The organism is Leptospira mtsangambouensis, from assembly GCF_004770475.1.
Lineage (GTDB): Bacteria > Spirochaetota > Leptospiria > Leptospirales > Leptospiraceae > Leptospira_A > Leptospira_A mtsangambouensis.
In genome coordinates, this window is sequence record NZ_RQHK01000005.1 from 171575 (window position 1) to 259140 (window position 87566).

Sequence of the window (87566 nt, forward strand, 5' to 3'; positions counted from 1 at the left end):
ATACTTTAAAATTTTAATATCAGTGTGATTGAAATCACGATTGTCAAGGGAGTTGACTGCTTCGAGTACACCTTGTACTTCCCCTTGGGCAACCATGGGAACACAAAGAAGGTTTCTTGTCACATAACCTACTTTTTGATCAATCGCCTTAAAAATCCTTGGATCGTTGGCAGCATCGTTTACAATCTCTGGTTTGAGTGTTTCGAGTACCATCCCTGCAATCCCTTTCCCTCTAGGAACTGTTAGGTGGGCAAGGGATTCTTCTTTTAAACCGCTGGTTGTATTAAAAACCAACTGGTCATTTTCTTTATCATAAAGGAGTAGGGAAGAACCTTCTGTTTGGAGAACATCACGAGTGATCCCCATTATCTCTCCGAGAAGTGTATCCAAATCTTCTTGAGAATTGATGCGGCTGGTAATGTCTGAAATCAGACTTAATGTCAGTAGTTTAGTAGGCATCCGAATCTATCCTTGTTCGATCAAACTTCCAATCCCTTGGTTGGTTAAAATTTCAATTAAGACGGAATGAGCAACTCGACCGTCAATGATGTGGGCTCTTTTGACTCCAGAGTCAATGGCTCGCAAACAACACTCTACTTTTGGTATCATGCCGCCAGAGATCTGTCCAGTTTTTATATGCCCATGGATGTCTGCTTTTTTGAGACCCGTTACCAATTGCCCATCAATGAGGATGCCTGGTGTGTCAGTAAGCAAAATGAGTTTGTCCGCATGGAGTGCTTCCGCTATTGCACCAGCCATTGTGTCTGCATTGATATTCAAGGTCTGACCTTCTTTGGACATTGCAACAGGAGAGATGATTGGAATAAAACCTTCACGTTGTAAGGTGAGTAAAATATTGGGATCAACTTCTGTTACTTCACCAACTAGGCCCAAATCTACTTTTTGAACCTTACTATCTTCCCCTTCCACTTCCATTAGGTATTTTTCAGCAATCGCAAGCCCTCCGTCTTTCCCAGAGAGACCAACTGGTTTTCCGCCTTTTTCTTGGATGAGAGATACAATTTGTTTGTTCACTTTTCCAGTGAGAACCATTTCCACCACTTCCATTGTGGCTTCATCAGTCACCCGATGTCCCCGAATGAACTGAGTGTTTAAATTGAGTGATTTGATAAGAGCGTTGATTTCTGGTCCACCACCATGAACCACAACAGGATTGATCCCTAAATATTTGAGGAGTACAATATCTTCTGCAAAAGATGCCTTTAATTCTTCTTCCACCATGGCTGCTCCGCCATATTTGATGACAATGGTTTTCCCAGAATATTTGATCAAATAGGGAAGTGCTTCCAAGATATGATTGATTTTTTCAGAATGGTGGTTCATAAAAGTCCTCATTTATGATAATGAAATTTAAAGCCGCCGCAGTGCAAGTCACAAGTACAGCAAGAGTCTCAAATAACCTAACTAAGTGTAGGCAACTTGTGGAAGAAGCGGCTTCTGCCGGTGCCAAGGTCATTGGTCTTCCTGAAAATTTTTCTTTTATGGGAAGTGAAGAGGAGAAAAAAAATCTTCTTGGTCAAATCGAAGAAGAAACAAATGTTTTTTTACAAGAAACCTCTAAAGACCTTGGAATCTTTCTACTCGGAGGAGGTTTTCCGACTAAGGCACCAACTGGAAAGGTCTACAATACCGCTGTCATCACAAATCCTGAAGGGAAAGAGGTCTTTCGTTATCATAAAGCCCATCTTTTTAATGCGGTTGTCGGAGATGGATTCAATTATAGCGAATCGAATTCCACTGAAAGTGGGGGAAAGGTTCCCGATGTCATCCAAACCGAGTATGGTAAAATTTCTTCCGCCATTTGTTACGACATTCGTTTTCCAGAACTCTTTCGTGCTTTGTCCGCAAAAGGAGTAGAACTTTGTTTTCTGCCCGCAGCTTTTACTGTTCCTACGGGAGAAGCCCATTGGCATGTGCTCCTTCGTGCTCGCGCCATTGAGAATTTTATGTATGTACTTGCACCAGGTCAGACAGGAGTTCACGATCCCCACGGAAAACGAAAAACCTTTGGCCATTCTCTCATCATTTCTCCTTGGGGAGAAATTTTAGATGAGATTCACAATACGGAAGGTTTTGCCATTGCAGAGATCGACTTACAAAAGTTAAGCGAAATTCGAAACCAACTTCCTAGCCTAAACCACCGTCTGTTCTAAGCCGAGAGAGTTTTTTTATATCATGGCTTTGTCCACATTGGACTTTGGAATGATTAAAAAAATGATCTTTTGGTTGCGGAAGCCTTTTTCATCAAAAGAAAGTCTTTCATTACTTTTTCAGCTGCCTTTTGTTTTTCCATGTGTACAAAATGTCCGCATTCGGAAAACAATACCGCTTTGACATGTGGAGTGGTTCTTTCTAGTTCCATCACGTCTTTTCCTGGGATGATCGGATCTTCTTCTCCCCGCATGATGAGCGTAGGCACTTGGTTTCCAAACACTATGGGACGGATATCAGTTCTATCTAACATCTCCAGAATCATTAGGATTTGTCTTGGGTTCAGGCATTCAAACTGTGGGTTATAGTCTTTGAGGAATTGTTTGATGTCTTCACGGGCATGGAAAGCAGAAGAATCATACACTCCATAGGAAAATCCAATTTGTAAGGCTTTGGGGAGTGCCTTTCCAATTTTGAATCCAAAGTCAAAAAAACTACCTAAGTTCGCACGAAGCCCCATCACACCGATTTTTAAAATCCCGGGTACTGGTCCGTGGACAAAAGGTGCAATCGAAATGACTTGTTTGATTCGCTGCGGGAATAAAGAAGCAATGGCGAGCACTGCCATCCCACCGGTTGAATGGCCAACAAGAGTGATGTCTTTTTCTCCAGCAGAGGCCCAAATCCCTTGGGCTTGTGTTTCTAAAAAGTCTTGGAGGGTAAGTCCTTTTTTTTGATCAAAAATTTCTGCAGGGTAATGACCAACTAAGTCTAGTTCAATGACGTCTCCAAATTGACGAAAAAAGGGAATATTAAGACCCCAATACCCAGCTGCAGAACACCAACCACCAATGAGGACGATGGTTTCTTTTGCTTTGGGATTAAGAGACTTGTGTTTCACATAAGTGAGTCTATGATTTTTCCAATTATAAATTTGTCTTTCTGACATATCGTCCTCTAGTCTTCAATGATGCGAGGGAATGATCCCAAAATTCTTGTGACCACTTCATAATTAATTGTACCTGTCCAAGCCGCGTGGTCATCTGCTGATATGGTTTCGTTTCCCGATTTCCCGAGAATCACCACATCATCCCCTAGTTTTGCATCCGGGATATGAGTGATATCAAGCATAGTCATATTCATACAAATCCGACCCAAAATTTTTGCCCTTTCTCCACGAACGAGCATATATCCATTGTTGGAAAGTTTTCTATCTAGTCCCTCATAGTATCCGACGGGAACAACTGCCAATTTTGTATCATGTGTGGTTTTATATGTGGACCCATACCCGATAAATGTTCCTTGGTTTAGATTCTGGATGTGTTGGATTTGTGTTTTCCAACTGAGGGCTGGTTTTAACATCCCCACATCTTTTTTCATAAGAGATAAAGAAAGTTTTGTTTCTAAACTTGGCCAAAGTCCGTAAAGAGAAATCCCCACACGAACCAAATCCATTCTTGCTTCCGAAAATAACATAGCAGAGGCAGAAGAAGCACAGTGGCAAATGAGATCGATAAACCCGTGTTTAGCGAAAGTGTCTATCGCATCTTGGAACTTACCCAATTGCAACATGGAATAACTATGTTCTGTAAAATCTTCCGTGCTCGCAAAGTGAGTGGCTATCCCTGAAAGAGGGAGTTTTTTTTCAAAGATTTCTTTAGCTAGGGCATCGGCATCGCTTACGGGAATTCCAAGTCTTGACATCCCGGTATCAACTTTTAAATGGATTTTTGGGGTCGGTGAAAGTTTGGCGAGAATTTCCATTTCTTCGATCCGCGAGACCATCACCCAAAAATTTTCATCTGCCAGTGATTCCTTTCTTTCTTTCAGATCGGGAATACTTCCCATAATGAGGATGGTCGCTTTCGTGAATACACGTCGGATGGATAAGGCTTCTTCCAAAGAGTTGACACCCAAGTAGTCGGCACCGGCATCAAGGGCGATGGAAGCCGTGGCAAGAAGCCCGTGCCCATAAGCATTGGATTTGATGATGGCCGTAAACTTCGTTTTAGGACCAATCAGTTTGCGAAAGAGGGCGATATTGTGGCTAAAAGCCGAACGAGAGAGGTAAATTCGAGAAGAGAGCACGGTCCCATTTTTTTTTACTTTTCTCTTCTGTCGCTTCAGATATTTCTATTTTTGAATGTCTCTTAATCACTCCGAAATTCCTTCGTTTCCCTCTTTCGAAAATTGGAAAGGGATCTCCCAGTATTTCCCCGTACAGAATGACTCCGTTTGGTTGAATTATTGTGGGACGACACCCGTTTCGACCTATGCCATCCAAATGATGAATCTCTATTTCCAGGAATATGCAAAGTTTGGGATTTTTGCCCCTAGTTTTGCAGAACCAGTCATCAAATCTACCATCCGAGGATACATTGCAGAAATTCTTTCTTGTGATCCATCTGAGATTGGGATTGTGCATAACACAAGTGAGGGGATGAATCTCTATTCTCATAGCATCCAAATCCCGAAAGGAAAACGGATCCTTGTTTTAGAAAACGAATATCCAAGCAATGTGTATCCTTGGGAACATTGGAAAGAAAAGGGTATTGGTTTGGATTTTATTCCTGTAGGGAAAACTCCTGATGAATTTTTAACCAACCTCAAAAACGAATTAGAAAAAGGGGATGTGAATATCCTTAGCCTATCACCTGTTCATTGGTGTACGGGAGTGGCTTTTGATATGGAAGCCGTTTCCAAACTTTGTGAAACTCATTCCACAAAACTAGTGATTGACGGAAGCCAAGCAGTAGGCCATATCCCTTTGGATTTTGGAAAGATTAAGGTAGCCTTCTGTGCTTTCGCTGCCTGGAAGTGGTTACTTGGTCCTTTAGGTTTGGGCGTTGTGTATTTATCCAAAGAAGAATCCAAAGGTTTTCAGTTGATCTTCAAAGGCCAAGCCAGTGTGGTCAACGATTCCAATTATTTCCCTTATCGTAATGAATGGAAACCAGCTGCCGACCAATTTGAACAAAGTACTATTAATTTCAATGATTGGATTTATTTTTATGCGTCATTAAAGATGTTATCAACTCTTGGGTTTTCAAGAGTAAGAGAACGAATTTATGAAGTAGCAGGGATGTTGAAAGACGCACTTCACGATCTGGGTTTTACTTTAGAATCTGATGCATTCCCCAGTGTCAAAACAGGTATCCTTGCCATCACTGGTCATAAAGATCCTTCCAAGTTCCAACCGGAGGCTATCCAGGCTTTTTTAAAACAAAGAAAAATCACAACAGCGGTGCGGCTGGGACGACTCCGAATGGCCCCACATATTGCCATCGAAGAAGAACATGTGACCCGTGTGAAAGAAGCATTAAAAGATTATCTTAGTCAAAGTTAGGTGAACGAGTAAATTCAATTCTCATATGGTTACTAAAATTTCTAAACTGATTGTGACTGCTTTTCCGGTTGTGCTTCTTTTCATATCCGCCATTGGATTTGTATTCCCTGAAAAAATCATTTGGTTCAAAGGCCCTTGGATTACGTATAGTCTTGGTGCGATTATGCTTGGGATGGGACTCACACTAGAAGCAGAAGATTTTATTCGGATCTTAAGACAACCAAAACCCATTCTCATTGGAACTATACTGCAATATACGATTATGCCCATCCTTGGGTATTCACTCGGGTATTTATTTCAATTGCCAGAAGCCTTCGCCGTGGGACTCATCCTTGTGTCTTGTTGCCCTGGTGGAACTGCATCCAACGTGATCACATTTTTGTCCAAAGCGGATGTCCCTTTAAGTGTTACTTTAACTTCTGTATCTACCATCCTTGGAATCCTCATGACTCCCTTTCTAATTTCCATTCTCATTGGCAGTCGATTGGAAATTGATAGGTGGGGCCTTGTGCTCACAACCTTCCAAGTAATTTTGGTTCCTGTTGGTTTAGGATTATTTTTAAAATCAATGTTCCCAAAACTCACAAAGGAGATTCAAGATTTCTTTCCCGTACTTTCTGTACTGTTGATCGCGATGATTGTGGCTTCGATCATTGCCAGTGGAAAAGAGACCATCCTAAAGTCGGACTTCCGAATCTTTTTTGCGGTCATCCTTTTGCACCTAGGTGGGTTTGGATTTGGTGGGATTTTTAGCTGGTATTTGACGAAGAATGTAAAAACGGCAAAAACCATTTCGATTGAAGTAGGGATGCAGAATTCAGGGCTCGGGGCAGTCCTTGCAAGGACACATTTTCTCGATCCGAACACCGCAATTCCTAGTGCTTTATCGAGTTTGACTCATTCGCTCTTGGGGAGTTTGTTTGCGACCTATTTCAGAAAGGAACCGAAAAAACCCGCTATTGTCGATTGACTATATATGGGGTCGGTACGTCATGGCATAAATTATGAGAGAAATCATAAAACTAACCTGTGTCCCATGTGCGATCCCTGGGCGGTCAAATTACTTCCAGACTAAAAATAAGAAGACAAAGTCGGAAAAACTTGTGACTAAAAAATATTGCAAATTTTGCAAATCCCATACAGATCACAAGGAATCCAAAGTCTAAGGAATAAGATGCCGAAACCAGCTGCAAAATCTTCATCCGAGAAAGGAGTGGACAAAAAGTTCATTGAAGAGGTGCGTGAGCTCCTCCAAGAGAAAAAAGAGTCCCTCCTCGTCAAACTCAACCAATGGGAAGACACTAGTTCTCCATCTGGGTTGAAGGAGATGGGTGATATTGCGGACATCGCATCCGAACTCAATTCAGAAGCCTTAACTTCTGTTTTGACTGAAAACGAAATTGAAACTCTACGTGAGATCGAACTTGCTTTAGAAAAGATTGAAAACGGAACCTACGGGATCTGTGAGGGAACTAAGAAAAAAATTCCTCTCGCAAGACTCAAGGCCATCCCGTGGACAAGATTTACTGTGGAATTTGCAGAACAAATGGCGAAAAGCCGTAACCGTGCTGGTGGATACCGTATGGATTCTTTATCTGCTTACCCAGTCACCGGAATGGATGTGGATTCTCTCGATTAAGAGAAATCCCTTTGTCCTTTTTCCAGAAAAAGACTCTTCCGAATTCTCCCTCAACTTATAAATTTACATTTGCTTTGCCGTGCCTTTCTCTAAACTCTTTCTATCGTGAGTTTTCCAAACCGGCTGCGCACCTTACCATTCTTTGATCTTTTCTTTTTTTCCATTTTAACGTACTCCCTTTGGAGCCTTCATCGTTATGTGGAACCGGTTCCCACCGTTCATTTTTTTCCATCCTTTTTATTGCAATTTTCCTTTGGTTTTTTTCCCCAAATGTACCAGCGGAAATGGGGCCGAATTTTCACGGCGCTTGGAGTGTTTACTTTCTTGCGACTGCCTTATTTGTCAGGACTACCCATGGTGGGTTCCTACCAACTAGTTGGTTTGTTTCTTGGCTCCATTCTTGGGATTTGGACGAGAGAGGTCATCCTTGTCCTCCTAGGCAGAAACGAAACCGCTCTCCCCAAACAATCCGAGCAGATTCTTACTGACTGGATGATTCGAAATCCAACGGGGAAATCCATTCTACCCATTTGGTATTCTACTTACTTTGGATTTATTATTTTTTTGTTTTTTCTTGTTTTACTTTGTTTTTTCCAATACCAGGGATTGGGTTTGGTTTCTGGACTTGGGGTCCAAGAGTATTTGTATTTTCCTTCTCTTTCCTCTCGGGAAGCAATGGGGCTCTCTTGTAAAATTTTAATTCCTACTGCCTTTGTGGTTTTGTATCTATTTTCGGAAGAAAGATCTATGCCAACACCATCTAAGGATAGTTTGTCGGAACAATTGCGTTTTGGAATTTTTTTAGGCCTTGGTATCAACTTACTGGTTATGTGTATCCAATCCGTTTGGAGTTTGGAGTTTTTCTCAGAAGGAACTCTAGAAAGTGTAAAAGTTGGCCGTACAACTGGACTTTTGCAAGACTCTGGATCAGCTTCTTGGATCCTTCCTATTCTATCTCTTCTATGGATTTCCAAACTAATCAGCATTTGGAGACAATCTAAAGAAAGATTTAGTTTGGTCCTTGCCATTTTATCTTTTCTTTTTGTGACTTGGCTTGGTCTGAGACAAGGAAAAGCGTTTTGGGTGATATGGATTATTTGTAATGCTGTTGGTGTTATTCACTTAACAACTGATTTGTGGATCGTTTCTATCACAAAAAAAAGAATCATAAGGATTAGTTCTTACTTTCTTCTTCCTTTGTTTTTTTTCCTTATTCTATATGGATTAAGTTTTCTAAAAAAAGATTGGGATTTGGTGGAATTATCTAAACGTTCTATGGAGGCCATTTCGGTTTGGAAAACGGAACCTTATTTGGCTTTAAAACGAATGGATTTAGTTCGTGCAGAACTTCTTACCATTTGTACGGAAGGAATAAAAAACAATCTGTGGTTGGGGAATGGAATTGGTTCTTTTCCACTTGGTTTGCTTGATCCTCTACGGGTTGGAACCAAAACTTCCAATGGGATGATCGATTTCCCACCTAGCTTTTATTTATGGCTTATCCATGATTTAGGGATTCTTGGAACCTTTGTTTTTTTGTTTTATATAGGTATTTTTTTATGGGAACGCGGGTTATGGAAACAAAGTTTGTTACTAATCATACCGCTATTTTTCGGTGTACAAATCCAGAACTCGGATGGGGCGTTTCTCTTTTTTTACTTAATCCTACTAGGTGAAAAAGGATCTGGATTTTCTCCATCTTTTGACAAACTTAGAAAAACGATTTGGTTTTCTCCTTTGTTATTAATCCTTTCTGTGGGCCTTCCACTCAATTACGCACTGTTTTATTCAGGGAAATTTTGGGATTTGGGAATTGGATCAGAATTTCGGAAAACCCAATTAGGAGAATACCAATCAGCTGTAACAATCCCTCCTAGATCGCCTAACTATGAATATGAATTTCATGGGAAAGTTTGGGAATGGAAACTGTCCGAATTTGGTCCTTCACGAGCGGGAAGGATTGTTTTAGAAACAAAAAGTAAAAGTTTAGTAGTCGAAATTCTATTTTTGAATTCAGACAGAGTCATCATTAAACAAGAGTTATTTTCTGAAACCAACCAAGGATATACTTGGTCAGGAGAATGTCCTAAAGGTGCATCCTTTATCCGCCTGAAGTCAAGGTCCCGATTGGAATTTCGATTGCCCCGATCCAGTTTTGACGGAAACAATCGAATCCAGTTTTAAAACTTAAACCAATCTTCGGATATATAAATCCTTAGTGATTTTGGCGACGGTTTTACCATCTTCGCCAACAACTTCTGTTTCATAGGTTCGAATGGTTTTTTTCTCTTTTTTCAAAAGTTCTTTTAAATCTTCAAATTCGTTATTTGGAATATGGAAGGTTGCGGTGACCGTACCTTCTCCAGGTTTTACAAAATCAATTTTTGCCCCTTTGTCCCAAACCATATAATTTTTTCCAAGATTCATCATTAATAAAAACATAAAGAACGGATCACACATGGAATATAACGATCCTCCAAAGTGTGTCCCCACATAATTCGTGTTTGATAGAATAAGAGGCATAGACACTACCATTGTATTTTTATCTACGAGCCTGGGTAGAATGTTGGCACCTTCATACGGTTTAAACATTCGAAATGCTTGTTCAAAACCATAAGTCTGTTCTAAAAACTGCCATAAAGGATGAACTTTGTATTCTAAAAGAATTTCTCTGTGTCTCATAAACACAAGAATTTAAAGTATAGAACGATCGGTCTACATTTTCTTTTCCATCCAAAAAAGAAAAAATGAAAAAATACAGAAAATTTCTTCAGTTTGTTGTATTCTTCTTTTGATTTTGTTTGGATCGGTATTCGTCGGTGCAAAGTTTGGTGATGGATAAATAATCCGGTTTTCCATTGGGTAATTTTGGGATCTCTGGATTATTTAAAATCACACGAGGGATATGGCTTGCTGGTAATTCTTTTTGTAAAATTCGTAATATTTCCACATCCGATAAGTTCGATGAAGAGAATAGACCAATGATTTCTCCTAATTCATCCGCAATCGGGACAGAAATAAATTCTCCTTCCATTCCTAAGCCCAAAATTTCCGATTCAATCTGGTCCAAAGAAACTCGTTTTCCGTTGTGTTTGATGATTCGATCTTTTCTACCTAAAAGGAACCATCCTAATTCGGAGAAGTTTCCTAAATCATTGGTCGAGTAATATTCGCTAGGTGGGATCGTTTGTTCTTCCCAACCTTCCTCTTTCAAAAGAAAGGATGTATGGGATAAAAAGGGACTTTTCATTTGTAATTCTGTTTCTGTCATACCTTCTTCGGATTTATATTTTGTCTCGATCCCAGGTAGAATTTGGAATCTGTTTTGTCGTAGTGGGTCTCGAAACCCAATGGCCCCAGTCTCTGTTGCTCCATAGATTTCTGTGACTGAGATCCCGCCTAGATCCCTTAGGGAACGAGCGAGTGGCACTGGGAATTTCATTCCTGAAACGATTGCATGAAGAGGAAGTTTTTTCTCAGAAAGGAAAGCCTTCTGCAGTTGTGGGGCTGAAGTGATCCATAAATCTCCCCCTTTTGGATTTGGATTCCCTTCGACCAAAACCCCTAATCGTTTGGGGATTAAAAATCCCCAAAGTAGCCCATACAAATGGCAGAGTGGGACCTGCACTTGCACTCTGTCTGCTTTGGTATATAATGTTTGGATTTCCGGTAACTTTGTCCAATACGAGATTTCGTTTTCAATTTCTTCCCATTTTTTCCAAACCATTTTGGGAAGCCCAGTAGACCCTGAGGTGAGAATACAAAATGAATTTGGTGAATCCAAAATGGGAAGGGGGAAATGGTGTAAGGGTGCTTCTAGTTTGGTTCCTTTCCAAAGGGGATCGATGAGGATTGGATTTTGGGATTTTAAGTCAGATTCAAAGTTTCCAGAAAGGAAATATTCATTGGTTGCAAACCGAAGGACTGAGGCCATAAAACAAAAAATCCTTCCCCCATAGAATGAAGGAAGGATTTCTTTTGTAGGCAGGATTGTCTGTTAAGTTAAGCTGCTTGTTTTTTTTCCAATCGCTTTTTCATGAGGAACCCGAGGGCAGCTCCCACGACAATCAAACTTGCCGAAACTTCTAGAGCATTTTTGCGTACTGCTTTGATCAGGTAGGCAGAAAATCCATTGTCAGCATAAAAATCGCTAACTCGAACCACATATGATGGGCGGTTAGGTGCTGGGATTTGATCTACATGTAAATACCAATCTTTATGAGCTACGCCTTTGGAATTCATCCAAGAATTAAAGAAGACATAACCTGAAGTTGATGGCTTACGAATGTCGGCCCCTTCTGTTGGGTGGTTGAAGATTCCTGGAACAATGATGGCCCAAGGGAAACCATTTTTATCGATAAAGGAATCTTTCCCCTTACTATCTGTGAAATAACCTGGACGGTAAATTTGTCTAAAAACACCATCTGTCTTTTGGTTGATGGCAAGGAAGTAGTTGAGGTGACCACCTACAAGGTTTTTCGTCGCATTTAAATCCACTGGTTCTTCAAAGGTAATTGTTACATGAGCAGTAACACCACGAACAAAATCATTGATGGTAAATGTAGTTCCCGCACTTGGAGCATTCTTTTTGCCGAACAAAGTTTTGTCAGAACTTGGAAGAATCAGAATTCCTCGTTTGAGTTGGGCTGTATTTAAAGTTCCACCAGTACAATCTCCCACCGCATTTGCAGTGTATTTGGAAGCAGTAGCACATCCATTCCATGGTTGGCCACTTCCATCAATATAATTCACTTGTACTGTTGCATTGGTTGGGACATCCAAAGAAAGTCTTAATTCATGATTGTATCCTGCACCTTTTGCAACATGGGTGTAAGTTCCACGAATCGTCTTTACTTTGTTTGTTGGTGTTTTGTCCATCTCTGTGCTGAATACAGTTGAATGGTCATTTAAATCTGCATCTCCTGCAGAAGGATACATATCTTCGAAAGCAATCGTGTATCGACCAGAACGTGCAGTTGTTGCAAGGCTTGGATCATCTGGGAATTCGTCGTAAGAATTGGCAACACCGTCACAATCAGAGTCAACTGCTTGCACACAACCATTCACTGGTTGGAAGTTGGTTGTATCAACATTGATTACTGGAGCTACGACAACGGTTCCTGATCCTTCTGATCCAGAACCTGTAGAAGGTTGTTGGATGGGAGCAGACCCTGTAATTTCAACTACTTCTCCAGTTGTTGGATTCACCCCGATCACACTCACTTCTACTGTAGTCACAGTTGGTGGCACACTGATAGGAATGGTAACAGAACCATTGGAATCAGTGGTTCCGGTTCCTACAACATTTGGCTCTCCTGTAGTTGTTGTTTCAGTCACTGTGACAGGTGCGTTTGCCACGGGACCTGCTTCGTTTTCGATTACTACGGTGACGGGAACTGTTACGTTGGTTTCAAAATTAAAATCCCCACCGTTATTGGTTTGGTCTACCACTACGACTGTTGTTTCATTGTTTACGGTCGTTGGTGCGGGAGTTGGGGTAGTGACAACAGGAGTCTCTGGATTACTGCCTGTCCCTGGATTTGTTGTGGTTTGGTCGCCAGTTGTAGCCCCACCGTCTGTGGAACCACCAGTAGTGTCTGTGGGAGGAGTGACTTGGTTTGGGTCAGTGGTTTCTAATCCAACCACTGTAAATGTGCCATCACCGGTATTGGCTGAAGATGTAGAAGCTTGTTGTGTGCTTCCATCTCCTAAACCTAAAAATGGGAGAAGTAATAAACCTTTCTTTTTATTAGAACAGTCCAATAGCAAAAGAGGTATAGTGAAAAGAACGAACCATCGTTTCATGTTGGGATTTCCTACCTGCATAGGGAATTAAACGACAAAATCGCTAAAAAGACAACGCAGATTTCATAAAAATTAGGGAAATCCATTGGATTTTTGGGGAGATGTACGGGCATCGGTCAAAAAAAAGAACGATTATCCAAACAAATCAGACATAAATCTGATTTGTTTTTATTTAATGTTAGTTAGTTGCCACATGGGCCACCGCATTTCCAAATACAAAGTTCTGAAACCTTACATTTCGGAATCCAAGTTCTGTGAGAATGTTTGATAAGGTCTCTTGGTCGGGATAGGTTTTTGAAGAATGGGGAAGGTAGTCAAACATCTCATTTTCCTTTCCGTAGAGCAAATACCCGAAAAGGGGAACCATTTTGAAGAAATAAAAATCAGCAAAGAATTTTAAGAATTTTGGTCTCACTCGTCCCACATCCAAATTCACAAAAACTCCATCTTTCTTTAAGACTCGTTTGATTTCCAAAAGACATTTTCGTAAGTCAGACACATTGCGAAGGCCAAATCCCATGGTCACAATATCAAAACTCCCGTCGGCAAACTGTTTTAGATTCATCGCATCGCCGATGAGGAGTTCGACTTTGGGGTTATTGGGAATCTTACGGATGGCAAAGGACAACATTTTCTCTGAAAAATCAAGGCCTACCACTCGGTTTAGGTTTGGGTCCTTAGAAAGCCTAAGGGTAATGTCTCCTGTCCCACAACAAAGATCGAGGGCTGATTTGGCAGAAGGTACGCTTTTCCGAGCCTCTCTCACCACCCAATCTTTCCAAATCCTGTGGAGAAAAAAGCTATTCCAATCATTGAACCGATCATAGGCCTTCGCGATTCCATCAAAATTGGTTCTTACATATTCCGGTTTCTTTTCTTGGGATGGGAGTTGGTATTGGTTCATAGAGGTCGATACATCCATGAATTGGACATTTTCAATTCCCGCAATTTTGATTTTTATTCTTCTTTTTTGTTTTTCACTGACTTCCTTCTATTTTTTCTTTCGAATTGTCTTGGGACTTCGAAAACTAGAAAATTCTGATTTTCGTGTTTTACTTTTTCCCCAAGAACCAACTGACGAAGAACTAGAATTATTCTTTTCTCCTTTGGAAAGAACCATCCATTGGTTGCCAACGATTGCCTCTCTTTCCATGCTTCTTGGATTACTTGGTACGGTGATTGGAATTAATTCCGCTTTTGGGGCTATGGAATCACAAGGGAAGGTCAGCTTGGAAGTGTTAGCCGGAGGAATCAAGGATGCACTCAATACAACAATTGCAGGCCTTCTTGTAGCGATTCCTTCACTTTATTTCCACAGATTTGCAGAAAACAAAATCCGATACATTTCGGAACTTTTGGTAAAGGATTTTTCAAAAAAATGAAACTCCGTAAATCAAGTCCGAATGCACTGATTGATATCAGTAGTTTGATTGATGTTTTATTTATATTGCTTATTTTTTTAATGTTGGCAGTTCGATTCACTGAGACTACTTCCGCTTTACAACTCGACTTACCCAAATCTAAAACAGAATCAATTGGAGAGGAAACACCCAAATTTAAAATTGTAATCAATCATTTGGGTGTTATTTATTTTGATGGAAAGGAAACTTCAAAAGAATCTTTGTCTCAATTGATTCCAAAAAATGAGGATGGTGCTTCTCGTGTTGTTCTGGAAGTAGATAAACGGGCACAATTTGAATCTTTTGTTTTTGCCACTGACGTATTAAAAACAAATGGATATCAAAAAATTGATATTGTCACTCGGAAGGATTAGAGGATTGAACCAAGTCGATTAAGAACTTATATTTTTTGTTTTTTACTTTTTGTTCTAGGATCAATTTCCCTTTGTCTTCGGTTTGGATCGTATCTAAAACACCAATGAGTTGTCCGAAGTTTTGAATCCGAATCAACTGTAGGATTTCTTTTTTTAAGTTTTGTGGAGAAGAATTTAAAAAGTTGTGAACAAACTCCACTTCTGATTCATCCTGTTTTGCGATTTCTCCCAGTTCTCTTGTATGGGTTGGACCGATTTTTGATTTTTCTACTAATTCATTCGGGATGGTTTCTAATCGAGTCAAAGGGATTTCAAATCCGAATTCTGATCCTTCGCCAATGGTACTTTTCACATAGATGGTACCTCCTAAAAATTCAACTAACTGATGACAGATGGATAAACCAAGCCCCGTTCCTTCTTGATAAGAGCTCCCTTGTTCCGTTTGTTGAAATGCTTCAAAAATAGAATGCAATTGATCATTTGGAATTCCTATCCCAGTGTCTTTGACGATGAATAACACCATATCGAAAGAATGTTCCGGATTCCGAGTCACTTTGATTTCTAAACTGACTGAACCTTGGTTTGTGAACTTCAAAGCATTCCCAAGTAAATTCACAAGTATTTGGCGAATTTTTTGTAAATCCGATTCATAAAAACAGGATTCGATCACAGCAGCATTCAAAAGTTCAAAACTAATGGATTTTTCGGAAAACCGATAAGAGAACATGGAGAACAATGTGTCCCAAAGTTGTACGAGAGAAAAAGATTCTCTGGTCTCTGTCATTTTCCCAGCTTCGATTTTGGAAAGATCCAAGATGTCATTGATCATTCCTAAAAGATGGACTCCGTTTTCATATAAAGAATCCACATAACCTTTAAGATGGTTGGGGAGGTTTGGATCCTTCTCTAAAATCTGTGAAAATCCGATGACTGCATGAAGAGGAGTTCTTAATTCATGTGTGATTTTTGAAAAGAAAACTGATTTGGAACGATTTGCTTTGATGGCAGCTTCTACTGCTTTTTGTAATCGTTTGTTTTGTAACTGGATTTTTTGAGAATAATCGTTTAACTTGTCTTCTGCTAGCTTGCGATCGGTGATATCAAACACAGTTGACTTATTAATTACAAAATTTCCAGCTTTGTCAAAGGTAGCAGTTGAGTTTAAACTAACAAAAAAAGTAGACCGATCCTTTCTAAGAAATTCTAATTCTACTCCCGTTAAGTTTTCATTCGGGAAGGAGTCGGTAATCAGTCTGTATTTATCTTGACTACTCTCTGTCAATAAGTCGCTAAATTTAAAATTTCCTACTATTTCTTCTCTCGCATAACCTAACCAGTCGAGCTCGGTATCATTGATGGAAACGATGGTATTTTCTTTGTCGAGAGAATGGTAACCACAAGGAGCATTGTTGTATAGATCCAAAATCCTCTCATAAGATTTCATTAAATTTTCTTCCGCTATTTTTCGGTTAGTGATATCATTCCCGATAGACAGAACTTCGTAGGGATATCCGAATTCATTTTTTAAAATCCGATTTGACCAGGTGACAGTACGTTTGTCATTTTCTCCAATGAATACATCATATTCTTGACGGATATTTTGTTCGGGTCTATGGAAGATATTCCATAATTGGGATTTCACTTCATTGGATTTTTCAAAAGGAATGTGAAATAAATCCAATACAACATCCTTACCTTCAGCAGAATCTTTTCCTATTTGAAAAAATTCTTCTGCATAAGGGTTGATTGAATGGATTTTAAAATCGGGGCTCCAACGAATGATAATGGAGTTTGCTGTATCATATATGTCTTGGTATTGTTTTTCTTTTTCCCGAATGGTGCGTTCAATTTCTTCTGAATTACTTAAATTCTTTCTAAAAAGGATTAACCTAAGTTTTTTTTCTCTTCGATATGCATTGTGATAATAATAAGCTACAAACAACAATCCAGATGCAATCACAATGGCTAAAAACTCGTCGATCATTTGATTTCCAAAAGTAACATAGTCATGTCGTCTGCGACTTTCCCACCAGAATAAACTAAAACTTCATCCTGAATGGATTCCAGAAATTCTTTTGAAGGAAGATGGATTCTTGTTTCGATGAGTTCTGCAAATTTTTGGTCTCCCAAATATTCTTCGTTTTCATTGGGAACTTCAAACATCCCATCAGAAAAAAGAAATAACCTGTCCCCTGAGTTTAAAAAAATATCTTCGTTTTCCGCATTGAGTTGATCGGGGAACATCATTAGGCAAAATCCCTTTGTCCCGAGTTTGATGATTTTGTTTTCACGAATCAAAAACATATGATGGTGTCCAGCCATGGAGTATGACAAAAGATTTTCTTCTGCTTTATAACGTAAATAAATTGCACTGATGAAATGAGTGCTGATAAGAGGAGTGAGTGTACTATGAATCCAATATAAACTTTCGCTCGGTGATAAAAAAGATTTATCCATGGTTTTGAAAGTAATGATGGCCATAAGAGAAACCATAGCTGCGGCAATTCCGTGGCCTGTTACATCTCCAAATAAAATGTCCAAATCACCAGAGGGTAACAAATCGTAGGTGATTAAATCCCCACCAACTAATTCCATAGGTTTATAAGAAGTATAAATTTGATAGAGTGGGGAAGGTGGAAATTGGAAGGTGACTAAATTTTCTTGATTTGATTTGGCAAGTTCCAAATCTTTTTGAATGGCCTGTAGAAGATCGATTCTTTCTTTTTCTAAAGTTTTGATTTTGATATGAGTTCTGATCCTAGCTAAAATTTCGGACTCTTGAAATGGTTTTGTGATGTAATCAACGGCTCCTGTTTCTAATCCTTTGACTATATCGCTTGTTTCGTTGAGTGCAGATAAAAAAAGAATCGGAGTGTTTTTTGACCGTTCCATCACAAGTAAACGTTTGGCAACATCAAGTCCACTAATCCCAGGAAGTAGAATGTCCAGTAAAATTAAGTCAAAGTCAAGTGCCTCCGCCAACTCTAGGGCATATTCACCATCGTAAGCAACCGCCACTTCATATCCTTGCCCAAGTAAAATATGAGTGATAATCTCAATATTGGTTTCGTTATCATCGACTACCAAGATTTTCAGAGCTTGTTTTGTGTACACAATTCATGAAGGATTCGTTGCAAAAAACATTTGGCAAGAGATTTTTGATAAAGTTTGATTTGGTTAGAAAATAGAAATGAAAAAGATCATCCACATTGATATGGACGCATTTTATGCATCTGTAGAACAAAGAGATTTTCCTGAAATGCGTGGAAAACCTGTCGTTGTGGGTGGTTCTCCGCATTCAAGGGGAGTTGTTTGTGCGGCAAGTTACGAAGCAAGGAAGTTTGGTGTTCGCTCTGCCATCCCTTGTTTTCAAGCTTACAAACTTTGCCCAGATGCCATTTTCACTCCACCTCGATTTGAAGTGTATAAATCAATCTCCAAAGAAATTCGTTCTGTATTTTTGGAATACACTGACTTAGTGGAACCCTTGTCCTTGGATGAGGCATATTTAGATGTCACATCCAACAAATTACAAATTCCACTAGCAAGTACGATCGCCAAAGAAATTCGGAAAAAAATATTTGATCGAACGGGACTCACTTGTTCTGCGGGTGTTGCCCAAAATAAATTCTTAGCAAAAATGGCTTCGGAAAAAAATAAACCTAACGGGTTATATGTGGTTCTTCCTGGCGATGAAGAAAAATTTTTAGATGAAATCCCTCTTTATAGTTTTTTTGGAATCGGGAAAAAAACTTATGAACGTCTTTCGCAATTAGGATATACAAAAGGATCAGAATTACGAAAAGCGGAAGAGTCTTTTTTAGTTGGGGAATTTGGAAAAATGGGGGCTGTGTTTTATCGGATGGCAAGGGGGCTTGATGACCGAGAAGTCATTCCTTTTCGCGATCCTAAATCGATTGGTGTCGAAACAACCTTTTCCCATGATTCGGAAGATTTTGCTTATTTGTTACTCACTTTAGAGAATTTATCTAAAGAATTAGAATTGCGGATGGGTCGGAAAAATAAACAAGGAAAAACGCTGACCTTAAAAATCAAATTTGAAGATTTTACTGTGAAACAAAAATCTATTTCATCCGAATCTGTTTTCTACTTGGCAGACAACCTTTTCCAACAATCCTCGAATCTGTTAGCAAATGTTTGGAAGGAAAACACAGAACCAATGAAGAAAATAAGACTTTTAGGAATTTCTGTGACCAACTTTTCTTCCGATTCAAAAAATGAGGACCAACCTTCACTCTTCGGTTAAACTATGTTAGATAATGAAAACGATTTAGAATCTCTCGGACCTTTACAAGTGCTTCGAGTCAAAGGAGATCCAGATGCACCAACGGTTGTCATGTTTCATGGTTATGGTGCCAGCGCTTTTGATTTATATCCCATCCACGAAGTGTTAGTGACTGATCAAAAGTTCAATTGGGTTTTCCCTCATGGACATTTGAGTGTACCTCTGATGCCTGGTTATTCAGGTCGGGCTTGGTTTCCCATTGATATGGCCGCTTTGGAAGAGGCAATCCGCAAAAATGATTTTAGAAATTTTGCCGATAAAGACCCAGAAGGGATGGACGTCGCAAGAGAAGCCGCTTATTTAATGTTAGATGCTCTTGGCATTCCTTGGAACCAACTGATTTTAGGTGGCTTTTCACAAGGTGCTATGCTTGCAACAGACTTAACTCTTAGAAAAGAAGAAGTCTCCAAAGGTCTGATGATCCTTTCAGGTGCACTTGTCAATGAATCACTCTGGAAAGAATTGGCCCCTAAAAAATCGATTTTACGTTTTTTTCAATCTCATGGAGAATTTGACCCTATTCTTGGTTATGCGAATGCCAAAAGACTAGAAAAGTTACTTCGTAATTCAGGTTTGCTAGGTGAATTCATTGCTTTTAACGGTGGACATGAGATTCCCGCACCGGTGATCCAAGGAATTAGCCGTTATTTGAATAGTTTGTCATAAAAATTCTAGTTCGCAAATTGGTTTGGGTCTGTCTAAGTTAACGGGTGGTCATTATGAAACAGTTTCTTTTTACATTTCTTTGTATTGGATTATGGCAAGGGGCTTTCGCCCAAGGTTTTGACCATAAACATTCTGTTTGGGATTCCATCCTAAAAAAAAATGTGAAGAACGGACTTGTTTCCTATAAAGGTATTCAGTCGGAAGAGGGTTCCTTTAAACAATATTTAGAATCTCTTTCAAAGGTGACTGAGGCTCAATACCAAGGTTTCAACGAAAAAGAAAAAATTAGTTTTTTAATCAACGCATACAATGCCTTCACTGTGAAATTGATTTTAGACCATTACCCCGTTGAGAGTATCACAGAAATTGGCTCTCCATTTTCCAAAATTAATTTAGCCCGTGGGATCCCTTGGAAAAAAGAATTTTATACTCTCCTTGGAAAATCTAGACATTTGGATTGGATTGAACATGAAAAATTAAGAAAGGATTTTAATGAACCAAGGATTCACTTTGCGATTGTTTGTGCCTCCATTGGTTGTCCTTATTTAGTTTCAGAAGCCTACACCCCTAATTCATTAGAAAAACAACTTCAGTCTGCCAAACTCGGATTCTTAAAAAATCCAAAAAAGAATTTTTATGATAAAACAACGAACACTCTGTACTTAAGTAAAATTTTTAACTGGTTCCAAACTGATTTTACCAAAAAAACAACTCTCATTCAATATGTGCAGGAAGGTTTTGAGGAAACAATCAAACCAGATGCCAAAATTGTTTATAATGAATACAGTTGGGATTTAAACGAATTAAAATAGGAATACAAAGTATCCAATACACATAAAATAAAAGACAAAGAGGTTTATCATTCCGGGACTAGGGGCTCGGGGAAAAGCAGTCTGCACCATTTCGAAAATAATTAAAAACCAATTTATGGGGAATGATCATGCTATTGTCTGATTTAGGATGGAATTCTTTTTTTGAACTGAGTTTTGATCAATATAAAAATTTAGGTCTGTCGGCGATGCGTATCGTTCGAGAGAACAGAGAAAAATATATTGCTTGTGGTGAACTTGGAGAATTCAACTGTGAAGTTTCAGGAAAATTCCGATTTAATACCGAAAGTAAAAGTGAATTTCCAACAGTCGGTGATTGGGTAGTAACTTCAGTAATTCCTAATGAAAAGAAAGCAATCATTCACGCACTTTTACCTAGAAAGAGTGTTTTCAGTCGAAAAGTCCCTGGCCAGATGACTGATGAACAAGTCATTGCAGCTAACATCGACATCGTATTCATCATTACCGGCTTAGATTTAAATTATAATTTACGACGTATCGAAAGGTTTTTATCAATCGCATGGGAAAGCAAAGCCTTACCTGTGGTTTTGTTAAATAAAGCCGACCTTTGTCCTGAGGCTGAATTGCGAAAAATCGAAGTGGAATCAATTGCGATCGGAGTTGATGTGCATACACTCAGTGCAACTCAAAATACTGGAATTGCTATTTTGAATCAATACATCCAAAGAGGGAAAACCATCGCTTTTCTTGGTTCATCTGGAGTTGGAAAATCTACGATCATCAACACTCTTCTTGGGATGGAACATCTTAAAGTAAACGAAGTAAGTGAATTAGGAAGTCGAGGTCGACATACAACAACTTATCGTGAATTAATTTTACTCCCAAGTGGCGGTATGGTCATTGATACTCCTGGGATGCGAGAATTACAAGTTTGGGGTGACGAAGAAGGATTGAAGTCTGTTTTTGATGATATTGAAAACTTAAGTTTAAACTGTCGTTATCGCAATTGCAGTCATGAAAACGAACCTGGTTGTGCTGTACAAAAAGCGATAAGTGAAAATTCTCTTGATCCGAAACGATTGGAAAGTTTTTTAAAATTGAAGAAAGAGTATAAATATTTAGAAGACAGGCAAACCATGAAAGCAAGTGCAATTGAAAAAGCAAATTGGAAATCCATTAGTAAACTTGCGAAAAACATTAAAAAAAACGGAAGGTAAATTGGTTTTATGAAACTAACTCAAATTCGTAAGTGATTTTTGCTGTTTTTTCTAATGTTTTGGCAACAGAACAGTATTTTTCTAAACTAAGATCAATCGCACGTTTTACCTGTTCTTCTTTAAAATCACCTTTTACTTTAAACTTCAAATGGATGTTTTTAAAAAGATTGGTTTCTTCGACTTTTTCCCTTTCGGCATCTACTTCTACAGAATAGTCTTTCACTTCGATTCTGTGTTTGTTTAGAATCATCAAAACATCAATACTACTACAACCGGCAAGCCCCATAATCAAAAGTTCCATAGGTCTTGGACCAGAATTTTTTCCACCTATTTCGGGAGAGGCATCGATACGAATGGAATTACCAGATTCATTCGTTGCTTCTAAAACATAAGGAGATTCAATGCGACTTAGTTTGATATTCATAAGTAGAAAATAGGCGGGTGGGAGAACCCGCCAAGTTTAAAATTTACTTATTCGGTTGTGGTGTGTAACGCAAATAAGGTTTGATGGTCCTAAATCCTTTAGGGAATTTTTTCTTCGCATCTTCATCAGAAACAGAAGGAACGATGATTGTGTCTTCTCCATCTTTCCAGTTTGCAGGAGTTGCTACGCTAAACTGAGAAGTGAGTTGTAAAGAATCAATCACACGCAAAAGTTCATCAAAGTTTCTTCCAGTGGATGCAGGATAAGTAAGAGTTAATTTTACTTTTTTGTCAGGTCCGACAACAAATACAGAACGAACAGTAGTGGTTTCACTTGCATTTGGATGAATCATATCATAAAGGTTTGATACTTTACGATCTGCATCAGCAATGATAGGGTAGTTTACTTTGGTTCCTTGTGTTTCGTTGATATCAGAGATCCAACCTTTGTGGCTGTCAACTGGGTCAACAGAAAGTGCGATCACTTTCACATTACGTTTTTCGAACTCTGGTTTAATTTTTGCCACGTATCCAAGTTCGGTTGTACAAACTGGAGTGTAGTCTTTCGGGTGAGAAAATAAAATCCCCCAACCTTGTCCTAAATATTCATGAAAGTCAATTTTGCCTTCAGAGGTTTCCGCTTGGAAATTCGGTGCTTCGTCGCCTAAACGTAGTGCCATGGTTTTTCTCCTGTAAGATGAGTGATTCCAATTCTAAAATTCACCTCTGAAAATGCAAGAAATTGTTATACTTTATTGGATGAAATTTCCATTTTATTGAAATATTTCGCAGATTTCCTACTTTTTTGTTCTCGTAAAAGCACCATCCCAGTCTGGTTCTGGGGGAGTTTCTAAGTAATATTGGCACCGTTCCCAAAGGAGTTTGCAGGCTTCGTCCCCATTTGTGGTGAGGAGTGTGTAGAATTTTTTGCCTGCCTCCTCAAACTTGCGGTTCAAATAAGAGAAAAGGGCAGTTTCGTAGGCTTCCACAAATTTATGGTCTTCTTCTGTTTCATCGCCTTTTTTGGCTCTGACTTCATAGAGAGTGACTGGTTTGGTTTTTCCCTTCACACGCACAATATCCAACTTTCTTGTGAAAAAATGGTCTTTGACTTCATCATGAACAAATTCAGAAACCAAAATACAAACTCCATAATCTTTTCCAGCTGCCTCTAACCGTGCCGCTAAGTTGACAGTATCACCCATCATTGTATAGGAAGCCAGGGCATCGGTTCCCATAAATCCAACTTTCGCATAACCCATGTTTAGTCCAATGCGGAACTTCATCGTATGAGCTTCGGGGATGTATTTATCCTTCTCTATCCACTCAGCCTTTAAGACCTCAAGTTTATCCCGCATTTCAACACTGGCAGAGACTGCTTTTAAACAATGGTTTTCCACATCCAGCGGTGCATTAAAAACTCCCACAATGGCATCCCCAATGTATTTATCCAATACTCCGTCATGGTGTTTCAGAATGATGGTCATGGCTGATAAGTATTCGTTGAGAAGATTGGCGAGTTCTTTTGAATTTAATTTTTCAGAAATGGTGCTAAATCCAGCAATATCAGAAAAGAATGCAGTGATGATTTTTTCACTTCCTTGTTTTAGTTTTTCTAAATCTTTGAGAGCTTCTCCGACCACCACCGGGTCCACCATACTTCCAAGAACTCCTCGCATTTTTTCACGTTCTTTTAATCCGGAAACCATCTGGTTTAGTGCAACTGTTAGGTTTCCAAATTCATCGTTTCCACCATCATCAAAATGGACATGAAGATTTCCATGACCCACATCTTCTGCACTTCGAATGATGTTTCGAATTTTTTGAACCACCACACCAGAAATAAAAATGGCGAAAAGAATTGCCACCAAACAGATAGTAATGGCAGTAAGTACAATTTGGTTTCTATTGTCTTTGATGGCTCGAATTCCATCGGTTCTATCGACAAGTGTTCGAATCAGCCCAGAAAAATTATCACGTAATACAAGATTGGGAACATTTTCCGATTCCAAAAGATGAGTCCCATCTAACTTCCACATGATCTCTTCTGATTCGCTACGGGAATGGCCAAAACTCCCATCGGGAAATAGTTTTTTTAATTCTTTAGTAGGGGTTTCTTGTTCGGCAGTGAGAATCCATTTGCGAATGGCTTTCCAACGATTCCTTTGGATTTCCCGAGCATCAGGATCTTGGTAATAACGTTCATATTCGGTGGGATCTGTTTTGAATTTCATCAAAACCCAATCTTCCAAGGTAACGTCTCGCAAACTTCGCAAAGCTTCGATTTTTTCCCAAGTTTCTAAGGGAATAGGATAGTTTGTGGTGACTTCATCAAAAATTTTATCTCTCTCTGTGATGAGTTCCTCGTAAGATTTATAAAAACTGGTAAAAAGTTTGTCCTTTGCCGGAGGGATCGGTGGTTTTGCATTTTTCAAAAATTGAATGCGATCTCTTAGTTTTGGGATGAGTTCTGACAGTTCGTTTGTGATTCGATAATCTTCTTTGATTACTTCTCTGTAATCTCCTAGGCTAGATTTAACACTACTTAGGTTAAAAGCTCTTTTGGTGGAGTTTTGATGGCGGAAAAGGGGAGAGTGGAGGGCTTGGATTTCTCTTTCTTCCCATTCATAGACATACTGTTTTTCGTTTTCATCGAGGGAAGAAATATCATCTGACAAACGTTGGAAGGATTCGACTAAACTTTCTTCCATCTGGTCAAACTGATCCATTTTGGCAAGGGGAGAAGTGTTGTCGATGATCTGTGTGTCAAAAGAAGCAAGGGATGTTTCCCCTTGGATCATGGCAGAAAGAGGGAAGGTTTGGATCCGAAAGAGTTTGGTATCTAGTCCCAGTTCTTCAAGTTTTCTTTTTTTAGAATCAGCATAGAACTTGGCTATAAAAAGGTCCAGTTGTGATTTATGGTTTCGAATTTCTTTTTTTAGATTTTTAACATTGGTTTCCCAATTTGTTTTTGCTTCTGGGTCTTCTGGTGGAGTTTGTTTTTGGATCTCCAAATACTTTTCTTCATTGCGCACATAAGAAGAAGCAAGGTGAACAAGTGTATTCCATTCTCTTTCACTGATGTTTCTGTTGGCTGCTTCTCGAAGTTGGTGACGAATTTCCCGCTCCAAAACATCCACATCATCTTTTGTTAAATAAACGGAAAAAAAAGTGTCCACTTTCTTTACTACTTTGGAAGTACCAAGAGATCCAAAAAGATTGGTTTTGAATCCAAAGACAGAAACTGTTTTTTTCTTGGTGACCACTTTCGCAGTTCGATATTTTTTAAGTTCTTCTCTTTGTCTTTCGATCCTCGATTTGAACTCTTCGATCCGGATTAAGTTTTGCGATATATTCTCAATCTCCATCACCAAACTTGCGATGAAATTTTTGGAGACTGCTGCTTGTTTTTCATAACTCTCAGAGAGGATGGCCGTTTGTTGGCGAACCGTGATGATGGAAAGTAAAAGAATCGTAAGTGCAATTAGGGTGCCAGTAAACCAAGCAAGTTTGGCTCTAATTCCTTCGGAAAGGATTTTCCAGACGGAAGTAAGTCCGGATTGGATCATTTTAAAGAATTCCATAGGGATGGATGAAACATGAGACCCTGAGTTTTCAAAGCAAGATATTTTGTATTTCATGTAGTACTTTGTTAGGTGAAAATGACGAAGAACTGGACTCCCAATTTGATTTGTCAATTTTTCCTTGCTATTTTTCACTTCGTCGGTATTGTTTTTTTAGCAAATGTCCATCAATCGTTTTGATTTACTCGCCATCGGGGGCGGTCCTGCCGCACAAAAAGCTGCTATCCAAGCAAGCAAAATGGGAAAAAAAGCAGCCATTATAGAAAAAGACCCTTACTTGGGTGGAGGTTGTGTCCACTACGGAACCATCCCTTCCAAATCCTTACAAGAAACGAGTCGCTTCTATCGAAATTTAAGATTGTCCAATTTACACGGATTACAATCACCACAACCGGCAATGCTTACCTTACAGGAACTTATGTTTCGTGCGGGGACTGTGATTGAAAAAGAAGAAGATGTCACCCGCGAACAAATGATCCAAAACCGAGTCACAACTCTTACTGGTTGGGGAAAGCTCGTGGATGCCAATCATGTAGAAGTCACAGACTCTGCCGGTAGAAAAAAAGTTTATGAAACCGAGAACATTCTCATTGCTACGGGTAGTAGCCCTCGTAGGCCCACAAACGAAAACATTCCTTTTGAAGATGGATTAATCTACGATAGTGATGGGCTCTTTGCGATGAAAAAGATGCCTGCTTCTTTAGCGGTAGTGGGTGCTGGAATCATTGGGTCGGAATACGCTACAATTTTTGCTCATATCGGAGTGAAGGTTCATCTCTTTGATTCCCAAAGTCGTATCCTTGGTTTTTTGGATGAAGATGTGTCAAATGAAATGACCCGTATCATGCAACAATCTGGGATTTCCATCCATGTGGATTCTTCCATTACAAAGTACAACAAACTTCCCAATGAGGAAGGATTTGAACTCACAACTAACAAAGGTGAAGTGGTGCGAGTCAACCAAGTTCTGATTTCTCGTGGCCGATTGGGAAATGTAGACAACTTAGGATTAGAATCAGTTGGAATCACTCCCAATGATCGAAAACAAATTTTGGTAAATGAAAACTATCAAACCAACGTTTCTAATATCTACGCTTGTGGAGATGTCATTGGATTCCCTAGTTTGGCTTCCGTGTCCATGTACCAAGGTGCTTATGTCGCAAAACATATGTTTGGTCATCCATCTGTTCCAGTGGATGCAGAAGAATTCCCCATTGGGATTTATACTTTGCCTGAGATTGCGACAATTGGACCAACGGAAGAAGCTCTCAAAGCCCGAGGAGTTTCCTATGGAGTGGGAATGGCAAGGTTTGATACCATCACTCGCGCTCAAATCAGCGGTGATCAAGTGGGACTTTTAAAAATCATTTTTGATAAACAGTCCAGAAGAGTTTTGGGAGTTCATATCATATCTGACAAAGCAACAGAACTCATTGCTCTTGGGCAATGTGTGGTGAATCTCAAGGCTCCGATTGAGTATTTCACCGAACATATTTTTAATTACCCAACCATGATAGGTGCTTATAAAAATGCCGCGAATGATGCCCTTTTGAGAGAAAAATAATCGGCATTTCTTGAGAATCTGACCTATCCCGTTTGTTTACTTTTATAGAGAAGAACGGGATTTTACTTGTCAGAGACTCGGTTTTACCAACACATACAAGATTGTGTCAGACAAAACTGTCTCTATGAGTCAAATTTATGAAAGAAGCCATAAGCGTATTTATGACTTCCTCTACAAGTACACTCAAAATGCGGACACGGCAATGGATTTGATGCAAGACAGTTTTTTAAGTTTCCATAAACATTATGGCAACGCCGGCCTCTCGGAAGAGAAGTCCGTCATGGTTTTGTACACAATTGCCCGCAATTTATCGATCAATTATGCTAAAAAGTTTTCTACAACAAGGGAGATAGTCTCCGATGAGATCGAGTTTCATAGCCACAATCCAAAACTCGAAACCAAAGCGGAATACCAAGACTTAGAAGATCGTCTTTATTCCTTTTTAGGAGAACTCTCGGAAGAAGAAAGGTCTGCCTTGTTACTCAAGAATGTGGAAGGATTTCAGCTCGTACAAATCGCTGAGGTCTTAGGAGTTTCGGTTTCTACTGCTTCTCGTTTGGTCATAAGGGCCACTGAGAAAGTGTTGGCCATAGCCAAAAGAGAAAATCTGGTACCGGATTAGAATCAATGAACGAATTTGATAAGCAACATACAATCGCTAAATGGGAAGAACTCCTTCGGAAACCCGCCAAAAAAACGGAGTCTGTTGTGTTTCCTTCCTGGGAGACTGTATCAAAACGCCAGATCCAATTCGAATACAAACCAGAACCAAATTCTACTCATAATGTAATTTCGTTTTTCCGCAAACCAATTGGTCTTGCCTTTGTGGGAGGGTCTGCTTTATCACTGGCAGCGGCTCTTTTCTTTGTTTTTTTCCTAAATCCATCTGCACCAGGTGAATCGGAAGTAGCGGTCTCTGCAGCCAAAGAATCCAAACCAATGGTTTCTCCTCTGAAGGTTCTTGTTTCCTCAGTGAAGGGAAAGGTTTCCGTTCTTCCACAAGGAAGTTCCAAATCTGTTCCTCTGGTGAAACATTACCAACTAGCGTCGGGAGATATTATCATTACAGAAGGAACTTCGCAAATTGATTTGGATTTTGAAACTGGTTCTTGGATGCGGATTACTCCTAATTCAGAAGTAGTAATGGATGTAATCGAAAAATCAAATGACTCTCAATCGCAAAAGTTCTCAGTAAAAAAAGGAAAGATCTTCGCTTCCGTTTCGAAACTTTCTAAAGATAGTCATTTTGTTGTGCAGGCTGGCGAGCATCTTACACAAGTTAGAGGGACTGTTTTCAGTGTTCAATTTGATGGACAATCGGAAATTGTAGCCGTGCGGGAAGGTTCAGTGGCAGTAGGGGATCTCATCCTCACTTCTAGGCAACAAACGGTTGTCAAACTTGGAGAAACATTGCCTGTCTCTTCTTCTGAGTTGCATCCGAAAGAAGATAAAGAACTTAAGGCATTTCAAACACAAACCATTCTTGCTCGTGAGTCTATGCTATACGAAGAACACGCAAGATTAGAACTTGTACGATTGGAAGATGGAACTGAATACCGAGGAGTCATTCTTGGCCAATCAGAAACACATCTTCACTTCCAAGGTTTAGAAGGTTTGATTGAAATTCCGATCCAAAAGATCTTAGAAACAGAAAAAATTCGTTAATCTCTATAAGTTTTTGACAATATTATCTTTTTCTGAGAAGGTCTTCCTGAACGCCCTAGGGGAACACCTTAAAAGAAACCATGTCTCAAAATCACAAAAAAACCTTTCGTTTTCACTATCTTATCGATAAGGAATTCCAATTAAAGTTTTTAGCTCATTATTCTTTGTTATTTATATCTGGGGTACTTGTGACTTTAGGTTTTCTCTATTGGCTGAACCAAGCCAAGTATGATGGCGGTGCTGTGTTTCGTCTTCGCCAAGATGCACAAACTGTGTTTTGGAAAGTGGAAAACGACGATCCATCTCCAGGCGAAGCAAAAGAGAAGTTTGTTCCTCGAGAGATTTACCTTCCGAGTTATGACCACCAATTGAATATGTATACCATTCAGTTTGATGCAGTTGTCACTCTTTCCATTCTCTATTTACTTTTGATCACTGTATTTTCTGTATTCAAATCACATAAGATGGCAGGGCCTGTTTTTAGTATCAAACGGTCTTTACAACGGATGGCATCAGGGGATCCCATTGAAACCATTCGCATTCGAAAAGGGGATGAGTTCCAAGAGCTTGTAGAAGTATTGAATGAGGTCATTCAAAAACGAGTGGCCGGTCCTTCCCGTAAATAATTACAAACCAACTTTGCCACTTGGCCAGATAAAAGTCCCCATTTGATTTGGGGGCGGTGTTTCAGCTTCTCTCGACTCTTTTGTCCGTCCAAAACCATTCCAATTCTTAATTCTTTCGGTTTGACTTTCTATTTGAAATCCGTAAGATTTTTGCATTATGAAAAAGAAACACAACTATCTCTTTTCTAATATCCTCTTCCTCCTAATGGCTTTTGGGGTTGGATGTAACCAGCCAACACTTGCTAGGTTGAGTTCTGATAATATCCTTGGTGCTGACGCAAAAGCAAAATTATTAGAAGCCTCACGTAAGATAGATGGAGCCAAATTTGCACCACTGGGAGTCGGATCGGCAGGAGCAGAAGCCTCATCCTCCTTATTGAATGGAGTTTTAATCCCCATCCTTGCCGAAATCAACCCAGACAAATACTACAAACGAGACACTGTGGACTCTTGTGAAAAGAATATCTATCTTTTGGGTTTAGCACTCCCTAACTATGCCTCCGTTGAACTTTCTTGTGAAATCAAAGAGGTAACAACTTTCGATTTTTAATTCGACCATCCATGCTAACCAAGTCCTTGTGGCTTGTTAGCATTTTCCTCTAGTTTCCTTTTCGCATTTGGAATAGATTTTAGGTGAAACAACGACTAGTATTTCTTTGTAGATTTATACCTGAAGCAATATGTAACTTCCCATAATTGATCTTATGTCGCATTGGATTCGGTGGGGTTTTGTATAGAAAGGCACATCGGTAACACTTTAGATCAACGCGCATGGGTGACAATGAGTTTGGCGCCTCGGATCCATTCTTCCATTGCCCAATGATTTTAAAACGACCGCGCTTTACGCTTCAATCTTTGCTTCGCAAAGGATTTTCGCTGCAATCGCTGGCGCATCAACATTTTTGGATCAGTAAAAATTAGATCTATTTTGTTCCGCAGGTTTTTTTCTTGATGTCTTCACAAAGATAAGAACCGACTAATCGTTCGGCATCACATTGAAATTTTGCCGCCGCTTTTACTTCTGAACTTCCTGTGACTGATGAAGACCGTTCGGAACAAAACGCATAAGACTGGTATACCACAAGAGAACAAGCCAGATAATCTAAATCGGCTCGTTCGCAGGCTTCATAAGAAGGATTGGTTTTTGTACATTGAAAGAGTAAAAAGAGAAAGAAAACCGAAAGAATAAAACAACGCACTGTCCTTTTTAGACAGATTTATGTTTCGTTTTAGTCCCGGTTTTTCTCAAGTTTAGCGTTAAAGTTTAGTATTGTATTTTTGCATGATTTGGTTTCTTTCGATGTATCGAATTTTTCCAAACGCTGTTGCCTTTTTTTCCATTACTGGAAGGCCAGGATCATTTTTTAGAATCAAATGATAACTTCTATCTCGAACAATCATTGAATCCAATTTGACGATCCCAAATTCATTAAAAAGAGCCCGAAGCTCTTCTATCGTCACTCCCTCTTCTGTAGCAAAAAGATATTCACCTTCTTTAAACATTGGGCTTTGGCCTTGGATGGGTCGCAATTGTTGGGATTGTTTTGGTTCACCAAACAAGGTGCAGCCTGTGGTTAAGGCTGCAACCAGAATGCTGTAACCGAGTGTTTTATTGTAAAACAGCGGTAACTCCAGTGACTTGTTTCAGATGTTTGATGGAAGCGTTCGCATTGATCGCTTTGCCATACTGAGTTGTACCTGTAAGGGCAGTCTCTGTTACTCCACCTTCAATCAGCTTTGTGATCACATCTTGGTAAGTAAAACTTGGATTGTAAGAACGAATTAATGCTGCAACTCCAGCAGTATTGGGTGTTGCCATGGAAGTTCCATTCAAGTATGCGAGCGCAGAATTTGAAGGTGCCCAAGCAGTGAGAAATACATCCCCAACGATCCCACCAGGGTATTGACCAGAAGTATCAGATACCATCCTGTAACCTACCGTACAGTTGGTTCCAGCTCCCCCAATACAGTTGGTGAGGATTTTGGTATCAGCAGAATTACTCACAAAAGCAGTGCCACCATTTCGACAAAGTTGTGATTGGAAGGACCCTAAATTTCCATCATACATGGTTAATGTTGTTCCAGCTGCGGGAGAACCTGCAGTGGCAGAATACTTTGCTTGGATATAATCATAACAAGAAGTAGAATCTTTCCTTTCTCCAACGCTTACGATGAAATGAGAGAGAGATACATTCGTGGCTCCCGTTGGGATTGTGAAATTTTTGTATACAATACTATTCGTACTTAATGACAAATTTGTCATTGTATTGGAGGAACTATCAAATAATACATTTGCTAATGTACAATCAGCAGTGACTAGCATTTTGTAATTTGCTAATGTACAAGTGGATGATACCCATGCAGTTCCTGAAGTCGCATAAGACCAATCGGAATAACTTGTTGCATTTTCATTGTAAGATACTTCTGTCCCATACCCGCTATAGATATTCGTACCAGGAGCACCAAAATCGGCAGAGCGACTGGCAACAGTAACATTTGAATCATAATTTGAAAAATTCGCTAAGGCATGTTTTTGGTCGAGTGCAGAAATACAAATCACATTGGCGTTGGTATTTTCGCAAGGGTATGCGTTTCCTGTGCCACTTAAGTTTAAACCATCGTTTCCGGCAGCAACCACTACCAAAACATCATTGGTTCTGGCAAATTCAATCGCCGAATTGATTGCAGTACTAAAACTAGGACCACCCAAACTCATATTGATGACTTTTGCACCGTTGCGAACAGCAAAGTAAATTCCGTTGGCGATATTATCGTTTGTTCCTCCATCAAGTCCCAAAACGCGAACTGCCATGATTTTTGCGGATTGGCAAACACCTGAAATCCCAACCCCATTGTTCCCTACAGCACCTATGGTCATGGCAACATGGGTTCCATGTCCTTCTTCATCACGAGGATTGTTGTCCCCACTTGCAAAGTCATAACCGTGGTTAGGGCAACCGCCACCAATAGCAGTTCCGTTTTGGTTCACACAGCCACCAGAACCATCCCACATATTTCCCACCAAATCTTGGTGAGTGTAAGTGACCCCTGTATCAAGCACAGCCACAATGGTATTATTGCAACTAGTTGTCACATCCCAAGCACCAAGAACATTCATGTCTTTACCAGAAGTTCCAGGGTTACTAGAGTTAGCTGTGTAACTAGGCGAAGCAAGAGTTTGGCCAGTATTGTTCAGTCCCCAAAGTCTAGTAAATTCAGGATCATTTGGTGTAGAGGCTTGTTTATAATACAAATACCGGGGTTCCACGGACTCCACACTAGGATCTTGTTTAATCCTCGCTAGTCCCTGTTCCATTGTTTCAGATGCAGCTAGTTTAGCGGTGGTAAAATGTCCTTTTAGGTTCAGAACACCAGTGCCAGCAGCTAACTTAGATGTTTGATGCACAAGCTCTGAGTCTGGGATACTTTTTTTAAATGTAATGACAACTTCACCAGGTAGATACGGAAGTTTTTGACCGGCTTTTGACTTAGCACGTAGCGCTTCGATATCTAGTTTGGTTTGATCCAAGTTTAATACTGGTTCTGAAATTAAGATGTTTGTAGCGACTAATACTGATGCTACGATCAAAAGTTTCGAAATCGATTTTTTATTAAATTTCATATAATTAATTCCTATTCTATGTACTCGGAACATTTACTGCTGAGGTTTGTGTGGAGGGAGTTCCTCCAGTTGTGTTGTATTTTCCATAAGAATATACTTTGAAATACCAATTCCCGAAGGTAGGCACAGAGATTACTTTGGAAACCGGTGTTGTGCCACCAGCATTGGGGACATCTGCGCATAATACAGTAGTTCCGTTGTGAACCGCTGTAAATCCAGAGGTCTGGCTATAACATACTTTATAACCACCATCAGTATCGTTCGCTGCTTTTTCATTCGTTCCTGTCCAACTGACGAGAACATCTGCACCCGTTTTTCCAGTACCTGACACATTTAAGTCAGCACTAGAAGCAGCACCATTGTTTCCATTAGTGGTAGCAATACGAACCACTGCTGCCCTTGCCCCTGTTGTTGATGGAGCAAACTGGATTGTAAATGTTCCAGATGCACCCGCCGCAAGAGTTGCACCAGCACTAAAAGCACTGATGGTAAAATCGCCTGTATGACCACTTGGTTTGGAAAGAGTAATACCAGTCATCGTAGCAGTTCCAGTATTACTAATGGTTACGGTTTTTGTGCTAGATGTTACGGTCGGCCATACAACACCAAAAGTAGGAATAGATCCCCCAGTTGTAAAACTAGTGGAGTTATGAGAAATCGAAATGGTAGGAACTGGTTTTGGTGTTCCTGTTCCCGTAGCTGTAAATAAGAATGCTAATGCTCCATCATAAGAAACCGCTATATTCGAAGTTTTAACCTCTGCTGCACCAGTGGGAGAAAATTGAATTGTAAAAGTAGCAGAAGCATTTGCTGCCAGTGTCGTTGGGAATCCAGCTAAATTTAGTACAAAGTTTGCATTAGAGGATGTCACTGCAGGTGGACCGTCTAGATTTGCGACAGCACTTCCCGTGTTTTTGACAGTAAATGTCACAGCACTTCCTATCGAGTCAATTTCGACTGAACCCATTCCATAACTTCCATTTGAAGCAATTTGTGTGGCACCCACTGAAACTGCCAATCGAGGAGTAGCAGCTTCAGCTGTGCCTGTTAGGTTCATTTGAAAAGATCCTACTGCGGCATCACTCGATTGAATTTTAATCGTCGCGGTTTTCACACCTATTGATGTCGGTTTAAAATTCAATGTGAATATCGCAGAAGCACCAGCCGCAAGAGTTGAACTTGCAGGTTGTGTCACTGTGAACTGAGAAGCATCCGTTCCGGAAAGAGCAACAACATTTGGAGAACCAGGAAGTGAGATTGCAACATTCCCACTGTTTTTGATGGTAACCGTTCCTGTTTTTCCATCGGCTGTATTGATGGGTTCAGAACCTAAATTAAGTGTTGCTCCACTTTCCCGGCTAACACCTTCATAGAGAATTTCCAATTTGGGGGCTGGTACATCACCACCGCCACCACCTAAACCCAATAGTGCAAAGGCAGCTCCACCACCACCTCCGCCGCCACCAGGACAAGCAACTAACGTAGTTAAAGATAATAAGGGAATTAGAATGTTCTTTTTTAAATTCATAGTGACTCGGAAGGATTTCAATTTTCAACCACGTTAGGTTTTCTATTCAGATTTCGCAATCGTACCTTTTTTCTCGCCTTGCAAAAATTACGTTAAAAACGTTCTGTGAGCGTTTTTAGAACGTTAGTTCTGGTTTGGTTGAAAAAAAAATTATCATTTGGGCCCAAAGGATGGGTTGTACTACGTGTTTGTCGGTGTTTGGTTTGGTGTTTAGTCTTCTTCAGGTGGGCTTACAATACCATTTTTAGGGATTTCCTTACGATGACGAATGTCATTCTCGCACTCCAAATGCTTGTAAGACGAGAGAGAAGGGATTGTTTTGTCCGTAATTTCGCTATGATCGAGATCGTATTCCCAGTATTTGGTGCGGTTCCCTTGCCAGTCATAAGGAACTGTTTTTTGAAATACAAACTCTTTCATCGTGAGTGATTTTGTTTGTTGGATCTCCAAAAACAAATTCCCATAAAAGAAATTGGGGATAGGAAAAAAATACAAACACCCAACAAGTAACATGTCTTCCTTATACTCTGATTGAGAAGGAAGAAACAGAAAAAATGGTTGTTTCGATTTTGCCAGTGGAAGTGGATAAATTCGTAACTGTTGTTTTGTGGTCATTTGATTGCTTTCAAATATTAAGCTGACTGGAATTTCTTCCACATTTCCAATGGTTTGGTCTTTGCCTCGAACCAACCGCAAAACTAAATAACTTTCTTTGTCCTCCAAATTTGTAGGAGTGAACTGCTGACCCCTTCTCTTTGTTTCCATCAAAGGAACCAATTTACAATTTGAATCGAAAAAAAAGAGAATCAGTAAAAAACTAAAACAGAAATACGGATTCACCCAACTTACTGATTGCATTTTCTTTTGAATCATGTTAAAATCAACCATGGTATATTACTTAATTCTCACAACCATTCCTGTTGCTATCATTTCGGCATTTTTTATCCATTGGTTTACATTGCAAGACGAACCAAATCCACTCAAACGTTTAGAACATTCCCGTGGGATTTATATTGGATTTTCCTTTCAAATCCTATTATTTGCTTGGTTATTATTTCAATTAGGGCATGCACGATTCGCGTATCCGCTATACGCCATTGGGTTTTCTTTTTTAGGAGATTGGTTTAACCTTCAGTTCCCAATTGCTAAAAAACAAATGGAAGACCCAGTCCTTGGGGGAATTTTCAGTTTTGCCATTGCACAAGTTTTCTTTTTATTATCCTTTTGGAAACTAACCACATGGAATGAACTTTATACAGGTGTTTTGCCTTATATTGTCACCATTGTATTATTGATTTTACCAGCCCTGATTTTTTATTTCCGAGTGTACAATCCCAATCGTTCCAAATGGGTAATGGCCTCTGCCTTTGTTTATGGGCTGATTTTGTGTTTTTTTGTTTCTCTATGTTTTAACGCCTATCTAGCATTTGGTGGAGTGTGGATGTATTTGGCAATTGGTGCAGGGTTTTTCCTTCTTTCCGATGCGGTGATGGGAGAAACAACAATCAATGGAACAAGACACCCAAAATGGGAATTCCAAGTTCCTTGGGTCACCTATTTAATTGCACAAAGTTTTTTGTTAGTGGGATTCTTTCTTGTCTCTCACACAAGACATATCTAAATTCATGATTCGGTAATATTCCCCGAATTCAATAAACCATTGTTTGGTGACATCTTTTTTGATTGTTCCCAAGCAATGATCATTCGTTTCCGATTTGGATCCCACCTGTACCCACCAAATAAACCTGATGTTTGGATCACACGGTGGCAAGGAATTAGATAAGCGATAGGATTTTTGCCAATGGCTGTTCCCACGGCCCTTTGTGCAGAGGGTTGCCCTATGGATTCGGCAATATCTCCATACGTACAAAGACTTCCCATTGGTATTTTTAATAAAGATTTCCAGACTTTAAATTGAAATTCTGTTCCGTATAAATAGAGAGGAACGGGAGATTCAGGGAATACAAAATTTTGAAAGTAGTCTTTTAATTTTTGGTGTTCCTTTGATCCTCCCTCTTTCCAAATCGCATTGGGAAATTCTCTTTTTGTTTCCTGGATCCCTTGGTCCAAAGATTCAATGAATTGAAGAGACTGGATCCCTCGTTCGGAAGACACCAATAGAATCTCTCCAAAAGCAGAAGGAAATACTTCGTATTGCAAAACCATCCCCTCCCCTCCTCGTTTGAATTCGCCAGGAGTCATTGCTTCTAATTTTACAAATAAATCATGCAATCGTCCCGTGCTGGATAGTCCGAGAGAATATGTTGTATCCAAAATGTTTGACTCCTTTAGCAGTTGTTTGGCGTGAGAGATTGTAACAAATTGTAAAAATTCTTTTGGGGATACACCAGCCCAAGTGCGAAATACTTTTTGAAAATGGAAAGGACTTAAGGATACCCTTTCAGCTAAAACATCCAAATTGGGTTGTTCTTCAAAATGCTCCAAAACATATTCGATGGAGTTTTTTATGATTTCATAGTGTTTGTGATTGGAATCCACAAGGAAATCCTAACTGATTTGCGAAATGTTGGAAACCCGATTCTTGCGATTTCTTAAAATAAAATACAAATTGTTTGATTTTTTCGTTAGGAATTTCTTCAATAAGAATAAAAGTGTCACCTCCTTTGGATCCATTTCCCGTACTAACCGCCTTACAATCCATTGTTGATTCGATCCAAAAAAATCCAGTTACCATTTTGGATGCCCCACCAGGGACAGGAAAAACAACAGTCCTACCGACGGAACTTCTAAAAGCTGGCCTCTCCTTTGGGAAAAAAATTTGTATCTTAGAACCGAGGCGTATCGCTGCAAAAAATGCCGCCAAAAGGATTAGCCAAAGTCTAAACGAATCCTTGGGAGAAACTGTTGGGTATCGAGTTCGGTTTGATACTAAGGTAGGAAAAAATACAAAGATTGAATTTGTAACCGATGGGATCTTAACCAAAATTTTACTGGCAGATCCAGAACTCAAAGAATATGGACTGATTGTCTTTGACGAATTTCATGAAAGACGAATGGACTCTGATTTATGTTTTGCATTGGCACGCAGAACCCAAGAAGTCTTTCGGAATGATTTAAAAATACTTGTTATGTCTGCAACTCTCGAAGGTCAAAATTTCGAATCGATCGGGATCCAATCAAAACCCATCTATGTCAGTGCCAACCCTCATCCTTTAGAAATTTTTCATATGGGTGATTCTCCAAAAAAAATAAATGAAAGATTAATGGATTTAATCCCCAAAGCCGTAGAACAAACAGAAGGTGATATCCTTGTATTTTTGTCAGGGAAAAAAGAAATTCAAATCTTAAGAAACCAATTAGAATCTTTAGCTGTGATCAAATCCAACACAGTGGTTTACGGGTTATATGGAGACATGGATTTATCCGAACAAGAAAAAATCTTCCTACCCTCACTTTCAGGGAAAAAGAAAATCATTCTTTCCACAAATATCGCAGAGTCTTCTGTGACCATCCCCGGTGTTCGGATTGTATTTGATACAGGATACCATAAACATGTTATTTTTGATTCTGAATCTGGAGTTTCTCACTTAGTCAAAGATCGAATCAGTTTGAGTAGCGCCAAACAACGTGCAGGGCGAGCTGCAAGAGAAGGAAAAGGTTTGGTGTACCGTCTTTGGTCCAAAGATGAGGAAAATTCTTTTTTAGACAGAACCAAACCGGAAATTCTGGAGGGAGATATTGATCGTTTGGTTTTAGAGATAAAGTCATGGGGAGAAGAAATCCATCAATTACCTTTTTTGGACTCACCAAACAAAGGATCGGTGGCCCAAAGTATAAACCGGTTGAAGCTCCTTGGATGTTTGGATGCAAATACAAACTTAACAAACTTAGGGAAAGAATGCATTCGATACCCACTTCCCATTCGGTTGGGAAAAATTTTGGCAATTCTACCAAAGGAAAATGAAAATATCATTGCCGATATTGTTTCGTTAGTTGGAAAAGAAAATACTGGAATTGATGCAAAAACTTTCCCAGAAGAGAATCATCCCTCTCAATTCCCTTTTGAATTACGTATCATTTTTGATCAAATTTTGCGTATTTATAAGGAAAAAACCGATTTTTCTACCATTCTCTCGGGTAAAAATAGGCTCTTTTATTTGGCATCTGGATTCCCAGATCGGATAGCAAAAGCCAAAACCCAAGGGGGGAAAGATTTTAAACTTTCAAATGGTAAATTAGGAATATTGAATACAACCTCCATTCAAATTCCTGAATATATCTTAGTTTTGGATACATTCTCCTTCGGCCAAGACCTATACATTACAAACTATTTGCCTTTGGACTTAAATTTAATTGAAGAATGTTTTTCAGAACAAATTCAAACAAAAGTTGTTTCCGAAAAACGAATCAACCAAAGAGGAGAATCCTTTCTTTTGGTGAAAGAAGAGAGAAGTCTCGGAGGATTGGTTTTAGATTCAAAAGAATCCAAAGATTCAAACGAGACCATCCTAGTTTTAGCTTTGGAAGAATACATCACAAAGTCCAACTGGGAAGAAGATTGGTTAAAAGATTCTGAATTAAAACATTTTTATCACCGTGTCCGATTTTTAGTTAACTTTGGAGTTTTGGATCTCAATGTGGAACCGACGTATCTAAAACAAACAGCAAAGGAGTGGTTGTTCCCCTTTATCAATTTTGATTCAGGAAAATTGTCCTTAGACAAACTCCCCTTTTTGGAAGCATTCAAAGCCTATGTTGGTTATGAAAGATTGAATTTGATTAATTCTGAAGCACCAGTATCCATCCAAGTTCCTTCTGGCTCTCGCATCCATTTGAACTATGATGGAATCGAACCAGAACTTCATGTCAAATTACAAGAGTTATTTGGTTTAAAATCACTCCCGAAACTTGCCAATGGAAAAGTAAATATATTGATCCACTTACTTTCTCCTGCACGTCGTCCTGTACAAATTACAAAAGATTTAGAAAGTTTCTGGAACCATGGGTACCATGAAGTTAAAAAAGAATTAAAAGGTAGATACCCAAAACACCCTTGGCCTGAAAAACCTTGGGAAGCTGTTCCAACAAAACACTTAAATCACACCAAACGTTCGTAAGTGGAAACCCATCCTTTTTTATTTACGAAAAATTTAGTTTGGCAATTGGGACAAAGGTAATCCCCCGCAAGTTTCCAACGAAGGAGAGATTGGCATTCTGGACAATGGATGGTTTTCTCCTCGGTTTTGGGTGTGAGTTCATTTGCTGGTGTTTCACTGAGGATCTGGGATTCTAAAAAATGGATACAATCAGATTCTGCGGAATGGAGAGAAAGTAATTGAGAGTTTTCTTCTGAAACGGCAATCGATAAGCCGAACCCCGCCACTTTGGACCCGGTTTCTTTGCACCGGCCTGCAATCTTTCTTAAAAATTCCCAACCTACTTCTGTGACTTCGTCAACTTCCGAAAAATCAAGGCAAAAAAGAGAGGGGGAAAGAGTTTCCTCCTTCAGTTTTAAATAAAGTTCTGAGCCGATTTCCGCAGAAAATGTTCCCGCTAGGCGGAAAAGAAGTGATTTCAAACAGGTTTTTCCTCTTTTCTATTCTTCGGAAAAGATTCTGTATTTACAAGGAATTTTGTTCCAAATACCCTTATTTATCAGATATGAAATCGATCCCGAGACGATACTGGGTTTTTCCTGTAGACATACTCTTTATGTTATTGTCGTATTTTCTCGCACACCTTGTGCGTTTTGAAAACATACGATTTTTAGATAGTTACCCTGATTTTTGGGTCTGCGCCACCATTGTTGTTGTTTCGCGGAGTATTGTGTTTCTGTTTTCGGGGATTTACCGATCGTTATGGTCTTACGCCTCGTTACACGACCTTCTTTCCATCATCAAAGCCACTGTTCTTTCTTCTCTCGTTTCGACTCTTGCCCTTCTCTTCTACAATCGGTTCCATCAGTTGTCTCGGATGGTACCCATTCTCGATACACTCATCCTACTTGGGTTTTTATGCCTCAGGAGTTTGAGTTGGAGAATGCTTCGGGAACAAATTTTTAATTCTGACAAATCCAAACGAGGGACACCCATTTTACTTGTTGGTGCGGGAAAACTTGGGAGTTCTTTCTTAACAGAGATTAGACGAAATGTTGATTTGGATTACCAACCCATCGGATTTTTAGACGACAACCTTTCCAAAAAAGGTGGTTACATCCAAGGAGTTCCCATCCTCGGCGCTACTGATGAGATAGGAAAAATTTTAGTTCGTTACGGTGTAAAAAAAGTAATTATGACTGTCCCTCAACCCGACGGACGAGTTGTCAGCAAACTCATGAAAGAATGTGAAAGTGCCGGTGTGGATTTCAAAATCCTTCCGACGTTCGGAGAGTATCTTTCTGGAAAACCCAATATCACACAACTTCGCGAAGTACAAGTAGAAGACCTTTTGGGAAGGCCTACGGTTGATTTAGAAATTGAATCCATACGTTCTTATTTAGAAAAAAAAGTAATCCTCGTGACAGGAGCTGGTGGTTCTATCGGTTCAGAAATCTGTCGGCAAGTAGCACTGTTTAAACCAAGTGTATTGGTGATTTTAGATGCCGCAGAAACTCCGTTATACGAAATCGACTATGAACTTAGAAAAAGTTTTTCAGATCTCAACATTGACATTCGACCTGTCATTGCTGATGTCAAAAATCTCTCTCGTATATCTGCCATTTTTGAAGAACATAGACCTTCGGTTGTATTCCATTCTGCTGCTTACAAACACGTTCCTATGATGGAAATCAATCCTTCTGAAGCTGTTTTAAACAATGTCATGGGAACAAAAAACGTAGCCGATGTATGTCGCCTAATTGGTGTTGAACGTTTTGTTTTGATTTCCACTGATAAAGCAGTCAACCCTGTCAATGTGATGGGAGCATCCAAACGGGCTGCGGAAATTTATCTCCAACATATTTCACAAAATTCACGAACAAAATTCATTACAGTTCGTTTTGGGAACGTACTCGGATCCAATGGAAGTGTCATCCCTCGTTTTCGAGAACAGATCAAACGAGGTGGCCCTGTCACTGTCACACATCCCGATGTCATTCGTTACTTTATGACAATCCCAGAAGCCACACAACTCGTGTTACAAGCCGGAAGTATGGGTGAACATGGAGAAATATTTATTTTAGATATGGGAGAACCTGTCAAAATTCTTTCTCTTGCAGAAGAGATGATTCGTTTATCAGGATACACACCCCACAAAGACATTGCGATTGAATTTTCTGGGTTACGACCTGGAGAAAAGTTGTATGAAGAACTTCTTCTCAACCAAGAAGGGATCAAAAAAACCCACCATCCAAAAATTCGAATTGCGGCTCCTTTAGAAAATTATAATCTTCTTCTCTTTCAAAACAAATTGAACCGACTGTTCTCACTTGCCAAAGCCAACAAAAATAGAGAACTTTTTGGTGCTTTTAAAGAAATCATTCCAGAATACAAAATCCACGATGAATACATCGAGTGGGAAACTTCACATGGTAAAAGGAATTTATGAGCGAAAAACTCACCGAGGAAGAAATCACAACATTACGTGAGTTTAAGAGAGATTTATTTAATCTCTATTGGGAAAGATTTGGAGTGTTTTATATCCATGTAATGCCTCACCCCAAACTAGAAATTGGGAAACGTGGATTGCTCAATGCAGAAAAAGAATCCGGCATTGTACTTGTGTTTGGTGATAAAGCTGTAAAAGTTTTAGATAGTAAACCAGATTATTTATTTGCTGAACTACAATTTGGATCTGCTTGGGAACCTACAATGATTCCCTGGGATGCAGTGTTTCGTATTTATGATAAGTTCCAAAATTCTGCAACACAACTTCGATTTTTGCAAGTGGAAACTTCTGTGACTCCAGAAGAAAATGTATCAAAACCAAAAGTAACCAAACCTGAAGTGAGTGGGGATGGAAATGTGATCCGAGTTGATTTTGGAGGAAAAAGGAACGAATGAATTTTTTTACCATCACCAGAGGTGATCTCGACGGTTTTTTTGGTCTCATGGTAGACAACCTCATCCAACTTTTAGTTCTTTCTGCTCTCTGTTTGGGAGTTTGCGGTTTCCCACTTGGTTTTATCACTGCCGTTGTTTTGCCAGGAGCCGCTGTCTCTTTGTTAGTTGGGAATATCTTCTATGCATGGCAAGCCTGGAAATTAGGGCAAAAAACCAATCGTACAGACGTTACAGCAATCCCTTACGGGATAAATACGGTTTCTCTTTTTGCATTTGTATTTTTTGTGATGTTTCCTACTTACCAAGCCACAGGAAATTATGTTGCTGCTTGGAAAGCTGGTCTTCTTGTATCTTTTATTTCCGGTTGTATTGAAGTCATTGGATCTTTTGTGGCTGCAAAAATTCGATTGTACACTCCCAGAGCCGCTTTACTTTCTGCTTTGGCTGGGATTGCCATCACTTTTATCTCAATGGATTTTTTACTTAGGACATTTGAAAGACCGATTATCGCCTTTATCCCATTAGGTGTTATTTTATTACAATACTTTGGGAAAGTTCGTTTTCCCTTTGGAATTCCTGGTGGGCTTACCTCCGTTGTCCTTGGAATTTTATTGTCCTATCTTTCGAGTTTTTGGGGTGATCCCATTTATCAACCTGGGGCCATTGAAAATGGATTACAAACCATAGGGTTTTATTTTCCCCAACTTTCCATTAGCCCTCTCTTCGAAACCTTAACCTACGCTAATATAAAAGCCTATTTTTCTGTAATCCTTCCTATGGGAATTTTTAATGTCATTGGTTCATTACAAAACATTGAATCAGCAGAAGCATCTGGTGATAGTTTTGATACAAAAACTTCCTTACTTGTGAATGGCCTTGGAACCCTTGCTGGAACCGCTTTCGGTTCTCCTTTTCCAACAACCATTTACATTGGCCACCCAGGATGGAAGGCACTTGGCGCAAAACATAGTTACTCTGTACTTTCGGGAATATTTATGACAGTAGTGAGTTTGTTTGGACTTATGGGTCTTATCCAAGCTCTCATTCCAGTAGAAGCGGGAATGGCAATTGTACTTTGGATTGGGATTGTCATCACAAGCCAAGCCTTCCAAGCAATCCCCCGTCACCATTCCCCTGCCGTTGTAGTTGGTCTTTTGCCTGCTTTTGCTGGTTGGGCAGTCCTTATCATCCAAAATGTTTTTATCTTTTTGGATGGGAAACTTCAAACCACCTTACAGGAATTAGGTGTCAAACAAACCATTCATTTTTCCTTATCAGATATCCCTCCCCATTTAACATTTCTCCCTTATGCTTTGAGCGGAGTTCTTTCTCTTTCCCAAGGATTTCTCATCACTTCGATGGTTTGGTCCGCTATGGTGGTGTTTATCTTAGAAAGAGAATGGAAAAAAGCAGCTCTTTGGGCTGGTGTTGCAGCGATCCTTTCTGCCATTGGTTGGATACATTCTTACGAACTCCAAGGGAATGCCATTTTAAATCGTTTCACTGAATTTGCCAGTTGGGATTTCCCAATTGCTTATTTATCTCTTGCGACCTTATTTTTACTGGTTCAGTTCCTAGGTCCCAAGGAAAAACAGGCAAAATGAAACCATTAATTTGCTTGTAATCTCAAGCCAAGACTAGTACAGTTTCAGTCTAATGAATAGGTTCCATGGGAACCTTAAGGAGAACAATTTCCTATGACTTGGATCAAACGAATCGGTTTTTTCCTGTTAACCAATATTTTGATTATGACTACGATCTCTATTGTAACCACATTACTTGGTTCAATGGGATTTAGTATCCGTGCTTATGGTTTAGATCTTACGCAACTCATTGTATTCTGTTTGATGTGGGGTATGGCGGGATCTTTTATTTCGCTTTTACTTTCTAAAATGATGGCGAAGTGGACGATGGGAGTCAAAATCATCGATCCTAAAAAAGCTTCTGCACCAGAAATGGATGTGTATCGCCGAGTGCAATCACTTGCACAACGGGCTCACCTTCCCATGCCAGAAGTTGGTATTTACGAATCTCCTGAAGTGAATGCGTTTGCAACAGGACCAAGTAAATCCAGTGCCCTTGTTGCCGTATCAACAGGCCTTCTCAACCGAATGAATGCCCAAGAATTAGATGGAGTGCTTGCTCACGAACTAACACACGTTTCCAACGGTGACATGGTGACACTCACTCTCATCCAAGGTGTTGTGAACTCATTTGCGATGTTTATCTCACGTATCATTGCTTATTTGGCAGCCAATGCAGTGAAAGAAGAAATGGCACATATCGTACGAATTGTTGTGACCATCGTCCTCGACATTGCATTTTCCATTCTTGGATCTATGGCAGTGGCTTATTTCTCACGCCAACGTGAGTTCAGAGCGGATGCTGGTGGTGCCAAACTGGCGGGAAGAGAGTCTATGATTTCTGCTTTAGAATCATTACGACAAATGGTAGAAATGCCAGAAGATCCAAGAGGAGAAGCAATTGCTTCCTTTAAGATCTCTTCCAACAAAGGCGGATTTCTTTCCCTATTTGCAACCCACCCTGCATTAGAAGAAAGAATTTTAGCGCTCAAACAAATGAGATAGAAGTTTTAAAAGAGAGTTTCAGGATTCTTTGCAAAAAAGGTCGGCAAAAAATGCCGGCCTTTTTTTATTGCAAAGCCCTAGTCATCTTTGGTTTCATCCTATTATGTCCATTGTTAAATCAAAGATTCGTACCATTCCCGACTACCCAAAACCAGGAATTCTATTTCGCGATATTACTTCCCTTCTCATCGATCCAGAAGGTTTCCAACTCACCATTGGGATGTTTGTAGAACGATACCAAAATGCTAAATTGAATAAAATTGCTGCCATTGATGCGAGGGGATTTATCCCTGGAGCGGCATTGGCTTTCCAACTAGGCGTTGGATTTGTACCCATCCGAAAAAAAGGGAAATTGCCTGGCACCACCATTTCCGAGTCTTATGCATTGGAATATGGAGTGGACCATGTGGAAATTCATACAGACGCCATTAGCCCTGGGGAAAGAGTTTTGATTATGGACGATTTGATTGCCACTGGCGGAACTCTTGAAGCTTCTATCAAACTCATCCAAAACTTAAAAGGAATCGTTCATGAATGTTCAACAATCATCAACTTACCTGACTTAGGTGGAGCAAAACGAATTAAAGATACATACGGAATTGATGTATTTTCTATTTGTGAATTTGAAGGACACTGATTCCGCAAAGTAAAACTAGTAGGTATCTACTAAAAAACAAAGAGTTTTGATTAGGTTGCGGATTTCCAATCAGAATTCTTTGTTTTATCCACTCTTATACTCACTTCATTCCCGAGAAAATTCCAGCGAACCACAAAAAGTTTTTTTAGGATATGAATTCCTCTCCCCCCAGTCACTAGTTTTCGGTCCGACTCGATGGGACTTGGAATTTGACGCGGGTTGAATCCTTTCCCACTATCAATCACATATACATCGATGAACTTACGTGATTCGAATACATGTACAGTGATGATATCATCTTCCCTTTTGCCACCATGTTCCAAGGCATTGTCCAATGTTTCATCCACAAGAATCTGAAACCAAAAACTATCCATAATATGACGCCAATTTCTTTTGTCATATAAACTCCAAAGTTTTTCTTTGATGAGCCGGGAGTTGGACCTTGTGGCTGGGATTTGTTCTTCAAAGATTTTAGTAGACCTTTCAAAAATAAAAGAAAACGGATGCGTTAGATAATCCTCTGTAAAAGAATAATGGAATAAAAAAACGGTAAAACAAAAGAGAAACAATAGATTCATAAATAAAAATGAATGCAAAAAATATTTGGTTGTTAGTGGGATCCAATTTGGGAAAAAACAAAGAATCAAAAAAAAGACACAGGCAAAGAATGTGGCAAAATAAATATATTCCATAAACTTCTGAATTGCTGGGAAATTAAATCGTAGTTTGGCAATGATCAAATAAGAAAAAGCAACAAAAGCTAACACATAATAAGTGCTATAATAATATTTTAAAAGGATAAGGCTTGCGTTCGGATATACTTCATTGAGAAGACCCAGATCCACAAACAAAAGCATAATTCCCATTCCCAAGACAAAAGAACAAATGACAACCAAACGAGAAAAGTTGCGGAAGAATGTAGGAAATTGTAATCCAAAAAATAGAAGGATAAACGATTCAAAAACTAAATAGGTGGAGATGATATGGGGTTGGTTTAAGATTTGATTTTCTAAGAACAAAGTATCACAAAGGATTGTCAAATCTCCGATACAGAAAAAAGCCGCAAGAATTGAAAAACTTGTTTTCATTCTTGTCCGCGGATTCTTTCTAAATGAAACAATGCCCGCAATCAGCGAAAAAAAGGCGGTCGCTCCGAATATGGTGGATTCAAACAAACTCATGCAAAAACAGAAAAAAATTCTCCTCTCCCCGTCCCTCTTTGCGAGTACTATTTTATTTTTTATTAGTTTATTCCTTAACCCTTTGTCTGCAGAAGAACCCAGACAATCCATTGACGAAATTAAGAAATCTGTAGTCCAAATCCGAGTTTTTTCTCAAGCGAAGGACGCCTTTTCCCCTTGGATGTCATCTGGAATTTCTGCTTCAACAGGATCGGGTTTTTTAATTTCAAAGAACCGTATCCTTACCAACGCCCATGTTGTTTCTAATGCCAAATTTATGGAAACCCAACGAAATAACCAAACGGAATGGTATGAATTAAAAGTTTTGTTTATCGCCCATGACTGTGATTTGGCTTTGCTGGAAGTTTCTGATCCAAAATTCTATGAAGATAGCAATTATTTAGAATTGGGAAGTTTACCTGAACTTGCAAGTCCAGTTGATATCATTGGATATCCAATTGGAGGAAGTAAAATTTCTGTTAGTCGAGGAATTGTATCGCGAATTGAACAGTCAACATATGCACATTCACAAATTGATAGCCATTTAGTTGTCCAAGTGGACGCAGCAATCAATCCAGGAAACTCAGGTGGACCTGCCCTCCAAGATGGAAAAGTGGTTGGTGTTGCCTTCCAAGCATCCACAAAAGGAGAAAATATAGGTTATATCATTCCCACAGCGGTGATCCAACATTTTTTGAAAGACATTGAAGACGGTATTTACCATGGGTATGTTGAGTTAGGGATCCAAACACAACCCTCTTATTCCGAGTCACACAGAAAATACTATGGAATTCCCAATGGAGAAGAAGGAGTTTTTATCACAAAGGTTTTAAAGGCTGGTTCTGCTGATGGTTATTTAAAACCAGGCGATTACTTAACTGCTATTGATGGGCGTAAAATCGGTAGAAATGGAAACTTATTAGAAACAAACTCCATTGATTTTCTGGAAGTTGTAGATAACAAGTTTGCAGGGGATGAGATCCGATTCGATCTCATTAGAGACAAAAAAAAGATTAATGTAAAATTCCCTGCAAAAAAAATGATTCAAATGGAAAACCAAAGAGCTAGGTATGGAGTCAACTACGACTATCTAATGTTTGGTGGACATATTTTTCAGACGGTGAATAGAGATTTACTTGAAGCTTGGAGTAAAAACGGACAAACACAAGGAGGAAGTCTTCTAGTTTATCGGTTTTATGACGCAACTACTTTGTCTGATGGAGAATCGGAAGATGTTGTCTTGTATCGAAAATTACCTCACCCAATCAATTCGAATTCGGATTTTTATTTGAATATGGTTGTGGAATTTGTCAATGGAACAAAGGTAAAAAACCTAACCCATCTAAAAGAATTATTTCAAAGTGCAACAGACAAAACCATCCGGATTCAATTTTACGGAATTCAGCTGCCAATGATTTTGGATCGTGAAGAATCAGAAAAAGCAGATCTGGAAATAAAAAAATCATACCACCTAACAGGAAATTAAAATAATGAAATTCCTAAATCAAATTTATCGTTTAGTTTTTGTACTCTTCTTTTTATTTTTTGCCGGATTCATCCATTCAAAATCGATCCCAGTTGGTATGACAGACGCATCCATCCTCCAAGTAAAGGTGACTGTCCAATACCCACATTTTATCCAACCTTGGAGGAACAAAAATCCTGAGGTCCGACAGTCCACAGGAATTTATATAGGTGAAAACAAAATCTTAATTCCTGCGCAGGCAGTTTATTTTTACACAAGTATCGAAATTAAAAAACCTGATTCCCTTAAAGTTTTTACAGCTGAGTTAGAAAGATTAGATCCTGACTTAGGACTTGCGATTCTAAAGTTTAACGATCCAAATGCCTCAAAAGATCTAAAAGCCGTAACTTTTTCCAATGAAGTGTTTTTGCCGGGAACTGGACTTGTGATGGAAAGCAAGGACCAAAGGAGTCTGGAGGAAAAAAAAATCAGAATGATTCGTTTGGATATGGAAGCTTATGCAAGCGGATATGTGGAACTTCCCTTTATTGAAATCCAATCAGAAGAAAAATTAGATGGTGTGGGTGAACTGATCGTTGATGTAAGTTCCAGAATTCCGCAAGGGATCTTATACCAATTTAAAGAAAACAATACAGGGAGAGTGATCCCTACTTTTTCGATACGACATTTCATTGATGGAAAAAACTTTCCTTTCAAAGGATTTCGATTTAAACCATTGATTGATAGTGCCACAAGAAATCATTATGGGTTGAGAAAAGATGATTTAGGAGTCCTTGTTGCAGAAATTTATCCAGGTTCATCTGCAGATGGAGTTTTGCAATTAGAAGATGTTTTATTAGAAGTTTCTAATTTCAAAATTGATCCGAAAGGTTATTTTGATCATCCAAAATTTGGAAAACTGAATGTATCGTATTTGTTTCATAATACAAATGATACAGACTCATCCTTCGGAAAAAAAATCAAAATCAAAGTATTCCGAAACAAAAAGCCAGTTTCTCTTGAGTTAGATTTAAAACCTATCCCAGAGTCTGCCATTCGAATTCCATACGGAAACTCTCGATTTCAAACTCCCAAATATTTAATGTTAGCTGGAATCATTTTCCAAGAGTTGTCAGAACAATACCTGACTGAACATGGGAACCAATGGAGAAACCGTGTTAGTAAAGAGCTTTTATATCTGAATGACTTTTATAGAATTAAGAGGAACTCCAAAGAAGGAAAAGTGGTTTTTTTATCTCAAGTATTACCACTTTCAGGGAATAAGGCCTACCACACTGCCCACCAAATGATTCTAAAAACTGTCAACGGAGTCCAAGTCCAATCCTTGGAACAATTACAAACCTTAATTACAGAATCAGGCACACCTTACGTTCATTTTGTGATGACAGACGGATTTGAAATGATTTTCAAAAAAGAAGAAATCCAATCATTAAACGCAGAAGCCAAACAAAGTTTTCAAATCCAAAGGGATTCTAATTTTTAGAATCCCACCTGATAACCTAACTGTTTAGAAATTAAGATTACCTTAATAAGAAACAATACTAAAATGAACAAAGTAAATAACATGTATTCTTGGTAACGAACCTTATGATCAGAATTCATTAAAAACAACAAAACGGGGATAGAAAGAGTAAACATTCGCGACACGTTTTCATAAACAGACCAAAAATGATAATACCCTGCTGTCCCTACCATAAACATAATCAATAAAAAAGAAATTCGAAATTCCCAACCCTTTCGAATTTGGCCAGTAAAAGGCAAAAACAATCCTAAAAAAAATAAAACCACCAGTGGGAAACGAGATAACAACCGAGCCAAATCTTTCCAATTGGTTCCACTGGCTATAAATCGCCAAATGGATTCCATATAAGAAATTAAACCTTCCAAAGGTAAAATAAAATCAGTTAGGCGACCAGGCCTCCAATTTGGGAACCGATATGCCAGATACAAATGCCAACAAACAGGAATGACAAGAACAAAACCAACAACAATGATCCGTTTCCAATCTCTGCGAAAGACTGCAGCAAGGCCCAAAGGGAATAACAAAAACAATGCAGGTTCTTTCGTAAGAATTGCGAAACTAGAAAGAAGTACAAAAGGGATATAGTTCTCTTTTACGTAATAATAATATGCAATGATTAATATGGAAACCATCACAGAGTCACTTACCAAAACATAATAACTTCCCAAGGCAAATGGACTTAAGAGATACAAAATGGCAAAAGGTTTTATTTCCTCATTTAGAAGTTTGCGCAAATAAAAATAAGAAATAAGAGTAAGACCAATATTCCAAAAATACATTCCAAAAACTGCAATGGATTTACCAAAAAAACCAAAAAGAGCAATTAACAGAGGATAACCGATTCGCGGTGCACGATAGGATTCATCAAATCCCTTTGGCCAATTCAGATTAAATTCAGAAAGTGGGCGTGAAAAATAATAAAATATTTGGCCATCATAACCTGCTCCCAGATCTCCAGTCTCCCCTTTGAATAAGATGGCCTTCTCTGGAGTTTCTTTCTGGTTTTGTAAAGCAAACTCATAACCAAAGTTCACCATAGAACTTGGATTCCATTCATATTTTTTCCAATATGATAGAGTGCTGACTCCCCAAACCAAAACAAAAGACAAAACGGTAAGCCATTGTTTTGAATTAAAAAATAAAAAAATTGGTTTGATACGTTTAAGAACCATCTGTCAACTCCAGACTAAGAATTTAATTTTGAGTATTTATTTTTGGGATTTTTGACTCTAAAGAATTAGAAAAAATAGAACTATAAAAAAGAGCACCTTCGTATGTTAAATGGTGCGGATCAAAAAAATAACGAACATCACTTACAACTTCAGTATGATCGATTAAAGCCTGGCCACGGAGTTCTAAATGTGATTTTAAATTTAATATCCAATCTTTTCGCCATTGTGAGTCTTTGTAAAACGCAAATTCAATTGGGTTCTCCGGGCTCAAAATCAATACAAATGGGATTTTCTTTTTGTAGAAATAATCAGATAATTCAAGAATTCGATTGAATTCCAACCAAGGCTCAAATGTAACAGAGTTTACATTTTTTTTGGCTTCTCGGACAAAGTGTAACCTCCAGAGTTCATTCCTTGAACCTGCATCACGGATCATACGTTCAAAGTAATCTTTTTTAAAATCTTCGGTTGGCATTGTCACCAAACGAGTGTCATCCCAATAACTTCCGCGAGAGTAAGAACGATTTTTTGCATCTGAGTTTTTGCAAAAAAAATGAGATAGTCGAATGCCCACTCCTTCATCATTCCCATAGCGGATGAGATTTACTTCTTTTGCAGAGGACAACTCAGACAAAACTTGAATTTGTACGAGAGACCATTCTATAGAATCTGGGATCAGATTTGTCCAAACCAAATCATTCCAACCGGAACGATCATAAATTTTTTCCAATTCAAAAATTGGTTTTTGGTTGGTTAGTGCCTTCTCATCTGAATAAAAACGAAATTTTAACTTTGTATTTGGTTTCTGAGTAAAAATAGATTCTTTTGTTTTTTTTTCGGAACAAACTAACGTTGCCGATTCTTTTGTCCATCCTTTGGACCAAATTCCTTCCCTTGGCTTTTCTCCTTGGTATAAATGATACTTTCTACCACTGCGGAAATGATTGTCGATATAAACTTCGATAGGATCCCAAAAGAACACTCGGAACCGGCTCACATAAAAAAGCGATTTTGTTGCAAGTTTAGAAATTGTTTTTCTAGGTAACTCCATCCAATGATCTTTCAAATATTCATATGGATAAATAGTTTTAGCAGGATATCTTTCTCCAAATTCTTGAACCCACTTGTTTTCACTGAATTCAAATTTTCCGTTTTTAGGTTCTAAGTATTCCCATTGTAAATCTGCAAAATTATGTAAATATACCACTAAGTCGGGATGAGATTTACGAAGGTTTTCTTTATAATAAAAAAGATCCGTTGGGGCCATTGCCACATGAGAAAAAAAGGAATATTTTGTTTTTGATATATCCTTTTTGTTTAATTCATCCGGTAGAACAGAATAAAGAGCAACAGAACTTCCAGTGATGATGGTTCTATGTTTATCTTTTGTGGACTGCAACTCCTTTGTTTTGTGTATAAAGTTATACCAAGGAGAAGAATCCCATTCTGTTTCATTGGGGAATAGAAAGTAGAGATCAAAAAAAAGAATTCTATCTAATAAAAAAATCCCACCAAGTAAACCACAGGTGAGAAGAAACACTCTCCATTTCAATCCGAAACGAGATTGTTTTACGGATATTGAGGGATCAGTTTCCATTTTCTTAATAATAGTTTTTTAGCGAATTGAATGGCAAGTTTCAAAACTTTTCGATTGAAACTACTGTTTGAAAAAACATAACGGATAGGTAATTCTTTTATCGATCCATCATTATTTGCAACAATGGAAAGAGCTTCCATATGGAAATCAAAGGCAATCGATTCCAAAGGATATGCTGCAATTTTCTGAAACATAGGTTTTGAATACCTTCTGTATCCACTTGTACAATCTCTTAAGTTAGCTCCAAATAAATTGAAGATTCCTTTGGACAAACAATAATTCATTACCTTAGCAGCAAGCCAGGAAATAAACTTTCGATACAAAGGAACATTGACTGTCGAAGTCCTGGAACCAATGACCAAGTCACATATAGGGAAGGATTGAAATTCTTTCAAATAACTAGCGTCATGCGACAATCCGGCATCCATTGTAATGACCCAATCATATCCCTTTTCTACCGCATATTTCATACCGTCTTGGATTCCTTTAGGAATATGGGTATTTTTTTCATGCCGAATCACATGAAGGCGTATGCCAAATTCCTTCTGTAATTTAGCTAGAATAGCCGGCGTGGCATCCTTACTTGCATCATCCGTCACGGAAACATCCGCGTAAACAATGGCACCTCGAATCACTTCTTCAATGGTTTCAGCTTCATTGTATGCAGGGATGATGACTAAAGTTTTATTTGACATTCTAGTTTCCAGAAATATTGAAAACTTCCTTGTTCGCTTCGATCCACTTTAGAAGTCGAGTGACTCCTTCTTTTGGAAGGATTTTTGGATTAAAACCGAATTTTTTTGCTTCAGTAATATCACAAATAAAGTAACGCATGTCACCTGGTCTTTCTACTTCGAAAAGTATTTCTTGTTTTTTACCAAGAATTTCACCAATCAAATGGATACATTCTAATAGTGAAATTTTATGAGGGCTTGCACCACCAATATTATAAACACCAGGGATCGGATTTTTAAAGAACTCTAAATAAGATTTTGCACCATCTTCTGCATGTAAAATATCACGAGTTTGTTTTCCCGTTCCAAAAATACGAAGTGGCAGGCCAAATACAGAACGAATGGCAAAATTTGCGACCCAGCCATGATCTTCTCCACCAAACTGACGTTCACCATAAATCCCTGTAAATCGGAAACTCGCAGCCTTTACACCATACATATCCGTATAAGAACGTACATAATGTTCAGCACTCATTTTCGAAGCATGAAGAGGAGAAATTTGACCCACCATAGTTGGCTGTGTGACAGGGATTTCTACTGGATTTCTTTCGTAAGAAGTTTTCCCTTCCGTTAAACTATCGTTAATTGAATTGCCATAAACATGGATGGAAGAAGTATTCACGACTGGAATTTTATGTTTCCTCGCCGCTTCCATAACATTAAATGTTCCGATCACGTTGGTTGAAAAATCAAGTTCCGGGTCTTCCCAAGAAATGGTCATGGCTGGTTGTGCGGCTGTATGGATGATATAATCACAATCTGCAGAACGATCCATAAGGTGTTCTAAATTTCGAATGTCACCTTTTACCATCGTGACACCAATAGACTTCAAATAATTCCAGTTATAATCACGAGTGGCGTCAGATCCATAACCTGTGCGTTTTAATTCATATTTTGTCATGTTGTCAAAACTAACAACATCCCAACCTTCTTTACGGAATAATTCACAAACATGGGATCCCAAAAATCCGCATCCGCCTGTTACCAATACTTTATTCGCCATCGCGATCTTCTCCTAGGTAAAACTTTTTAGATAAAATTAATTTCATTATATGTATGGAATCAGAAATCATATCACGCAATCGATATTCCACTTGCCCTACTGGTTTAAAATAAGAAACAGGGATTTCAATACAACGCATATGTGACCTTACGATATCGATCATTAGTTCTACAATGAACTTACGATCTTCAACAACAAGTTGTGGTTTAACTCGTTCATAAGATTCTCGCCAAACAGAAAAAAATTGGCAATCCACATCCGTAAATCGAGGTTCTTGTCCCCACCAAAACACTTCCACCAATTTTCCCATTAGTAAATTTACCAAACGATAAAGGGGTTTTAAGTTCGAACCCTGTTCGATCATCTGCCTTGTGGTGCGAGTCCCAATCACCATATCCGAATCTTTCATGTATTCGAGTAGTTTAGGGAAGTCTTTGGATCTAAAAGATCCATCAGGCGAAACAACAACAATGATATCACCTGTTGCGTATTCGATTCCCCTTCTTACTTGTTCTCCAAGTCTTGTGGGATCCCCATCACCAGGGAAGGTGTAAGTTTTTACTTTCTCTTTTTTGCTGAGAGTCAAGGTCTCATCAGTAGATTCATTATCAATGACAATGATTTCGTTGAATTTGTCTTTAAAATCAACTATCACATCCGTGATAGATCTTTCATTATTATTAGTTGGGATGACCAAACTGGTTTTAAACTTATGAAATAAGTCATTCCTTACTTCATAAACTGCATGATAATAATCTTGCATGGAGTTGATGTTGAAGTATTCGCAACTGAGCATGGTTGCATACACTCCTCCTTTGGACTCCTTCGCCATTTTATCTATGACATCCGTGATTTCGATTACACCTGACTTTGGTGATGCGGGAGTTTTTTTAAAAAACTCAAAATATTCTGGAGTAAAAAAATAACTACCCAATCCTAAAAGTTCATTGGGAGGGTTTTCAGGTTTTTCAACTAAATTTAGAATTTTATCATTCTCTAATACTACTGAATAATTTTTGCGAATTCTTGACAGTAAGGATGTTTTGACAATCCCAATAGAAGCTGCCATATTAGGATGTTTCTTTAAAACTTTTAAGAAGACATCATGGTCCGTTCGATAATAGAATTCATCCCCAAGGATTGTTAGAAAAGGTTCATGAATGGTTTTTTCAAGACTTGCCACATCGGAAGCTAACCCTTTCTCAGTCCAATTGACTGGTTCAATGACCACTTTGGGCAAAACGGAACGGATGTGCTCAATCTCTGCAATGATTTGTTCTTTGAGGTGGCCAACGAGTACATAGACCTTTTCAATTCCAAAGGTCTTCACCATAAGCTCCACATTTCTATGGAGAATGGACTTTCCTTCAATGACGAAGAGAGGTTTTGGAATGAAGCTGGTTCGGGGATATGCTCGGGTTCCTTTTCCGGCAGCCGCAATGACCCCAATTCTGATCTTTTTCAATGTAAAAGGAAAGTCCCTGAAATGGACTAGTGGGTCAATTAGAAAAGGTTCGTTTCCATCGGTAGAATTGCAAACCAGGTTGGGAACGATATCCCTGGAAGGGCTCCCAAATCCGCTTAGAAGGATTCCAGGACTTTTCTGGGTCTTTGCCACCAAGTCCATTCAGATGGAAGCCCCAAATGCCTTCTGTCGTGATTTGAGGTGCATCAAAACGAATCGCCACTGGATCCCCGGGGTGATGGTCCAAAACATAGGGCATCGGCACATCTTTCCAAGTTCCAAGCAAAGACACAGAAAGCACGAGAGGGCCTGGTCCAAAAGGTCCCAGCCGAAACTCCAGATGATCGCAATCAAACCGCCTTAGGAGGGCCATTTTTTTCCCCCAAGTCTCTGTGGCTCGGATCTGGCAAGCTTCTGGAACAAGAACGAGATCCTGACCTTCCCGGGTCACTTTTCCTACAAATAATACCTCTTCCCAACCACGGGATTTTTGGAACCGGAGCTCCTGCGCATTGTAAAAAGAGTTTCCCTTCTCCGTAAAAATCTCTATTCCTAGGATTAGGTAGCCATTTTCCGTAGGGAGCCTTTCGGAAAAATAGAGACCGTCAAGTGACTTTGCAAAGTTTGGATTCGTCCAAAAGAATATCAGGGAAAAAAGGCCAGCTACTAGGAATTTATGCATTTAAAACGACTGATCCTTTTTCCTTTCTTCCTTTTAACATCATTCACATTTAATTGCAACCCACTCAATCCACAAATAGAAAAAAATAACGATCTGGTTTTGCTTCTGGGAGCCTATTCTTTGTTGGGTAGTAACTGTGTGAATGGTCCCGATCTCTGGGCTAGGAATTTAATCACACAGTCAAGTGTTTGTGTTCCTGTTGATTTGGTTAGTTCAGGTACCAATGTGGAAGTTTATAAAGAAAGGTCCCTATTTGTAAATTACGACTTATTAAAATTTGCAAACGATTTTGATACAATTACTTATCCTGCACTCATCAATACTTTTGGTGCACCAAGTGATATCGATGGAGATGGGAAAGTAAAAATCCTCGTGATGGACATTCGTGATGGCGCCACAGCAAACAGCGCTTATGTGGCAGGTTATTTTGACCCTATCAATTATTTTCCTGACAATGTATTTTCTAGGGTTAGATCCAATTATGCAGAAGTATTGTACTTAGATGGCAAGGAACTAATTGCAGCTCTCACTCGTGATCCCAATGCATTTGCATCAACAGCTGCTCACGAATTCCAACATTTACTCCGTTATCCAAGGATGCGTGCCTTAAACCAAACCGATGAACTGTGGATCAACGAAGGAACCAGTGAAGTTGCCAGTGACATTGCAGGTTATGGGCCTCAAACCAGTCGATTGGATTGTTATTCTGGAGTAAATGATTCTCGTTGTTCCGATGGGATCAATGGTGTTTCCCTTTTAGATTGGGACAGTAGTAGTTCCGATGTTCTGAAACAATATTCTTTTGCTTATGTATTTATGCGTTATCTCTATGACATCTCAGGAACCACTGACCCACAAAGACAAAACTTCTTTAGGGAAACAGTGATCGGGACTTCTGGCACAAGGGCCAATTCAACTGGGAATTTAATGAATTTATTTAGAAATACAACGTTTGCTCCCAATTTTGATGCTGCATTACTCGGCAACCAGAACTCTGATGTATTCTTTCGACTCTTTGCCCTTCTCACGGCACAAAGTTATCAGCTTGTCGATCTTACTTCCGTACAGCAGGTGGCTAGTGATGGTGCTGCTCCCACTAACATTAACTTATCGACTGCTCTAGCAAGATACCCCTTACCCACAAGCCTTTCAAGGATTGTTACAAATCCTGTCACACCCACAACCTACAAAACCACGATCAAACAAGGTTCAGCAAATTTTTATACCGCATCTATGGGTACACCGGCCATTCCGGGAAGTACAAGAAAGAACTATGGAAGGGTGACTGCAGCTACCACAAAAGGAATTTTCTTTTGGGCTGACTCACCCTCTGGGCTCGTTGCCAATATGAAGTATGTGCAAACAAACGAAGGAGGAACCACTCTCACGATTCCCAAAAAACCAAGATCCCTCAAGTCAGTAATTGAATCCTCAACAGGGCCTATCCCCATTTGCGGAATTGAGTTTACAGATGATCTGGTTCGTACTTCCGAAAGTATTCCAATAGAATAGAACGCATTAGACTTCGGTAACAATCTTTTGCTACGTGGCCTCCATCTGCGAACGCATTACAGGTATAAGATGGATCGTTTTTAAGTTTTAAAATTGAAAAGTTTCGACTTGTTGTGATTTGATCGATTTCTTTTTCCCAAGTTTTGACTAATGTTTCTTTTTCCATCAATGTTTCAAAATCTGGTGACGAAAGAGGCCAAACAATGACTGTTTTGATATTTTCCTCTTTTAAACGATCCAAAATCTTTTCATAAAACCCAAATTGCATTGGGCTACGAACATAAGAAGCAAATAACCAATCCAAAGTTCTATGACTTGTCATTTGTAAGGAATTCGAATCTTTCTCCATATAATTATCAATTGGAGAAAGTCCATTCCCGTTATGGCTTAGAATATAATCATAAGTTGCCTTATGCATTCCGATGGCATTGTCCAAATATGGATTTTTATAATTTTTCCACATTTGGTCTATATAGGGTTTATAAGTTCCAACTGCAAAAAGTTTACGACCTAAATAAAAAGAAACATGGTCTTTGCCAAACAAACCAAGATTGGACAAAACATAAGATAAATCAAAACTATAAGTGAGGTTAGAACTTTTGAATACGGAATTTTGGTTAAATTGATTTGGGTCCGTTTCCATAATGACCAAGTCAGGTTTGATCCCCGCATCCAATATCTTTGTCAGTTGGAAATCGTAATATGCTGGCGTTGTTACTGCAGAAGAAAGATTATAAATCTCCCAATCTGGATAAAACGAAACCAATTCATCGTGATCAAAATAAAGAAGGCGAGAGGATCCCAAAATGATCATGATTTTTTTTGTTTTTGGGGAACCCACTCCCGGTTTTTCGGCGATTAGTTTTTCTAGAAAGTCTGATTTTGCTTTATAGTTAACTGCCGTTAAATCAATCTTGGTAATGGTTTGAATATAGGGGATTCGAAATATAGAATCTACCAAAAACAAAAATAGTAAAAGAATAACCGGGTAAAAAAGGAACCGCGCCTTGAGCATATCTGAAAGGAGAAAGGAAATGGATTTAATTGTAAAGCGAATTGAGATACCTCCCCCGTGCTTTCAGCCGAGGGAGAGGAAAGTTTAAGCGACTTGTGTGCGAGCGAGTTTACGTTTCTTTTTCAGATTGACAAACCAATCATCCGCATTGCGAACATGGCTTACCAATTTTTTTACATATTCCCTGTTTTCAGGATTCAAAATCTCACGCGCTTCTTGGATGATTTCTTCCACCGTTTTTACATGAAAGGTAAAATAACTAGTGAAGAGTTCGTAATATTCTCTATCAGTATTTTCCCAGTCCTTTGACTGAATGTCTGCGTAAAATTCAGATAACTGTGGTATGTCGATCTCAGGTGTCGCATCAAAATGATTGTTCATCATTGCGATCCGGTCAGTTATATCAGTTAATTTCTGGAAATACGTTTCCAATTCGGGATATTCCATCTTCCAGCCCTCCTTAACAACCCTTACTTTTACCAGGATTTTAGAAAGGCCTTGGAGATCAAGATTTTTTAAAAAATTTTGTGATGTCTGGGTTTTGTTTTAAGAAGTCTTTTAAATGAACTGCTTGTCCATCCCAAGCCTCTTTGGCTCCTTCAATCCAAACATCAGAACCTTCTCCATCCGGGAAACCCCCGTTAACAATGGTTAATTGAGATAAATTTGGTCCTTTAGATTCAAATAATAATTGTAAATAAATTGCACCAGTTGGATCGGCAGGATGGTCTTTCCATTCCATTACCAGTTCTTTTAACGGTTCAATTTTTTTATAAATGCCATGAGTGGTGAAATCACCTTCCAAACCTAATTTCCAAGTCCATGAGAAGTCCCCACCCACTTTTGGTCTTCCCCTTACCTCATCTGCCAACCAATGAACTAACACTTCATAGACGGTAACACCCGACCACAATCGTTCTATTGGTTCATCAAAAGTAAATACAGACTTTGTTTCTCTCATAGACAGAGTAGTAAAGAGATGGGTTTTCCTTGGCAAGATGTTTTTTGGAGGACAACTACCGACAGGTTCCCCTACCGGTAGTCAGGTTTAGTACGAATTTAGAGATTCAGATTGTTTGGCCTTACATAAACTGATTGTACAACACTGATGTTTCGCATCTGGAAAGCAGCTGCACAATAAGCCAAATAATATCTCCATTTTCTAATAAAAGTTTCGCTATACCCTTGGTTTCTTACCTCTGTCAGGTTCTCTTCAAATGCCTTTAACCAAAGTCTAAGTGTCTTCGCATAACTTAGTCCCATATCTTCCAAGTGAAACAAATACATATCTCCTGTACGGTTGATGGCTTGGTTCATACGACCAATAGATGGCAATAACGAACCAGGGAAAATATGTTTCTGAATGAAATCGATTCCGTTTTTGAACGAGGTAAACCTAGAGTCAGGACAAGTGATAACTTGTAAGGCCATAATTCCTTCTTTTGTCAAAAGGTCTTGGCACTTTTGAAAGAAGGTTTCGTAATATGCATCCCCTACTGCTTCTAACATTTCTACAGATACAATTTTAGTAAATTGTCCTTCGATCTTTCGGTAGTCTTCAATTCGAATTTCAATTTTGTCAGAAAGTCCTTCTTTTTGGATTCTTTCTTTGGCATAAACATACTGTTCTTCTGACAAGGTAACAGTTGTCACACGGCAACCGTAATTTTTTGCCGCATGAATGGATAAAAATCCCCAACCACTTCCAATTTCCAAAAGATGATCTGCAGGATTTAGTTTTAACTTTTGGCAAAGTTTATCCACTTTTCTAGTTTGGGCTTCTTCCAAACTATCTTCCAAAGATTCAAAATAAGCAGAGCTATAGGTCATCGAAGGATCAAGAAACAATTTATAAAATTTGTTCCCTAAATCATAATGTTCTACGATATTCTTTTTACTTCCCGTTAAGGTGTTTTTTCTTAAAAAATGTAAGAATTTATTGCCTAAATTGAATAAATCCAAGTGAAAAAGTTTCTTTTTAGCACCGGAAAGACTAGGACTATCATCCACATTCAAAATAAACCAAGAGATTACATTTTCAATGGAATCGGTTTCCCAATCTCCCGTTAAGTACGATTCTGAAAATCCAATATCCCCGTATAACACTGATTTCTTGAAAAAAACTGGGTTTTTTACGTGGATCAATGCTGAATGAAATTTTGGCTCAAAAGAAGAACTTACATCTCCAATGATCACTTGTTCACCATTAGGGAAGATCATCCGAAGGGATCCTCGTTTCATGGAACTCATGGCTTTCAAAAATATTTTCCTATAAATGGGAAATTGTTCTAATGTAGACTTGTTCTTTAATTCGGTAAAAAGTTTTGAATCAATCGTGTCTTGTAAGAGGGACTGGTTCTGTGATTTTTCCAAGGGGAACTCCTGTTTGTTTCTCTAAGTTTTGGTGTTTCTGAATGTACGGAATTTTTTTGATCCAAAGTTTGAACGCTTGCCAATGAATCAATGTTATTATTTTGACGGTGATGAATGGAAATTGGGTAAAAAGTTTTAATAAGTATTTTGATTGGAATGGAATTTTTTTTCCAATAAAGGATGTGGTTAAAATTCGTTTTCCATTTTCGAAAGAGTCGACACCAATCTGCAATTGATCATTCGGTAAGTTCAATCGAAACTCAAATTCGGAATCCAAACTGATAAAAGGAGAGACATAAAAATTCTTTGGTTCTCGGATATAAACTTCAGGATCAGCAATTGTTCCTTTGGCTTGTTTAAAATAACCAACGTAAGGTTTGATTTCCCCAAAGGTATTCCCCACTTCTGCAATGGATACTAGTGGCTTCCCATTCGTATCATAACAAAAATAAAAACTTACCGGATTAAAAACATATCCTAGGACCCGAAGGTTGGTGAGAAGAAATATCTTTCCAATGTCCTTAACACCCGAAGCCTCTAAAAAAGACTTAACGTTTTCATAAATTGTTCCTTTTTCAAATTGGATATGGTCTTTATCATAAAAGGAAAATAAATTAAAACGGTTCCTGGAAAACCAAACACTATTGTGGGCCAATTGGTCTATTTCCGAAAGATCCAAATAAAAATTAAAAATCCGGTATTGGAATTTGTTTGGTTTAGGAGCGGTACGTGCATGGAACACGTCCGCTTCGTACATACAAGAGTTTAAGTCCATGGGCCCCTTTTTAGTATGCTACGTGAAACATTCACGGCTGATAAAAATCCATCTTCATGAAATCCATACCGAAAGTATGCACCCGCATAATAAATTGGACCTGATTCGTTTAACTCAAACAATCGATTTTGTCCAAGAGAAGCCTCTACAGAAAAAAGTGGGTGTTCATAATCGATTTTTTTTATGATTTTATCTTTTGCCACACGATCCGGATCATTGATGGTCACAAAATAATTTTGTTTTTTGGAAACATTTTGCAAACGATTCATCCAATAGATTGTATAAGGATTTAGTTTTCCCATTCCATCTTCGACAATTTTATAATTCCAACTGGACCAACAAGAAGCCAGTTTTGGCATATCACTTGCATCTGTATGTAAAGTGGCGGTATTGTGTTGGTACTTGTAAAGTGGGAGAAGTTCTGACTCCAATTTTGTAGGATTTCCTAACATTTTTGCAGAAATATGGCCATGAGTGGCAAGTAAAACCTTATCAAAAATTTCCTTTTTTCCTTCGCCAAACACAAGTTCCACTTTTCCATCACCTGTTCGGTTCACTTGTTTGACGGGAGAATTCAAACGAAATCTGTTTTGGATCGGTGGGATGATTCGTTTGATATACTCATGAGACCCGCCATCCACCGTATACCATTGGTGTTGGGTGTTCAGCCCTAAAAATCCATGGTGATAAAAAAATCGAATGAGGGACTTAGCGGGAAATTCTAACATCAAATCAGGAGGGGTCGACCAAACCGCTGAACTCATCGGGATTAAATAGAAGTTTAAAATGTCTTTTCCATACCCGAATGCCTCCATGTACCGACCCAAATCCCAAGTGTCGTATTTAGGATCGTCTAAAATTTTCGGAGCCGATTTGTTAAACCGGTCGATCTCCAGTAACATCTTCAAATACCTAGGTCGAAATAGATTTTTTTTCTGGGCGAATAATCCCGATAGACCTGAACCACAAAACTCTAATTTGGTGGGATCGTGTTGCACACTAAATGACATATCCGATTTTTTTGTCGGAACATTTAACGTTTGGAAAAGTCTAAGAAGATTAGGATAAGTCACATGATTGAAAACAATGAATCCCGTATCAATGGGGATGTTTACCCCATCTTCTTTCACCATCACCGTATTCGTATGACCTCCGATATAATCGGCACTGTCAAAAATAGTTAAATCAAAATCATTTTTTAAAAAATATGCGGAGCCAAGACCTGCGATCCCTGTTCCAACAATAGCTAAAGTTTCTTTCACTAGTTTCCCTTTTTGGTCATTAGACCATTAGAGAAAGAGTTGGTTCATTTCTTTATGCACTTCCTCCGCTTTCTTTTGTGCAACTTGTCCGTAATTTTCTTCTAAGGAACTAAGAGTGATTCCTCTTGATGAATTGATGAGAGAACGATTTCCCGATGCATTCACGATGGATTTTAAATCCCCACCTTGGGCACCAAACCCCGGGATGAGAAAATACATATTTGGGTGACGGGTTCGTAAAGATTGAATCTCAGAAGGATGGGTTCCGCCCACAACAAGTCCCACTTGGTTTGGGTATTCCTCCCCAAGCCTTGCCATTTGGTCACTTACCTCTTCGTATAAGTAGAGATCCTTACCCAAAAGTTTTTGTTTTTGGAAGTCCTGTGAACTAGGGTTTGATGTGAGTCCGAGAACAAAAATATATCCACCCAGATCCAAATATGGGACGAGACTATCTCGGCCCATGTATGGATTAACAGTCAGAGCATCCACTCCCAATGTTTCAAAAAAATATTTAGCATACTCTTTGGAAGTATTGGCAAGGTCACCTCGTTTGGCATCCATCACAATAGGTACTTCTGGAGACACATCCTTCATCACACGTACCATATGTTCTAAAGCAAAATAACCTTCGGCTCCTAACCTCTCAAAAAAAGCGACATTGGGTTTCCAAGCAGCTGCATAGGAATTTGTATAACGGATGATGGTTTCAGTAAAATGGACAAGAGGGGCTTTTGATTCCAAACTAACCTTTGGTAACTTTTCCAATTCGGGATCGAGACCAATGCAGAGAAGAGACCGTAGAGTGTCTCTACGGGAATTGAATTTTTGAATGAAATTAGACCTTGGCTTCACTTGGGTTCCTTGATTTGGATCTTTTGTTTTCGTTTTTCTATTTCCTTGTCAATGTCTCGTTTTTTATAACGTCCATAAATATGGCCAGGAATGACAGCCACTGCCGTGATGGGATTGGCTACCACATCCCCGATAGCTCCTCCAACGTACGTTGCATAAGCAGGAGTGAGCAATTCATAAGAGGAATCTAACTGTTCTTTGTCATTTTTTTCTGCAAAGTAATTGAGGGCATCATCGGAAGCACGAGCTTCATGATACAAGGCCCCAACCACAGGGATGGCATAGACAATGGCATAAAGAGTTCTTTTTTCTCTTTGGGCAAAGTCTTTGGCATGCCCGCCTTCATGGATGACAACAGGAGGCAGATCTGAATACACATTGATTGTGTTTGTAAAGGAATTGTAGTGATCCCCACCGATCGTTCCCGCAAACAAACGACCAGGTAAAAAAGTATAAGCAAGTAAGGAAATGGATCCAATAAAATAACGTACTAGCGGGTTTATATTTTTATTTTTTGGAAGTCGTTTCCATTCTGATAGTGGAGCGTACTGGTTGAAACGGACCTTGACATCCCGTAAATTGTTTTCTTTGATATAACGAATCAGATATTCTTTGGTTTCTTTAGAGATATGATGGTTGTCAGCTTTTAAATTCCAAAGAACCAGTTTGGAAGGAAGAGAAAAAATCCAATTCCCTGTTTGGTCCAAAATCCAAATCGGTTCCCCTTCTTCAAATTGTGGGTCGTCTTCAGTAAATTCAGGGCTTGGTAAATATGGGTTTCCGTAGTTGTATGGTTTTTCTAATGAATAACAGTGAGAAAGGTTAAATCCCAACCACAAAAGGATGATCAAAACTTGGGACCTCATAAACTATCAAGAATTTCCTTAAGTTTCGGATCCACTGGTTCTTGTTTGGTGGGAGTGGTTTTGGGTTTTACTGGCGAAGGTTCTGAGATTGGTTCCAATTGCGAATTTTGGTTAAACCCTGAAATAAGCTCCAACTTCGTAAAAAATTCGGTCAATGAATTTCTTCCCAGTTGGTTTAGTTGGTCTTCTCGATTCCCTCGATACCCGTTGTAAGGAACATACCATATCAACGGAACTACTGTTAGTATACTTCCTGTTAAATAACAATTCGTCACACGAGAATCAATTTCATCATAGAAGGAAAATGTTTCTTCCGAAGCCCCAAGAATTTGGATCCTTGCTTTCATCCTCACAAAACTTAAGTTTTTGGAACATCTATCCAAGGATACAAGTTGGTATTCATCAATAAAAATTTTTCCACCCCGGTCAAGAAGTAAGGGGAAACGATTCCCTCGGATGGAAAGTTCCTTCCGAATTAAATAAGAAAGTGGCCCATATTCATTGGGAAGTCCTTCGGGGTTTGCAAAATACCCATCGTAAACACCCATCTTCATCCGATTTTCATCTTTCACAAAGATTTCAATATGATCCATTTTTTTGACATAGTCAAAAGCTATTTCCTGAGGGAAAGGTCTGTACACCCGAAGAGAAATCCCACATCCATACCCCAAAAAAGAAATCAGAAAAACAATGAAAAGATGGAACCTTAACTTAAAAAACATAAGTGTACCCAAAGTAAAAATTCGAAATTAAATAACTTCTGGAAGGACGTTTGTCCCGACCATCCGCTTCATAAAAGGCAGAACTCAAATAATAATCTCGAACTCCCGATACAAAGGATTCTTCATTCAATGCACGAATTCCAGGTGCATAAGATTCATTGGTTCTCCAGATGTATTGGATGATTTGAAATCCCATATTGAATTTGTGGTGATCTAACGGTTGCCAGTTGGCCTGCGCCAACAAATCAAGTCCAACAATAGTGGTTTGTAATGGTTTTTCCGAAAACAACGAATAGGCTTCCTCTCTAGTCGTGGCACCTTCCGCAAACCGTGGAACACCACCTGTTTGAGTTAAAATGTCTCTTCGGTATTGGAGTCTACCCATAGGAGTAAAAAACATTTCTCCTCCCAATTCATAAGAAAAACCGTCACCAAGTTTATGATAAAACCGAAATCCCGTACTTGGTGCAAGATAACGCATTGAATCTCGCATAATCCCTGTTTGTCCCAAAGTTTGGGAATTAAAAACGGAATTTGTATGAAAAGAACCTGCTCTTAATCCAAAATCCCAACTATATCCAATGTTTTTGTATAAATCTTCATATATTTTAAGAACTAACTTGTGTTCAGCGTTATACAATCGATCAGAATGGAAAGCGGATTGGTTCCCACCTAAATATCCTAATGAAATAAAATCGTTTGTTGTTTGGAATTGGAAATAGATATATTCTATCCCCCACTTAGCTGATTTGTGTTTGTATGCCACTCGTGGAGAAAAGGAACCAGAACCCTGTTTTTTTTCTAAATCATACTGATAAGGAAGAGTTCGAATATTTTGATAACCAATCTGCGACCGAGGGTAATAGGGAGTCCCTGCTTGGAAAGCAACACGACCATCATCCAAGGCCCATTCTTTTCCCGAAGAAAAAATTCCAACTTGCCCTAAAGCACGAAACCCAATCTCCCATGTTCCCTGGTGAAATTCCAAAGAACCATTGTTAGTTGCAGGTGCATTGGAAGTAGTTGGATATTCAGTCGGCTCTTTCTCAAGACTTTGGAACTGTCCAGAACGAAGTCGTTTTACCTTGGAACGAAGTTCCTCTGCTTTTTTAGGGTAACCACGTTCCTCATAGGATTCCGCTTCTAATTCCAACTTAGTTGCTTTTGTTTCCTGGGCCCAAAGGACAGGAATCCCAGGTAGAAAAAAAACAAAAGATAGGAAAAAGAAGAAAGGAACCTTTTTCACAAAGTTTTAACCTTTTCGTTTGATATAAGCTTTTGCAAATTCTGGAAGTACAAAAGCTGCTTTGTGAATTTCTGGACTGTAGTATTTCAAACCTTTCGGAACTCGTTTTGGATCTGGAGTTACTGAATAAGGATCAATCGCATTCGATAAAAAAGTAAACCCTATGATTCCAGAAGGATAGGTAGGAATGGTTGTGTAATAATATCCATACTCAGGAAAAATTTTAGGAATAAAGTCAAAGAGCGAAGAAATCACATCGCCATGATACCAAAAAGATTCTGCTTGTGTGGCAATGATTCCCGTTGGTTTTAAGGCACTTGCCATATCTCGAAAAAATGGTTCTTTGAATAAAACTTCTGCAGGACCTACAGGATCACTTGAATCCACAAGGATCACATCAAAACGACCTTTGTTGTCACGAGCAAATTTTGCTCCATCATCATAGTGATGGATGACTTTTGGATCTTTCATTGCGTCAGCGCATTCAGGAAAATATTTATAACTAATATCAACAACTGCTTTGTCAATCTCACATAACACAACTTCTTTGACTGATGGATGTTTTAATACTTCACGAACAGTTCCACCATCTCCCCCACCGATCACAAGTACTGATTCTGGATTGGGATGGCTCATCATTGGAATATGTGCAATCATTTCATGATAAGAATGTTCATCTTTGTTAGTAACCATCGTTACACCATCAAGTGTAAACATTCGTCCAAAGGATTGTGTTTCAAAAATATCGATTTTTTGGAACGGAGATTGTAGGCTTTCGATTGTTTTTGTTACCCGGTAACTGACCGCACGCCCTTTTTCTAATTCCAATTTTTCAGTATACCAAATCTCCATTGATTTCTCCTAAGGTTTCTCTCTTTAAACCAGATTTGTTATGGGAATAAAGAGGTGTAGTTTTTTTTAAACTTTCTTTGTTTATAAACAATGAAAAATTCAACTTGGCGAGAACTGGGTGTTTCGGTTCCATTGCCTTGTATGCAGAAATATTCCCGTGTTTTTTACCTGTTTGGTTTTTTATCCATGCCCCTCTTCATTTTGTTACTCGTTTACGGATATGTAAAAATCAACGAAATGGCCAGCGAGGAAATCCATTGGGGCCATAACAAATCCTTTGCTTTTGGACAAGCTTCACGTGAAGGGAAACTAGTCCTACTTGCTGTTACCAAATCCAGATGTGAAATGTTGCAAGGTTTAGAATGCGGTGAAGGGAAACCGGATCTTGGCACCTATGTTCTCTTGAACTTTACCCCGAGAGAACAAGAATTCCAATCATTGATTTTGGATGACAGGTTTGTTTCTTTAAAAACAGAACCACTCCCTCAATATTTTCTCCTCAATGCTTCTGGGGAAATCCGTCATATGTCAAAACAACTTCCCAGCGTGGAAGAAATGCAAAAACTCCCCAAAAAAGAATGATCTTTTTTTTGCTTTAAACAAAATTCTCTTGCAAGTTCCGAAATTCGATATACCCTATGGGGTATAGACCCATCGGAGGATTTATGTTAGGACTCACTGTTCATAGAAAAAAAGGTTTCGAAGAAACAATCGCCGACACAACCGAAGCCCTAAAAAAAGAAGGTTTCGGAGTTCTTACCACCATCGACGTCAAAAACACCCTCAAAGAAAAAATTGGAGTGGATTTCAAACGTTACACCATTCTCGGTGCATGTAACCCTAGTTTTGCGCACAAAGCCCTCCAAACAGCTGATGAAATTGGACTATTACTTCCTTGTAACGTAGTCGTCACTGAAGAAAAAAATGGTGAAACCAAAGTATCCATCTTTGATCCTATGACCATGACCAAACTGGTCCAAAATCCTGAACTCGAAAAAATTGCCAAAGAAGTCCAAGAAAAACTAATCCAAGTCATCCACCACTTACACGAATGATTTTTTTTTTGGTAAATTTTGCGGGCACCTCGCCAATGGAAATCAGTTTTCATATACTTTCCATTAGGCGATCCCGCTGTCCGCTCCAATCTTTCGCTTTGCGAAAGGATTTCCGCTACCATCGGTGGCGCAGGGGGAGTTTTATCTTAACAACAAAACTTTCTTTCTTTACTTACAAAATGTTGGAGGGTTTTGTTTGGCACTCTTAACCCGAGTATAACAAACCGTAACTCCTTCCGTCGTCATTCCAAATAAATTCAAAGGGCCACCCACCGGATATTGTGCAGTTGAAGCAGGACCTTCTGACCAATTGATATTGTAATTTCCTTCACTTTGTTTGATGAGTGATCCTTTCACTATCGAACTAGTTTTTTTATAACAAGATTTGATATCCCGGTTGTTGCTAATGACAAGCCAAGCTGTGGCATTCGGACTTGGGTCTTTGGTGCAATTGTTTGTTAATATCCAAGTCCCTTCTAAAATCGTTTTTGATTCTTCCAGAGATGTTTTATCGCCTGACTGACAATTAAAAACCGTAACAGAAACAGCAAATACAAGAATGAAACTAATTTTTTTCACCACAAACTCCTTTGGAGAAATAATATATTTCTACAAGAGGATAGTAAAGACTAGAAAACTAGAGAATTGTCAAACAGAAATGTGAGGATTTCCATTAATTTTTGTTAGGTTTAGAATAAAAATAGAGAGAAAGGTGTTCTCTAATGTTTTAAAGTTTGGATCTTCCGACCGATCTTATTTTGAATATACAAGCCATCGAAGCCAGGAAAATCTTTCACTGCAACCGGATCCAAACAAAACTAAAAAAATCAAATTTTGCGAATCCCTGCCAAACCTAACCCGCTTCGATGTGTTTACTAGCCTCCGCTTGTTTTCGAAACACTTCTAAAATCGCACAAAAAAGAATCACACCACCACCTAACCAAAGCCTATCGGGAGGAACCTCTCCTAAAAAATACCAGGCCGCCAAACTCCCGTAAATGGGGCTTAGTGTAGACAAAGTCCCTGCGGTTGTGACAGACAAATTGGATAAACTACGAATCCAAATGGTATGAGCCAGTGAAGTGAAGACTCCTGCAAGAACCACTTGGAATACAAGGTATTTAGGTTCTGCGAGCATCACAAAAAGACCATCAGCAAAAGGAAGGAGGACAAGGCTTGTGGCAATCAGTTGGGTAAATAGAATTTGGGAGCTTGGGTAGTGCACATGCATTTCTTTTGTAAGCAAATTGCGAATGGCATAAAGAACTGCCGAGACCACTCCCCAAACGACTCCTTGGAACATTTGGTTGTCCCAAGATAGATCAGGTACAATTAAAAAAAGTCCAAAAAAAGAGAAACAGGCGATGAAGAAGGCAAAAGGGTCGGGGCGTTTCCCACCAAACAATGGTTCTAAAATGGCAGAAAACACGGGATAGGTGAAAAGTGACAACATCCCCACAGCCACAGTGGAGACCTGGATGGAATGAAAATACGTAACCCAATGCAGAGCAAAAAGAATTCCGATTCCAAAGACCGATAAAAAGTCTTTAAAACTTCGGTAAGAAACAGATTTACCACGTACCCAAAAAAACAAACCAAGGATCAGGACAGAAAAAAGAGCCCTACCGGAGATGATCGTGACTGCAGGGAAAGGAAGGAGTTTGGCAAACAAAGTGACGTTCCCCATAATGAGGATCGTCAAATTGAGTTCTAAAACAGATCGTAAAAAGTGAGGAGAAGAAGACTTCACTTCTACTTAGGATTCAACCCCCAAAAATTTGGCGATGGATTTTCTGTCTTTTTCTAAACTATGTTTGTGAATTTCTTCAATTGCCTTTTCCACAATCGGAGAAACAAATAGAAGACCGGAAACCACATCCACATCATAAGAACGTTTGGACTCCGCCCCATCCGCTTCATATTTACTTTTCCCTTTGATCACAAACACATTGTCTTTCCCTGGAGGAGAGATTTTGAATTCATGAGTGTTGGTCGTAATGTCAAAAGTGGATTCTTCTAAAAGCGAAAGGTCATTGAGGGCTGCCGAAAGAACGGCAGGCATGGATCCTTCCAAACTTACCTTTCGTTTTTGACGAATGATATTCCCCTCTTTTGTTTCTTCGAGTAGAGTTACATTCTTTAAATCAGGGAACTGATCCAAATGTTTGTATCTTTCCTCTCTCGCATGAAGAAGTTTTTCAAGGGGGACGGGAAACGAATGGGTAACTTGGTATTTCACTATTTTTTCTTACCTTTCTTTTTTGCAGGTTTTGATTTTTTAACCGCTTTCTTTACAACTTTTTTCACTGCCTTTTTAGCGGCTTTTTTCGCCGACTTCTTGTTTGCTGGTTTTGCAGCTGGTTTAGAAGTTTTTTTAGCAGATGGTTTTGTTTTTGCGGTTTGTGATTTTTGTGCAGGTTTAGACGGTTTTGGTTTGGATGCGGCCTTTGCAGAACGATTCACCTGCTCCATCAGTTCCTCATCTTCCCAATAGAAAACTTGGTCAGCCGGTGTCGACTGTTCCATAGCCATTGCTTGGGCTTCTAACAATGAATTGTTGGATTCATTAAAATTTGCTAATTTTTGAAATAACAAATTGATTTTTGGATCTTGGAATTTGTTCCGAATGGTAGCGTAAAAATTACGCGCATCTTCCCCTTCTCTAATTGCAAGTTCGATCGCTTTTCTTTCGTCAGCTTTTACTTCTTCGTTTTTGTTTCGATCAAGCCTATCCATTACCTTTTGGATGGTAGAGGAATGAAATTTTTCGATCTGAGAAAGTTGTTTTAGATTGGGAAGTTCTTTCCCCTCTGCACTTTTATAAATTTCTTTAATAAATTTAATGTGCTCATCGCCATCTAACGCAAGTTGGCTGAACAATTCCCTAATTTGACCTTCCGGTAAACTTTCAGAGAGTTTTAGATAAAAATTGAAACATTGAACCTCATGTTCAATCGCAGCAGCAACTGCTTCAATAAAGGATGTTTTTTTTAGTGATTTCATAATCCCATTCCCTGGTTATTCAAAACCATAGATACGATACTCTCGAGTTTCAAGTGAATCAAGTATTTTTCACTGATTGTACATCCAACTCTTCCGCCTTTGTGGCTGAGTAGATGAGGACCTGGGCGATATAATACGTTACCATAATTCCCATTGATGCAGTGAATCTGTCCATTTCTGGTTTTAGAAACATCGAATAGGCAATGATGGAGTCAGAAAGGATAAAAACCAAGGCACCCAAAAGGCCTAAATAAAATGGTTTGGAAACTGAATTCCTAGCAGCTGCTCGCCATCCCATAAGACAAATCGCTGAAATATAAACCCCTACTGGAATGAGAAGAGCACCTAGTTTTGGCACAAGAACAAGAAAGAAGGAGGAACCAAATAGTAAAAAGGGAATGGCAAGGATAGGTTTGATTTTCGAATCCAATGTAAAGGCATAAGAATAAATCAACTGTGCTATGAGAAAGGAACCAAGCCCAAATACAAAAAAACCTTCTTTGGGAAGAGCAAGGAAACTATCTCCAAAAAGAGAAAACACAAGTCCTACAGCCACCAATTTCCCACGTTTTTCCAAACTAGGGAAGTAGCGAAAGAGTGCTACAATGAGAATCAGGATGGGAATGATTTTCGAAGGGAGATAAAAAACATCCTGTTTTGTGATCGTAGCGATCGCAAGTAGATGCACAATAGAATAGAGAACAAACAAAACAATTTCTTTAGCCATATTTCTTACTTTACAGGGAGATCATTCTCGAGATTTCATCAGATGAAAGCCCGAGTGATCAGCCTATGAAACAAACACGACCCTTGTCCATCCTTTTCTTAATCTGTCTCCTTTGGACCCAGACTTTATCTGCTAGAGAAGTTCCTTCTGGTGGCGAAATGTTGATCGATTTGATTGTAGCGCGACCTATGGGTCTTGCCGGTACGGTGCTTGGGACTGCGGCCTTTATTGTTGCCTCCCCTTTCACACTACTATCTGGAACTTTTTTACAGTCAGGTAAACGTCTAGTTGTTTATCCGGCAAAATTCACCTTCACACGTGGGTTAGGCGACTTCCCAGGTTATATGGAAGATTACCAAATCGTAGAGGAATAAATTGAACGAATTTCTATTTTCAGACTTCCCTGAAGTTTCTACTGAGGATTGGAAAAACCAAATCCTAAAAGATTTAAAAGGTAACCCTTGGGACAAAGTCACTTGGGAAACAGAAGAAGGTTTCAAAATTGAACCCTTCTATCGCAAAGAAGATATCTCAGACCTCCCTCGAGTGTACAAACGAACCAATGGTTGGAATGTCACAGAAACCATAACCTCCGAATCCGAATTAACTGATCTTTCCAAAAAAGGAGCCGATGCCGTAGTTCTTATCTCCCAAGGGGAGAATGAAAAATTTCCTGGTTTAAAGATTGGATCTTCTCAGGACCTAGAACGATTGGTTGGCCTTACAGGGAATCTTCCCTTGGTTGTATCTCTAGAAGAAAAAACACCAACCTTTTCCGACTCATTAAAGAAACTTACTTCTTCGCATAACACTGTACTCAGTGACTTTGACCCATATGGATCCGCAATAAAAAACGGAGAACTAGGAACAGAAGAAAACTCAATAGGCAAAACATTCGCTTCGCTTGCGGGAACCAAAGGGTTTTCCGGTGTGGGAATTCATAGTTATTATTTAAGAGATGCAGGTGCATCCATTGGCCAAGAACTAGCTTATTCTCTTTCTTGGGGTGTGGATTATTTAAACCGTCATCTCGATGCAGGTGTGAAAATTGAAGATGCGGCAGCCAACGTTTGGTTTTGGATGGGAATTGGTTCTGACTATTTCACGGAAATCGCAAAATTCCGTGCATTCCGCATCCTTTGGACAGAAGTCTTAAATGCTTATCAAGCTGGACTTGGAGAATCTCTTCCCGCACTGATTGTCGCAAGAACTTCCAATTTTCAATTCACGGCATATGATCCTTATGTCAATATGTTACGTGGAACCACTACCGCCATGTCGGCTGTAATGGGTGGAGCCGACTTTGTTACTGTATTACCATTTGATTCTGAATACTCCGCACAACAAGAGTTAGGCAAACGTATTGCGAGGAATTCACAACTTCTACTTCGTTATGAATCCTTCCTTGACAAGGTAGAAGACCCTGCAGCAGGTTCTTATTACTTGGAAGTGCTTACAAAAAAACTATCAGAATCGGCTTGGGCAAAATTCCAGGATTTGGAGAAAGATGGTGGATTTGGAGAAGCACTCAAAAAAGGATTCATCCAAAAAGAAATCAATGCCCGTGCAGAGAAAAAAAGAAACGCTCTTGCCAACAAAAAAGAAATTTTACTCGGAACCAACCAATACCCTCTCGCCTCAGAAAGACATCCAGAATTGAAAAGTTCTTTGGAAGTTACGAAAGAAAATATCAATACCAAAGGACAAACCAGTTACTTGCGTCTTGTGCCAGTTCGTCTTTCTTACGAATTTGACAAGTGGAGAAATCTCACAGACACCCATGTGGCTTCTGGTAAAAAACTTCCCAAAGTATTTTTACTTACGATTGGGGATCTGACCATGCGAAAAGCTCGTGCTGGTTTTAGCTCCAATTTCCTCGGTTGCCTTGGATATGAAATCATTGACAACTTAGGATTTTCTTCTGTGAAAGAAGGGGTCACAAAGGCAAAAGAACAGGGATGCGAAATCGTTGTCCTTTGTTCGTCTGACGAAGAATATGCGACCTACCTTCCTGAATTTGCCGCGGAGATGAAATCCCAACTCACCAATTCTTGGAAACTTCTGGCAGGGTACCCAAAAGATCTCATCAACCAAGCAGAATCACTCGGAATCGACGACTTCATCCATATGAAACGAAACATCGTGGAATTTATGGAAAAAGCCCAAACCAAATGGATCGGGAAATAAAATGAACAAACCTAATTTTGCAAAACTCCCTCTTTCTTTCAGTTCTCCTCAGCCGGATTCTAAATCCATTTCGCTTTGGCAAACGGCAGAAGGGATCTCCATCCAATCTCGTTATGCGAAGACTGATTTGGAGGGAATGGAACACCTAAACTATGCGGCGGGAATCCCTCCTTATTTACGGGGGCCCTATTCCACCATGTATGTGAATAAACCCTGGACCGTCCGCCAATATGCCGGATTCTCTACAGCCGAAGAATCCAATGCCTTTTACCGAAGAAACTTAGCGGCAGGACAAAAAGGACTTTCTGTTGCCTTTGACCTTGCCACTCACCGTGGATACGACTCGGACCATGACCGTGTGGTGGGAGATGTGGGAAAAGCCGGCGTGGCCATTGATTCGGTTTTGGATATGAAGATCCTCTTCGACCAAATCCCTCTCGACCAAATGTCTGTTTCCATGACGATGAATGGTGCCGTCATCCCAGTTCTTGCCTTCTACATTGTGGCGGCAGAAGAACAAGGAGTTTCACGAGACAAACTCTCCGGTACCATCCAAAATGATATTTTGAAAGAGTTTATGGTGCGTAATACATACATTTACCCACCCAAACATTCCATGAAAATCATTGCCGATATCTTTGGTTATACTTCCAAGTACATGCCTAAGTTTAATTCGATTTCCATTTCTGGTTACCATATGCAAGAAGCAGGTGCAACAGCAGACTTAGAACTTGCCTACACACTTGCCGATGGATGGGAATACATCAAAACAGGGATTGCTTCTGGTCTTTCTGTAGATGAATTTGCTCCTCGCCTGTCTTTTTTCTGGGCGATTGGGATGAACCATTTTATGGAGATTGCTAAGATGCGCGCAGGAAGACTTCTTTGGGCAAAGATTGTCAACCAGTTCCAACCCAAATCCACAAAGTCATTGGCTCTACGAACTCACTGCCAAACATCGGGTTGGTCTCTCACCGAACAAGATCCTTTCAACAACGTAGGAAGGACTTGTATCGAAGCGATGGCCGCAGCTCTTGGCCATACTCAATCCTTACACACAAACGCACTTGATGAAGCTATTGCCCTTCCCACCGACTTCTCGGCAAGGATTGCAAGGAATACTCAGATTTATCTCCAAGAAGAAACCAATATCCACCGGGTCATTGATCCTTGGGGTGGTTCCTTCTATGTAGAAAAACTCACAAACGATTTAGTCCACAAAGCTTGGGCCCTGATTACCGAAGTACAAAAGTTAGGTGGAATGGCAGAAGCAATTGAGACGGGAATTCCTAAGATGCGAATTGAAGAAGCATCCGCAAGAAAACAAGCCCGTATCGATTCTGGAAAAGATGTGATTGTAGGTGTGAACCGGTTCCGTTTGGATAAGGAAGCCCCTCTTGATATTTTAGACATTGACAATACTGCCGTTCGGATTGCCCAAATCAAACGTTTGGAACAAATGAAAAAAGATCGAGATAAAACAGCCGTAGAAGCTGCGTTAAACGCTATCACCAAATGTGCAGAAACAGGGAATGGAAATCTCCTAGAACTTGCAGTGGATGCTGCCAGAAAAAGAGCTTCTCTTGGTGAAATTTCTTATGCAATGGAAAAAGTATTTGGGAGGTACAAAGCTGTGATTCGTTCCATCTCTGGAGTGTATTCCTCTGAAATTTCCGAAGACAAAGGGTATATCGAAGCAAGATCCCTCGCCGATGAATTTGCAAAACTAGAAGGACGCCGCCCAAGAATCATGGTGGCCAAAATGGGCCAAGATGGACATGACCGTGGCGCCAAGGTGATCTCAACAAGTTTTGCTGATATGGGCTTTGACGTTGATATCGGGCCTTTGTTCCAAACACCGGCTGAAGTCGCCAAACAAGTTGTAGAAAATGACTGTCATATCTTGGGAGTGTCCTCTCTTGCTGCTGGTCACAAAACCCTTGTTCCACAAGTGATTGAGGAATTAAAAAAACTGGGTGCAGAAGATGTACTCGTGGTTGTGGGTGGGGTGATTCCTGCACAAGATTACGACTTCCTCTACAAATCAGGAGCAACTGCTATTTTTGGACCGGGAACTGTGATCTCAGAAGCTGCCAAACAAATTCTGAACATCCTCCTTGGCGAAAGAAGAGCCGCCTAAGTTCAAAGTTAAACAAGGGGCTTATCCCACCAAACACCGATTTGCTAAATTACCATCAGTGGATCGGTGTTGATTAGGATCTTTCAAAAAGAATCAACAAATATGGAAACACCAAACGAGGACATTGGCAAAAAGAATCAGGATTCTGGTATTGTGAATCCCAAATCGGCACTTTCTGTCAACCCTGGTGTCGCCGATGCTCCCGCCATTTCTCCTTATATTCGTGACCAAAGAAAAACTCTTAGCCGCAAAGAAATCTCGGCAGAGGAACTAGCGACAGGAATTCTTTCTGGGAACCGCACCCATCTTTCCAAAGCCATCACTCTTGTAGAAAGTAATTTAGAAGCACATAATGACAAAGCCCAAGCCATTTTGGAGCTTGTGATGCCCAAGGTAGGAAATTCCATCCGGATCGGAATCACAGGAGTACCGGGTGTTGGGAAGTCTACCTTTATCGAAAGTTTTGGAAGTTACCTTCTGGAACAAAACCACAAACTGGCAGTCCTTGCCATTGATCCGAGTAGCCAAAGAACCAAAGGTTCCATTCTCGGTGACAAAACAAGGATGGAAATTCTTTCCAAATCAGAAAATGCATTCATTCGCCCATCACCTAGCAGCGGTTCGCTGGGAGGAGTTGCGAGAAAAACAAGAGAGTCCATGTATCTCTGTGAAGCAGCAGGATTTGACACCATCATCATTGAAACTGTGGGTGTGGGACAATCCGAAACCCAAGTCCACTCGATGGTAGACTTTTTTTTATTACTCATGCTTGCCGGTGCAGGAGATGAACTCCAAGGGATCAAACGGGGAATTATGGAAATGGCTGACCTCATTGCCATCAATAAAGCGGACGGGCCAAATGAACCCTTTGCCATGCGGGCCCGGGTCGAATATGAATCGGCCCTCCATCTTTTCCCTGCCCCCGAATCCAAATGGATACCTAGGGCTACCACTTGCAGTGGGATCGGCGGAAAAGGAATCGAAGAAATCTGGAAGTTGGTTTTAGATTATATTTCGACTACAAAATCAAACGGATATTATGCGAAAAATAGGGAAACCCAAACCCGGATGTGGTTTGAAGAAACTCTAAGAGAAGCAGTTTTAGAACAGTTTTTTATGCGACCAGGAAAAAAAGAGGCCATCCTAGAATCGGAAACAAAGCTAATGTCTGGCCAGTCAACACTCTTAAAAGAAATCAAACGTTTGATGGACTGATCTTCCACCAAACCAAAAATCAGAAGAAAATTTTTAACCCTGCTTGGTATTCGTTCCAATCCAATTCCTTTGTTTGAATTTGTTTGTATTTTAATTCTAATGATACATTTTCTAATAATGTCCAATTGATCTGAGAGACAAATTCAGGGAAGTTCCCTCTATCTCCCGCAAAGTAAGACCTGTAGTCTCCTGAAAAAATCAATCCAACAGATTCATAGATACGAATGAGAAGGCCAGTACTACTCACTCCGCCTAAACGATATCCACTCCCCCAAATGGGTGATTGGTCTACCCTGAGATCCAAAAAAGAAAACATAACAAATTGATGCCTGAAAAAAGGATAAAATGGCTCCCAAGCAACCCCATAACCGCCACTCGCATAACCGTAGTATTCCGTTATTGGTTTTATGTAATTTTTCTCAGTATACAATGACTTAACACCTAAATCCAAACGCCAAGAAGGTTTCCAAATTTTTTGTCCAATTGGATTTAACGATGACATTTCCAAAACATGAAACTCTTGTATTACGGTTTGTTTTGTATCTTCATAAAAACGTGCATTCATTCTTAAAAACGAAATTTGATTGTATGGAGAATAACCTAGATAAGAATCTGTAAAGTCTCGTAAGACTGGCCGATATTGGATTTCACTATAACCTCCATTCGTCGAATTTCCATGAGCAATTGTTACCTGAGATGGAGCATGGCTAAGAAGTGGATTGGACAATTTATCAATCTGGAAATAATCCGGTAACGAATTTAAAACTTGTATATCTCCTCTTTTTTGGTCCGCTTCTGTATATAACTGTTGGTCTTTGATTTCCATCTTCCCATATGCTTTAATTTTATGAATGACTAGATGATCGATATAGATATCAAAAAGAAGAGTCCTTCTATCTGAGTCTAATTCAAATGCAGAATCCATATTCCCATCTACCATTTTGTCTAAAATGGTTTTTTCTGAAGAAGTTAAATAACCATATTTGTGTCTGTATCTTTCGATGATAGAAGGTCTAAACTGAATTTGTTCAATGAGTCCTGTTTGGTTGGAAAGAATTTTCAAACTTTCTGTTGGCAGTAACATTACTGAAATTCGATCCGTAAGTCTCAGCGTTGGTCTTGCTACTTCGAGAAGAGTCAAAATGCGGAACGAACAATTTTCATCTAAAAAATAATAATCAAAATGGTTTTGTGACATTTCCCAAAGGTGACGAGTCAATTGATCCACTTCTTCTTGGTTTAAGTTGAGTTTGAATTCCCAAAGATTTCTATTTTCAAATTCATTGTATTCATGAATTTTATATAAGTATTTTTGAATTTCAAATGATCCATGAAATCCACCTGCAAGCCCATATATCACAAATGAAATTGGATCGATGTTGCCAGGAACTGTTGCCGCATAATTCAAAATTAAATCTTCAGAAACAACTCCATTTGGTTTTTCTTCATTAAATTTAAGCATCGTATGCCCAAATAATGAAGCTGGATGTTCCGGATGGAAGGAAGCAAAGATCACCGAAACTGATTTTGCTCGCATTTGGTTTTTAAACTCAGGCCACTTCGTACATTGTTCTTCCCAAGTTGGGTCGACGGGAAATCCAAATCGTTTGCGAATCCAATGGAACCTGGCAGGGAATTTGCATTCCATTTTGATTAATTCTTCTTTCGGTTTTTGAAAGAGATCCAAATGAGCTTTTAATTCAGAAGTAGGATTGGTAAGACCGTCCACAGATAAAAAAAAGGAAGGTCCGTCTGCCAAACTTTTATGTTTCTTTTTCCATTTGGAAGTTTGGTAGTGAAGGAGGACGAGCCAATCTCTTTCCAATGAAGCTTTTTCAATGGAATCCAAATCAGGAATGTTTGGTTGGGAAAGTATGGGTGAGGCAGAAAAACAAAAGAAGAAAAAAGTTGTAAGAAAAAAAGTATGGAGTCGGTTCAATGAAAGAGGAGAGAAGTTGGACTGAGCAACAAAAGTTGCCTCAGCCCAACAAAAAACTTACTTAACTCCAGTAGCTTGGCAAGCTTCAGTTGTAGAAATACGGCTTGTAGTGAACAATCCGTGAGTCGCAGGACCTTTTGCATCAACAACTTGAGTCACACCTTCTTTGTTTAGGTCATCTAAACAAGCAGTAACAGGAGCACCCCAAAGTGTAAAGATAGCTGGGTTCATTTGAGTAGCAGTTACTACTTCTTTTCCGCCCACTTTAGTTTTGTCGATGCTGTAACAGTTTGCAATGAAAGCTGCAACTGCTGCCATGAGTAAAATTTTCTTCATAAATTCTCCTATGAAAGTGTAGCCAAGGCTATCTTCCCATTTCCTCGGTGCAATATTTTTTCGGGGAACAGATGTTACAGAATGGTAATTTTTTAGATCGTTTGTAGGTGATTTTGCCACCTATGATCATTCTAAAATTTAAAGGAACGCACTCGGTGGGCAAAAAAAATACCACCGTGGTCTCGAACACGATGGCACTTGCACCAAGCAATGGAATGTTAAATGGAAATTCTACGCTATTCGCCAGCCAGGGTAGGACAGACTGGGATTATTAGAATCATGCTAACAGAGACGAGAGTCGCTGTCTATCTACCAAATGGTATAAAAAGGAAGGAAAGGGACATTCCCAAATGGATACTTTTGTTTTTTGGATTTCCCTTTATAAAACCCAATTCATCAGAAATACAAGAGCTAAGTACACACCAAACCATAAAACAAGCCTTAGTTTGATGAGGAGAGCAGAGATCCAATGAATTGTTTCTAGTCGCATTTGTTTGTATTCTGGTAAGTTGATGAGATAGTATAAACATGTTTTCAGTAAGTGTCCATTTACCAGATGGTATAAATTAGAATTTCATATCCCTTTAAAAAATTCCGAACTGGCGGGCTTTTTTTAGCATTTGCACCCGAGTGTTCACTTGGAGTTTTTTATAGATGGCTTTGATTTGTTGGCGGACAGTTCCTACAGTTGTTCCAAATAAAGAAGCGATCTGGCTTGGGTTGTCCCCTTCTACAATCAGTTCCAAAATTTGTCTTTCCCTGGGAGTGAGAACTTCAACACCAGAAGGGTCGGAAATAGTCGGAGGTTTTCGAAAACTTAACAATACTTTTGCGGCGATCGAAGGAGAAATCACACTCCCTCCTTCCAAAATGGTTTGAATGGTCTCTGGAAGAGAGTCCAACTCTGATTTCCAAATATAGCCAGAAGCTCCATTCCGAAGTGCTGAAAAGATAGCGTCATCCGTTTGTAAGGCGGAAATCACAAGGCTTTTTCTCGATTCGATTGTATGGTAAGTTTTGAGTACATCAATTCCACTCATACCAGGTAGTCCAATGTCCAAAATGAGTAAATCCCATTCTCTAGATTGTCCATTCGCCCAAAAATCTTCAGCTGAATTCCAAGTAACCAAATTTAGATGAGAATTTTGTTTTAAAACCCCGCATAACGATTGTAAAAAATCTACATTGTCTTCGATGATATCGATGGAAATTGGTTTCATATATGAAATAAACTCATTGGAAGTTTCATATGGATCTGGTATGGAGATTCCATTATGGTAAGATCACCATTTAAAGATTTGATTCTTTGGTGGAGGCCTCGTTCGCCTATTCCAGATTCATTCCATCCTTGTTTGTTTGGATGAATATCCATAACCTTTTCTTTTCCGTTCGATTTTTCTAGTTCAGTGACAAATTGGAATACCATATGATCCGGTGTTCGATCAATCTTCCATTCAGAAGTCCCGTTTCCATGTCGTAAGTCATTGGTTGTCACTTCTTTGAAGAATTGAAGGATATGATGGGCTACCTCAGGATCGGGAATTTTGATCATTGTCTCATCTCCTATGGAATCCCATTTTAGGTTTATCGTACGACCCACAAGTTTGTATCGTTTTTTGACTAAAAGTTTTAATCCGTCTAACAAAGATTCTTGGATCAAATCTCTTTGGTCTTCTTCTTGGACTTGCGTGCGTAAGGATTGAAGGGCTGACTCTGAAAGTTGCCTTAATTTTTGTAATTGTATCTCAGTGATCTCTGTCGGTTTTTTTTCGATTTTTTGAGTGAGTAACACTAAATCCGTTAATTGTGAGCCTAAACTATCATGGATGTCTTGGAAAAATGTTCTCCGTTTTTCTTCGAGTAACATCCCACGATAAGCAGCAATGTAACGAGTGCGAAACCACCAGTGGTTTAAAAAAAAGGCGACAAGGAACAAAGGGAAGATGGTGGACATCTCTCTCCAAGTTTCCATCGGGATGACAGTTTGGTTGGCAAAGTACACCCGAAAGATATAAATTAAAAGTACAAAGGACCATTCTAAAATGTACTGCCAAACAAGTCCTGGATAAAAGAAAGAGGAAGTGGCAAGTAAGGCGGTGATGGTAAGCCAATTCCTTGGATCAAAATAAGGAATGGAAGGATCATGAAATCCAGTTTCAATTTCGACCAATACCAAAAGAAAAAAAGTCAAACGAACAATGATGGGAGCAAAACCAAAAAACCTTCTATAAAAAAAGGAAGTCAATACCAAGAGGATACTGAGTACAAGTTGGATGGCCGATAAAATACAATTGGTTTGGTCTAAAGCATTCCATTCCAAATACACACTTTGGAGATACGCCAAACAATAAGCGAATCCAAGAAAATACAATTTGCTGATAATCTCGGAATATACGGCGAGCAGAGAAATCGGTTCGAGAGGAATCCCACGAAAAAGGACAAACAACCTTTGCAACATTAGAGGGTTACCAAAGAATTAAACTTTTTAGGACTCGGAATTGGTTCAGATTACACAGCCAGTCGACTGATATGTTCCAACAAAAGTTTTTGGTCATCGTCAAACATTTGGTTGAACTCAAGACCTACTTCATAAAATGCCCCTTCGCCAAATTCTTCCAATCGTACAACCTTTGCCTTTGGATACAAAACATACTTCACATCAGGAAATCTTAATTCTAATTCCAGTCGAGTTCCAAGTGGCATAGGTTCTTTGGTTCGAAACAAAAGTCCCCCTTCAGAAATGTCTTGGGAATCCCCTTCTCCTTTGTCTTTTGGTAAAAACTGAGAAGAACCGGCTCCCGATTGGATCACTCGGTAGGTGAGATGGACTTTTTCGGAGATTCGTTTGTAGATTCGGCGTTCGCTGGACATGATAGCAAGAGAACGCCGAATTCAAAGTTTGGGCAAGTTTAAATTTATGCCTGAGAATTGACCAAAATAATGGTTTAGTCTTCTAAATCCTCAGGACGAATTTCATAATCAGGACGGAAAGCACCTTCAATTTTTTCTCGAATGCGATCAATGTATCCAAACACTGCTGGCACCACAATAAGAGTGATGAGTGTCGATAAAACAAGACCTCCAATGATGGCAATCCCCATAGCAGTTCTTGATTTGGATGCTTCTCCGATTCCCAAAGCAATTGGCAAAGTTCCCGCAATCATCGCAAGAGAAGTCATAAGAATCGGACGTAGTCGTTTTGATCCTGCATCGAAGATCGCTTCGTCCCGAGACATCCCATGTTCTTTCATCGCAAGCATTGCATGATCCACAAGAAGGATGGAGTTTTTAGCCACAAGTCCCATAAGAAGGATGAGTCCGATCATACTGAATAAATTTAACATCTCACCGGTTAGAGCGAGAGCAAAGAAGGCTCCCGAAATGGCTGGAGGGATGGCAAAAAGGATTGTGATCGGTGTGATAAAAGACTCATAAAGAGAAGCTAACACCAGATAGATGAAGATGAGAGCCATCCCGAATGCAAGGACAATGTTTTGTAAAAGTTCCTTAAAGTCTTCCGATTGGCCTACAAAGGTATAAGTAATTCCTGGAGGCGGTGGAAGTTTTTCTTTTAGAATCTTTGTGGCTGCTTCCGAAGCAGAGGCAATCGCTCCCCCCGGTGCCAAGTTGGCATTGATAGGAACTACCCGAGACCGGTCTTCCCGGATGATCCGTGCAGGTGAACTACTTTCTTTTCCATCTGCAATGGCATTTAGAGGAATGAGTCGGTTTTGGATATTGGGAACTCTTGTTTCATAGAAAGACTTACGTAAGTTTCTTTGGTCTTCTCTCAAACGAAGTCTTACATCATATTCAATTCCATTTTCCAAATACTTGGCCACTTCCCCACCTTCGATATGGTAACGAAGTTCGGCTCCCATGACCCCTGCCACAACTCCAACGGTTTGCATTTTGGATCGGTTTGGTACAACTTGGAATTCAGGTTTCCCCGTTCTATACGTTGTGTCCACATCTGTAAGATCTGGGATTTTTCGTAATTCTTCCATAACTTTGAAAGAATATGCTTCTAAGTCTTTTAAGTTTTCACCCTTTAGGTTTAAGTTGAATGGATATTGAACTCCACCACCTATCGCCGAATAGTCGTTCACTTTCGGTCTTGCTTGCGGGTATTGTTTTAGATATTCACGGATTTGGTCTTTGACATCACCTGTAGTGCGTTTGCGGTATTCGGAAGGTAGGAGTGCCACACCAATAGTTGCAATATTGGATTCACCATCACTATTTCCAACAACCGTTGCCAAAAGTTCCAACTCAGGAACCGTTTTAATGATGGCATTTTGAATTTCTTTCACCACTTCCGCTGTCCCTTGTAAGGAAGTTCCTGGAGCCATCTCCACATTGACCATAAACTCACCTTGGTCGTTTGCAGGTAAGAAGGTCTTTTTCACAAAGGCGAGAGAAAAAATACTAGTGACCAATGTAAGGAAGGTTAACAAAATCACAGCCCAAGGTTTTTTTAGGGCAAATTTCATAATGATTCCGTACATTTTGTCCAGAAAATCTTGAAACTTATCAAAGTTACGAAGGACAAAATTTTTCTTTTTATGGATATCCGTTTTCCCTGCAAAATAAGCAGATAACATTGGTGCTACAGTTAATCCATCAAACAACGAGATGATCATCGCAAAAACAACGGTGAGTCCAAACTGTTTGAAAAACTGACCTACAATTCCAGATAAAAATCCAATGGGTAAAAAAACTGCAATCACCGTTAAGGAAGTTCCAATGACGGCAAGGGTTACCTCCTCCGTTCCCTTCCTTGCAGCAACAATCACCGATTCGCCTTCTTCTAGTTTACGGAAAATATTTTCCCGAACCACAATGGCATCATCCACAAGAAGTCCAACGGCAAGAGAGAGAGCAAGAAGGGTCATTACGTTCATGGTAAAACCCATTGCATACATAATGATAAAGGCACCTAACATAGAGTTGGGGAGAGCCATCCCGGTAATTAAGGTGGAACGAACGTTCCCAAGGAAAAGATAAACGACAATAACAGCCAGTAAGATTCCAAGGATGATGGCAATCGTCACATCTTCAATATTGGCCCGAATCCATTTGGATCCGTCCCGAATCAGAATGACCTTAGGTGCTCCTTTTAAATCTTTGATTTGTGCGTTGATGGTATCAATTTTTCCGAGGATTCCATCAGCCACTTCTACTGTGTTGGCACCTGACTGTTTGTACACATCCAAAAAGAGAGCAGTTTTTTGAATCCTTTCTTTTTTAGGTGGTTCGTATTTGAATAATAATTTTCCAATGATTGAAGGTTCTTCGTGTTCCTCCGTTTTGATTGGAGCATATAACATACCCAATGTTTGGCGGTCTTGAAGAGTGTCCTTAACTTGGCCAAGGTCTTTGACTAAAACCCCTCGCCCAAACTCTCCTCCGAAGGAGACTACCGTGTTTTCAATTTGAGATAAGGATTCATACTTAGCAACGGTTCGAAAGGAAGTTTCTTTATCACCACCTTCCACCTTTCCTGCAGGGATGTTTACACCAGAGTTTTTGATCTGGTTTCCAATGGCTATGGCTGGGACTTGGTAGGAATTGATTTTGTTACGATCTAATTCAATGTGAATTTCCCGACGAGAACCCCCGATGATTTTCACCGCACCAACGTTATTCACCTGCTCTAGTTTGGTTTTGATTTTTTCTTTTGCCAAATCATAGAGTTCCCCTTCTGGTAAATCAGCAAAAAGAGAAATCCTCATGATGGGTTGGTCCGAGGGGTCAAACCTTTGGACCAGTGGTTCTTTGGAAGATTCAGGGAAAAGAGGTTTGACTCGAGCGGTTTTATCCCGAACTTGTTGTTCCGCGTATTTGATATCGGTCGTTAAGTTAAATTCCGCAAACACCATCGAAATCCCCTCTTGGTTTCTCGAGGTGATTCTTTTGAGGCCGGAGATAGAACTAAGTTCCTCTTCCAATGGTTTAGAGATGGAGGTTTCAATTTCCTCAGGCCCAGCCCCAGGATACACCGTCGAAACGACGACAAAGGGAATATTGATGTCAGGGAAAAGGTCAACACCGATTCGTTTTAAGGAAATAAATCCTGTAATCACCATAATGATGACTAACGAGGAAATGAATATGGGGCGTTTGATCGAAAAGGAAGCAATACTCATAAAATTTTTTCTCTATTTGAGCAATTTATATTCTTGGAGACAAGCAATACCTGAACTCTCTCTGTAAGTTGAGAGTAACGTTGACTTACTATTCAAGATTTTTGTTCGATTTTCAAATTTTTCTTCTACAAAACTATCCGGACAAACATCACTCAATAAAAGAACGGAATCAAAATCTGTCCATTCTTTCCATCGGTATTTGTTATCGTTTCTTACCATCCCTTGTTTATAGGTCTTTAGTTTCATGGCAAGATCGAAATCCGAGGCAAGCACTCTACCTCGTGTATTGTATTTTTCTTCAAAATGAAAGGCATTGATGAGAACGTACTTTTTCTCAGGTGTTATCTGTTCGGCGATCTCCCGTGCCGGTTGGAAATCACTAACATTCATCCCACGATAACAAAACATTTTTGTTTCATAAAATTTCCCGGACAAAATCCCTTGTGAATAGAGTGAATTCGAAAACACAAAAAGTGAAGTGAGTAGGAAAACGGAAACAGAAGCCAATTTTTCCATTTTTGTCTCAGCTAACTCGTACAAACGTAAGATCCAAAGAAAACTCATAAGTCCGATGGCAGGGA

At 39.3% G+C, this 87566-nt stretch carries 83 protein-coding genes and 1 pseudogene (1 of these 84 cut by a window edge); 34 read left to right on the forward strand and 50 right to left on the reverse strand.

Annotation, left to right across the window (positions count from 1 at the left end; translation table 11 throughout):
• Positions 1-459 carry the 5' end (the start) of a SpoIIE family protein phosphatase gene (locus EHR01_RS08980; protein ID WP_135694427.1) on the reverse strand. The gene continues 1287 nt to the left of window position 1, outside the view, so only the first 459 of its 1746 coding nucleotides appear in the window; the start codon lies at positions 457-459; the stop codon falls past the left edge of the window.
• A 6-nt stretch (positions 460-465) separates the two neighbouring features.
• Entirely contained in the window at positions 466-1344 is an 879-nt protein-coding gene (gene argB, locus EHR01_RS08985; protein WP_135694429.1) for an acetylglutamate kinase, read from the reverse strand.
• Positions 1345-1364: 20 nt separating this feature from the next.
• Here argB and EHR01_RS08990 point away from each other — a divergent pair, with 20 nt between their 5' ends.
• On the forward strand, positions 1365-2174 hold the full coding sequence (locus EHR01_RS08990) for a carbon-nitrogen hydrolase family protein (RefSeq protein ID WP_135694431.1): 810 nt from the start codon (positions 1365-1367) through the stop codon (positions 2172-2174).
• A 53-nt stretch (positions 2175-2227) separates the two neighbouring features.
• Here EHR01_RS08990 and EHR01_RS08995 read toward each other — a convergent pair whose 3' ends face one another.
• Together EHR01_RS08995 and alr are read right to left on the reverse strand one after the other, a co-directional pair.
• Positions 2228-3121 carry an alpha/beta fold hydrolase gene (locus EHR01_RS08995; protein ID WP_135694433.1) on the reverse strand — a complete coding sequence of 298 codons (894 nt, stop codon included), beginning with the start codon at positions 3119-3121 and terminating at the stop codon, positions 2228-2230.
• A gap of 8 nt (positions 3122-3129) precedes the next feature.
• Positions 3130-4260 (reverse strand): alanine racemase, encoded by a 1131-nt coding sequence (gene alr / locus EHR01_RS09000; RefSeq protein ID WP_135694435.1) that lies wholly within the window; start codon positions 4258-4260, stop codon positions 3130-3132.
• Positions 4261-4315: 55 nt separating this feature from the next.
• Between alr and EHR01_RS09005 the strand changes: the two genes are divergently transcribed.
• The 5 genes from EHR01_RS09005 to EHR01_RS09025 all read left to right on the forward strand — a co-directional run bounded on the left by EHR01_RS09005 (position 4316) and on the right by EHR01_RS09025 (position 9341).
• Positions 4316-5518: an aminotransferase class V-fold PLP-dependent enzyme gene (locus tag EHR01_RS09005; RefSeq protein WP_135694437.1), complete on the forward strand. Its 1203-nt coding sequence runs from the start codon at positions 4316-4318 to the stop codon at positions 5516-5518.
• A gap of 25 nt (positions 5519-5543) precedes the next feature.
• Positions 5544-6488 (forward strand): bile acid:sodium symporter family protein, encoded by a 945-nt coding sequence (locus tag EHR01_RS09010; RefSeq protein ID WP_135694438.1) that lies wholly within the window; start codon positions 5544-5546, stop codon positions 6486-6488.
• Between the two features lie 34 nt (positions 6489-6522).
• Complete coding sequence (gene rpmG, locus EHR01_RS09015; RefSeq protein ID WP_081431684.1) at positions 6523-6684, forward strand: 50S ribosomal protein L33; 162 nt, start codon at positions 6523-6525, stop codon at positions 6682-6684.
• An 8-nt stretch (positions 6685-6692) separates the two neighbouring features.
• On the forward strand, positions 6693-7157 hold the full coding sequence (locus EHR01_RS09020) for a TraR/DksA family transcriptional regulator (protein WP_135694439.1): 465 nt from the start codon (positions 6693-6695) through the stop codon (positions 7155-7157).
• A gap of 198 nt (positions 7158-7355) precedes the next feature.
• Entirely contained in the window at positions 7356-9341 is a 1986-nt protein-coding gene (locus EHR01_RS09025) for a hypothetical protein (protein ID WP_135694441.1), read from the forward strand.
• A gap of 3 nt (positions 9342-9344) precedes the next feature.
• Here EHR01_RS09025 and EHR01_RS09030 read toward each other — a convergent pair whose 3' ends face one another.
• From EHR01_RS09030 to EHR01_RS09045, 4 genes are all read right to left on the reverse strand, one after another.
• Positions 9345-9839, reverse strand: a complete 495-nt coding sequence (locus tag EHR01_RS09030; RefSeq protein ID WP_135694443.1) for a YiiD C-terminal domain-containing protein — start codon at positions 9837-9839, stop codon at positions 9345-9347.
• A gap of 88 nt (positions 9840-9927) precedes the next feature.
• Complete coding sequence (locus EHR01_RS09035; protein ID WP_135694445.1) at positions 9928-11091, reverse strand: AMP-binding protein; 1164 nt, start codon at positions 11089-11091, stop codon at positions 9928-9930.
• Positions 11092-11159: 68 nt separating this feature from the next.
• Complete coding sequence (locus EHR01_RS09040; protein ID WP_135694447.1) at positions 11160-12962, reverse strand: LruC domain-containing protein; 1803 nt, start codon at positions 12960-12962, stop codon at positions 11160-11162.
• 178 nt (positions 12963-13140) lie between these two features.
• On the reverse strand, positions 13141-13866 hold the full coding sequence (locus EHR01_RS09045; RefSeq protein WP_135694449.1) for a ubiquinone/menaquinone biosynthesis methyltransferase: 726 nt from the start codon (positions 13864-13866) through the stop codon (positions 13141-13143).
• 16 nt (positions 13867-13882) lie between these two features.
• On the opposite strand from EHR01_RS09045, the gene EHR01_RS09050 reads away from it, so the two are divergent.
• Both EHR01_RS09050 and EHR01_RS09055 read left to right on the forward strand, forming a co-directional pair.
• On the forward strand, positions 13883-14344 hold the full coding sequence (locus EHR01_RS09050; RefSeq protein WP_208721754.1) for a MotA/TolQ/ExbB proton channel family protein: 462 nt from the start codon (positions 13883-13885) through the stop codon (positions 14342-14344).
• Entirely contained in the window at positions 14341-14736 is a 396-nt protein-coding gene (locus EHR01_RS09055) for an ExbD/TolR family protein (protein WP_135694453.1), read from the forward strand. The genes EHR01_RS09050 and EHR01_RS09055 overlap by 4 nt, the downstream gene beginning before the upstream one ends.
• Here EHR01_RS09055 and EHR01_RS09060 read toward each other — a convergent pair.
• Entirely contained in the window at positions 14720-16720 is a 2001-nt protein-coding gene (locus EHR01_RS09060) for a PAS domain-containing sensor histidine kinase (protein ID WP_135694455.1), read from the reverse strand. The genes EHR01_RS09055 and EHR01_RS09060 overlap by 17 nt on opposite strands.
• Positions 16717-17850: a PP2C family protein-serine/threonine phosphatase gene (locus EHR01_RS09065; protein WP_208721755.1), complete on the reverse strand. Its 1134-nt coding sequence runs from the start codon at positions 17848-17850 to the stop codon at positions 16717-16719. Before EHR01_RS09065 ends, EHR01_RS09060 begins: the two co-directional genes overlap by 4 nt.
• A gap of 70 nt (positions 17851-17920) precedes the next feature.
• Between EHR01_RS09065 and dinB the strand changes: the two genes are divergently transcribed.
• From dinB to rsgA, 4 genes are all read left to right on the forward strand, one after another.
• Positions 17921-19003 (forward strand): DNA polymerase IV, encoded by a 1083-nt coding sequence (dinB, locus tag EHR01_RS09070; protein ID WP_208721758.1) that lies wholly within the window; start codon positions 17921-17923, stop codon positions 19001-19003.
• 3 nt (positions 19004-19006) lie between these two features.
• On the forward strand, positions 19007-19708 hold the full coding sequence (locus EHR01_RS09075) for an alpha/beta hydrolase (RefSeq protein ID WP_135694460.1): 702 nt from the start codon (positions 19007-19009) through the stop codon (positions 19706-19708).
• A gap of 53 nt (positions 19709-19761) precedes the next feature.
• On the forward strand, positions 19762-20520 hold the full coding sequence (locus tag EHR01_RS09080; RefSeq protein ID WP_135694462.1) for a DUF547 domain-containing protein: 759 nt from the start codon (positions 19762-19764) through the stop codon (positions 20518-20520).
• 122 nt (positions 20521-20642) lie between these two features.
• On the forward strand, positions 20643-21716 hold the full coding sequence (gene rsgA / locus EHR01_RS09085) for a ribosome small subunit-dependent GTPase A (protein ID WP_244310038.1): 1074 nt from the start codon (positions 20643-20645) through the stop codon (positions 21714-21716).
• Positions 21717-21723: 7 nt separating this feature from the next.
• Here rsgA and EHR01_RS09090 read toward each other — a convergent pair whose 3' ends face one another.
• From EHR01_RS09090 to EHR01_RS09100, 3 genes are all read right to left on the reverse strand, one after another.
• Positions 21724-22140: an OsmC family protein gene (locus EHR01_RS09090; RefSeq protein ID WP_135694463.1), complete on the reverse strand. Its 417-nt coding sequence runs from the start codon at positions 22138-22140 to the stop codon at positions 21724-21726.
• A 43-nt stretch (positions 22141-22183) separates the two neighbouring features.
• Complete coding sequence (locus tag EHR01_RS09095) at positions 22184-22819, reverse strand: peroxiredoxin (protein ID WP_002975579.1); 636 nt, start codon at positions 22817-22819, stop codon at positions 22184-22186.
• Between the two features lie 117 nt (positions 22820-22936).
• Complete coding sequence (locus EHR01_RS09100; RefSeq protein WP_135694465.1) at positions 22937-25708, reverse strand: adenylate/guanylate cyclase domain-containing protein; 2772 nt, start codon at positions 25706-25708, stop codon at positions 22937-22939.
• A 175-nt stretch (positions 25709-25883) separates the two neighbouring features.
• Between EHR01_RS09100 and sthA the strand changes: the two genes are divergently transcribed.
• The 5 genes from sthA (at position 25884) to EHR01_RS09125 (ending at position 30128) form a co-directional block, all read left to right on the forward strand.
• Positions 25884-27287, forward strand: a complete 1404-nt coding sequence (gene sthA, locus EHR01_RS09105; RefSeq protein WP_135694467.1) for a Si-specific NAD(P)(+) transhydrogenase — start codon at positions 25884-25886, stop codon at positions 27285-27287.
• Between the two features lie 124 nt (positions 27288-27411).
• Positions 27412-27909 carry an RNA polymerase sigma factor gene (locus EHR01_RS09110; protein ID WP_020777109.1) on the forward strand — a complete coding sequence of 166 codons (498 nt, stop codon included), beginning with the start codon at positions 27412-27414 and terminating at the stop codon, positions 27907-27909.
• A 5-nt stretch (positions 27910-27914) separates the two neighbouring features.
• Complete coding sequence (locus EHR01_RS09115) at positions 27915-28952, forward strand: FecR family protein (protein ID WP_135694469.1); 1038 nt, start codon at positions 27915-27917, stop codon at positions 28950-28952.
• Between the two features lie 80 nt (positions 28953-29032).
• Positions 29033-29578, forward strand: coding sequence for a HAMP domain-containing protein (locus EHR01_RS09120; protein WP_135694470.1), 546 nt, complete (start codon positions 29033-29035; stop codon positions 29576-29578).
• A gap of 157 nt (positions 29579-29735) precedes the next feature.
• Positions 29736-30128 (forward strand): TIGR04452 family lipoprotein, encoded by a 393-nt coding sequence (locus EHR01_RS09125; RefSeq protein WP_135694472.1) that lies wholly within the window; start codon positions 29736-29738, stop codon positions 30126-30128.
• Positions 30129-30501: 373 nt separating this feature from the next.
• On the opposite strand, the gene EHR01_RS09130 is transcribed toward EHR01_RS09125, so the two are convergent.
• From EHR01_RS09130 to EHR01_RS09150, 5 genes are all read right to left on the reverse strand, one after another.
• Entirely contained in the window at positions 30502-30777 is a 276-nt protein-coding gene (locus EHR01_RS09130) for a hypothetical protein (protein ID WP_135694474.1), read from the reverse strand.
• 58 nt (positions 30778-30835) lie between these two features.
• Entirely contained in the window at positions 30836-31138 is a 303-nt protein-coding gene (locus tag EHR01_RS09135) for a hypothetical protein (protein ID WP_135694475.1), read from the reverse strand.
• Positions 31139-31187: 49 nt separating this feature from the next.
• A complete protein-coding gene (locus EHR01_RS09140; RefSeq protein WP_135694477.1) occupies positions 31188-33200 on the reverse strand; it encodes a S8 family serine peptidase in 2013 nt (670 codons plus the stop codon).
• Between the two features lie 16 nt (positions 33201-33216).
• Positions 33217-34728, reverse strand: coding sequence for a choice-of-anchor D domain-containing protein (locus EHR01_RS09145; protein WP_135694479.1), 1512 nt, complete (start codon positions 34726-34728; stop codon positions 33217-33219).
• Positions 34729-34938: 210 nt separating this feature from the next.
• Positions 34939-35601 (reverse strand): hypothetical protein, encoded by a 663-nt coding sequence (locus EHR01_RS09150; RefSeq protein ID WP_135694481.1) that lies wholly within the window; start codon positions 35599-35601, stop codon positions 34939-34941.
• Between EHR01_RS09150 and EHR01_RS09155 the strand changes: the two genes are divergently transcribed.
• Positions 35600-36349: a lysoplasmalogenase family protein gene (locus EHR01_RS09155; protein ID WP_135694483.1), complete on the forward strand. Its 750-nt coding sequence runs from the start codon at positions 35600-35602 to the stop codon at positions 36347-36349. The genes EHR01_RS09150 and EHR01_RS09155 overlap by 2 nt on opposite strands.
• A 2-nt stretch (positions 36350-36351) precedes the next feature.
• On the opposite strand, the gene EHR01_RS09160 is transcribed toward EHR01_RS09155, so the two are convergent.
• Positions 36352-37227: a methylated-DNA--[protein]-cysteine S-methyltransferase gene (locus EHR01_RS09160; protein ID WP_208721756.1), complete on the reverse strand. Its 876-nt coding sequence runs from the start codon at positions 37225-37227 to the stop codon at positions 36352-36354.
• 113 nt (positions 37228-37340) lie between these two features.
• On the opposite strand from EHR01_RS09160, the gene hrpB reads away from it, so the two are divergent.
• Entirely contained in the window at positions 37341-39806 is a 2466-nt protein-coding gene (gene hrpB, locus EHR01_RS09165) for an ATP-dependent helicase HrpB (RefSeq protein WP_135694487.1), read from the forward strand.
• On the opposite strand, the gene EHR01_RS09170 is transcribed toward hrpB, so the two are convergent.
• A complete protein-coding gene (locus tag EHR01_RS09170; protein WP_135694489.1) occupies positions 39788-40267 on the reverse strand; it encodes a hypothetical protein in 480 nt (159 codons plus the stop codon). The two genes, hrpB and EHR01_RS09170, sit on opposite strands and share 19 nt — an antisense overlap.
• Positions 40268-40350: 83 nt before the next feature.
• On the opposite strand from EHR01_RS09170, the gene EHR01_RS09175 reads away from it, so the two are divergent.
• The 5 genes from EHR01_RS09175 (at position 40351) to EHR01_RS09195 (ending at position 45914) form a co-directional block, all read left to right on the forward strand.
• Positions 40351-42234 (forward strand): polysaccharide biosynthesis protein, encoded by a 1884-nt coding sequence (locus EHR01_RS09175; RefSeq protein WP_208721757.1) that lies wholly within the window; start codon positions 40351-40353, stop codon positions 42232-42234.
• Positions 42231-42689, forward strand: coding sequence for a ClpXP protease specificity-enhancing factor SspB (locus tag EHR01_RS09180; protein WP_135694491.1), 459 nt, complete (start codon positions 42231-42233; stop codon positions 42687-42689). The genes EHR01_RS09175 and EHR01_RS09180 overlap by 4 nt, the downstream gene beginning before the upstream one ends.
• A complete protein-coding gene (locus EHR01_RS09185) occupies positions 42686-44293 on the forward strand; it encodes an NCS2 family permease (protein ID WP_135694493.1) in 1608 nt (535 codons plus the stop codon). The genes EHR01_RS09180 and EHR01_RS09185 overlap by 4 nt, the downstream gene beginning before the upstream one ends.
• Positions 44294-44386: 93 nt before the next feature.
• A complete protein-coding gene (gene htpX / locus EHR01_RS09190) occupies positions 44387-45277 on the forward strand; it encodes a protease HtpX (protein WP_135694496.1) in 891 nt (296 codons plus the stop codon).
• 103 nt (positions 45278-45380) lie between these two features.
• Positions 45381-45914, forward strand: a complete 534-nt coding sequence (locus tag EHR01_RS09195; protein ID WP_135694497.1) for an adenine phosphoribosyltransferase — start codon at positions 45381-45383, stop codon at positions 45912-45914.
• A 50-nt stretch (positions 45915-45964) separates the two neighbouring features.
• On the opposite strand, the gene EHR01_RS09200 is transcribed toward EHR01_RS09195, so the two are convergent.
• Complete coding sequence (locus tag EHR01_RS09200; RefSeq protein WP_135694498.1) at positions 45965-47002, reverse strand: ATP-binding protein; 1038 nt, start codon at positions 47000-47002, stop codon at positions 45965-45967.
• Positions 47003-47033: 31 nt separating this feature from the next.
• Between EHR01_RS09200 and EHR01_RS09205 the strand changes: the two genes are divergently transcribed.
• A complete protein-coding gene (locus EHR01_RS09205; RefSeq protein ID WP_135694499.1) occupies positions 47034-48581 on the forward strand; it encodes a S1C family serine protease in 1548 nt (515 codons plus the stop codon).
• Between the two features lie 4 nt (positions 48582-48585).
• A complete protein-coding gene (locus EHR01_RS09210) occupies positions 48586-50064 on the forward strand; it encodes a PDZ domain-containing protein (RefSeq protein WP_135694500.1) in 1479 nt (492 codons plus the stop codon).
• Here EHR01_RS09210 and EHR01_RS09215 read toward each other — a convergent pair.
• From EHR01_RS09215 to EHR01_RS09240, 6 genes are read right to left on the reverse strand one after another with little or no spacing between them, the layout of a single operon-like run.
• Positions 50061-51275, reverse strand: a complete 1215-nt coding sequence (locus tag EHR01_RS09215) for an AZOBR_p60025 family cell surface glycopolymer formation protein (RefSeq protein ID WP_135694501.1) — start codon at positions 51273-51275, stop codon at positions 50061-50063. The genes EHR01_RS09210 and EHR01_RS09215 overlap by 4 nt on opposite strands.
• 22 nt (positions 51276-51297) lie before the next feature.
• Positions 51298-52872 (reverse strand): hypothetical protein, encoded by a 1575-nt coding sequence (locus EHR01_RS09220; protein ID WP_244310040.1) that lies wholly within the window; start codon positions 52870-52872, stop codon positions 51298-51300.
• On the reverse strand, positions 52845-53567 hold the full coding sequence (locus EHR01_RS09225) for a glycosyltransferase family 2 protein (RefSeq protein ID WP_135694502.1): 723 nt from the start codon (positions 53565-53567) through the stop codon (positions 52845-52847). Before EHR01_RS09225 ends, EHR01_RS09220 begins: the two co-directional genes overlap by 28 nt.
• Position 53568: 1 nt before the next feature.
• Positions 53569-54609 carry an NAD-dependent epimerase/dehydratase family protein gene (locus EHR01_RS09230; protein WP_135694503.1) on the reverse strand — a complete coding sequence of 347 codons (1041 nt, stop codon included), beginning with the start codon at positions 54607-54609 and terminating at the stop codon, positions 53569-53571.
• Entirely contained in the window at positions 54599-56074 is a 1476-nt protein-coding gene (locus EHR01_RS09235) for a nucleotidyltransferase family protein (RefSeq protein ID WP_135694504.1), read from the reverse strand. Before EHR01_RS09235 ends, EHR01_RS09230 begins: the two co-directional genes overlap by 11 nt.
• Before the next feature lie 34 nt (positions 56075-56108).
• Positions 56109-56756 (reverse strand): hypothetical protein, encoded by a 648-nt coding sequence (locus EHR01_RS09240; protein WP_135694505.1) that lies wholly within the window; start codon positions 56754-56756, stop codon positions 56109-56111.
• Between the two features lie 138 nt (positions 56757-56894).
• Here EHR01_RS09240 and EHR01_RS09245 point away from each other — a divergent pair, with 138 nt between their 5' ends.
• Entirely contained in the window at positions 56895-58268 is a 1374-nt protein-coding gene (locus tag EHR01_RS09245; protein ID WP_135694536.1) for a peptidase MA family protein, read from the forward strand.
• On the opposite strand, the gene EHR01_RS09250 is transcribed toward EHR01_RS09245, so the two are convergent.
• The 11 genes from EHR01_RS09250 to speE all read right to left on the reverse strand — a co-directional run bounded on the left by EHR01_RS09250 (position 58222) and on the right by speE (position 68234).
• Complete coding sequence (locus EHR01_RS09250; RefSeq protein WP_244310041.1) at positions 58222-59235, reverse strand: DUF1574 domain-containing protein; 1014 nt, start codon at positions 59233-59235, stop codon at positions 58222-58224. The two genes, EHR01_RS09245 and EHR01_RS09250, sit on opposite strands and share 47 nt — an antisense overlap.
• 132 nt (positions 59236-59367) lie before the next feature.
• Entirely contained in the window at positions 59368-59730 is a 363-nt protein-coding gene (locus tag EHR01_RS09255; protein WP_100719635.1) for a PLU-1-like domain protein, read from the reverse strand.
• A 58-nt stretch (positions 59731-59788) separates the two neighbouring features.
• Positions 59789-60244, reverse strand: a complete 456-nt coding sequence (locus EHR01_RS09260) for an SRPBCC family protein (protein WP_135694537.1) — start codon at positions 60242-60244, stop codon at positions 59789-59791.
• A 98-nt stretch (positions 60245-60342) separates the two neighbouring features.
• Positions 60343-61656: an SAM-dependent methyltransferase gene (locus EHR01_RS09265; protein ID WP_135694507.1), complete on the reverse strand. Its 1314-nt coding sequence runs from the start codon at positions 61654-61656 to the stop codon at positions 60343-60345.
• On the reverse strand, positions 61613-62413 hold the full coding sequence (locus EHR01_RS09270; RefSeq protein ID WP_135694538.1) for a DUF1365 domain-containing protein: 801 nt from the start codon (positions 62411-62413) through the stop codon (positions 61613-61615). Before EHR01_RS09270 ends, EHR01_RS09265 begins: the two co-directional genes overlap by 44 nt.
• Positions 62414-62421: 8 nt before the next feature.
• Positions 62422-63693, reverse strand: a complete 1272-nt coding sequence (locus EHR01_RS09275) for an NAD(P)/FAD-dependent oxidoreductase (RefSeq protein WP_135694508.1) — start codon at positions 63691-63693, stop codon at positions 62422-62424.
• Positions 63694-63720: 27 nt separating this feature from the next.
• On the reverse strand, positions 63721-64548 hold the full coding sequence (gene pyrF / locus EHR01_RS09280; protein ID WP_135694509.1) for an orotidine-5'-phosphate decarboxylase: 828 nt from the start codon (positions 64546-64548) through the stop codon (positions 63721-63723).
• Positions 64545-65414, reverse strand: coding sequence for a hypothetical protein (locus EHR01_RS09285; RefSeq protein ID WP_135694510.1), 870 nt, complete (start codon positions 65412-65414; stop codon positions 64545-64547). Before EHR01_RS09285 ends, pyrF begins: the two co-directional genes overlap by 4 nt.
• Entirely contained in the window at positions 65411-66136 is a 726-nt protein-coding gene (locus EHR01_RS09290) for a hypothetical protein (protein WP_135694511.1), read from the reverse strand. Before EHR01_RS09290 ends, EHR01_RS09285 begins: the two co-directional genes overlap by 4 nt.
• Positions 66126-67382 carry a hypothetical protein gene (locus tag EHR01_RS09295; RefSeq protein ID WP_135694512.1) on the reverse strand — a complete coding sequence of 419 codons (1257 nt, stop codon included), beginning with the start codon at positions 67380-67382 and terminating at the stop codon, positions 66126-66128. Before EHR01_RS09295 ends, EHR01_RS09290 begins: the two co-directional genes overlap by 11 nt.
• A 6-nt stretch (positions 67383-67388) precedes the next feature.
• Positions 67389-68234 (reverse strand): polyamine aminopropyltransferase, encoded by an 846-nt coding sequence (gene speE, locus EHR01_RS09300; RefSeq protein ID WP_004787861.1) that lies wholly within the window; start codon positions 68232-68234, stop codon positions 67389-67391.
• A 141-nt stretch (positions 68235-68375) separates the two neighbouring features.
• Between speE and EHR01_RS09305 the strand changes: the two genes are divergently transcribed.
• Positions 68376-68816, forward strand: coding sequence for a hypothetical protein (locus EHR01_RS09305; protein WP_135694513.1), 441 nt, complete (start codon positions 68376-68378; stop codon positions 68814-68816).
• Positions 68817-68899: 83 nt separating this feature from the next.
• Positions 68900-69289 carry a DUF302 domain-containing protein gene (locus EHR01_RS09310; protein WP_135694539.1) on the forward strand — a complete coding sequence of 130 codons (390 nt, stop codon included), beginning with the start codon at positions 68900-68902 and terminating at the stop codon, positions 69287-69289.
• A 168-nt stretch (positions 69290-69457) separates the two neighbouring features.
• Here EHR01_RS09310 and EHR01_RS09315 read toward each other — a convergent pair whose 3' ends face one another.
• The 5 genes from EHR01_RS09315 to EHR01_RS09335 all read right to left on the reverse strand — a co-directional run bounded on the left by EHR01_RS09315 (position 69458) and on the right by EHR01_RS09335 (position 73019).
• Complete coding sequence (locus EHR01_RS09315; protein WP_135694514.1) at positions 69458-69868, reverse strand: hypothetical protein; 411 nt, start codon at positions 69866-69868, stop codon at positions 69458-69460.
• 274 nt (positions 69869-70142) lie between these two features.
• A complete protein-coding gene (locus tag EHR01_RS09320) occupies positions 70143-70976 on the reverse strand; it encodes a DMT family transporter (protein ID WP_135694540.1) in 834 nt (277 codons plus the stop codon).
• Between the two features lie 69 nt (positions 70977-71045).
• On the reverse strand, positions 71046-71528 hold the full coding sequence (locus EHR01_RS09325; protein ID WP_135694515.1) for a DUF2505 family protein: 483 nt from the start codon (positions 71526-71528) through the stop codon (positions 71046-71048).
• A complete protein-coding gene (locus EHR01_RS09330; RefSeq protein ID WP_135694516.1) occupies positions 71528-72292 on the reverse strand; it encodes a ferritin-like domain-containing protein in 765 nt (254 codons plus the stop codon). Before EHR01_RS09330 ends, EHR01_RS09325 begins: the two co-directional genes overlap by 1 nt.
• Positions 72293-72350: 58 nt before the next feature.
• Positions 72351-73019: a lysoplasmalogenase gene (locus EHR01_RS09335; protein WP_004787986.1), complete on the reverse strand. Its 669-nt coding sequence runs from the start codon at positions 73017-73019 to the stop codon at positions 72351-72353.
• 65 nt (positions 73020-73084) lie between these two features.
• Here EHR01_RS09335 and EHR01_RS09340 point away from each other — a divergent pair, with 65 nt between their 5' ends.
• From EHR01_RS09340 to meaB, 4 genes are all read left to right on the forward strand, one after another.
• Positions 73085-73393, forward strand: coding sequence for a hypothetical protein (locus tag EHR01_RS09340; protein WP_004788068.1), 309 nt, complete (start codon positions 73085-73087; stop codon positions 73391-73393).
• Between the two features lies 1 nt (position 73394).
• Entirely contained in the window at positions 73395-75206 is a 1812-nt protein-coding gene (locus EHR01_RS09345; protein WP_135694517.1) for a methylmalonyl-CoA mutase family protein, read from the forward strand.
• A 1-nt stretch (position 75207) separates the two neighbouring features.
• Positions 75208-77346 (forward strand): methylmalonyl-CoA mutase, encoded by a 2139-nt coding sequence (scpA, locus tag EHR01_RS09350; RefSeq protein ID WP_135694518.1) that lies wholly within the window; start codon positions 75208-75210, stop codon positions 77344-77346.
• A gap of 102 nt (positions 77347-77448) precedes the next feature.
• Positions 77449-78561 (forward strand): methylmalonyl Co-A mutase-associated GTPase MeaB, encoded by a 1113-nt coding sequence (meaB, locus tag EHR01_RS09355; RefSeq protein ID WP_135694519.1) that lies wholly within the window; start codon positions 77449-77451, stop codon positions 78559-78561.
• Between the two features lie 19 nt (positions 78562-78580).
• Here meaB and EHR01_RS09360 read toward each other — a convergent pair whose 3' ends face one another.
• A complete protein-coding gene (locus EHR01_RS09360) occupies positions 78581-80410 on the reverse strand; it encodes an Lnb N-terminal periplasmic domain-containing protein (protein WP_244310043.1) in 1830 nt (609 codons plus the stop codon).
• Between EHR01_RS09360 and EHR01_RS19395 the strand changes: the two genes are divergently transcribed.
• Entirely contained in the window at positions 80400-80525 is a 126-nt protein-coding gene (locus EHR01_RS19395; RefSeq protein ID WP_279306207.1) for a hypothetical protein, read from the forward strand. The two genes, EHR01_RS09360 and EHR01_RS19395, sit on opposite strands and share 11 nt — an antisense overlap.
• 32 nt (positions 80526-80557) lie before the next feature.
• Here EHR01_RS19395 and EHR01_RS09365 read toward each other — a convergent pair whose 3' ends face one another.
• From EHR01_RS09365 to EHR01_RS09395, 6 genes and pseudogenes are all read right to left on the reverse strand, one after another.
• Positions 80558-80836 (reverse strand): hypothetical protein, encoded by a 279-nt coding sequence (locus tag EHR01_RS09365; RefSeq protein ID WP_004788263.1) that lies wholly within the window; start codon positions 80834-80836, stop codon positions 80558-80560.
• 584 nt (positions 80837-81420) lie between these two features.
• Entirely contained in the window at positions 81421-82056 is a 636-nt protein-coding gene (locus EHR01_RS09375) for a response regulator transcription factor (protein WP_135694522.1), read from the reverse strand.
• A complete protein-coding gene (locus EHR01_RS09380; RefSeq protein WP_135694523.1) occupies positions 82053-83294 on the reverse strand; it encodes a sensor histidine kinase in 1242 nt (413 codons plus the stop codon). The genes EHR01_RS09375 and EHR01_RS09380 overlap by 4 nt, the downstream gene beginning before the upstream one ends.
• Before the next feature lie 50 nt (positions 83295-83344).
• Positions 83345-83707 carry a PilZ domain-containing protein gene (locus EHR01_RS09385; RefSeq protein WP_004788244.1) on the reverse strand — a complete coding sequence of 121 codons (363 nt, stop codon included), beginning with the start codon at positions 83705-83707 and terminating at the stop codon, positions 83345-83347.
• A 74-nt stretch (positions 83708-83781) separates the two neighbouring features.
• On the reverse strand, positions 83782-86985 hold the full coding sequence (locus EHR01_RS09390; protein ID WP_135694524.1) for an efflux RND transporter permease subunit: 3204 nt from the start codon (positions 86983-86985) through the stop codon (positions 83782-83784).
• Positions 86986-86997: 12 nt separating this feature from the next.
• Positions 86998-87566, reverse strand: a pseudogene (locus EHR01_RS09395) (hypothetical protein); the annotation flags it as partial.

Coding starts and splice junctions, on each gene's coding strand:
- EHR01_RS09380 (WP_135694523.1), bottom strand. CDS start 83,294: ATGTTGCAAAGGTTGTTTGTCCTTTTTCGTGGGATTCCTCTCGAACCG.
- EHR01_RS09390 (WP_135694524.1), bottom strand. CDS start 86,985: ATGAGTATTGCTTCCTTTTCGATCAAACGCCCCATATTCATTTCCTCG.
- EHR01_RS09055 (WP_135694453.1), top strand. CDS start 14,341: ATGAAACTCCGTAAATCAAGTCCGAATGCACTGATTGATATCAGTAGT.
- EHR01_RS09260 (WP_135694537.1), bottom strand. CDS start 60,244: ATGAGAGAAACAAAGTCTGTATTTACTTTTGATGAACCAATAGAACGA.
- EHR01_RS08990 (WP_135694431.1), top strand. CDS start 1,365: ATGAAATTTAAAGCCGCCGCAGTGCAAGTCACAAGTACAGCAAGAGTC.
- argB (WP_135694429.1), bottom strand. CDS start 1,344: ATGAACCACCATTCTGAAAAAATCAATCATATCTTGGAAGCACTTCCC.
- EHR01_RS09125 (WP_135694472.1), top strand. CDS start 29,736: ATGAAAAAGAAACACAACTATCTCTTTTCTAATATCCTCTTCCTCCTA.
- EHR01_RS09045 (WP_135694449.1), bottom strand. CDS start 13,866: ATGAACCAATACCAACTCCCATCCCAAGAAAAGAAACCGGAATATGTA.
- EHR01_RS09270 (WP_135694538.1), bottom strand. CDS start 62,413: ATGTACGAAGCGGACGTGTTCCATGCACGTACCGCTCCTAAACCAAAC.
- EHR01_RS09115 (WP_135694469.1), top strand. CDS start 27,915: ATGAACGAATTTGATAAGCAACATACAATCGCTAAATGGGAAGAACTC.
- EHR01_RS09365 (WP_004788263.1), bottom strand. CDS start 80,836: ATGAAGAAAATTTTACTCATGGCAGCAGTTGCAGCTTTCATTGCAAAC.
- EHR01_RS09225 (WP_135694502.1), bottom strand. CDS start 53,567: ATGTCAAATAAAACTTTAGTCATCATCCCTGCATACAATGAAGCTGAA.
- EHR01_RS09305 (WP_135694513.1), top strand. CDS start 68,376: ATGCAGAAATATTCCCGTGTTTTTTACCTGTTTGGTTTTTTATCCATG.
- EHR01_RS09175 (WP_208721757.1), top strand. CDS start 40,351: ATGAAATCGATCCCGAGACGATACTGGGTTTTTCCTGTAGACATACTC.
- EHR01_RS09205 (WP_135694499.1), top strand. CDS start 47,034: ATGCCCGCAATCAGCGAAAAAAAGGCGGTCGCTCCGAATATGGTGGAT.
- EHR01_RS09040 (WP_135694447.1), bottom strand. CDS start 12,962: ATGAAACGATGGTTCGTTCTTTTCACTATACCTCTTTTGCTATTGGAC.
- EHR01_RS09140 (WP_135694477.1), bottom strand. CDS start 33,200: ATGAAATTTAATAAAAAATCGATTTCGAAACTTTTGATCGTAGCATCA.
- EHR01_RS09210 (WP_135694500.1), top strand. CDS start 48,586: ATGAAATTCCTAAATCAAATTTATCGTTTAGTTTTTGTACTCTTCTTT.
- EHR01_RS19395 (WP_279306207.1), top strand. CDS start 80,400: ATGGAATCCAAATCAGGAATGTTTGGTTGGGAAAGTATGGGTGAGGCA.
- EHR01_RS09020 (WP_135694439.1), top strand. CDS start 6,693: ATGCCGAAACCAGCTGCAAAATCTTCATCCGAGAAAGGAGTGGACAAA.
- EHR01_RS09080 (WP_135694462.1), top strand. CDS start 19,762: ATGAAACAGTTTCTTTTTACATTTCTTTGTATTGGATTATGGCAAGGG.
- EHR01_RS09005 (WP_135694437.1), top strand. CDS start 4,316: ATGTCTCTTAATCACTCCGAAATTCCTTCGTTTCCCTCTTTCGAAAAT.
- EHR01_RS09060 (WP_135694455.1), bottom strand. CDS start 16,720: ATGATCGACGAGTTTTTAGCCATTGTGATTGCATCTGGATTGTTGTTT.
- EHR01_RS09030 (WP_135694443.1), bottom strand. CDS start 9,839: ATGAGACACAGAGAAATTCTTTTAGAATACAAAGTTCATCCTTTATGG.
- EHR01_RS09120 (WP_135694470.1), top strand. CDS start 29,033: ATGTCTCAAAATCACAAAAAAACCTTTCGTTTTCACTATCTTATCGAT.
- sthA (WP_135694467.1), top strand. CDS start 25,884: ATGTCCATCAATCGTTTTGATTTACTCGCCATCGGGGGCGGTCCTGCC.
- EHR01_RS09185 (WP_135694493.1), top strand. CDS start 42,686: ATGAATTTTTTTACCATCACCAGAGGTGATCTCGACGGTTTTTTTGGT.
- htpX (WP_135694496.1), top strand. CDS start 44,387: ATGACTTGGATCAAACGAATCGGTTTTTTCCTGTTAACCAATATTTTG.
- EHR01_RS09310 (WP_135694539.1), top strand. CDS start 68,900: ATGTTAGGACTCACTGTTCATAGAAAAAAAGGTTTCGAAGAAACAATC.
- speE (WP_004787861.1), bottom strand. CDS start 68,234: ATGGAGATTTGGTATACTGAAAAATTGGAATTAGAAAAAGGGCGTGCG.
- EHR01_RS09195 (WP_135694497.1), top strand. CDS start 45,381: ATGTCCATTGTTAAATCAAAGATTCGTACCATTCCCGACTACCCAAAA.
- EHR01_RS09240 (WP_135694505.1), bottom strand. CDS start 56,756: ATGCATAAATTCCTAGTAGCTGGCCTTTTTTCCCTGATATTCTTTTGG.
- EHR01_RS09255 (WP_100719635.1), bottom strand. CDS start 59,730: ATGGAATATCCCGAATTGGAAACGTATTTCCAGAAATTAACTGATATA.
- EHR01_RS09095 (WP_002975579.1), bottom strand. CDS start 22,819: ATGGCACTACGTTTAGGCGACGAAGCACCGAATTTCCAAGCGGAAACC.
- meaB (WP_135694519.1), top strand. CDS start 77,449: ATGGAAACACCAAACGAGGACATTGGCAAAAAGAATCAGGATTCTGGT.
- EHR01_RS09075 (WP_135694460.1), top strand. CDS start 19,007: ATGTTAGATAATGAAAACGATTTAGAATCTCTCGGACCTTTACAAGTG.
- scpA (WP_135694518.1), top strand. CDS start 75,208: ATGAACAAACCTAATTTTGCAAAACTCCCTCTTTCTTTCAGTTCTCCT.
- rpmG (WP_081431684.1), top strand. CDS start 6,523: ATGAGAGAAATCATAAAACTAACCTGTGTCCCATGTGCGATCCCTGGG.
- EHR01_RS09200 (WP_135694498.1), bottom strand. CDS start 47,002: ATGAAAACAAGTTTTTCAATTCTTGCGGCTTTTTTCTGTATCGGAGAT.
- EHR01_RS09320 (WP_135694540.1), bottom strand. CDS start 70,976: ATGGGGAACGTCACTTTGTTTGCCAAACTCCTTCCTTTCCCTGCAGTC.
- EHR01_RS09145 (WP_135694479.1), bottom strand. CDS start 34,728: ATGAATTTAAAAAAGAACATTCTAATTCCCTTATTATCTTTAACTACG.
- EHR01_RS09100 (WP_135694465.1), bottom strand. CDS start 25,708: ATGATCCAATCCGGACTTACTTCCGTCTGGAAAATCCTTTCCGAAGGA.
- EHR01_RS09290 (WP_135694511.1), bottom strand. CDS start 66,136: ATGTTTTTTAAGTTAAGGTTCCATCTTTTCATTGTTTTTCTGATTTCT.
- EHR01_RS09150 (WP_135694481.1), bottom strand. CDS start 35,601: ATGATTCAAAAGAAAATGCAATCAGTAAGTTGGGTGAATCCGTATTTC.
- EHR01_RS09220 (WP_244310040.1), bottom strand. CDS start 52,872: ATGGAAACTGATCCCTCAATATCCGTAAAACAATCTCGTTTCGGATTG.
- EHR01_RS09155 (WP_135694483.1), top strand. CDS start 35,600: ATGTTAAAATCAACCATGGTATATTACTTAATTCTCACAACCATTCCT.
- rsgA (WP_244310038.1), top strand. CDS start 20,643: ATGATCATGCTATTGTCTGATTTAGGATGGAATTCTTTTTTTGAACTG.
- EHR01_RS09330 (WP_135694516.1), bottom strand. CDS start 72,292: ATGAAATCACTAAAAAAAACATCCTTTATTGAAGCAGTTGCTGCTGCG.
- EHR01_RS09230 (WP_135694503.1), bottom strand. CDS start 54,609: ATGGCGAATAAAGTATTGGTAACAGGCGGATGCGGATTTTTGGGATCC.
- EHR01_RS09110 (WP_020777109.1), top strand. CDS start 27,412: ATGAGTCAAATTTATGAAAGAAGCCATAAGCGTATTTATGACTTCCTC.
- EHR01_RS09035 (WP_135694445.1), bottom strand. CDS start 11,091: ATGGCCTCAGTCCTTCGGTTTGCAACCAATGAATATTTCCTTTCTGGA.
- EHR01_RS09090 (WP_135694463.1), bottom strand. CDS start 22,140: ATGAATATCAAACTAAGTCGCATTGAATCTCCTTATGTTTTAGAAGCA.
- EHR01_RS09010 (WP_135694438.1), top strand. CDS start 5,544: ATGGTTACTAAAATTTCTAAACTGATTGTGACTGCTTTTCCGGTTGTG.
- EHR01_RS09385 (WP_004788244.1), bottom strand. CDS start 83,707: ATGTCCAGCGAACGCCGAATCTACAAACGAATCTCCGAAAAAGTCCAT.
- EHR01_RS09340 (WP_004788068.1), top strand. CDS start 73,085: ATGAAACAAACACGACCCTTGTCCATCCTTTTCTTAATCTGTCTCCTT.
- EHR01_RS09050 (WP_208721754.1), top strand. CDS start 13,883: ATGAATTGGACATTTTCAATTCCCGCAATTTTGATTTTTATTCTTCTT.
- EHR01_RS09215 (WP_135694501.1), bottom strand. CDS start 51,275: ATGGTTCTTAAACGTATCAAACCAATTTTTTTATTTTTTAATTCAAAA.
- EHR01_RS09285 (WP_135694510.1), bottom strand. CDS start 65,414: ATGAGGTCCCAAGTTTTGATCATCCTTTTGTGGTTGGGATTTAACCTT.
- EHR01_RS08995 (WP_135694433.1), bottom strand. CDS start 3,121: ATGTCAGAAAGACAAATTTATAATTGGAAAAATCATAGACTCACTTAT.
- EHR01_RS09180 (WP_135694491.1), top strand. CDS start 42,231: ATGAGCGAAAAACTCACCGAGGAAGAAATCACAACATTACGTGAGTTT.
- EHR01_RS09375 (WP_135694522.1), bottom strand. CDS start 82,056: ATGAAACCAATTTCCATCGATATCATCGAAGACAATGTAGATTTTTTA.
- EHR01_RS09335 (WP_004787986.1), bottom strand. CDS start 73,019: ATGGCTAAAGAAATTGTTTTGTTTGTTCTCTATTCTATTGTGCATCTA.